Annotated in this window: 95 protein-coding genes, 3 tRNA genes and 1 riboswitch (2 of these 99 running past the window's edge); of the genes, 45 read left to right on the forward strand and 53 right to left on the reverse strand. The window is 68.3% G+C overall.

Annotated elements, in window-relative coordinates; genetic code table 11:
* The 4 genes from AC1D0A_RS13900 to AC1D0A_RS13915 all read right to left on the reverse strand — a co-directional run.
* A protein-coding gene (locus tag AC1D0A_RS13900; RefSeq protein ID WP_243181509.1) for a tartrate dehydrogenase crosses the window boundary here: on the reverse strand, positions 1-869 show its 5' portion. It extends 211 nt beyond the left edge of the window; 869 of the gene's 1,080 nt are visible here — the first part of the coding sequence; it begins with the start codon at positions 867-869; its stop codon lies beyond the left edge, outside the window.
* Positions 870-904: 35 nt separating this feature from the next.
* Positions 905-1,852, reverse strand: a complete 948-nt coding sequence (locus tag AC1D0A_RS13905; protein WP_243181510.1) for a phosphoglycerate dehydrogenase — start codon at positions 1,850-1,852, stop codon at positions 905-907.
* 118 nt (positions 1,853-1,970) lie between these two features.
* Entirely contained in the window at positions 1,971-3,347 is a 1,377-nt protein-coding gene (locus tag AC1D0A_RS13910) for a cation:dicarboxylate symporter family transporter (RefSeq protein ID WP_476946052.1), read from the reverse strand.
* A 93-nt stretch (positions 3,348-3,440) separates the two neighbouring features.
* Complete coding sequence (locus AC1D0A_RS13915; RefSeq protein ID WP_476946053.1) at positions 3,441-4,607, reverse strand: mandelate racemase/muconate lactonizing enzyme family protein; 1,167 nt, start codon at positions 4,605-4,607, stop codon at positions 3,441-3,443.
* 237 nt (positions 4,608-4,844) lie between these two features.
* Between AC1D0A_RS13915 and AC1D0A_RS13920 the strand changes: the two genes are divergently transcribed.
* The gene (locus AC1D0A_RS13920) at positions 4,845-5,546 is read left to right on the forward strand and encodes a GntR family transcriptional regulator (protein ID WP_476946054.1); all 702 of its coding nucleotides are present in this window, start codon (positions 4,845-4,847) and stop codon (positions 5,544-5,546) included.
* Positions 5,547-5,629: 83 nt separating this feature from the next.
* On the opposite strand, the gene AC1D0A_RS13925 is transcribed toward AC1D0A_RS13920, so the two are convergent.
* The 6 genes from AC1D0A_RS13925 to AC1D0A_RS13950 all read right to left on the reverse strand — a co-directional run bounded on the left by AC1D0A_RS13925 (position 5,630) and on the right by AC1D0A_RS13950 (position 12,561).
* Positions 5,630-5,866 (reverse strand): DNA gyrase subunit A, encoded by a 237-nt coding sequence (locus AC1D0A_RS13925; RefSeq protein WP_476946055.1) that lies wholly within the window; start codon positions 5,864-5,866, stop codon positions 5,630-5,632.
* A gap of 207 nt (positions 5,867-6,073) precedes the next feature.
* Entirely contained in the window at positions 6,074-7,213 is a 1,140-nt protein-coding gene (locus AC1D0A_RS13930; RefSeq protein WP_243181515.1) for an aminopeptidase P family protein, read from the reverse strand.
* Between the two features lie 130 nt (positions 7,214-7,343).
* Entirely contained in the window at positions 7,344-8,528 is a 1,185-nt protein-coding gene (locus tag AC1D0A_RS13935) for an ABC transporter ATP-binding protein (RefSeq protein ID WP_243181516.1), read from the reverse strand.
* Positions 8,525-10,024, reverse strand: coding sequence for an ABC transporter permease (locus tag AC1D0A_RS13940; protein ID WP_043436715.1), 1,500 nt, complete (start codon positions 10,022-10,024; stop codon positions 8,525-8,527). The genes AC1D0A_RS13935 and AC1D0A_RS13940 overlap by 4 nt, the downstream gene beginning before the upstream one ends.
* Positions 10,025-10,134: 110 nt before the next feature.
* On the reverse strand, positions 10,135-11,190 hold the full coding sequence (locus tag AC1D0A_RS13945) for an iron ABC transporter substrate-binding protein (RefSeq protein ID WP_243181517.1): 1,056 nt from the start codon (positions 11,188-11,190) through the stop codon (positions 10,135-10,137).
* 153 nt (positions 11,191-11,343) lie between these two features.
* Positions 11,344-12,561, reverse strand: a complete 1,218-nt coding sequence (locus tag AC1D0A_RS13950) for a glycoside hydrolase family 76 protein (protein WP_476946056.1) — start codon at positions 12,559-12,561, stop codon at positions 11,344-11,346.
* Between the two features lie 194 nt (positions 12,562-12,755).
* On the opposite strand from AC1D0A_RS13950, the gene AC1D0A_RS13955 reads away from it, so the two are divergent.
* Together AC1D0A_RS13955 and AC1D0A_RS13960 are read left to right on the forward strand one after the other, a co-directional pair.
* Positions 12,756-13,577 carry an SDR family NAD(P)-dependent oxidoreductase gene (locus AC1D0A_RS13955; protein ID WP_476946057.1) on the forward strand — a complete coding sequence of 274 codons (822 nt, stop codon included), beginning with the start codon at positions 12,756-12,758 and terminating at the stop codon, positions 13,575-13,577.
* Positions 13,574-14,776, forward strand: a complete 1,203-nt coding sequence (locus AC1D0A_RS13960) for an acyl-CoA dehydrogenase family protein (protein WP_476946058.1) — start codon at positions 13,574-13,576, stop codon at positions 14,774-14,776. Before AC1D0A_RS13955 ends, AC1D0A_RS13960 begins: the two co-directional genes overlap by 4 nt.
* 36 nt (positions 14,777-14,812) lie before the next feature.
* On the opposite strand, the gene AC1D0A_RS13965 is transcribed toward AC1D0A_RS13960, so the two are convergent.
* The 4 genes from AC1D0A_RS13965 to AC1D0A_RS13980 form a co-directional block, all read right to left on the reverse strand.
* The gene (locus AC1D0A_RS13965) at positions 14,813-15,691 is read right to left on the reverse strand and encodes a DUF1684 domain-containing protein (RefSeq protein ID WP_476946059.1); all 879 of its coding nucleotides are present in this window, start codon (positions 15,689-15,691) and stop codon (positions 14,813-14,815) included.
* A 19-nt stretch (positions 15,692-15,710) separates the two neighbouring features.
* Entirely contained in the window at positions 15,711-16,331 is a 621-nt protein-coding gene (locus AC1D0A_RS13970) for a TetR/AcrR family transcriptional regulator (protein WP_243181522.1), read from the reverse strand.
* 100 nt (positions 16,332-16,431) lie between these two features.
* On the reverse strand, positions 16,432-17,025 hold the full coding sequence (locus tag AC1D0A_RS13975; RefSeq protein ID WP_243181523.1) for a TetR/AcrR family transcriptional regulator: 594 nt from the start codon (positions 17,023-17,025) through the stop codon (positions 16,432-16,434).
* The gene (locus AC1D0A_RS13980) at positions 17,022-18,038 is read right to left on the reverse strand and encodes an aldo/keto reductase (protein ID WP_476946060.1); all 1,017 of its coding nucleotides are present in this window, start codon (positions 18,036-18,038) and stop codon (positions 17,022-17,024) included. Before AC1D0A_RS13980 ends, AC1D0A_RS13975 begins: the two co-directional genes overlap by 4 nt.
* Positions 18,039-18,204: 166 nt before the next feature.
* Between AC1D0A_RS13980 and AC1D0A_RS13985 the strand changes: the two genes are divergently transcribed.
* From AC1D0A_RS13985 to AC1D0A_RS13995, 3 genes are all read left to right on the forward strand, one after another.
* Positions 18,205-18,885 carry an NADPH-dependent F420 reductase gene (locus tag AC1D0A_RS13985; protein WP_476946061.1) on the forward strand — a complete coding sequence of 227 codons (681 nt, stop codon included), beginning with the start codon at positions 18,205-18,207 and terminating at the stop codon, positions 18,883-18,885.
* A gap of 249 nt (positions 18,886-19,134) precedes the next feature.
* A complete protein-coding gene (gene ppc / locus AC1D0A_RS13990; protein WP_476946062.1) occupies positions 19,135-21,948 on the forward strand; it encodes a phosphoenolpyruvate carboxylase in 2,814 nt (937 codons plus the stop codon).
* 188 nt (positions 21,949-22,136) lie between these two features.
* Positions 22,137-22,442 carry a hypothetical protein gene (locus AC1D0A_RS13995; RefSeq protein ID WP_018774310.1) on the forward strand — a complete coding sequence of 102 codons (306 nt, stop codon included), beginning with the start codon at positions 22,137-22,139 and terminating at the stop codon, positions 22,440-22,442.
* Here AC1D0A_RS13995 and AC1D0A_RS14000 read toward each other — a convergent pair.
* On the reverse strand, positions 22,439-23,074 hold the full coding sequence (locus tag AC1D0A_RS14000) for a DedA family protein (protein ID WP_243181527.1): 636 nt from the start codon (positions 23,072-23,074) through the stop codon (positions 22,439-22,441). The genes AC1D0A_RS13995 and AC1D0A_RS14000 overlap by 4 nt on opposite strands.
* A 27-nt stretch (positions 23,075-23,101) precedes the next feature.
* Entirely contained in the window at positions 23,102-24,064 is a 963-nt protein-coding gene (locus AC1D0A_RS14005) for an RluA family pseudouridine synthase (protein ID WP_243181533.1), read from the reverse strand.
* A 499-nt stretch (positions 24,065-24,563) separates the two neighbouring features.
* Between AC1D0A_RS14005 and AC1D0A_RS14010 the strand changes: the two genes are divergently transcribed.
* Both AC1D0A_RS14010 and AC1D0A_RS14015 read left to right on the forward strand, forming a co-directional pair.
* Positions 24,564-25,340, forward strand: a complete 777-nt coding sequence (locus AC1D0A_RS14010; protein WP_476946063.1) for a helix-turn-helix domain-containing protein — start codon at positions 24,564-24,566, stop codon at positions 25,338-25,340.
* Positions 25,333-26,025, forward strand: coding sequence for an SRPBCC family protein (locus AC1D0A_RS14015; protein ID WP_243182148.1), 693 nt, complete (start codon positions 25,333-25,335; stop codon positions 26,023-26,025). Before AC1D0A_RS14010 ends, AC1D0A_RS14015 begins: the two co-directional genes overlap by 8 nt.
* A 161-nt stretch (positions 26,026-26,186) precedes the next feature.
* Here the strand turns inward: AC1D0A_RS14015 and yczR are convergent, their stop codons facing one another.
* Positions 26,187-27,767 (reverse strand): MocR-like transcription factor YczR, encoded by a 1,581-nt coding sequence (gene yczR, locus AC1D0A_RS14020; protein ID WP_476946064.1) that lies wholly within the window; start codon positions 27,765-27,767, stop codon positions 26,187-26,189.
* Positions 27,768-27,828: 61 nt separating this feature from the next.
* Here yczR and yczE point away from each other — a divergent pair, with 61 nt between their 5' ends.
* Entirely contained in the window at positions 27,829-28,557 is a 729-nt protein-coding gene (gene yczE, locus AC1D0A_RS14025; RefSeq protein WP_476946065.1) for a membrane protein YczE, read from the forward strand.
* 29 nt (positions 28,558-28,586) lie between these two features.
* On the opposite strand, the gene AC1D0A_RS14030 is transcribed toward yczE, so the two are convergent.
* The 7 genes from AC1D0A_RS14030 to AC1D0A_RS14060 form a co-directional block, all read right to left on the reverse strand.
* A complete protein-coding gene (locus AC1D0A_RS14030; RefSeq protein ID WP_476946066.1) occupies positions 28,587-29,453 on the reverse strand; it encodes a DNA-formamidopyrimidine glycosylase family protein in 867 nt (288 codons plus the stop codon).
* The gene (locus AC1D0A_RS14035) at positions 29,446-34,659 is read right to left on the reverse strand and encodes an Lhr family helicase (protein WP_476946067.1); all 5,214 of its coding nucleotides are present in this window, start codon (positions 34,657-34,659) and stop codon (positions 29,446-29,448) included. The genes AC1D0A_RS14030 and AC1D0A_RS14035 overlap by 8 nt, the downstream gene beginning before the upstream one ends.
* Before the next feature lie 132 nt (positions 34,660-34,791).
* On the reverse strand, positions 34,792-35,424 hold the full coding sequence (locus AC1D0A_RS14040) for a DUF4232 domain-containing protein (RefSeq protein WP_476946068.1): 633 nt from the start codon (positions 35,422-35,424) through the stop codon (positions 34,792-34,794).
* Between the two features lie 142 nt (positions 35,425-35,566).
* Positions 35,567-35,701 carry a hypothetical protein gene (locus AC1D0A_RS14045; RefSeq protein WP_275450882.1) on the reverse strand — a complete coding sequence of 45 codons (135 nt, stop codon included), beginning with the start codon at positions 35,699-35,701 and terminating at the stop codon, positions 35,567-35,569.
* Positions 35,688-35,933: a hypothetical protein gene (locus AC1D0A_RS14050; RefSeq protein ID WP_243182154.1), complete on the reverse strand. Its 246-nt coding sequence runs from the start codon at positions 35,931-35,933 to the stop codon at positions 35,688-35,690. Before AC1D0A_RS14050 ends, AC1D0A_RS14045 begins: the two co-directional genes overlap by 14 nt.
* 172 nt (positions 35,934-36,105) lie before the next feature.
* Positions 36,106-36,696 carry an SRPBCC family protein gene (locus tag AC1D0A_RS14055; RefSeq protein ID WP_243182155.1) on the reverse strand — a complete coding sequence of 197 codons (591 nt, stop codon included), beginning with the start codon at positions 36,694-36,696 and terminating at the stop codon, positions 36,106-36,108.
* Between the two features lie 12 nt (positions 36,697-36,708).
* On the reverse strand, positions 36,709-37,719 hold the full coding sequence (locus AC1D0A_RS14060) for a LacI family DNA-binding transcriptional regulator (RefSeq protein ID WP_028277166.1): 1,011 nt from the start codon (positions 37,717-37,719) through the stop codon (positions 36,709-36,711).
* Positions 37,720-37,965: 246 nt separating this feature from the next.
* On the opposite strand from AC1D0A_RS14060, the gene AC1D0A_RS14065 reads away from it, so the two are divergent.
* The 13 genes from AC1D0A_RS14065 to AC1D0A_RS14125 all read left to right on the forward strand — a co-directional run bounded on the left by AC1D0A_RS14065 (position 37,966) and on the right by AC1D0A_RS14125 (position 53,027).
* Positions 37,966-39,510, forward strand: a complete 1,545-nt coding sequence (locus AC1D0A_RS14065) for a sugar ABC transporter ATP-binding protein (protein WP_476943883.1) — start codon at positions 37,966-37,968, stop codon at positions 39,508-39,510.
* Positions 39,507-40,553, forward strand: a complete 1,047-nt coding sequence (locus AC1D0A_RS14070) for an ABC transporter permease (protein ID WP_476946069.1) — start codon at positions 39,507-39,509, stop codon at positions 40,551-40,553. The genes AC1D0A_RS14065 and AC1D0A_RS14070 overlap by 4 nt, the downstream gene beginning before the upstream one ends.
* Positions 40,546-41,628: an ABC transporter permease gene (locus AC1D0A_RS14075; protein ID WP_476946070.1), complete on the forward strand. Its 1,083-nt coding sequence runs from the start codon at positions 40,546-40,548 to the stop codon at positions 41,626-41,628. Before AC1D0A_RS14070 ends, AC1D0A_RS14075 begins: the two co-directional genes overlap by 8 nt.
* A gap of 74 nt (positions 41,629-41,702) precedes the next feature.
* The gene (gene rhaS, locus AC1D0A_RS14080) at positions 41,703-42,770 is read left to right on the forward strand and encodes a rhamnose ABC transporter substrate-binding protein (protein ID WP_084476154.1); all 1,068 of its coding nucleotides are present in this window, start codon (positions 41,703-41,705) and stop codon (positions 42,768-42,770) included.
* A gap of 185 nt (positions 42,771-42,955) precedes the next feature.
* Positions 42,956-44,404 (forward strand): L-fucose/L-arabinose isomerase family protein, encoded by a 1,449-nt coding sequence (locus tag AC1D0A_RS14085; protein ID WP_028277161.1) that lies wholly within the window; start codon positions 42,956-42,958, stop codon positions 44,402-44,404.
* Positions 44,401-44,784, forward strand: a complete 384-nt coding sequence (locus tag AC1D0A_RS14090; RefSeq protein ID WP_028277160.1) for an L-rhamnose mutarotase — start codon at positions 44,401-44,403, stop codon at positions 44,782-44,784. Before AC1D0A_RS14085 ends, AC1D0A_RS14090 begins: the two co-directional genes overlap by 4 nt.
* Positions 44,781-45,959: an L-rhamnose isomerase gene (rhaI, locus tag AC1D0A_RS14095; protein ID WP_230008181.1), complete on the forward strand. Its 1,179-nt coding sequence runs from the start codon at positions 44,781-44,783 to the stop codon at positions 45,957-45,959. Before AC1D0A_RS14090 ends, rhaI begins: the two co-directional genes overlap by 4 nt.
* Positions 45,960-45,962: 3 nt before the next feature.
* Positions 45,963-47,999: a bifunctional aldolase/short-chain dehydrogenase gene (locus AC1D0A_RS14100; RefSeq protein ID WP_476946071.1), complete on the forward strand. Its 2,037-nt coding sequence runs from the start codon at positions 45,963-45,965 to the stop codon at positions 47,997-47,999.
* A gap of 11 nt (positions 48,000-48,010) precedes the next feature.
* Positions 48,011-49,591, forward strand: a complete 1,581-nt coding sequence (locus AC1D0A_RS14105; protein ID WP_476946072.1) for a rhamnulokinase — start codon at positions 48,011-48,013, stop codon at positions 49,589-49,591.
* Complete coding sequence (locus AC1D0A_RS14110) at positions 49,588-50,391, forward strand: (Fe-S)-binding protein (RefSeq protein ID WP_476943890.1); 804 nt, start codon at positions 49,588-49,590, stop codon at positions 50,389-50,391. The genes AC1D0A_RS14105 and AC1D0A_RS14110 overlap by 4 nt, the downstream gene beginning before the upstream one ends.
* Complete coding sequence (locus AC1D0A_RS14115) at positions 50,388-51,968, forward strand: LutB/LldF family L-lactate oxidation iron-sulfur protein (protein ID WP_476946073.1); 1,581 nt, start codon at positions 50,388-50,390, stop codon at positions 51,966-51,968. The genes AC1D0A_RS14110 and AC1D0A_RS14115 overlap by 4 nt, the downstream gene beginning before the upstream one ends.
* Entirely contained in the window at positions 51,965-52,606 is a 642-nt protein-coding gene (locus AC1D0A_RS14120) for a LutC/YkgG family protein (protein WP_476946074.1), read from the forward strand. The genes AC1D0A_RS14115 and AC1D0A_RS14120 overlap by 4 nt, the downstream gene beginning before the upstream one ends.
* Before the next feature lie 181 nt (positions 52,607-52,787).
* Positions 52,788-53,027, forward strand: a complete 240-nt coding sequence (locus AC1D0A_RS14125) for a hypothetical protein (RefSeq protein WP_476946075.1) — start codon at positions 52,788-52,790, stop codon at positions 53,025-53,027.
* A 121-nt stretch (positions 53,028-53,148) separates the two neighbouring features.
* Here the strand turns inward: AC1D0A_RS14125 and AC1D0A_RS14130 are convergent, their stop codons facing one another.
* The gene (locus tag AC1D0A_RS14130) at positions 53,149-53,517 is read right to left on the reverse strand and encodes a hypothetical protein (RefSeq protein WP_476943892.1); all 369 of its coding nucleotides are present in this window, start codon (positions 53,515-53,517) and stop codon (positions 53,149-53,151) included.
* Between the two features lie 130 nt (positions 53,518-53,647).
* Between AC1D0A_RS14130 and AC1D0A_RS14135 the strand changes: the two genes are divergently transcribed.
* Positions 53,648-54,424 (forward strand): type 1 glutamine amidotransferase domain-containing protein, encoded by a 777-nt coding sequence (locus AC1D0A_RS14135; protein ID WP_476850637.1) that lies wholly within the window; start codon positions 53,648-53,650, stop codon positions 54,422-54,424.
* Between the two features lie 86 nt (positions 54,425-54,510).
* Here AC1D0A_RS14135 and AC1D0A_RS14140 read toward each other — a convergent pair whose 3' ends face one another.
* The 3 genes from AC1D0A_RS14140 to AC1D0A_RS14150 form a co-directional block, all read right to left on the reverse strand.
* On the reverse strand, positions 54,511-54,822 hold the full coding sequence (locus AC1D0A_RS14140) for a hypothetical protein (protein WP_476946076.1): 312 nt from the start codon (positions 54,820-54,822) through the stop codon (positions 54,511-54,513).
* A gap of 619 nt (positions 54,823-55,441) precedes the next feature.
* A complete protein-coding gene (locus AC1D0A_RS14145) occupies positions 55,442-55,693 on the reverse strand; it encodes a hypothetical protein (RefSeq protein WP_476944341.1) in 252 nt (83 codons plus the stop codon).
* A 1,126-nt stretch (positions 55,694-56,819) separates the two neighbouring features.
* Positions 56,820-56,909, reverse strand: a tRNA-Ser gene (locus AC1D0A_RS14150).
* Between the two features lie 139 nt (positions 56,910-57,048).
* Between AC1D0A_RS14150 and AC1D0A_RS14155 the strand changes: the two genes are divergently transcribed.
* From AC1D0A_RS14155 to AC1D0A_RS14170, 4 genes are read left to right on the forward strand one after another with little or no spacing between them, the layout of a single operon-like run.
* A complete protein-coding gene (locus tag AC1D0A_RS14155; RefSeq protein ID WP_476944340.1) occupies positions 57,049-58,110 on the forward strand; it encodes a zinc-dependent alcohol dehydrogenase in 1,062 nt (353 codons plus the stop codon).
* A 3-nt stretch (positions 58,111-58,113) separates the two neighbouring features.
* Positions 58,114-58,512 carry a 6-pyruvoyl trahydropterin synthase family protein gene (locus tag AC1D0A_RS14160; protein WP_459383830.1) on the forward strand — a complete coding sequence of 133 codons (399 nt, stop codon included), beginning with the start codon at positions 58,114-58,116 and terminating at the stop codon, positions 58,510-58,512.
* Positions 58,513-58,521: 9 nt separating this feature from the next.
* On the forward strand, positions 58,522-59,778 hold the full coding sequence (locus AC1D0A_RS14165) for a glycosyltransferase family 4 protein (RefSeq protein WP_476946077.1): 1,257 nt from the start codon (positions 58,522-58,524) through the stop codon (positions 59,776-59,778).
* A 35-nt stretch (positions 59,779-59,813) separates the two neighbouring features.
* A complete protein-coding gene (locus AC1D0A_RS14170; RefSeq protein ID WP_476944338.1) occupies positions 59,814-61,142 on the forward strand; it encodes a DNA glycosylase AlkZ-like family protein in 1,329 nt (442 codons plus the stop codon).
* Positions 61,143-61,152: 10 nt separating this feature from the next.
* On the opposite strand, the gene AC1D0A_RS14175 is transcribed toward AC1D0A_RS14170, so the two are convergent.
* The gene (locus tag AC1D0A_RS14175; RefSeq protein WP_028277768.1) at positions 61,153-61,653 is read right to left on the reverse strand and encodes a nucleoside deaminase; all 501 of its coding nucleotides are present in this window, start codon (positions 61,651-61,653) and stop codon (positions 61,153-61,155) included.
* Positions 61,654-61,743: 90 nt separating this feature from the next.
* Here AC1D0A_RS14175 and AC1D0A_RS14180 point away from each other — a divergent pair, with 90 nt between their 5' ends.
* The 4 genes from AC1D0A_RS14180 to AC1D0A_RS14195 all read left to right on the forward strand — a co-directional run bounded on the left by AC1D0A_RS14180 (position 61,744) and on the right by AC1D0A_RS14195 (position 64,407).
* A complete protein-coding gene (locus AC1D0A_RS14180) occupies positions 61,744-62,574 on the forward strand; it encodes a phosphatase PAP2 family protein (protein ID WP_243182176.1) in 831 nt (276 codons plus the stop codon).
* Positions 62,575-62,586: 12 nt separating this feature from the next.
* A complete protein-coding gene (gene upp / locus AC1D0A_RS14185; RefSeq protein WP_018774274.1) occupies positions 62,587-63,222 on the forward strand; it encodes a uracil phosphoribosyltransferase in 636 nt (211 codons plus the stop codon).
* A 71-nt stretch (positions 63,223-63,293) separates the two neighbouring features.
* Entirely contained in the window at positions 63,294-63,671 is a 378-nt protein-coding gene (locus tag AC1D0A_RS14190) for a glyoxalase superfamily protein (protein ID WP_026266579.1), read from the forward strand.
* Between the two features lie 55 nt (positions 63,672-63,726).
* Positions 63,727-64,407: an HAD-IA family hydrolase gene (locus AC1D0A_RS14195; RefSeq protein ID WP_476870975.1), complete on the forward strand. Its 681-nt coding sequence runs from the start codon at positions 63,727-63,729 to the stop codon at positions 64,405-64,407.
* 54 nt (positions 64,408-64,461) lie between these two features.
* Here the strand turns inward: AC1D0A_RS14195 and AC1D0A_RS14200 are convergent, their stop codons facing one another.
* The 6 genes from AC1D0A_RS14200 to AC1D0A_RS14225 all read right to left on the reverse strand — a co-directional run bounded on the left by AC1D0A_RS14200 (position 64,462) and on the right by AC1D0A_RS14225 (position 73,754).
* The gene (locus AC1D0A_RS14200; protein WP_476946078.1) at positions 64,462-66,528 is read right to left on the reverse strand and encodes an ArnT family glycosyltransferase; all 2,067 of its coding nucleotides are present in this window, start codon (positions 66,526-66,528) and stop codon (positions 64,462-64,464) included.
* Between the two features lie 6 nt (positions 66,529-66,534).
* Positions 66,535-68,613 (reverse strand): glycosyltransferase family 39 protein, encoded by a 2,079-nt coding sequence (locus AC1D0A_RS14205; protein ID WP_476946079.1) that lies wholly within the window; start codon positions 68,611-68,613, stop codon positions 66,535-66,537.
* On the reverse strand, positions 68,614-70,047 hold the full coding sequence (locus tag AC1D0A_RS14210) for a bifunctional glycosyltransferase family 2/GtrA family protein (RefSeq protein WP_476946080.1): 1,434 nt from the start codon (positions 70,045-70,047) through the stop codon (positions 68,614-68,616).
* Positions 70,048-70,186: 139 nt separating this feature from the next.
* Positions 70,187-71,038: an aggregation-promoting factor C-terminal-like domain-containing protein gene (locus AC1D0A_RS14215; RefSeq protein WP_476943596.1), complete on the reverse strand. Its 852-nt coding sequence runs from the start codon at positions 71,036-71,038 to the stop codon at positions 70,187-70,189.
* Positions 71,038-71,197, reverse strand: a riboswitch (cyclic di-AMP (ydaO/yuaA leader). It overlaps the preceding gene by 1 nt.
* 184 nt (positions 71,198-71,381) lie before the next feature.
* The gene (locus tag AC1D0A_RS14220; protein ID WP_476946081.1) at positions 71,382-72,992 is read right to left on the reverse strand and encodes a sensor histidine kinase; all 1,611 of its coding nucleotides are present in this window, start codon (positions 72,990-72,992) and stop codon (positions 71,382-71,384) included.
* 21 nt (positions 72,993-73,013) lie between these two features.
* Entirely contained in the window at positions 73,014-73,754 is a 741-nt protein-coding gene (locus AC1D0A_RS14225; RefSeq protein WP_079551963.1) for a response regulator transcription factor, read from the reverse strand.
* Between the two features lie 240 nt (positions 73,755-73,994).
* On the opposite strand from AC1D0A_RS14225, the gene AC1D0A_RS14230 reads away from it, so the two are divergent.
* From AC1D0A_RS14230 to AC1D0A_RS14250, 5 genes are all read left to right on the forward strand, one after another.
* A complete protein-coding gene (locus AC1D0A_RS14230; RefSeq protein ID WP_476946082.1) occupies positions 73,995-75,011 on the forward strand; it encodes a hypothetical protein in 1,017 nt (338 codons plus the stop codon).
* Between the two features lie 320 nt (positions 75,012-75,331).
* Complete coding sequence (locus tag AC1D0A_RS14235) at positions 75,332-76,195, forward strand: winged helix-turn-helix domain-containing protein (RefSeq protein WP_243181814.1); 864 nt, start codon at positions 75,332-75,334, stop codon at positions 76,193-76,195.
* Positions 76,196-76,422: 227 nt separating this feature from the next.
* Entirely contained in the window at positions 76,423-76,626 is a 204-nt protein-coding gene (locus tag AC1D0A_RS14240; RefSeq protein WP_018774263.1) for a dodecin family protein, read from the forward strand.
* A 55-nt stretch (positions 76,627-76,681) separates the two neighbouring features.
* Positions 76,682-77,209, forward strand: coding sequence for a SixA phosphatase family protein (locus AC1D0A_RS14245; protein WP_243181815.1), 528 nt, complete (start codon positions 76,682-76,684; stop codon positions 77,207-77,209).
* Positions 77,210-77,346: 137 nt separating this feature from the next.
* Positions 77,347-77,946 carry a hypothetical protein gene (locus tag AC1D0A_RS14250; RefSeq protein ID WP_476943593.1) on the forward strand — a complete coding sequence of 200 codons (600 nt, stop codon included), beginning with the start codon at positions 77,347-77,349 and terminating at the stop codon, positions 77,944-77,946.
* 71 nt (positions 77,947-78,017) lie between these two features.
* On the opposite strand, the gene AC1D0A_RS14255 is transcribed toward AC1D0A_RS14250, so the two are convergent.
* The 5 genes from AC1D0A_RS14255 to AC1D0A_RS14275 all read right to left on the reverse strand — a co-directional run bounded on the left by AC1D0A_RS14255 (position 78,018) and on the right by AC1D0A_RS14275 (position 83,736).
* A complete protein-coding gene (locus tag AC1D0A_RS14255; protein ID WP_476943592.1) occupies positions 78,018-78,674 on the reverse strand; it encodes a hypothetical protein in 657 nt (218 codons plus the stop codon).
* Between the two features lie 17 nt (positions 78,675-78,691).
* Positions 78,692-79,324, reverse strand: coding sequence for a TetR/AcrR family transcriptional regulator (locus AC1D0A_RS14260; RefSeq protein WP_243181818.1), 633 nt, complete (start codon positions 79,322-79,324; stop codon positions 78,692-78,694).
* A complete protein-coding gene (locus AC1D0A_RS14265) occupies positions 79,321-81,357 on the reverse strand; it encodes a YhgE/Pip family protein (RefSeq protein ID WP_476943591.1) in 2,037 nt (678 codons plus the stop codon). Before AC1D0A_RS14265 ends, AC1D0A_RS14260 begins: the two co-directional genes overlap by 4 nt.
* On the reverse strand, positions 81,354-82,112 hold the full coding sequence (locus tag AC1D0A_RS14270) for an ABC transporter ATP-binding protein (protein WP_476946083.1): 759 nt from the start codon (positions 82,110-82,112) through the stop codon (positions 81,354-81,356). Before AC1D0A_RS14270 ends, AC1D0A_RS14265 begins: the two co-directional genes overlap by 4 nt.
* Positions 82,113-82,200: 88 nt before the next feature.
* On the reverse strand, positions 82,201-83,736 hold the full coding sequence (locus AC1D0A_RS14275) for a dihydrolipoyl dehydrogenase family protein (RefSeq protein ID WP_476946084.1): 1,536 nt from the start codon (positions 83,734-83,736) through the stop codon (positions 82,201-82,203).
* Between the two features lie 165 nt (positions 83,737-83,901).
* Between AC1D0A_RS14275 and AC1D0A_RS14280 the strand changes: the two genes are divergently transcribed.
* Complete coding sequence (locus tag AC1D0A_RS14280) at positions 83,902-84,630, forward strand: FadR/GntR family transcriptional regulator (RefSeq protein ID WP_028275178.1); 729 nt, start codon at positions 83,902-83,904, stop codon at positions 84,628-84,630.
* A 148-nt stretch (positions 84,631-84,778) separates the two neighbouring features.
* On the opposite strand, the gene AC1D0A_RS14285 is transcribed toward AC1D0A_RS14280, so the two are convergent.
* A tRNA-Arg gene (locus tag AC1D0A_RS14285) sits at positions 84,779-84,852 on the reverse strand.
* A 277-nt stretch (positions 84,853-85,129) separates the two neighbouring features.
* On the opposite strand from AC1D0A_RS14285, the gene AC1D0A_RS14290 reads away from it, so the two are divergent.
* Both AC1D0A_RS14290 and AC1D0A_RS14295 read left to right on the forward strand, forming a co-directional pair.
* Positions 85,130-86,965 (forward strand): phosphoenolpyruvate carboxykinase (GTP), encoded by a 1,836-nt coding sequence (locus AC1D0A_RS14290; protein ID WP_028275179.1) that lies wholly within the window; start codon positions 85,130-85,132, stop codon positions 86,963-86,965.
* 175 nt (positions 86,966-87,140) lie between these two features.
* The gene (locus AC1D0A_RS14295) at positions 87,141-88,538 is read left to right on the forward strand and encodes an FAD-binding oxidoreductase (RefSeq protein WP_243181822.1); all 1,398 of its coding nucleotides are present in this window, start codon (positions 87,141-87,143) and stop codon (positions 88,536-88,538) included.
* Positions 88,539-88,688: 150 nt separating this feature from the next.
* On the opposite strand, the gene AC1D0A_RS14300 is transcribed toward AC1D0A_RS14295, so the two are convergent.
* The 5 genes from AC1D0A_RS14300 to AC1D0A_RS14320 all read right to left on the reverse strand — a co-directional run bounded on the left by AC1D0A_RS14300 (position 88,689) and on the right by AC1D0A_RS14320 (position 93,734).
* Positions 88,689-89,849, reverse strand: coding sequence for a globin domain-containing protein (locus AC1D0A_RS14300; protein WP_243181823.1), 1,161 nt, complete (start codon positions 89,847-89,849; stop codon positions 88,689-88,691).
* Between the two features lie 1,020 nt (positions 89,850-90,869).
* On the reverse strand, positions 90,870-91,151 hold the full coding sequence (locus AC1D0A_RS14305; RefSeq protein ID WP_476946108.1) for a CBM96 family carbohydrate-binding protein: 282 nt from the start codon (positions 91,149-91,151) through the stop codon (positions 90,870-90,872).
* 206 nt (positions 91,152-91,357) lie between these two features.
* The gene (locus tag AC1D0A_RS14310; protein WP_028278121.1) at positions 91,358-91,807 is read right to left on the reverse strand and encodes an RrF2 family transcriptional regulator; all 450 of its coding nucleotides are present in this window, start codon (positions 91,805-91,807) and stop codon (positions 91,358-91,360) included.
* Positions 91,808-91,827: 20 nt separating this feature from the next.
* Positions 91,828-92,313 carry a hypothetical protein gene (locus AC1D0A_RS14315; protein ID WP_243181824.1) on the reverse strand — a complete coding sequence of 162 codons (486 nt, stop codon included), beginning with the start codon at positions 92,311-92,313 and terminating at the stop codon, positions 91,828-91,830.
* Positions 92,314-92,315: 2 nt separating this feature from the next.
* The gene (locus AC1D0A_RS14320; protein ID WP_243181825.1) at positions 92,316-93,734 is read right to left on the reverse strand and encodes a phosphomannomutase/phosphoglucomutase; all 1,419 of its coding nucleotides are present in this window, start codon (positions 93,732-93,734) and stop codon (positions 92,316-92,318) included.
* A gap of 124 nt (positions 93,735-93,858) precedes the next feature.
* Here AC1D0A_RS14320 and AC1D0A_RS14325 point away from each other — a divergent pair, with 124 nt between their 5' ends.
* Positions 93,859-96,039: a RecQ family ATP-dependent DNA helicase gene (locus tag AC1D0A_RS14325; RefSeq protein WP_028278123.1), complete on the forward strand. Its 2,181-nt coding sequence runs from the start codon at positions 93,859-93,861 to the stop codon at positions 96,037-96,039.
* Here AC1D0A_RS14325 and AC1D0A_RS14330 read toward each other — a convergent pair.
* The 4 genes from AC1D0A_RS14330 to AC1D0A_RS14345 all read right to left on the reverse strand — a co-directional run bounded on the left by AC1D0A_RS14330 (position 95,984) and on the right by AC1D0A_RS14345 (position 101,882).
* Positions 95,984-97,453, reverse strand: a complete 1,470-nt coding sequence (locus tag AC1D0A_RS14330) for an MFS transporter (RefSeq protein WP_476946085.1) — start codon at positions 97,451-97,453, stop codon at positions 95,984-95,986. The two genes, AC1D0A_RS14325 and AC1D0A_RS14330, sit on opposite strands and share 56 nt — an antisense overlap.
* A 73-nt stretch (positions 97,454-97,526) precedes the next feature.
* Positions 97,527-99,179, reverse strand: a complete 1,653-nt coding sequence (locus tag AC1D0A_RS14335) for a phytoene desaturase family protein (protein WP_243181827.1) — start codon at positions 99,177-99,179, stop codon at positions 97,527-97,529.
* 172 nt (positions 99,180-99,351) lie between these two features.
* A tRNA-Ser gene (locus tag AC1D0A_RS14340) sits at positions 99,352-99,439 on the reverse strand.
* A 148-nt stretch (positions 99,440-99,587) separates the two neighbouring features.
* Positions 99,588-101,882, reverse strand: a complete 2,295-nt coding sequence (locus AC1D0A_RS14345) for a prolyl oligopeptidase family serine peptidase (RefSeq protein WP_476946086.1) — start codon at positions 101,880-101,882, stop codon at positions 99,588-99,590.
* Between the two features lie 84 nt (positions 101,883-101,966).
* Between AC1D0A_RS14345 and AC1D0A_RS14350 the strand changes: the two genes are divergently transcribed.
* Positions 101,967-104,189: an FAD/NAD(P)-binding protein gene (locus AC1D0A_RS14350; protein WP_476946087.1), complete on the forward strand. Its 2,223-nt coding sequence runs from the start codon at positions 101,967-101,969 to the stop codon at positions 104,187-104,189.
* Positions 104,190-104,361: 172 nt separating this feature from the next.
* On the opposite strand, the gene AC1D0A_RS14355 is transcribed toward AC1D0A_RS14350, so the two are convergent.
* Positions 104,362-108,915, reverse strand: coding sequence for an ExeM/NucH family extracellular endonuclease (locus AC1D0A_RS14355; protein WP_476946088.1), 4,554 nt, complete (start codon positions 108,913-108,915; stop codon positions 104,362-104,364).
* Between the two features lie 374 nt (positions 108,916-109,289).
* Positions 109,290-110,093: a VOC family protein gene (locus tag AC1D0A_RS14360; protein WP_476946089.1), complete on the reverse strand. Its 804-nt coding sequence runs from the start codon at positions 110,091-110,093 to the stop codon at positions 109,290-109,292.
* Between the two features lie 369 nt (positions 110,094-110,462).
* On the opposite strand from AC1D0A_RS14360, the gene AC1D0A_RS14365 reads away from it, so the two are divergent.
* The 4 genes from AC1D0A_RS14365 to AC1D0A_RS14380 all read left to right on the forward strand — a co-directional run bounded on the left by AC1D0A_RS14365 (position 110,463) and on the right by AC1D0A_RS14380 (position 113,883).
* Positions 110,463-111,446 carry a glycosyltransferase family protein gene (locus tag AC1D0A_RS14365; RefSeq protein ID WP_243181864.1) on the forward strand — a complete coding sequence of 328 codons (984 nt, stop codon included), beginning with the start codon at positions 110,463-110,465 and terminating at the stop codon, positions 111,444-111,446.
* Positions 111,443-112,441 carry a glycosyltransferase family 2 protein gene (locus AC1D0A_RS14370; protein WP_476946090.1) on the forward strand — a complete coding sequence of 333 codons (999 nt, stop codon included), beginning with the start codon at positions 111,443-111,445 and terminating at the stop codon, positions 112,439-112,441. Before AC1D0A_RS14365 ends, AC1D0A_RS14370 begins: the two co-directional genes overlap by 4 nt.
* Entirely contained in the window at positions 112,438-113,172 is a 735-nt protein-coding gene (locus AC1D0A_RS14375; protein ID WP_476946091.1) for a polysaccharide deacetylase family protein, read from the forward strand. Before AC1D0A_RS14370 ends, AC1D0A_RS14375 begins: the two co-directional genes overlap by 4 nt.
* 186 nt (positions 113,173-113,358) lie before the next feature.
* Positions 113,359-113,883 carry a helix-turn-helix transcriptional regulator gene (locus AC1D0A_RS14380; protein ID WP_279294426.1) on the forward strand — a complete coding sequence of 175 codons (525 nt, stop codon included), beginning with the start codon at positions 113,359-113,361 and terminating at the stop codon, positions 113,881-113,883.
* A 261-nt stretch (positions 113,884-114,144) separates the two neighbouring features.
* Here AC1D0A_RS14380 and AC1D0A_RS14385 read toward each other — a convergent pair whose 3' ends face one another.
* Positions 114,145-115,343, reverse strand: the 3' portion of a protein-coding gene (locus AC1D0A_RS14385) for an MFS transporter (protein ID WP_476946092.1). It continues 46 nt past the right edge of the window; the window shows 1,199 of its 1,245 coding nt (coding positions 47-1,245); its start codon lies off the right edge, out of view; it ends in the stop codon at positions 114,145-114,147.

Raw genomic sequence — 115,343 nt, forward strand, 5'->3', positions numbered from 1 at the left:
GCGATATCCGGGGCGGAGCCGTGGACGGGCTCGAAGAGGCTGGGGAACTTGCGTTCGGGATTGATGTTGCCGCTGGGGGCGATGCCGATGGTTCCGGTGCAGGCCGGTCCGAGGTCGGAGAGGATATCGCCGAAGAGGTTGCTGGCGACGACGACGTCGAACCAGTCAGGGTGCATGACAAAGTTAGCGGCCAGGATGTCGATGTGGTACTTGTCCACCTTGATCCCTGGGTACGCGGCGGACATGGCCTGCACCCGTTCGTCCCAGTAGGGCATGGTGATGGAGATGCCGTTGCTCTTCGTGGCGGAAGTGAGGTGCTTTTTGGGCCGGCTCTGGGACAGATCGAAGGCGTACTTCAGGATCCGGTCCACGCCGGTGCGGGTCATGACGGTTTCCTGGACCACCGTTTCGCGGTCGGTGCCTTCGAAGATCTTCCCGCCGATGCTGGAGTATTCGCCTTCGGTATTTTCGCGCACGACGTAGAAGTCGACATCGCCCGGAACCCTCCCGACCAAAGGGCTGGGCACGCCGGGCAGAAGCTTGACCGGGCGCAGGCTGACGTACTGGTCGAAGTGGCGGCGGAACTGCAGGAGGCTGCCCCACAGTGAAACGTGGTCGGGGACGACGTCAGGCCACCCGACAGCGCCGAAGAAGATGGAATCGAACTGGTTCAGTTCCTCGAACCATCCGTCGGGCAGCATTTTCCCGTGCCGGGTGTAGTAGTCAGCCGAGGCGTAGTCGAATTGTTCATAGGTGAGGTTCAGGTCGAACGCTGAGCCGGCGGCGTCCAAGACGCGCAGTCCTTCGGGCACGACTTCGGTGCCGATTCCGTCGCCTGGAATGACTGCGATGCGGTGGTGTTTCGACATCAGGATCCTTCTTTGTCGTTGTTAGGTATTCGGGGTTAGCGGTCCACCGGGTGTGCCGGTTCGCGGTTTTCGAGGACGTCAATGACGGCGTGCGCGGCTGCCAGCCCGGCCCGTGTCCGTGCCTCGATCGTTTGTCCGGCGAGGTGGGAGGTGATGAGCACGTTGTTCAGGCCCCGAAGGGGGCTGTCGCCGTTCAGGGGTTCGCTCTCGAGCACGTCCAGCGCGGCACCGGCGATGGTGCCGTCGTAAAGTGCCTTGGCCAGGGCCTCTTCATCCACGAGTGAGCCGCGGGCCGTGTTGATGAGGACGGCGGTGGGTTTCATCGCCTGCAACCGGGGCGCGTCGATGAGTTTGCCTGTGCTCTGGCCTCCGCGGGTGTGCAGGGAGAGGTAGTCGGCGTCGCGGATGACGGCGTCGAGATCGGTGAACTGGACCGCGGTGTTATCGCGGTCGGGGTGGGCGGTGCTGACCAGGACGGTCATGCCGAGGGCGACAGCAAGGTTCGCGGTCGCGCGMCCGCCGGGGCCGTAGCCGATGATGCCCAGGGTGGAACCGTGCAGTTCGTGGCCGGCTTCCCGTGGCCAGTGGCCTTGACGTACGGCGGCGGTGACCTCCACGAGGCGGCGTGCGGCCATGATGATCAGCCCGATGGTCAGTTCGGCGACCGAGTGGTGGTTTGTTCCGGGGGCGTTGCAGACCCTGATCCCTCGCGCCGCGGCGGCTTCGACGTCGATTGAGTCATACCCCACGCCGCTGCGCGCGATGACTTGCAGAGCGCCAGCGCCGGTGAGCATGTCGGCCGTGACCGTTTCGCTGGCGAGGATCGCGCCGGACATGCCATCGAACAACGAGCAGCGTTCCTCAAGGGTCCGCGGCCCCCGGGCTGGCGAGTAGACCGGTTCCAGACCGCGTTCCCGGAGGAGCTGGTCAACGGTGTCTCCGGGGTGGAGGTAGTCGGTGGTGATCAGGATGCGTGGAGCCATGGTGCCGGTGGGTCCTCTCTTTGCTCGATCGGATGCGCGGCCGTCGGTGGCGGTGGCTTCCGGTCTACGCGGGCCAGGGCCGCCGCGGCTTGTGCGGCGGCCCTGGGGATCTTTGGTGTTAGTGGACCTCGATCTTTTCTGCTTCCACTTCGGTCGGTGTGTTTGACTCGATCTCGTTCTTTTTCTGGCCTGAGGCGTGCAGGGCTTTGCGGGCTTGTTCCGGGTCGAAGTCCTTTTCCCATTTGCCGACGACCACTGCTGCCATCGCGTTGCCGAGGACGTTGATGAAGACGCGCCCTTCGTTCAGGAGCCGGTCGATGCCGACGATGAGTGCGAGGGCGGCCAGCGGGATGCCGCCCACGGAGCTCAAGGTGCTGGCCAGGACGATGAATGCGCCGCCGGCGATGCCCGCAGTGCCTTTGCTGGTGAGCATCATGACGCCGACCATGACGAGCTGCTGTTCCCAGGACAGGTCCATGCCGACAGCCTGGGCCAGGAACACGGAGGCCATGGTCAGGTAGACGGCGGATCCGTCGAGGTTGAAGGAGAACCCGGACGGGATCACGATGCCCACAGTCGACTTGCCGACGCCCATATTTTCGAGCTTCTTGATCAGCTGCGGGAGGACTGCTTCGCTGGAGCAGGTACTCAGGGCGATCAGCAGTTCGGCCTTGAGGTAGCGCATCACCGTGAAGATGTTCAGTCCGCAGGCACGGGCGATAGCGCCCAGGACCACGACGACGTACACGATGCAGGTTCCGGTGAACAGCAGGACGAGGTAGCCCAGCTGCTGGAGGCTGGCTGTGCCGTAGTTGGCCACGACGGCCGCGAGTGCGCCGAACGTGCCGATGGGGGCAAGGCGCATGACCCAGCTGACGATTTTGAAGATAACAACGGACAGGGCCTGGATGCCCTTGGTGAGGAACGCGCCGGATTCTCCGGAGACGTTCAGGGCGGCACCGAACACGATGGAGACCATCAGCGCGGCGATGATGGTGTGGCCGGTCAGGGCCCCGAACAGTGATTCCGGGATGATGTTGCTGACGAATTCGAGACCATCGAAGCCTTTGTTGGCGGCCGCCGGCACTTTGCTTGCGTCCAGTTTGGACGGATCGATGTTCATGCCCGTGCCGGGGTGGAAGACGTTGGCGACCATCAGGCCGATAAGCATCGACACTAGTGACAGGGCGATGAAGTAGCCCAGGGCCTTGACGCCGATGCGGCCGGCTTTGCGCAGGCTGTCCATCGAGGCGATGCCCAAGGACACCACGCAGAACACCACAGGTATGACGATCATCTTCACCAAGGCGATGAACCAGTCACTGAGCGGGGTGAGCTGTTTGCCGACGGACGGCAGGAGCAGGCCGACGGCGATGCCCAGGACGGCGCCCAGGACGACTTGGAACCAGAGCTCGCGCAGCAGCCGGCCGAACCGGGATCGCTGCTTGGGCGGTTGGGCTGAGTGTTGCGGGTTCTGTATGGTGTGGGACGACATCGTGGGTGCTCCTTTGCACGTCAGACTGAGAAAATTGGGGAGGTGCGGTCCCGGGCAGTGGTGCTGCCCGGGACCGGGGCACTGCCGGATGGTTTAGTTGTGCAGTGCGCTCAGGACCTTGTAGAACTCAGCCTTGCCTTCGAGCCCGATGCCCGGCAGATCGCCCGGGGCCACGCGGCTGTTGACGATGACAGCATCGTCAGTGAAGCCGCCGGTGGGCTGGAACTCGCCCGGGTAGGATTCGTTGCCGCCGAGCTTGAGGGCTGCGGCAATATGCAGGGAGAACTGGTGTCCGCCGTGAGGGATGCAGCGGCGTGAGGACCAGCCGTGCTGGGCGAGCATGTCCTGGATCCGGCGGTATTCGGTCAGGCCGTAGCTCAGGGCCGGGTCGACCTGGATGAAGTCGCGGTCCGGGCGCATGCCGCCGTAGCGGACCAGGTTCCGTGCGTCCTGGAGGGAGAACAGGTTCTCTCCGGTGGCGATCGGGTTCTTGTAGTGCTCAGAGAGGGTGGCGTTCAGGGCGTAGTCCAGCGGGTCGCCGACTTCCTCGTACCAGAACAGCCCGTACTGGTCGATGGCTTTGCCGTATTCCAGCGCGGTCTCGAGGTCGAACTTGCCGTTGACGTCCACCATGAGGCGGGAAGCGTCGCCGTCGAGGACCTCGATCACGGCTTCGATGCGGCGAAGGTCTTCGGAGAGGTCGGTGCCGCCGATCTTCATCTTGACCACGTTGTAGCCCTTGGCGAGGAAGCCGCGCATTTCGTTCTGCAGGTCCTCGAGGCTCTTGCCGGGTGCGTAGTAGCCGCCGGCTGCGTAGACGAAGACGTCCTTGTCCGGGTTTCCGTCGCCGTAGTGGTCTGAGATCCACCGGTAGAGCGGGACGCCAGCGATCTTCGCGGCGAGGTCGTGCAGGGCCATATCGGCGACGCCGACGGCGACTGAGCGTTCGCCGTGTCCGCCGGGCTTTTCGTTGGACATCATCAGGTCCCACGCCTTTTCCGGCGAGAGCTGGCCGTCCTCATCGAGAAGGTCTTCGGACGGGGCATCCATGATGCGCGGAAGAATGCGGTCTTTCAGGATGCCTGTCGCGTTGTAGCGGCCGTTGGAGTTGAAGCCATAGCCAACCAGGGGCTTGCCGTCGACGAAGACATCGGAGACGAGGGCGATGATCGTGCAGTCCATCTTGGTGAAGTCAATGAAGGCGTTCCGGATCGAGGAACTGATGGGAATGGTGCCGACGTGGGCGGAAACGATTTTCATCTTTGAATCTCTCCTGAGTGGGAATCTTATTTCTTATAAGACCTGCATCGAGACTGACCCCAAGCGATGAAGGACATCAGCCCCTCGAGCGAATATCTTATAAGACCTTGGATCAAAGGCTAGCCCAGGGGTGACGGGGGGCACAAGCCTTCCCGTGGAATTTCTTATAAGATGTTTTCAAGGAACTACACTGTGAGCAGCGGGGGCCACACCTCGGTAAGAGATTCGGAGCGGCAGATGAGCACCACGAACGTCTTTTCCAGTAAGGGCAGTCTCGCGTACAACGAACTCCGCCAGCTGATCCTCTCCGGTGGCCTTGCCCCCGGCTCGCGCATCTCCCAGTACGAGCTGGCCGACAACATGCAAATGAGCATCACCCCCCTGCGGGAAGCGATCCGCCGGCTCTCAAGTGAGGGCCTGATCATCATGGACACCCACCGGGATTCCAGGGTGGCAACCATGAGCGCCTCCGAGGCACGGGAACTCCTTGAAGTCCGTCTCTCACTCGAACCATCGGCAACAGAACTGGCAGCCTCCCGCCGGACTGACGCCGATATAGCAGCAATGCGCGCAGCCGCCGGGAAGCTCCTGCCTGTCACGCGGGTCTGGGGCGAGGAAGCGATCACAGTTCACCGGGAATTCCACCGGGCCGTCTACGCCGCCTCGCACAACGACGTCATGATCAAGCTCCTTGATGACCTGTGGGACAAATCCGACCGCTACCGCCGCGTCGGTCTCGAACTCCCCTCCGGGGATGAGCCCCGCACGATCGACCTGAACCAGCACCACCAGATCCTTGAGCTCGTCATTGCCGGGGATGGCGCCGGTGCGGCCGAACTCGCCCGCACCCACATCGCCAACAGCCTGACAGCCTCAGTAACCGGAGCCCTGGAGGAACGCGAGAACGTCCAATCGACGCCCCTGGAGAAAACCGCCTAGTATCCGCCGGCTTCCCTCCGGTCGTCAGGAGCCGTCCGCGGGCGGGTCATATGGGAATCAGAGAGCCCCTGCATAACGGCTTTCTATGGTTGCCCGCCAGACGACAGGCTCGATCTGATTTCTTCCGCGTGAGCAGCAATAATCCGGCGCCGTTCGCGAGTGAACCCTTTGACTTGCATGTCCAGGATTACCCGGCAGGACAATTCATCCAGCTCCAACAGTTCCATCAGACGACGGATCGCTTCGTCTAGGTCCTCTGAATCCTCGACCACGTGGAAGACATCCTCCCGCCGACCCATCGCCGTCACGAGGGCGTCCACGACTCTCAGAGTGTCCTCAGCACGCCTCCGCTGCTCCGCATTCATGGTGCGATTCTTCCATGCACGACTATTGCCGGAGGAGGGGACCGCCGAGGGCGGCGCCGAGCACATGATGTGCATGGGAGACGCCGTCATCTACTTCGCAATCACCGCAGGTGAAGCGATCCCGTTCCGAGGCCACGTCAGATCGTGGACCAGGTCGGCTACCTAGTGGACGATTCTCATCTCGTGCGAGGTCTGATTGAGTCGCCGTCCGCCGTCGGGAACGACCGTCACAATGTCCTCGATCCGTACGCCGAACCTGCCCGGCAGGTAGATTCCGGGTTCGATCGAGAAGCACATGCCGGGCTGGAGGATCTGGGTTTCGCCCTCCACCATGTACGGCGGCTCGTGAGTCGTCAGCCCGATTCCGTGCCCGACGCGGTGAATGAAGTAGTCGCCGTAGCCGGCTTCAGTGATCACCGCCCGGGCCACGCGATCAATTTCCTGGCACTCGACGCCTGGCCGCACGGCCTCGAACCCGGCCTGCTGCGCGAGTCTGACGACGTCGTGAACCTCGCGCTCCTCAGCGGTGGGCTCGCCGACGTGCACGGTCCGCGTCGTGTCTGATCCGTAGCCGTGTTTGAGGCCGCCGAAGTCGAGCACCACCATGTCTCCGTCCTCGATGATCCGCGGGCCGATCTCGTGGTGAGGGTTGGCTCCATTCGGACCCGAACCGACGACGGTGAAGTCCACCTGCGAATGACCGAACTGGCGAAGCAGGTCGGCGAGATCAGAACCGACGTCGGTCTCGCTGCGCCCAGCGAACCGCACGGTGACGATCTCCTCGTACGCCTGGTCTGCAGCCGCGCCGGCCGCCGCCAGCCGCTCGATCTCGTCGTCATCCTTGATCGCCCGAAGCATCGGCAGGGCGGTCGTCATCGAGACGTAGGACGACTTGGGCAGTCGATCCTGCAGGCCGAGGAGGTGCATGGCCCAGGCCGAGTCAGAGACGGCATAACGTCCGGTGCCGGCCATCAGCGTGGCAGATTCCGTGTAGGGGTCGCTCCCGTCAGTCCAGTCGGTGATCCGCAGATTCGAGGCGCCGGCGGCCGCTTCCGCGTCGGGCCTCTCGAGCCTCGGAACGATCATGGCGGGCTCCGCGTCGACGGGGATCACGAGCATGGTGATGCGTTCAGTGATGGCCACGGGTGCATACCCGGTGAGGTACAGCAGGTCCGGTCCGGGAGTGACCAGGATGCCGTCGAGCCCGGCATCCTGGGCGGCGTGGGCTGCTCGCCGCAACCGCTCGGCGAAGTCATCGGCGGTGAACGGAGCCGGCTCGGAAAGGCCGCGATGATCACTCATGGTTCGCATTCTCGTGCGCGGGGCATCACCGGTCAACCCATCGCCCGGACAGCCGCTGCAGTCACTCTGGAATCACCCGTCGCGGGTGAGCCTTCGGGGCACAGTGGCTTCAGGACGCCGAATCTCGACGTTACGGCTGCTCATCCATCGGAAAGGCGACGGCCTCGCCCACCACGCGAAGCCGCAGCTCCGTGCCGGGGCGGGCGATCGAGGCGTTCCAGTGCCGGATCGTGATGATTTCCCCGCCGCCGGGGTAGCGGTGGTCCGGGATGGCGCCGGCGGCAAGGACCGGCGGGACGGGGAGTTGGAGCCGCACTGTGGTTTCGGGGCCGAAGTAGTCCGTGTCCACCACCGTGCCGCGGATGGGGCCGTCCTCGGAAATGCGGATCTGCTCGGGCCGCAGCATCAGCTGGACCCGGCCCTGGGCCGGCGGGCGGCGCACGGGGATCCCGCCGAGCGAACACGTGGCCAGGGAGCCTTCCATCCAGGCATCCAGGATCACGGCGTCGCCCAGGAACTCGGCGGTGGCGCGGTCAGCCGGGCGCGTGTAGACGACGAACGGGTTGCCGATCTGGGCCAGCTTGCCGCCGCGCATCACGGCCACCTGGTCGGCGAAGGACAGCGCCTCGGCCTGGTCATGCGTGACGAGGATCGTGGTGACGCCGGCGTCCTTCAGGACCTGGGCCACGGCGCGGCGGGTGGCCACCCGCAGGCCGGCGTCCAGGGCGGAGAAGGGCTCGTCCAGCAGCATGAGCGCGGGCTTGCGGGCCAGCGCCCGGGCCAGGGCAACCCGCTGCTGCTGGCCGCCGGAGAGCTGGTGCGGGCGGCGCTTGGCCATGGCCGGGTCCAGGGAGACCATTTCCAGCAGCTCGCCCACCCGCGACTTGACGCCGCGGCGCCCGCCGGGCAGTTGGGTGGCGTCCAGGCCGAAGGAGATGTTCTGCCCGACCGTCAGGTGCGGGAACAGGGCGCCGTCCTGGGCGACGTAGCCGACGTGCCGCTTGTGGGCGGGGACCCAGGCGTTCTCCCCGGCCACCTTGCTCCCGTTGAGCGAGATGCTGCCGGTGTCCGGGTGCTCGAAGCCGGCAATCAGGCGAAGGAGCGTGGTCTTGCCGGAGCCGGAGGGTCCCACGATCGCCGTCGTTCCGCCCTTGGCGACGGAGAGGTTGACGCCTTTGAGGACGGCCTGGGGCCCAAAGTTCTTGGTGACCGCGTCGATTTCCAGGTGGCTGTTGGTGCTGGTGGCCACGGAAGCCGCGACCCGCGGCTCGGGGAGGCGCGAGGGGGCCTCACGCGACGGGTAAACATCGGTCACTGTCCGGCTACTTTCTTGGACTGCTGGAAGAGGAGATAGGTCATGGGCGCGGAGATCAGGATCATCAGCAGCGCATAGGGGGCGGCGCCAGCGTAGTCGATCTCGCTGCTCTTGCTCCAGAACTCGGTGGCGAGGGTGCGGGTCCCGTTGGGCGAGAGCAGGAGGGTGGCGGTGAGCTCGTTGACAATCCCCAGGAACACCAGGGCGGCGCCGCCAGCCGCGGCGGGGGCCGTGAGCCGCAGCGTCACGCGCAGGAAGGCCAGCAGCGGCGGCTTGCCGAGCACCTGGGCGGCCTCGTCGAGTTCCTTCGGTGCCTGGGACAGCCCCGAGCGGATGTTCACGAGGGCCCGGGGGAGGAACAGCAGCACGTAGGCCGCGATGAGCAGCGCTGAGGTCTGGTACATGCTGGGAACCATCCGGATGCTCACGGTCACGAAGGCCAGGCCCACCACAATCCCGGGCATGGAGCTGGTGATGTAGTTGGACAGCTCCAGGGACTTGCTGAACCAGCCGGGACGCCGCACGGCCAGGTACGCCATGGGGAACGCGACCACGGTGGTGGCGACGGCCGCCGCGAGGCCGTAGGCCAAGGTCTGCAGGAGGGCCGGCATGAATTCCTCGGCAGCCCAGATTTCCGGGCCGCCGGCGACGATCCAGCGCAGCACAAACGTCAGCGGCAGCCCGAACGCCAGCCCGGTGAGGGCGATCAGGGACAGCTGGGCGGGGAGCTGGTAGGCGTGCAGGGGCAGGCGCAAGGCGCGCGCCTGGGCTCCGGAGCCGATCCTGGCGTACCGGGCGCTGCCGCGGCTGCGGACCTCCACGAGCAGCAGGATGAGGCAGAGGAACACCAGGACGCTGGCCAGCATGTTCCCGGCGGTGCCATTGAACGTGGACTGGTACTGGACCATGATCGCGGTGGTGAAGGTGTCGAAGCGGATCATCGCGAAGGCCCCGTATTCGGCCAGCAGGTGCAGCGCGACCAGCAGCCCGCCGCCGGTCATGGCGATGCGCAGCTGCGGGAGCACCACGCGGAAGAACGCGCGCCAGGCGCCGAGGCCGAGGGAGGCGGCGGACTGTTCGATCGCCGGGTCCAGGCGGCTGAGCGTCGCGGCGGCCGGGATGTACACGAGCGGGAAATAGGACAGGGTGGCGATCAGGACCCCGGACCACAGCCCGCCAAGGGACGGCACCGCGGAAACCCACGCGTAGCTGTTGACGAAGGCGGGGATGGCCAGCGGGGCGGCGAGCAGCACGGCCCACCACTTGCGGCCCACAAGGGACGTGCGTTCGACGAGCCACGCGCCGCCGACGCCCAGGACGAGGCACAGCGGCACCGTCACCACGGTCAGCAGCACCGTGTTCAGCAGGAGTTCGCCCACGCGCGGGCGGAAGATCAGGGCCATTGCGGTGTCCCAGCCGGTGGAGGCTGTCATGAAGACCACGTAGGCCAAGGGCACCAGGGAAAACAGGGCGATGAGGACCGCGATGATGGACACGACAGAGACGCCGAAAGGCGGGCGGGGGCGTTTACCCCTGCCCGCCGTCGTCGTGTCAGTCGTCAAATCCCCAGAGGGACCGGGGACCGCCAGCTTGTTAGTCACTGCGGCTACAGCAGTCCTGCCTGGGTCATCAGCTCGGTGACCTTGGCGGAATTGAGTTTGGCGGGATCCACGGTGGGGGCCTGCAACTCCTTGAGCGGAACCAGCTTGTCGTTGGACGGGACGTCCGAGCCGACAGCGTATTCGAAGGAGGTGCCCTTCTGGAGCACTTCCTGGCCCTTCTTGCCGGTGATGAACTTCAGGAAGGACTGGGCCGCTGCGGCGTTCTTGGAAGACTTCAGCACGCCGCCGCCGGAGATGGAGACGAAGGCGCCCGGGTCCTGGTTCTTGAAGTAGAACGGCGTGACGTTGTTGGAGTTCTCGCCGGTCTTGGCCTGGTCGCCGTAGTAGTAGTAGTGGTAGATGAGGGCGGAGTCGACTTCGCCGGCGTTGACGGCCTTCATGGCCGTGCTGTTGCCCTTGTACGGCTTGGAGTTTTCCTTCATGCCCTTGAGCCAGGCCTCAGTGGCGGCTTCGCCCTTGAGTTCCAGCAGGGCCGAGACGATCGCCTGGAAGTCGGCGCCCGACGGCGAGGCAGCCCACTTGCCCTTCCACTCGGGGTTGGCCAGGTCCAGCATGGACTTGGGCAGCTTGTCGGCGCTGATCTTGTTCTTGTCGTAGACCAGGACGGTGGAGCGGGCCGCGATGCCGGTCCACTTGTTGGTGGAGGGGCGGAATTCGGCGGGGACCTGGTCCACGGTGGCCTTGTCCACATCCGCAAAGAGGCCGGCGTTTTCCACCTGGGCCATGGCGGGGGAGTTCTCGGTGAGGAAGACGTCCGCCGGTGAGGCCTGGCCTTCCTGCACGATCTGGTTGGACATCTCGGTGTCGTCGCCCTGGCGCACGGTCACCTTGATGCCGGTCTCGGCGGTGAAGGCGTCGATCCACTCTTTGGTCAGGGATTCGTGCTGGGCGTTATAGACCGTGATCTCACCGGCGGAGGAGCCGTTGGCGGCGGTGCTGCTGCCGGCCGTGGCGGAGGAACCGGAGCCGCAGGCGGCCAGGCCCAGGGCGGCAGTGGCGGCCAGGGCGATGCCCGCCAGCGCGTTGGTGCGGATCTTCATGGGGCTACTTTCTACAAGGAAGTCGTCGTAGTGCCCTGCCCCCCGTGAGCGGGGAAGTTAGGGCATGCTCACTAAGAAAGACTGTAGGTTAGCCAAACCTAAGCGACCAACCTGAGTCTGGTTTAAGTGATGAGGATCACATCAATTACGATACTATTGCGTGACGTAATTGTCGCCGGGTTGTGGGGCGGACGCCTGCGCGATCGAGGCGGCCGCCTCGAGCACCATCCAGGCCTGCAGCTGCGTGGAGAGTTCGACGGCGGCCCCTTCCGGGTAGCTGCGGCGTGCCGGCGCGTCGGTGCGGTCGGAGAAGACCAGATGGCTGCCGCGGCGCGCGAGGCGGTCGTGCGGAGGGAGGATCCGGCGGCCCTCCCAGAGGGCCTCGGCCGTATCGTTCACAAGCGCCGCCGCCGTGGCCCGGGTTTCGGCCGGGAGGCGTACGTCGACGGCGGCGAGGGCCAGGTAGCGGACGAGGATCCCCGTGAAGAGCCCGCCATCGCCCGTCCCCTCGCAGCGCAGCACCGCGGCGGTGCGGCCCAGCAGCGGGGTCGGCCGCGTGAGGTTGCCCGCCACGGCGTCCACCAATGCGGCCGCTCGCCCGAGGTTGGGCTCGCCCCCGAGTTCCAGCAGTGCGCCGAGGACGGGCCCTTGGTTGTAGGTGTAGATGGTCTCTTCCAGCACGGCTTCGCCCGTCCCGGAAATCCGGAGGCCGTCACGGTACAGGCCCTGGCCGGGCTCGTACAGCCTGGCATCCAGCCAGTCCAGCAGGGACTGCGCCTTGGTCCGGTTGCCGGTCCGCGCGTAATAGAGGGCCACCGGGGCGGTGGCGGGGGTGTTCTTGAAGTCGCGCTTCGTGCTCCAGAATGTACCGCCGCCCAGGTCGTCCGTGGAAGCGGAGTCGAACTGCAGGGTCAGGCTTTGCAGGACCTTGGCGTTGCGCTCCCGGCCGGTGTGTTTGCGGGTGTCCTCGGCGAGCTTGTCCAGCCGGAGCGTGGCAAGGGCCAGCCAGGCCATGTCGTCGTAGTAGTTGTTGACCACCGTGAGGAAATTGCGCAGCCGGATGCCCGTGACGAGCCGGGAGGCGAGCCGGCCGGCGCTGGGCCGGTTCTCGCCGTCGAACTTGGTTCCAGGATTCCGGGGGGACCCCAGTTCCCGGCGGCCGGCGTCCACGAGGCAGTCCAGGTAGTGTGCCTGCCACCAGTAGTGCCAGGGCCGGGACAGGTTCTTCAGCCGGCCCGAGGGCCGGAGGATCGCGGCGATGTGGGTCCCGGGGAGGAAGAAGAGCCGCTGCCCGAAGAGCCTGGTCACCGAGCGGGCGGCCTCGTCCGCGCGGAAGGACCAGTTGGGGGCGGAGGCGTCGGCTCGGGTCATGGCTCAAGCGTAATCGCGGGAGCCCGTCCGGACCGCGACCGTGACTGTGCCCTCGGCGTGTGCGGCCCAAAGGTGCGCATTGGCCGCATTCCAGTTAACATTCACTAACTAATGTTCCCCGCGTGCCGCCTCTGCAGGCGCCGCCCGCGTCGAGGCTTCGCAGCCGGGGTTCGGTTCCACATCAAGGAGGATGGATGGACATCAAGGGTACTGTCGCGCTGATCACGGGCGGGGCCTCCGGTCTCGGAGCGGCCACGGCCAGGCGCCTGTTCGACGCCGGCGCCTCGGTGGTCCTCGTGGACCTGCCGGGTTCCGCCGGGGACGCCTTTGCCGCCGAACTGACCGCATCCGCCGCTGCCGGCGCCGGAGAAGCTGCTGCCGGAGGCGGCCGCAGGGCCGTCTTTGTCCCGGCCGACGTCACGGACGAGGCGCAGGTGCAGGCCGCCGTCGACGCCGCCTCAGCCCTCGGCCCGCTGCGCATCGTGGTCAACTGCGCGGGGATCGCCACCCCCGGCAAGGTCCTGGGCCGCGACGGCGTCCTTCCGCTGGAGGCCTTCAACCGCGTCATCCAGGTCAACCTCGTGGGCACCTTCAACGTGATCCGCCTCGCCGCGGCCGCCATGGCAGCCACCGAGCCCGCCGCCACGGAACTCGGCGGCCCCGAACGTGGCGTCATCATCAACACCGCCTCCGTTGCCGCGTTCGACGGGCAGATCGGCCAGCCCGCCTACGCCGCCTCCAAGGGTGCCGTCGCCGCCATGACGCTGCCGATTGCCCGCGAACTCGCGCGCTCGCTGATCCGGGTGGTCACCATCGCGCCGGGCATCTTCGAGACTCCCATGATGGCCGGCCTGCCCCAGGAGGCGCAGGACTCCCTGGGCCAGCAGGTGCCGCACCCCTCGCGGCTGGGCCGGCCGGCCGAATACGCGAACCTCGCCGCGCACATTGTGGAGAACGCCATGCTCAACGGCGAGACAATCCGCCTCGACGGTGCCATCCGCATGGGCCCGAAATGACCGGGTCTGAGATGGCCGGGACTGTGCTGCCCGCGGCGGACTTCTTCGACTACGAAGCCCTGCTCAGCACGGCGGAGCGGGCCAAGCTGGCGCAGCTGCGCGAGTTCCTGGCCGCCGAGGTTGCCCCGTTCGCCACGGACTGGTGGAACAAGGCCGAATTCCCGGCCCACATCCTGCCCAAGCTGGCCGCCCTGGAGCTCAGCGCCCCGGCCCAGCGCGGCTACAGCAACCTGTTCGCCGGGATCGTCATCGCCGAGATGACCCGGGTGGACACCTCGCTCGCCACCTTCTTCCTGGTCCACCACGACCTCTTCGTGGAGTCGCTCTACGGCTTCGGCTCCGAGGAGCAGAAAGCGCGCCTGCTCGAGGACGCGGCAAGCCTGCGCATCACCGGTGCCTTTGCCCTCACCGAACCGGACCACGGCTCGGACGTTGCCGGCGGCATGGAAACCCGGGCCCGCCGGGTCCCCGGCGGCGCGGCCGGCGGCGGCGACGCCTGGGTGCTCAACGGCGCCAAGCGCTGGATCGGCAACGGGACGTTTTGCGACTACATGCTGGTCTGGGCCCGGGACGAGGCCGACGACGGCATCCGCGGCTTCATCGTCGACGCCACCTTGCCGGGCGTGATCCGGAGCCGGATCGAGAACAAGATTGCCCTGCGCACGGTGCAGAACGCGGACATCGTCTTCACCGACGTCCGGGTGGCCGAAACGGACCGCTTCGCCGGGATCAGCAGCTTCGAGGACACCAATGAGCTCCTGCGCGGTTCCCGGATCATGGTGGCCTGGCAGGGGGTGGGGCAGCAGCTCGCGGCGTTCGACGTCGCCCGGCAGTACGCCGTCGAACGCCAGCAGTTCGGCCGCCCGCTGGCGAAGTTCCAGCTGGTCCAGCAGCAGCTGGTCACCATGCTGGGCAACGCCGTGGCCAGCATGGGCATGATGGTCCGGATCGCCCAGTTGCAGGACGCCGGCGCCGGGGACATGCCGCAGGTGGCCCTCGCCAAGTCCTATGTCAGCGCCCGGATGCGCGAAACCGTCGCGATGGGCCGGTCCCTGCTGGGCGGCAACGGGATCGTCACCGACTACCGGATGGCCAAGATCTTCTCCGACGCCGAGGCGATCTACACCTACGAGGGCTCGTTCGAGATCAACACCCTGATCACGGGACGCGCCATCACCGGGGTGTCCGCGATCGTCTAGAAGACGGCTTTGACCGTTTAGACCGTTTAGACCCGTTCAGAAGAGGCCGGGTTCCTTCTCGCCGGCCTCAATCTTCACATCAAGGCTGTTGTTCCGCACCGGCATGGGGCAGGTGCCGTACGGGGTGAAGGCGCTCGGGTAGTTGATGGCCCGGTTAAAGTCCAGGACCACCGACCTATTTCCCAAGGAGTCGACGCGGGGCCTCGCGGTGGAGACCTTCCGCCACTCGTCAGTACTTTCCCCGTTGGTCTCGTCGTGGAACGTCACCGTCAGGGCGCCGAGCTTCTCCTCCTCGGCCTGCAGGTGGAACTCGTGGTCCGCGCCGGGAAGCCGGAAGACCAGCTCGCCGACCGAGCGGTGGACCCCGTCCACGAGCGGGTTGGCCGTGCCGATCGGGACATCCACAGGCTCGGGATAGGGCACGAACCTGGCCTCGATGACCAGGTCCGGGCGGAAGTCGAAGGTGGGCACGCCGTCGAACTCCGTGAACGCCGGCGACTGCGAGTCGCGCGTGCGGATGGCGTACTTGTCCGCCCGCATGGCGAGCTCCACCACCACCTGGCGGCCGTCGTCGCCGCCGTACTGGACCCACATCAGTGATTCCTCGTCGGCGAGCACGGCGCTGATGGTCCCGTCCACGGGTTCGCCGGTTTCGACGAGGGTCAGACCGTCGGACGCGGCGGCGGTGAGGAACGCCGCGGTGCCGTCTGTGGACCAGAGGCCGGGGGCGAGCTCGACGGCGGCCGGCTCGCCTTCCAGCCACTGGAAGGAGGTCAGCGTGAGCCAGCCGTGCTCGCTGGCGAGGGCCGTGTTGCGGCTGTTCCGGAAGCGTTGCCAGCGGGCCAGCTGCGGGTTCTGCACTGCATCAGGCGTGGGCTTCGAGCCAGTCCCGGTTTCAGGGTCAGGGGTGGTCATGGGCACCTCCAAGGGGGTTTCAGCTGGTGGCGGGTGGGGTTTTGAGGCTGGCCGCCACGAGTTGGGCCGCGGTGGTTCCGGCTGCGGCGGCCGCGGCCGGGTCGCCGTCGAGCACCCCGCTTGCCAGGCCGCCGTCGAGTACCAGGGTCAGGCTGCGGGCGAGCTGGTCCGGGTCCCCGGCGCCGGCGCGTGCGGCGAGGTCCCGGATCCAGGCGCGGATCTGGCGCTTGTGGGCCACGGTCCGGTCGTGGACGCGGGTGCCGGCGGCCGACTCGGCGGCCGCGTTGATGAAGGCGCAGCCGCGGTAGCCGTCGCGCCGGCAGGCGGCTGTCAGGGCATCGAACAGGCCCACGAGCTGCTCGGCCGGGTCCTCGCCGGCGGCCTCGGCGGCGGCGTGCAGCTGCCCGGTCCAGACGCCGTCCACCTTCTCCAGGTAGGCCAGCATGAGGTCGTCCTTGGCGGGAAAGTACTTATAGAAAGTGGCTTTCGCGACGCCGGACTCGGCGATGATCGTGTCGATGCCGGCGGCCCGGAAACCCTGCGCGTAGAAGAGCCGGAAGGCCGTGGCCAGGATCTTCTCCCTGGCATGCCCGGCAGGGGTGCGGGCAGCCGGGGCGGCGGTGGCTGCTGGCGAGGTCATGGCTCAATCGTACACAGACAAGTCTGTCTACGCCGCAGTGTCATTCGCCCTGTGCCTCGTCAACGACGGACCGCCGGCCCGCCTCCGCCTGATCCGGCGGCTACGGGCGGGCGGCCAGACCCCGCACGAGCAGCCGCCAGACCTCGCGCAGCTCGGCCCCGATGGCCGGGGCCGACCATTCCGAAGCGTGCAGCGGGTGGTGGAACCGCGCCGTGGCGTGCAGGACGGCACGGCCGGCCGGCACCGGATCCGGGACGGCGAATTCGCCGCTGCGGACGCCGTCGGCAATGATCTCGGTGAGCGCTGCGGCCAGGTGGTCAACGTGGGCCGCCACCACTTCCCGCGCCTCGGCGGTCAGCTGGCCGAACGTGGCAAACAGCTCCGGATCGTTCAGCGCCATGCCCTGCTTGATGGCCGCGAGGCGTTCGAGCCAGCGGAGCAGGCGTTCCGCGGCAGGGCCCTCCGTATCGCGGGCAGGATCCAGCGGCTCCGCGAGGCGGTCCAGCCAGCGCCGGGCCACCGCGTCCCGCAGCGCCACCTTTGTGGGAAAGTGCCGGTAGACGCTGCCGTGGCTGACTCCCAAGGCCTTCGCGACGTCCACCACCGTGGCCTTGGCCGGTCCGAAGCGCCGCAGCACGTCTTCGGCGGCGTCGAGGATGCGCTCCTCGGTCAGGACGGCGGCTACAGGGGTCACCGGCGTTCGCTGTCGAGCATGGCCATCTGGCCGGCGTCGTAGCGGGTGCCCGCGGCCGAGTCGGCGGGGACGGCGGCCTCGATCGCTGCCAGGTCCTCGGCGGAGAGGAGCAGATCGACCGCGCCCAGCGATTCGGAAAGCCGTTCCCGACGGCGGGCGCCAACGAGGGGGACGATGTCCTCGCCGCGGGACAGGACCCAGGCGATGGCGAGCTGGGCGACGGTCGCGCCCTTGCGGTCGGCGATTTCGCGGAGCCGTTCGACGAGCTCGAGGTTCCGCTGCAGGTTCTCGCCGGAGAACCGGGGCAGGTGGGCCCGGAAGTCGCGCCGGTTCCCGGTTCCGGCGGCCGGCCAGTGGCCGGAAACCAGGCCGCGGGACAGCACACCGTATGCCGTGATGCCGATGCCCAGTTCGCGGGCCACCGGCAGGATGTCCTGCTCGATGCCACGGGAGAGGAGGGAGTACTCGATCTGGAGGTCCGAGACCGGGTGGACGGCGTTGGCGCGGCGCAGGGTGTCGGCGCCGACCTCCGAGAGGCCGATGTGGCGGATCAGGCCCTGCTGCACGAGCTCGGCCAGTGCTCCCACGGTTTCTTCCACCGGAACGGACGGATCCAGGCGGGCCGGCCGGTAGATGTCCACGTAGTCGGTGCCGAGGCGCCGGAGGGTGTAGGCCAGGAAGTTCTTGATGGCCACCGGACGGGTGTCCACGCCGTTCCATCCGCCCCGGGCATCGCGCAGGACGCCGAACTTCACGCTGATCTGGGCGCTCTCGCGCCGTCGGCCGCGGATCGCGTCGCGCAGCAGCATTTCGTTGTGGCCCATGCCGTAGAAGTCGCCGGTGTCCAGCAGGGTCACGCCGGCGTCGAGGGCGGCCTGGATCGTGGCGACGCTCTCGGCGTCGTCGGCGGGGCCGTAAAGATCGGACATGCCCATCATGCCGAGGCCGATGGCGGCGGTGCTGGGGCCGGTGGAGCCCAGGGTGCGGGGGGTGCCGAGAGTAGAAGTTGTCATGCCATGACCATAAAACAATCAGCTGACAGATTTCAAACTTTGTCAGCTGAGATGAGGCGGGCGGGGCGTCGGGCGCGCGCTTATTGCCGTAGACAGGTCTGTCTGATAGCGTCATGCCCACACGTAGACGAACCTGTCTACTCCACGACTTCAGAATGAGGACGCCATGAAGATTGCAGTACTGGGAACCGGCATGGTGGGGCGCACGATTGCCGGCGCACTGGCAGGGCTGGGGCACGACGTCGTGATCGGCACCCGCGACCCGCAGGCGACGCTCGCCCGGACCGAACCGGACATGATGGGCACCGCGCCGTTCGCCGAGTGGCACGCCGCAAACGCCGGAGTCGACGTCGCCGCGTTTGCTGACGCGGCATCCGACGGCGAGCTGATCGTCAATGCCACCAACGGTGCCGGCTCGCTGGCCGCGCTGGCCGCAGCGGGGACCCCGAACCTGGCCGGCAAGATCATCATGGACATCGCCAACCCGCTGGACTTCTCGCAGGGCATGCCGCCGTCGCTGAACCCGGTGAACACGGACAGCCTCGGCGAAGAGATCCAGCGGTCCTTCCCGGAGGCCAAGGTGGTGAAGACGCTGAACACCATGACCGCGTCCGTGATGGTCGATCCGGCCCGGGTGGCCGGCGGTGACCACACGGTGTTCGTCTCCGGGGACGACGCCGGCGCCAAGGCGGCCGTGACGGAACTCCTCAAGGGCTTCGGCCACCGCGACGTGATCGACCTCGGCGACATCACGAGTGCCCGCGGTGCGGAAATGATCCTGCCGATCTGGCTGCGGATCTGGGGCGCGCTGGGCACCGGCGAGTTCAACTTCAAGATCGCGCGCTAACCCCTTCACCCGCCAAGCCCGCAGCAGGGGCCGTTCCGGGAGCTCGGAACGGCCCCTGCTGCGAACTGGTTGGGGTCCCGGGGGGTCCGKGGGGGAGGGCGTCGGAACGGCGAGGCGGGGCCTGACACTATCTGAGACGGAATTCCAGCAGGGAGTGCCTGCGGGTAACATCCCATGGGAAGAAGTAATCGGGCTCACAGTATCCAGCGCAGTGTACGAGCCAAGTCGAACCCTCGAAAGATAGTTTCCATGGCTGACACTGCAATGCATTCCGACACCGATCTTGCCGCCGAACTCCGGGCTGATGTCCGCCGGGTCTCCACCCTCCTCGGCGAATCCCTGGTCCGCCAGCACGGCCCCGAACTGCTGGACCTGGTGGAGCAGGTGCGCCTGCTGACCAAGGAATCCAAGGAAGCCGCCCGCGGCGGCGCTGACGCTACCGGGCCGTGGAGCTCATACGACGTCGTCGCCCAGGTCCGCGAACTGCTCGGTTCCCTGCCGCTGGAGCAGGCCACCGATCTGGTCCGCGCCTTCGCGTTCTACTTCCACCTGGCGAACGCCGCCGAGCAGGTCCACCGGGTCCGCGGGCTGCGCACCCGGCAGGAGAAGGACGGCTGGCTCGCCAAGGCCGTGGAGGAGATCGCGGACCAGGCCGGCAACTCCGTGCTGCAGGAAGTCGTCAACGAACTCGACGTCCGCCCCATCTTCACTGCACACCCCACGGAGGCCTCCCGCCGCTCCGTGCTGGACAAAATCCGCCGGCTCTCGGACATCCTGTCCGAATCCACGGCGGAGGGCACCTCCGCGCGCCGCCGCCAGGACCGCCACCTGTCCGAAGTGATCGACCAGATGTGGCAGACGGACGAGCTCCGCCAGGTCCGGCCCACCCCCGTGGACGAGGCCAGGAACGCTATCTATTACCTCACCGGCATCCTCAGCGACGCCATGCCGGAAATGCTCTCGGACCTCTCCGAGCTGCTTGCCGAGCACGGCGTCACGCTGCCGCCACAGAAGGCCCCGATCCGCTTCGGCTCCTGGATCGGCGGGGACCGCGACGGAAATCCCAACGTCACGGCCGCCGTCACCCGCGAAATCCTCCAGATCCAGAACCAGCACGCCGTGCGGATCAGCATCGGCCTGATCGACGGGCTCATCTCCATCCTGTCCAACTCGACCGCGCTGGCCGGGGCGGACCAGGAGCTCCTGGACTCGATCGACGTCGACCTGGGGAACCTGCCTGGCTTGGACCGCCGCGTGCTCGAGCTGAACGCTCAGGAGCCCTACCGGCTCAAACTCACCTGCATCAAGGCCAAGCTGATCAACACCGGCCGCCGGGTCGCGGCCGGATCCGCGCACGAGCCCGGCCGCGACTACACCGCCACCGCGGAGCTCCTCGCCGAGCTCGGCCTGCTCGAACGGTCGCTGCGGAACCACCACGCGGCCCTCGCCGCCGACGGCGCCCTGTCCCGGGTCCGCCGCGCCATCGCCTCCTTCGGCCTGCACCTGGCCACCCTCGACATCCGCGAGCACGCCGACCACCACCATGACGCCGTCGGGCAGCTCATGGACCGCCTTGGCGGGCCCGGTGTCCGGTACGCGGAACTCAGCCGCGCCGAGCGGCTCGAGGTGCTGGGCTCCGAACTTGCGTCCCGGCGCCCGCTCTCCGGCCACCCGATCAAGCTCGACGGCGTCGCCGACGGCACCTACGACGTCTTCCGGGAGATCCGCCGCGCCCTGCGCACCTACGGCCCCGACGTGATCGAGACCTACATCATCTCCATGACCCGCGGCGCGGACGACGTCCTGGCCGCGGCCGTGCTGGCCCGCGAGGCCGGCCTGGTCAGCCTGTTCGGCGAGGCGCCCTACGCCAAGATCGGCTTCGCGCCGCTGCTGGAGACCGTCGACGAACTCCGCGCCTCGGCCGAAATCGTGGACCGACTGCTCTCCGATGCCTCCTACCGCGAACTCGTCCGGCTCCGCGGAGACGTGCAGGAAATCATGCTCGGCTACTCGGACTCCAACAAGGAATCCGGCGTCATGACGAGCCAGTGGGAAATCTACAAGACCCAGCGCAAGCTCCGCGACGTGGCGGCCAAGCACGGAGTCCGCGTGCGCCTTTTCCACGGCCGCGGCGGCTCGGTGGGCCGCGGCGGCGGGCCGACCTACGATGCCATCATGGCCCAGCCCAACGGCGTGCTCGAGGGCGAGATCAAGTTCACCGAGCAGGGCGAGGTCATCTCGGACAAGTACTCCCTGCCGGAGCTGGCCCGCGAAAACCTCGAGCTCTCCCTGGCCGCGGTGCTGCAGGGCTCGGCCCTGCACCGCACCCCGCGCACCTCGGAGGACCAGCGTGTGCGCTACGGCCACGTCATGGAAACCGTCTCCGACGCCGCGTTTGCGCGCTACCGCACGCTGATTGATGACCCCGATCTGCCCGCCTACTTCATGGCCTCCACCCCGGTGGAGCAGCTGGGATCCCTCAACATCGGATCCCGTCCGTCCAAGCGCCCCGACTCCGGCGCCGGGCTGGAGGGTCTCCGCGCCATCCCGTGGGTGTTCGGCTGGACACAGTCGCGGCAGATCGTGCCGGGCTGGTTCGGTGTGGGCTCCGGCCTCAAAGCCGCCCGCGAGGCCGGTAACTCGGCCCAGCTCAAGGAGATGATCGAGGGCTGGCACTTCTTCCGCTCGGTGCTCTCCAATGTTGAGATGACCCTGGCGAAGACGGACATGGACATTGCCGGCTACTACGTCTCCACCCTGGTGCCGGCGGAACTGCACCACCTGTTCCGTGCCATCCGGGCCGAATATGATCTCACGGTCGAGGAGATCCAGAACCTTACCGGCGAGCACGTGATTCTCGATGCCCAGCCCACCCTGAAGCGCTCCCTCGAGATCCGGGACCAGTACCTCGACCCCATCAGCTACCTGCAGGTGGAACTGCTGCGCCGCGTCCGGGCCGAGGCCGCGGAGGGCATGACCGGGGCCGAGATCGACGAACGGCTCCAGCGGGCCATGCTGATCACGGTCAACGGAGTCGCCGCCGGGCTGCGCAACACCGGGTAGCCCCCTCCCGACGCTCCCTCAGGTGTGGCGGCCTTTCCCCGGACGCTCCCTCACCTTCTGCGGGGAATTTCCAAACGCTCCCTCAGGTCCTGCGGTTCTTCCCCGGACGCTCCCTCTCCCGGTGAGGGAGCGTTGGGGTTTTGGGTGCGGAAGGTGAGGGAGCGTGGCGGCGCGGCTAGGGTTGTTCCATGCCGTCGTTCCAGACCAGACTGAAGATCACCGGGCTCAAGCCTGGCACCGCTCCCGAGGCCGTCATGGCCGCGGCCATCGAGGCGCTTGGGACGCGGCACCACGTCGAATCGCACCAGCTTGAGCTCGCCGGCGGCGTCCCGCAGCTGAACCTGCGCTTCCTGGTCGATGCCACCGCCTACAGCGCCGAAAACAGCCAGGCGCTGGAGTCGGCAGCCATGATGCGCGACGCTGTCGAACGCGTTGCGCTCACCGGTGCGCTGACCGTGCTGCGCCGCAGCCGCGGCCGCTGGGCACCCGTCTAAAAGTCCAGTTCCTCGTCCGGGTCAACCACGGCGGACTCCACGGGGGAGGGGCTGCCCCGGCGCCGCGTCACGATCACGCCCACGACCGCTCCGACCAGCAGCCCGACGCCGACGCCGATCAGGGAGCTCGCCCAGAAGGGCAGCCCGGTGGCGGAGCCCATGAAATAGCCCAGCGCCACGGACCAGGCTGCCCAGAGCAGGCCGCCGAGGGCCGCGCAGAGGCTGAACCCGCGGGTGGAGACGTTGGCGATGCCCGCCGCGGCCGTCGTGGCCAGCCGCCCGCCGGGGATGAAGCGGAGGCCGATGATCGCGCCGTAGGTGGAGGACCGGCCGGCTTTCGCGATCGCCGAATGCACGGCCGCGTGGAACCGGAGACCCCATTTCCAGCGGTCGAGCACGTGGCTTAGCCGCCGTTTGAACAGCTGGAAGACAAGAAGGTCACCAAGCCATGAGGACACCGCGGCGAGGAGCACCACGAGGAACGCGTTGATGTGGCCCTCTGCGGACAGCGCGCCGCCGGTGATGACCAGCATTTCCGAGGGGACGGGCGGGAAAATCGCATCGCCGATCACGAAGGGGAAGATCCAGAAATAGATCGCGGCGCCCCAGCTGTCCGCATTTCCGAAGTCCATGGGCACAAGGTACCGCACTTCCAGCCGCTAGCGTGCCTCGCTGAGTTCCAGTCTGCTGCGGTATTCCACCGGGCTCCCGGAGATGGGGTCCACGAAGCGGATCCCGCGGGCCAGGAGTTGCAGCGGCTTGGCGTAATTGTCCGGAGCCTTGTCCAGCAGTTTCGGGTAGAACGCATCGTTGACGATGCCGAGGCCCAGTGAGGCCATGTGCACGCGGAGCTGGTGGGTCTTCCCGGAGTGCGGCTCCAGCCGGTACAGCGCGCGGCGGTGCGGGCCGCCGTCGGCGTCGGGTGCGCCGTCGGGTGCGCCGGAAGCGTCAAACGTGCGCAGCCGCTCGATCCGGGTTTCCGCATTGGGTTCGCCATCGACAACCTCGGCCAGCAGGTAGCTGCGGGACTTGGTCATCCGGTTCCGCACCACCACAGGGAAGTCCACCGCGGGATGGCCCGGTGCGGGCTCTGCGGCGGACACACACTCGTATTCCTTCTGGACCTGGCGCTTTTCGAAGAGCACCTGGTATTTGCCCCGGGTCTCGGGGTTCGTGGAGAGCAACAGGATGCCGGCGGTCATGCGGTCCAGGCGGTGCATGGGAATCAGGTCCGGGAGGCCGAGCTGGTTCCGGAGCCGGACCAGGGCCGATTCCTGGATGTACGTCCCGCCGGGGGTGGTGGGCAGGAAGTGCGGCTTGTCCACCACCAGCAGGTGATCGTCCTGGTGCAGGATGTTCAGCTCCACCGGGATCCGGGTCTCCGGCGGCAGGGTCCGGTAGTACCAGATGAACGTGTGGTCCTGCATCGGGGTGCTGCGGTCCAGGGCGATCCCCGCCTCGCCGACGATCTCGCCGGCGTCGAACCGGTCCTCGATGCCCTGCGGATCGATGTGCCCCCAGCGGTGCATCATGTAGTCCAGCGCGGTCTCCCAGGGACCCTCGTCCGGCAGGCGCAGACGGGTCGCATTGACGCCGTCGCGCACGGGAAGGGGGGATTGCATCACCCGACCATTCTACGGGCCCGGCCTCCCGCGCCCCCGCGCAGTCCCCGCGACCCTGTGCCCCCGCGCAGCCCTCGCCCCCCGCGGCCGCCGCCGCGACCCCGTCCCCCCGCGGCCGCCGCCGCGACCCCGTCCCGGCCCCAGTTCGCCCGAGCCCCGCCCCGCCGCCCCGCGTGCTCCAGTTCGCCGGACCCGTGCGAGGTCGCCGGAAAGGTCCGGCGACCGCGGACGCTTCCGGCGAACTCGCGATGCGCCGTCGCCCTGTGCCCGTCTCGCCCTGCGCGCTGCCGCGTCTATGTCCCTCGCCTCCCCGCCCGCCCGCCGTCCTCTCCCGCCGGCCGCCCTAAGCTCCAGTTCGCCGGACCCGTGCCAGGTCGCCGGAAAGGTCCGGCGACCTCGGATGCTTCCGGCGAACTCGCCATGCGCCGCTGCCCGCACGCGAGCACCGACGAGAAAAAAGTTCTTGACAAATAAAATTGTCGGCGGGCAGACTGGAAGCATGTTGGACATCGGAGTGATTGAGGATCCGGCCGCGGCGGAGGCTTCGCTGGACCCGATCCGGACGCGGATCCTGCGCGAGCTGGCCGAGCCCGGATCTGCGACGCAGCTCGCCGCGAAGGTGGGCCTGCCGCGGCAGAAGGTGAACTACCACCTCAAGGCGCTCGAGCGGCATGGGCTCGTCGAGCTCGTCGAGGAGCGGCGGCGCGGCAACGTGACCGAACGCATCCTGCGGGCGACGGCGGCGTCGTACTTGATTTCGCCGGCGGCGCTGGCCTCGGTGGCGCCGGACCCGCACCGGTTCTCGGACCGCTTTTCCGCTTTCTGGCTGCTGGCACTCGCTGCCCGCATGGTCCAGGAGATGGGGCAGCTGATCGCCGGGGCGGCCGCGGCCCGGCAGAAACTCGCCACCTTTGCCATCGACGGCGAGATTACCTTCCGTTCGGCGGCGGACCGGGCGGCCTTCGCCGAGGAGCTCGGCGTCGCCGTGACCAGGCTCGTGGACAAATACCACGACGGCGGTGACCTCCCCTCAGGTTCCCCGGCGGATCCGCAGGCAGGTTCCCAGGCAGGTCGCCGGCCGGAGGGACGCAAGCACCGGCTGGTCGTCGCGCTGCACCCGGCGCTCAAGTCGCCGCAGCCGAAGGCAGCGCACGCAGACCCACAAACGGCAACCCCACAAACAGCAACCCTACAAACAGCAACCCTACAAACAGCAACCCCACAAACAGCAACCCCACAAACAAACCCACAAGCCAAGGAGCAGGACAATGACTGACCAACGGAAATTCGAAATCGTCTACGACACCGAACTGCCCGGTACCCCTGAGCGGGTGTGGGAGGCCGTCACCAAGGACACCCCGGCATGGATGTTCCCCACAGACCAATGGCCGGCGGTCCGGACCGTGGACGAATACCCCTCCCATCTGGTGTCCCGGATGGACGGTCCGGATGGCTGGTTCAACCAGCTGGAGCACGTCCTGGAACCGCTCGACGGTGGCCAGGCCCGGCTGCACTACGTGCACAGCGGCATCTTTGCGGACAACTGGGATGAGCAGTATGACGGCGCCAGCAAGCACACGGCGTTCTATCTGCACACCCTGGGCCAGTACCTGAAGTACTTCGACGGCAAGCCCGTGGTCTTCACAGACATCCAGGCACCCGCCGCTTCGCAGACCCCGGACGGCTTCGACCGGCTCAAGCGGGCCCTCGGCGTCGACACTGCCGCTCCGGGGGAGACGGTGGAACTGGAGCTCGACGGCGTAGGGCCGCTGGCCGGCGAGATCGACTTCGCCAACGAGAACTTCCTCGGCCTGCGGACCGCGGACACGATGTACCGCTTCTTCGGGCGCAACGCGTTCGGCGCGCCGGTGGGCATGACCGTGCACGACTTCAGCGGCAGCGGGGACGCCGGGGCGACGGCCCAAGCCTGGACCGGGTTCCTGGCGAAGGTCTACGCCTGATCCCGCGACGGGCATCCTGCCTGGCGATGCCCTGAACGTTCGAGTTCGCCGGGAACGGGCCGAAGTCGCCGGAATGGTCCGGCGACTTGGGACGTTTCCGGCGACCTCGGGGCGCAGGAATGAACGGGCGTCGCAGGGCAGGCCTGCAAGCGCCCCAGAATTCAGGCGATAGCCGCGGCCGGCGGGGACGACAGGTTGCGCCGCAGCTGCGGGGAGGCCTCGAGCCGGTCCTGCGCCGAACGCAATGCCAGCACGGCCGTCTCCAGCTGCTCCGGTGGAAGCGTGAACGGCAACCGCAAGTACTGCTCAAACGCGCCGCCGACGCCGAACCGGGGTCCGGCGGCGAGCCGGATCCCGACGTCGGGGGCCAGCACCGCCAATGCCGTGCTGATCGGCGCCGGGAGTCGGCACCAGACGGACAGGCCGCCGTCGGGCCACTCGGGCTCCCAGCCCGGCAGGTGCTCCCGAATCAGTTCCACCAGTGTGTCCCGGTTCTCGCGCAGCGCGGACAGCCTGTCGGGGAGCGGCTCCGTCATGGCGTTGACCAGATGCGCCCCGGCCAGCTGCTCCACCACCGGCCCGCCCAGGTCCAGGGTGGTGCGGGCAGCGGCGAAGCGCCGGATGAGGGGCTCGCTGGCGCGGATCCAGCCGGTGCGCAGCCCAGCCCAGTGCGACTTGCTGAGGGAACCGAGGGAGACCACCGCCGGGCTGAAAGCGGCCATGGGGGTCGACGCGGCGCCGTCGAGGTTCAACTCCCGCAGCGTCTCGTCCACCACCAGCACAGTGCCCGACGCCGCGGCCGCCTTCACGAGCCGGCGCCGCTGGGAATCGGGCATCAGCCGGCCGGTGGGGTTGTGGAAGTCCGGCACCACGTACGCCATCGCGGGCCGCTGCTGGAGCAGCGCCGTTTCCATGGCCTCGAGGTCCCAGCCGCCTGCGCCGCTGTGGGCAAGGCCGTTGTGGGCGGGGCCGTTACCGCCTGCGCTGTGGCCCCGGCCGCCGGGGACTCCACCGTTATGGCCTGTGCCGCCGGGGGCCGCGGCAGGCATGGCCACCGGGACCGGTCGGCAGCCCGCAGCCTGGATCGCGTCGAGGGCGTTCGGGTAGCTCGGATGCTCCACCAGCACCTTGGTCCCGGACCGCCCGGCCAATGTGCGGAGCACAATGTTCAGCGCGTGCTGGGCGCCGGAGGTGACCAGGACCTGCGCGGCCGTTGTCGGGACCCCGGCGGCGGTGTACCGGGCCGCAATGGCTTCCCGGAGCGGGCCCACGCCCAGGGCGTCATAGCCGAAGCCCGGCAGCAGGGCCGGCAATTCGGTCAGGGCCGCGGCAAAGGCCCGGTGCACCACTTCGCCGCTGGCCGGCAGGGAGGCGTAAGCCAGGTCCAGGATCCCGTCCGGTACCGCCAGGCCGGGCGCGCCGCTCAGCCGCAGGGCTCCGTCGTGGCCGCCGGCATGCAAGGGCCCCTGGCTCGGGATGCAGCTCCGGCTCCGGCTGCCCTGGCCGCTGCTGAGGAAACCCTGCTCGCGCAGCAGGGCGTAAGCCGCGGTCACCGTGGTGCGGCTGATGCCAAGGGCCGCTGCCAGCGAGCGCTCGCTCGGCAGGGCGACGTCCAGGGCCACACGGCCGTCGAGGATGAGCAGGCGGACGACGTCGCCCAGCTCGCGGTAAGCGGGGGCGGCGCCGACGTTCCACTCGCCCAGCAGGCGGACCAGCGACCCCGGAGTCAAAGAGACGGACATAGAGCCAGTATCTCAAACTGGATATGGATTGCAAGGCCAGTTTTCGTGGAGGATGGAGACCATGTTGACCCGCAGACTCCTCCAGCTCTTCATCGGCCTCGCTCTTTACGGCATTTCCCTCGCCATGGTCATCCGCGCCAGCCTCGGCACGGCGCCGTGGGACGTGCTCCACCAGGGGCTGGCGGCCAGGACCGGGCTCAGCCTCGGCACGGTGGTGGTTGTTGTCAGCTTCCTGGTGCTGCTGCTGTGGATCCCGCTCCGGCAATGGCCCGGCGTCGGAACCCTGTGCAACGCCGTGCTGGTGGGGGTCTTCGCGGACATCGGGCTGGCCCTGATTCCACAGTTTTCGCATCTGGGCGGCCAGATCGGCCTGCTCGTCGGGGCCGTGCTGCTCAATGGCATCGCCTCCGCCTGCTACATCGGCGCCCGCCTGGGCCCGGGCGCAAGGGACGGGCTCATGACGGGCCTCGCCCGGCGGACGGGCTGGCCGGTCCGGTTGTGCCGCACGGGCATTGAAGTGGTGGTCCTTGGCGCGGGCTGGCTGCTGGGCGGCTCGGTCGGTGTGGGCACGGTGCTGTACGCGCTGGCCATTGGCCCCCTGGTGCAGTTGCTGCTGCCGCGGTTCACCGTTCCGGAAACGCATCCGGTCCCGGCGGCAGGAACTGAAGCCGCCGGAGCTGAAGCGGCCGGAATGGAAGCGGCCGGTTCTGAAACGGAAGCCGCCGTTGCCGGGACGGCTGTCCCTGTGGCGGCGGTCCCTGTGACGGCAGGCAGCGGCCCGGCCGATTGATTCCCGCGGGTTGATTTCCGCGGGCCCCGTCAGCCGGCGCCCTCTGATCCGGGGCCCGGCAGGGGCTGGCAGGTGGGGCAGTAGTAGATGTCCCGTTCCTCGGTGACAGTGCCGGCGCCGTTCTCCTTGCCCAGGACGCCGCGGCGGATCGGAGTGCCGCATTTGAGGCACGGCTGGTGCTCGCGCCGGTAGACCCAGTAGCCGGGACGCCCGGCGGTGCGGCCCACCGGCACGCCCCGGGCGTTCAGGACGGTGGTCCGCCGGCCCGGCCCGAGGTTGGCGGAGAGCAGGACCTGGGCGTCGGTGATGATGGCGGGAAGGTCCGGCACTGCCGAGACGGGCGACGCCGGATGGACGCCCGCGAGGAAGCAGGCCTCGCACCGGTAGATGTTTCCGATCCCCGCCAGCTTGCTCTGGTCCAGCAGGGCGACGCCGATCGGTACGTCCGGGGCTGCGAGCAGCCGGTGTTCGGCCTCGGCCGCGTCCCAGTCCGGGCCCAGCAGGTCCGGGCCGAGGTGCCCCACGATGGTGTCCTCCTGGTCGGTCCGGACCACCTCAAGGATGCCCAGGGAGAACCCGACGGCGTCGGCCGTGGCGGTCCGCAGCACGCAGCGGGCCGTGAAGCCGGGCTTCCGCCAGCGGCCCCCGGGCGGGTAGACCTGCCAGCTGCCCTCCATCTTCAGGTGCGAATGGATGGTGAGCCGGTCTCTGGGCGTCGGGCCCTGGACGCGCATCAGCAGGTGCTTGCCGCGGGGCACCACCTCGGCGACGGTCCAGCCGCCGAGCTTGAGGGTGGCGAAGCGCGGGACCCGGAAGTCGGAGGAGACGAGTTCCTTCCCGGCCAGGGCTGCGTGCAGCTGCGCGGCGGCGCGGAAGACCGAATCGCCCTCAGGCACGGATCCTCAGTCCCTTGGGGGTGGAATAGGCCCCGGCGTGGGCGAGGGCGGCCGCCACCGGGGTGTCCAGGATGCCGTGGCCGTTGACCTTTTCCATGATCAGCTTGTCCACCGCGCCTCGGGTCACCACACCCACCAGGGCCGTGCCGGCCGCGGCCAGGACGTCGGGGTCGTCGCTGAACGCGAGCAGGGTCTTGCCGCCGCGCTCGACGTACAGCGCCAGGGCGCCGTCGACCAGGACCACGAGGGCGCCGGCCTTCCTGCCCGGGCGGTGGCCGGTGCCGGCGTCGACGTTGAGCGCGGGCCATGGCAGCGCGGCGCCGTACGGGTTGGCAGGGTCGGTCGCGGCGAGGGCGAGGGCCACCGGTTCTGCCTTGTGCAGTTCGGCGTCCTCGACGTAGGACCGCAGCCGGTCCACCGTGGCCGGGACGGCGAACTGCGCCGCACCGAGGTGTTCGATGAAGTAGCCGCGGCGGCAGCGTCCGGCTTCCTCGAGCCGGGCCAGGACCTTGTACATGAGGCCGAAGCCGCCGAGGATGTTTTCTGCCATGACCGAGCCGCGGGTGACCACGCCGTAGCGGTCCAGCAGCAGCTCCGCGGTGGCCCGCGCATGGATGGTGGGATCGAGCTCCGGTGAGGGCAGCGCGGACCAGCGTCCTGCGGCGAGCGGGGGAGCGGGCGCGGTGCCGGTCACGGATCCGTACCGGCCGCCGGTGAGTCCCGGCGATCCGAGCAGGCCGGTGCCGTGCGCCCGTCCGAGCCGGCTGAGCCGCGGCGCGCGGGCCCGCGGGGCGCGCCCCACCTGCCGGTGCGCGGTGTGCCCGCCGGCGATCAGGGCCCTGACGGGGGCGAACGTGTCGCCGGTAATCCGGCCCGCCCAGGCGAGATCCCAGAGTGCTGCCACCACGTCCTGGTCGCTGAGCACCGAATCCATGCCGCCGGCAACCTCGGTCAGCTGCCGGAAGAAGTAGCCGCCGCCGTTGTTCTGCAGGTGCTCGAGGAGCCGTCGCTGCGCGTCGCCGGGTTCGAAGTCGATGGACGGGTTCAGCGTCAGTTCAGCCGAATCGGCGAGGTGCAGGCTCACCCAGCCGTCGTTGCCCGGCAGCGAGCCGGCACCGGACCAGAGGACCTCGCCGGCGGCCATGAGCTCGTCCAGCATGGCCGGCTGGTAGTTGGAGACGCGGCTGGCCAGGACAAGCGGCTCCCATGCCGAGGCCGGAATGGGCACGCCGGAGAGCTGGTCGATGGCCGTGATGATGCCGTCCAGGCCGCGGAGCGCCGACTGCCCGCGGCCGCCCGGGGTCCGCACGTTCTGCCAGGCGGGCAGGAACCGGCCGTAGGCGGCGGCGTCGACCGGCTCGACTTCGGCGCGGAGCGCGGCGAGGGAACGGCGGCGCAGCCTGCGGAGGACCTCGGCGTCGCACCATTCACTCACATTGGCCGGAGGCAAAAGGGGAGGCACAACAGTGGGCTGGAACGCCTCCTCGCCGGATCCATCCACGCCGGAACCCTCAACCCCGGATTCTTCACCGCCGGCTGCCGTGCTGGCCGACGTGACCGCCGGCGGCGCAGCGTGCGGGCGGAACTCTCCTTCCACCACGCGCCCGTCCGCGGCCAGCCGCTTCAGCGCCGTGCCGACGACGGCGACGCCCAGTCCCAGCCGCGCCGCGGCCTCGGCGGCGGTGAAGGGCCCGTGCGTGCGGGCGTAGCGCGAGACGAGGTCGCCGAGGGGGTCAGCGACCGGCTCGATGAAGGCCAGCGGCACACCCATGGGCAGCGGCACGCCGAGGGCATCCCGAAGCCGGGCGGCATCCTCGACCGCCGCAAAGCGCTCGACTCCGCCGATGTTGACCTTGATGGCACGGTTGGCACGCTGCAGGCCCGTGAGGTGGGCGGCGGCGTCGGCCTCCGTCGCCGGGCTTTCGGCTGGCAGCACCTCCGGGGTTTCGGCTAGCTCAGCCGGCAGGCCTTCGACAGGCTCAGCCGCCGGTGCGGTCCCGGCAGCCTCGCTTCCCTGGGCTGGGGCCGTGACCGGCTCCAGCCGGGCGGCGACCTCGTCCGGCGAGAGCGGACCGAGGAGGCGCAGGAGGTCCGCGACGCCCTCCAGCCCGCGCACCTGGCGGTCGCGGGCCAGCCGCTGCAGTTCGCGCTCGGTGGCCTCGATGACCTTCGCATCCAGCAGTTCGCGCAGCTCCACGCGGCCCATGAGCTCGTTGAGCAGGGTGGAATCGAGGGCCAGGGCGGCGGCCCGGCGCTCCGCCAGCGGGGAGTCGCCTTCGTAGAGGAACTGGGCCACGTAGCCAAAGAGCAAGGACTTCGCGAACGGGGAGGGCTGCTGGGTGGTGGTCTGGACGATCCTGAGCTCGCGGCGCTCGACCGACGCGGCGATGTCCTTCAGCGCCGGAAGGTCGTAGACATCCTGCAGGCACTCGCGGACCGTCTCGAGGACAATCGGGAACGTCGGGTACTTCCGGGCAACATCCAGCAGCTGCGCCGAACGCTGCCGCTGCTGCCACAAGGGCTGCCGCTTGCCGGGATTCTGCCGGGGCAGGAGCAACGCGCGGGCCGCGCACTCGCGGAACCGGGAGGCGAACAGGGCGCTCCCGCCGACCTCCGCCGTCACGATCTGCTCGATTTCCTCCGGGTCAAACAGGAACAACTCGGCGCCCGGCGGCTCATCCTCCATCATGGGCACGCGCAGCACGATGCCGTCGTCGGCGGCCATGGCCGAGCCGTCCATCCCGTAGCGCTGCTGCAGGCGCTGGCCCACGGCCAGGGCCCACGGTGCGTGCACGGGCATGCCGAAGGGGCTGTGCAGCACCACGCGCCAGTCGCCGAGCTCGTCGTGGAAGCGTTCGACCACTAGGGTCGTGTCGCTGGGGACCACCTCGGTGGCGAGCCGTTGTTCGGCGAGGTACTGGATCAGGTTGTTCGCGGCGTAATCGTCCAGTCCGCTGGCCTTGCACCGCTCGGTGGCCGGCCCGACGTCGGACGCCGCCAGTTCGCGCATGAATGCGCCGAGGGCGCGGCCCAGGTCCACCGGCCGGCCCAGGGAGTCGCCCTTCCAGAAGGGGAGCTTGCCGGGCTGGCCGAACGCCGGCGAGACCAGGACGCGGTCGTGCGTGATGTCCTCGATCTTCCAGCTGGTGGCGCCGAGGGCGAAGACGTCGCCAACCCGGGACTCATAGACCATTTCCTCATCGAGTTCGCCCACCCGGCGCCCGCCCTTGGCCGCGGCGGCGGCCGGGCTGGCTGCCCTGCCGTCCGCACCGGCGCCGCCGGAGGAGCCGCTACCGCCGGTGCCCTCGACTTCGGTGCCGATGATGTAGACGCCGAACAGCCCGCGGTCCGGGATGGTGCCGCCGGACGTGACGGCGAGCCGCTGCGCGCCGGGCCTGCCCTCGATGGTCCCGGCATTCCGGTCCCAGATGACCCGGGGGCGCAGTTCGGCGAACTCGTCCGAGGGGTAGCGCCCGGCCAAGAGGTCCAGGGTGGCCTCGAACGCGGAGCGGGGGAGCGAGGCGAACGGCGCCGACCGCCGGACCGTGTTGAACCAGTCCTCCACGTCGATGGCACCGAGGGCCGTGGCGGCGACCGTCTGCTGGGCCAGGATGTCCAGCGGGTTGGCCGGTACGCTCAGCCGCTCGATCTTGCCCGCGAGCATCCGCTCCACGGTGATGGCCGTGTGGACCAGGTCTGCCCGGTGCTTCGGGAACAGGACGCCCTGGGAGACTTCGCCAACCTGATGGCCGGCGCGGCCCACCCGCTGCAGACCACTGGCCACGGAGGGAGGCGACTCGACCTGCACCACCAGGTCCACTGCACCCATGTCGATGCCGAGCTCGAGTGAGGACGTGGCCACGACGCAGCGCAGCCGACCGGATTTCAGGTCATCTTCGATCAGGGCGCGCTGGTCCTTGGACACGGAGCCGTGGTGGGCGCGGGCCAGCACGGGATCGGCGCCGGCGCTGCTCCCGGCCTGGGCCATCATGTGGGCCGGTGTGGCGGTGGACGTGGGCTGCGCGGCGGCGCCGCCGGACGGCACGCCCACACCGCGGGACGGCATTGGACTCGGCACTGGACTCGGCACGCCCCGCGGCACGTCATTCGGCACGGCGTCGAAGTCCGGGGTGCTGGCGCCGAAGTCCGTCCAGCCGCCGCCGGCTGCCAGGAGCTGGCGTTCGGCGTAGATCTCGTTGAGCCGGGCGGTCAGCCGTTCGGCGAGGCGGCGGGAGTTCGCAAACACGATGGTGGACTGGTTGGCGAGCACCAGGTCCACGATCTTTTCCTCCACATGCGGCCAGATGGAGGCCTGGGGCTGCAGCCCGGAGGCCGGACCGGAGTCGAAGGCCCCGGCGGCGCCCTGGAGATCGGACATGTCCTCCACCGGGACGGAGACGGTCAGGTCCCAGTTCTTCCGTGACGGAGGGGCGACAATTTCCACCGGCGCCGAGCCGGCAAGGAACTGCGCCACCAGCTCCTTGGGTTCCACGGTGGCCGACAGCCCGATCCGCTGGGCGGGCTTGGGCAGCAGCGCGTCCAGCCGTTCCAGCGACACCGCCAGATGCGCCCCGCGCTTGGTGCCGGCGACGGCGTGGACCTCGTCGACAATGATCGTGTCCACCTCGCTGAGGGTTTCGCGGGCCTTGGACGTCAGCATCAGGAAGAGCGATTCCGGGGTGGTGATGAGGATATCGGGCGGGTGGCTGAGCAGCGAGCGGCGGTCCGACGCCGTCGTGTCCCCGGACCGGACGCCCACGGTAATGAGCGGGGCCGGCAGGTCCAGGCGTTTGGCGGTCTGCGTGATGCCGATCAGCGGCGCGCGGAGGTTGCGTTCGACGTCGACGCCGAGAGCCTTGAGCGGGGATATGTACAGCACGCGGGTCTTGCGCTGGGGCGCCTTGCCTCGAGCAGGCTTCCGGCGCCCGCCCTTGGCCGAGGGGTCCAGGCCGGGGAGGGCGTCGGGCTCTGCGGGCGCGGAGACGAGCAACCGGTCCAGCGCCCAGAGGAACGCGGCGAGCGTCTTGCCGGAGCCGGTGGGTGCGACGACGAGGGCGTGCGAACCGGAGGAGATGGCATTCCAGGCGCCGTTCTGGGCCGGTGTGGGCGCGGAAAAAGCGCCCAGGAACCAGTCCCGGGTCGGCCGGCTGAACCGGTCCATGGCGTCGGCCGCGAGTGTGCCGCCGGCGAGCTCCTGCCCCTTCATTCCTCCATCATGCCCTACCCCGCCGACACTATTGGCCGGGCCACATCATGGGGCAGCGGGTCCCGCGGCGGCCAGGTGCCCCGGGACGGGCGGAGCGCAGACGCGCTGGAGCAGAGACGCGGGGGACGGGTGTTACTTGGGCTGGAAGGCACCGATGGTCAGCAGGTTGATCTCCGTGTTGGTGCAGGCGTCCAGTTGCTGCGGAATGAACAGCGACGCGGTGTCGTTGGGCGGGTAGACCCGGAATCCTGCCGCCGGTGTCTTGGTGCAGTCCGGGTAGTTGGCGGCCTGGGTGTAGCGCAGGGTGGCTGTGCCGGCCTTGCCCGGGGCGAGCGTGACGTCGGTGACCGGGCCCGAGTCGTCGCGGGTGGCGGCGGCGCCGATCGGCTCACCGTCGGCCCCTGCTGTGAGGGAGACGCCCGCGAAGCCCTTCAGCAGGCACGGTTCGGTGCCGGAGTTGGTCAGGATCAGCTGCATGTAGATGCTGCCGGCCGCGCCGCCGCCGGTGGCATCGGTGGTGCCGGTCAGGCTTGCGGCCTTGCACAGCTGGGGGCCTGCCTTGGCGGTGGACGGTGCGGCGGCGGCAGAGGATTCCGGCGCGGCGGCGGACGTCGCCGGCGGCTGGCTGGTCTCCGTGGCAGACGGGCTGGGCGGGGACGCGGCCGACTGGGCCTGCGTCGAGCTGCCCCCGCAGCCGCTGAAGAGGAGGGCCGCCGCGGCAGCCGTTGTCACAACCAGTGCGTGCTTCATTCGCTGAGACCTCATGGCTCAACCATTATCCCCGCCGTTGCCTTAGTCAACGATGCCACTGCGACGGAGCCCGATTGATGTCCGGATTGTGATTTCCCGGCATCGGCCGAGGTCAACTGCGCCGCGTGCTGCTTCCCGGAGCCGGCGAGCAGCTGCCCTAGTCGGTCTCGGGCCCCGAGCAGTAGTGGCAGTCGTCGGGGCAGGAAGCGGCCCAGGGGTCCGTCCCGGCCGCGGACCCGGACAGGATTTCCGGCTGCCGTGCCAGCGCCGTAGGCCGGTCAGTTGCCAGCATGGCCAGCGCCTCCGGGGTCTGCCACGCTCAGTTCAAAGCCGTCGGCAACGTGGAACAGCTGCCGGTGCCCGCCGTCGGAGAGCACCCATACGACATCGCCGTCGGGCGTGCGGTTGTCGACCAGGCCCGCGTGCTCAAGGCGGCCGCCGCGGTGGAGGTGGACGGCGTCGCCGATCTCGACGTCGTCCCAATGGGCGGCGCTGCCGGAAGGCCGGTTTTTCTGCAAGGTCATGAGGAGTCCTGAACGGTCACGGGGAAACGAGGATGTGACCCAGCTAACCGTGGAATGGCCTTCCGCCTCAATGGTCAAGTGAATGAGACACTGTCTTACTGTTGTGCACAAGTCCAGGGACGGAACTCCAGGGCCGGAGCCCCCGGTAGAACTCCGGGCGCTAGGCGGCCGTCTACGTGTCCGTGCGGGCTGCGCGGCGGCGGGTCAGCCAGGCAAAGGTGGGCGGAGGGGGCGGCGGGACAGCCGCTGCCGCGGCCGCCGTGCGCCCCGAGGTGCCCCCCGCTGCCGCGCGGCGCCGGCGCAGTTCCAGGGCGAGGCTCTCCTGGCCACGGGCCATCGCCCAGCGGTGGTTGGCGGCGAAGGCCGGCTTCAGCAGCCAGCTCAGCCGCCGCAGCAGGGGCTTGGCGGCGCTGACGCGCCAGTCGTAGGTGATGACCGTTTCCGGCCCATCCTCTTCAAAGGTCCAGCGGCCGGTGCCGTTCAGATCGCCTGCCGCGGTGAGGGCGAAGCCGCGGGCCGTGACGGGCTCCGTAACCGTGAGGGTCCAGCGGAGCGTATAGGGCAGCCAGCCCTTCGTGTACAGGCGCGTGGGGCGCGGAATGCCGGGCCCGGGCTCCGGTCCGCCGGCCACGGGCTCGATGCTGAGATAGACGGAAGGCCACCACCGGGGCAGGGCCGTGGCGTCGCCCAAGACCGCCGCGACCTCCTCCGGCGTGCCCGCCACGCGCCAGACGGTCCGGAACTCATAATCTGTGCTGCCCATCGGAGCCTCCTTTCAGCCCTGCGTGGATGCCCTCACTATCAATTCGGGCGGAAAGACCACCTGGGTGGGTGCAAAGCCGTCCTCCGATGCCGCCTCCCGGAGCAACAGTTCCAGTGCGGTGGAGCCGATGAGGGCGCTGGGCTGCCGGATGGAGGACAGCGGCACGACGGCGGCGGCGGCGAACTCTATGTCGTCGTAGCCGATCAGGGCGATCTCCTGCGGCACTTTGACGCCGCCCATGAGCATCAGGCCCTGCAGGGCACCCACGGCAAGCAGGTCGTTGGCTGCAAAGATCGCATCCGGGCGTTCGGCTTCGGGCCGGGACCGGATGGACTCGCCGGCCGCCCTGCCCGAAAGCACGGTCAGAGATTCCGTGGCGATGACCTCGAGCGTTGCACCCGCCACGGCGTCGATGGCCTTCCGCGCCCCTGCCAAACGGTCCGCCACCTGCCGGATGCTTGCCGGGCCGCCGATAAACGCGATGCGCCGCCTGCCCAGCGACAACAGGTGGGCCGCAGCCATCTCCCCGCCCGCCAGGTCGTCCACGGCCACCGAGGAGAAGCTCGTGTTCTCTGTCTGCCTGTCCACGAGCACTGTCGGGATGCCCCGGCGCCGGAGCTGCTCCAACCGGGGGATCACATTTCCTACCGGGGACAGCAGCACGCCCCGCACGCGCTGCTGCTCAAAGAGGTCCAGATACGCGGATTCCCGGCCCTCGTCCTCGTTGCTGTTGCCGACGAGGACGGTGAAGTTCTCCGCGGCGGCGCGGTCCTCCGCGCCCCGGGCCAGATCCGAGAAGAAGGGGTTCGCAGCATCCAGGACCACCAGGCCGATGCTGTGGCTCATGCCCGCGCGCAACTGGCGCGCGGCGTCGTTCCGGACGAAGCCGAGCTTGTCGATGGCGGACTGGACCCTCAGGGTAACTTCCGCGGAAACCTTCTGCGGCCGGTTCAGCACATTGGAGACCGTCCCCACCGAGACGCCGGCCAGTGCCGCGACGTCCTTGACGCTCGCTGAAACCATTTCCTGTGCTCCTGAAGGTGGACGCCGCAGCCTTTGGGGCCAGGCGGCGCGTACGCAAAATAGTCACTTCAGGATACCCGCCCGGGGTCCACTTTGAACCCTTTCATTGAAACGAATCAAAAGCGACGTCTCGAATCCCTGAGGTCAGTTGACGTGTTGATTCGAAGACCTTATGATTCAAATCACAACTCGTTATGAAACGATTCATTGCAGTGTTCACTAAGCCCCAAAGGTGCGGTCAATTTTATGCAGCAGACACACAGTTCCCGGTCCGGCCCCGCTGAGGGGGAGCAGGTTCCGGTTCTCTCGCTCTCCCACGCAGCCAAGACCTTTGGCCCGGTGGTCGCCCTGGCCGACGGCACCATCCACATCGAGGCTGGCGAAATCCACGCACTCGTCGGCGAGAACGGCGCCGGCAAGTCCACGCTGGTGAAAATCCTCGCAGGCCTGCACCACCCCGATTCCGGCGACTTCCAGGTGGCAGGCCAGAGCGTCCAGTTCCGCAATGTTGCCGAGAGCAAGGACGCCGGAATCTCGGTCATCTATCAGGAACCCACGCTCTTCCCGGACCTGAGTGTCGCGGAGAACATTTTCATCGGCCGCCAGCCCAAGGGCCGCTTCGGGCTCATCAGCAAAGCGACCATGGTCAGGGAGGCGCGCAAGCTGTTCGAGCGGCTTGGCGTTCCGATCGACCCGACCCGCATCGCCGAAGGCCTGTCCATCGCGGACCAGCAAATCATTGAAATCGCCAAGGCCATTTCGCTGGACGCCAAAGTCCTGGTAATGGACGAGCCCACGGCAGCCCTCAGCGGCGTCGAGGTCGAACGGCTGTTCTCCGTGGCCCGGAGCCTCCGGGACCGCGGGACCGGCATCCTCTTCATTTCGCACCGTTTCGACGAGGTCTTTGACCTGTGCGACCGCATCACCGTGATGCGGGACGGCCGGTATATCTCCACCCACCGCACGGCCGACGTCACCGTCGAGCAGATCGTTCGCGAGATGGTGGGCCGCGACATTGGCGCCCTGTTCCCCAAGACCCCGGCCGAGATCGGCGACGTGGTCCTGAAAGTGGACGGCCTCAGCCGCGCCGGGGTGTTCCGCGATATCAGCTTCGAGGTCCGCGCCGGGGAAATTGTTGCCTTGGCCGGCCTCGTCGGCGCCGGCCGCACCGAGGTGGCCCGTGCCGTATTCGGCATCGACCCCTACGACGCCGGCGATATTACCTTCGACGGACGCAAGCTCAGGCCGCGGAATCCCCAGGTGGCCATCACCGCCGGCATGGGCTTCGTGCCGGAGGACCGCCGCAAGCAGGGCCTCGTGATGGACCTGTCCGTGGCCCGGAACGTCACGCTCACGCTGCGCAACAAGTACACGACGGCGGGCCTGATTAACGGGGGCGCCGAGCGGCGCGCGGCCCAGGAATGGAGCAAACGGCTCCAGGTCAAGACCGGCTCGCAGGAGTACGCCGTCTCCACGCTCTCCGGCGGCAACCAGCAAAAGGTGGTGCTCGCCAAGTGGCTGGCCACGGACCCGCGGCTGCTGATCATCGACGAGCCCACCCGCGGCATCGACGTCGGCACCAAGAGCGAGGTCCACCGGCTCATTTCGGACCTCGCCGGGCGCGGGATCGCGATCCTGATGATCTCCTCCGAACTGCCCGAGGTCCTCGGCATGGCGGACCGCGTCCTGGTCATGCGCGAAGGCCGGATCACCGCCGAACTCGACCGTGCCGATGCGAACCCCGAATCGGTCATGCACGCCGCCACGTCTTCCGCAGGAGGAACCCTGTGAGCTCAGCTCTGGACCACAAGAACGCAACGACGCCGGCACCCGACGCCGGCGCCCGGGGCGCCGTCGCCTCGCTGCTGCGGATGCGCGAACTCCCCGTGCTGATCGCGCTGGCACTGCTGGTACTCGTCACCTACCTGATCAACCCGCTGTTCCTCACCGCGCAGGGCGTGAAGGACCTGCTGCTCAACGCCACGATCATCATGATTCTGGCGGTGGGGCAGACCCTGCTGATCATCACCAGGAACATCGACCTTTCCGTCGGCTCCATGCTGGGGCTGGTCGCCTTCGGCACCGGCTCCCTCTTCTCGGCCATGCCCGACGTGCCGATCATCGCAGTCTTTGTGATCGGCATGGCCTTCGGGGCGCTGCTGGGCGCCGTCAACGGCGCCCTGGTCACGCTGGCCAAAGTGCCCGCCCTGGTCATCACCCTCGGGACGCTCTACGTGTACCGCGGCCTGAACAACGCCTGGGCCGGCGGCAAGCAGTACTTCGCCGGCGACCGTCCGGAGGAGTTCGGCGCCCTCTCGGTGAACACCTTTCTGGGGTTCCCCGTCATCACGCTGCTGGCCATCGTCGTCGTGATCGCCGTCGCCATCTACATGTCCGGCACCCGCCCGGGCCGTGACCTGTACGCCATCGGCTCGGACCCGGACGCGGCCACCGCGTTCGGCATCAAGGTCTCCAAGCGCGTGTTCCTCGCGTTCCTGGCCAACGGCGCGCTCGCCGGCCTGGCCGGTGTGCTTTACGCCAGCCGCTTCAACTCCGTCGGCGCCACCACCGGCACCGGGATGGAACTGACCGTGGTGGCGGCCGCCGTCGTCGGTGGTGTGGCCATCTTCGGCGGCAGCGGATCGGTGACCGGGGCCGCGCTCGGCGCCGTCCTCCTGACCACCATCACCAGCTCCCTGACCGCCCTGCGGGTGGACAAATTCTGGCAGCAGGCGATCGTCGGCGTGCTGATCCTCGCCGCCATCATCATCGACCGCGTGGCCAGCCTGCGCACAGCCAAGAAACTGCGGATTAGCGAGGCTCGCAATGTCTGAAACCACGTCCACCACCAGCACGGCGCCGGCTCCCGTGGCTGACAACACCAAGCCACTGGCCAGCGAACCGAAGGGCCGGACCGGCGCCGCGCGGATCCTGATGGGCCGTGACGCCGTCACCATCTACGCCCTGATTGCTTTCCTGATCTACGCCGCCATCGCCATCCCGCGCTTCGCCTCGCCGGTCACCACCGGCTTCCTGCTCCTGGACGTCATCCCGGTCCTGCTGATTGCCATGCCGATGACACTGATCATCATCACGGGCGAAATCGACTTGTCCGTGGCCAGCACCGCCGGCCTGACCAGCGCCCTGATGGGCGTCCTCTGGGCCGGCGGGACGGACATCTGGCTGGCCCTGGCAATCAGCCTGCTGGCAGGAATTGCCGCCGGCATGTTCAACGGCTTCCTGATCGCGGTCCTCGGACTGCCCTCCCTGGCGGTCACCATCGGCACCCTGGCGTTGTTCCGCGGCCTGGCCCTGGTCATCATCGGCGACAACGCCGTGGCCAACTTCCCCAAGGCGCTGACCGCCTTCTTCACCTCCAAAATCGGCGGCACCGGCATCCCCACGGTGATGATCGGCGTCGTCGTGGTGATGGTCTTCTTCGGCGTGCTGCTGCACTTCACACCGTTCGGACGCGGCCTCTATGCGATGGGCTACAGCAAGGAAGCCGCCAGCTTCGTCGGGATCAACGTCGCCCGCAGCAAGTTCTGGCTCTACGTCGGGTCCGGCGCCGTTTCGGCTCTCGCCGGCATCTACTGGACGCTGCGCTACACAAGCGCCCGCAGCGACAACGCCTCCGGCCTGGAACTGGCCGTCATCGCCGCCGTCCTGCTGGGCGGCGTGTCGATCTTCGGCGGCAAGGGCTCCATCCCCGGCGTCATCGCCGGCGTCCTGCTGATCGGCACGCTCAACTACGCCCTCCGCCTGGCCCGGGTGTCCGACGTCGTCCTCATCACGGTGACCGGACTGCTGCTGATCCTCTCAGTGGTGGCGCCGAGCATCGGCTCCGCCATCAGGCAATGGCGGCACGCCCGCCGCGTCCGCCGAAGTTTCACCCGCAAGACCACCTGAAATCTGCACACCACAACAAACCGCGCCCGCCTGGGACCGGCTGTACCGACCGCACGAAGGAAAAGGGAAGAACAATGATGTTGAACCGCAAGAACAAGGGCCGGACCGGCCGACTGGGAAGCATGGTGGCCATCACCGCCGTGGCCGCACTGGCGCTGACAGCCTGCAACAGCGGCTCTGCATCCTCGACCGATACCAGCAGCCCCTCGGCAGGCGGCGGGGACCAGAAGATCACCTTCATCCCCAAGCAGCTGAACAACCCGTACACGGACGTTGTTCTGGGCGGCGGCAAGAAGGGCGCCACCGAGGCAGGATTCGCTTCCTCGCAGGTCGTCGGACCGCTGGAAGCCTCCGCCTCCAGCCAGGTTTCGTTCATCAACGCCGAGACTCAGGCCGGCACGAACGTCATCGCGATTGCCGCCAATGACCCCGACGCCGTCTGCACGGCCCTCGGCGAAGCCCGTTCCGCCGGCGCCAAGATCGTCGCGTTCGACTCGGATACCAATCCCGACTGCCGCGACATCTTCATCAGCCAGGTCGTCGCCAAGGACGTTGCCTTGATCCAGACCAAGCTGATTTCCGAGCAGATCGGCGGCAGCGGCGAGATCGCCATCCTGTCCGCCACCGCCAACGCCACCAACCAGAACGAGTGGATTAAGTACATGGAGGAGGAGCTCGCCTCCAACCCCGCGTACAAGGACATCAAGCTTGTGGCCAAGGTCTACGGCGATGACAACGACACCAAGTCCTTCCAGGAAGCCCAGGGCCTCATGCAGGCCCACCCGAACCTGAAGGGCATCATCTCGCCCACCACAGTGGGCATCGCCGCTACCGCCCGGTACCTCTCAACGTCCGCCTACAAGGGCAAGGTTGCCCTCACCGGGCTCGGACTGCCGAATGAAATGCGGCCCTTCGTGAAGGACGGCACCGTCAAGGAGTTCGCCCTCTGGGATCCGGCACAGCTCGGCTACGTTGCGGCGTTCGCCGGCAAGGCCCTCAAGGACGGCAAGATCACCGGCGCCGAAGGGGATACCTTCACCGCCGGCGAACTGGGCGAACGTAAGGTCGAAAAGGGCGGCCTGGTGATCGTCGGCCCGCCGACGGTCTTCAACGCCGAGAACATCGACAAGTACAACTTCTAATCCTTACCTGACCCATCCCGAGCGGCCGGGCGGGCCGCCGACAGCCCGCCCGGCACCTCACCACTTCACTCCGTTCCGCTTCACCGGTGCCACAGCACCGGGCCCACGGCGCCTGCTCCACAGCCGTGCCCGGAAACCACGTTCCGGAGCCCCAGTTCCCCTTTTTCATGCCGGAAGGCCCCCACATGAACCAGAAACAACCGGCAGACCGGCTGCTGCAACCGCATCGGCGCCGCCCCACCCGCATCGGGCTGGTCTCCGGCGGCCTCGGCGCCTACTGGCCCCAGTTCCCGGAGCTGCTGCCGCAGCTGCGGGAGTCCGTCCGCTACGTCACCGGCCGCTTCCAGGAACTCGACGCCGACGTCATCGACACCGGCTTCATCTCCGACGCGCAGGAAGCCGCCGCGGCCGGCGAAAAACTCCGTGTCGCCGACTGCGACCTCATCGTCATCTTCCTCACCACGTACCTGACGTCCTCCATGGTCCTGCCCATCGCCCAGCGCGCGAAAACCCCCGTCCTGGTGATCGACCTGCAGCCAACCGAAGCGATGGACCACGCCAACTTTGACACCGGCAAGTGGCTGGCCTACTGCGGCCAGTGCCCGGTGCCGGAGGTCGCCAACGTCTTCCGCCGGGCCGGAATCGACTTCCGCTCAGTCTCGGGGCACCTCAAGCAGGAGTCCGCCTGGGAGCGGATCACCGCGTGGGTGCACGCCGCCGGCGTCCGCGCCCGGCTCCGCAATGCCCGGCACGGACTCATGGGCCACCTCTATCCGGGCATGCTCGATGTCGCCACCGACCTCACCACCGTGTCCACCACCTTCGGCTCCCACGTGGAGGTGCTGGAATTCGATGACCTCCGCGAACGGGTCAACGCCGTCACGGAGGCGGAGGTGACCGAACGGCTCGGGCTCGCCCGCGAACTCTTCGTTGTGGATGACTCCGTGAACGACGACGACTTCGCATGGGGCGCGAAGGTGTCCGTCGGCCTGGACCGCCTTGTGGAGGACTTTGACCTGGACTCCGTGGCCTACTATCACCGCGGACTGGCCGGCGAACAGCACGAACGGCTCGGCGCCGGGATGATTCTGGGCTCCTCCATCCTGACGGCCCGGGGCATCCCGATGGCCGGCGAGTTCGAGCTGCGGACCTCCATCGCCATGCTGGCGGCCCAGGCGATCGGCGCCGGGGGATCATTTACCGAGATCCAGGCCCTGAACTTCCTCGACAACGTGGTCGAAATGGGACACGACGGCCCGGCCCACCTGGCCGTGTCCGCCCAGGACCCGCTCCTGCGCGGACTCGGCATCTACCACGGCAAACGCGGCTGGGGCGTCTCGGTCGAATTCGACGTTCGCCGCGGCCCCGTCACCACCTTCGGCCTCGGCCAGGACCCGGACGGAAGCTACGTGTTCGTCACCTCCGAGGGCGAGGTGGTTCCCGGCCCGCTCCTGCAGATCGGCAACACGACCTCCCGGGTGGACTTCGGCGGGGACCCCGGGCTCTGGGTGGACGTCTGGAGCCAGACCGGAATCGGCCACCACTGGGCCCTGTGCGTCGGCCACCGCGCCGCCGACATCAAGGCCGCCGCATCCCTGCTGGGTATCGAACACCGCCACGTGGTGCTCTCATGAGCACGGAACGCGTCTGCTTCCAGCTTCAGGTCAAGCCCGCGCTGATCGGGGAATACACCCGCCGGCACGCGGCCGTCTGGCCGGAGATGCTCCGGGCCCTGAAGGCCTCGGGCTGGAACAACTACTCACTCTTCCTCCGGCCCGACGGGCTCCTGATCGGCTACTTCGAAACGGACAGCCTGACCGAAGCCCAGGCCCGGATGGCAGCCACTGACGTCAACGCCCACTGGCAGGCCGAGATGGCCGGCTTCTTCGACGACCTCGCCGGAGCGCCGGACCAAGGCTTCCTCCAGCTCACCGAAATCTTCAATCTCGAGGACCAGTTGTCCGCGGCCAACGCCGCCGGGGACAACCACCAACCGCAGAAGGAACAACCATGAACACCACAGAAACGGCCCTGGGCCGCCTCGGGGAACTCGCCATCGAGGTCCCGTCCTGGGCCTACGGCAACTCCGGCACCCGCTTCAAGGTGTTCGGCACGCCCGGCACCCCGCGCACGGTCCACGAGAAGCTGGCCGACGCCGCGAAGGTCCACGAACTCACCGGACTCGCGCCCACCGTGGCGCTGCACATCCCCTGGGACAAGGTGGATGATTACGCGGCCCTGAAGGAGTTCGCGGCGGAGCTCGGCGTGGGACTCGGCACCATTAACTCCAACACCTTCCAGGACGACGAGTACAAGTTTGGTTCCCTGACCTCCTCGAACCCTGCGGTCCGCCGCCGCGCGATCGACCACCACCTCGAGTGCCTGGAGATCATGAACGCCACGGGCTCGCGGGATCTGAAGATCTGGCTCGCGGACGGCACCAACTACCCGGGCCAGGACGACATGCGCGGCCGGCAGGACCGCCTGGCCGAGTCGCTGCAGGAAATCTACGCGGCCCTGGGCGACGAGCAGCGCCTGGTGCTGGAGTACAAGTTCTTCGAGCCGGCTTTCTACCACACCGACGTTCCGGACTGGGGTACCTCCTACGCCCAGACCCTGGCCCTGGGCGAGAAAGCCTTCGTCTGCCTCGACACCGGCCACCACGCCCCCGGCACCAACATCGAGTTCATCGTCATGCAGCTGCTGCGCCTGGGCAAGCTCGGCTCCTTCGACTTCAACTCCCGCTTCTACGCGGACGATGACCTGATCGTCGGTGCGGCGGATCCCTTCCAGCTCTTCCGGATCATGCACGAGGTCATCCGCGGCGGCGGGTTCGGCAAGTCCGCAGGAGAGAATTCAGCCGTCGCCCTGATGCTGGACCAGTGCCACAACCTGGAGGAAAAGATCCCGGGCCAGATCCGGTCTGTGCTCAATGTCCAGGAAATGACCGCCCGCGCCCTGCTGATCGACACCGACGCGCTGGCCGAGGCCCAGCGCAGCGGCGACGTCCTGGCCGCCAACGGCATCTTCAACGATGCCTTTTACACCGATGTCCGCCCCGCGCTGGCGCATTGGCGTGAATCCCGCGGCCTGCCCGCGGACCCGATGGCCGCCTTCAAGGCCAGCGGTTACCAGAAGAAGATCAACGAGGACCGCGTCGGCGGCCACCAGGCCGGATGGGGCGCTTAAATAATGACCAATAAGACTGTTGAAGAACTGATCTCCCGTTCCAACCGCCTCGGCGCGGACAAGCGGAACACCAACTTCGCCGGCGGCAACACCTCCGCCAAGGGCACCGAAAAGGACCCCGTGACCGGCGACGACGTCGAGCTCCTGTGGGTCAAGGGCTCCGGCGGGGATCTGGGCACGCTGAAGGCCGAGGGCCTTGCCGTGCTGCGGCTGGACCGGCTGCAGGCGCTCAGGAACGTGTACCCCGGCGTCGAGCGTGAAGACGAAATGGTCGCCGCGTTCGATTACTGCCTGCACGGTAAGGGCGGCGCCGCGCCGTCGATCGATACCGCCATGCATGGCCTGGTCGATGCCGCCCACGTGGACCACCTGCACCCGGACTCCGGGATCGCCATCGCCACGGCCGCCGACGGCGAGGCCCTGACCAAGGAGATCTTCGGCGAGAAAGTGGCCTGGGTGCCGTGGCGGCGCCCCGGCTTCCAGCTCGGCCTGGACATCGCCGCGATCAAGGACGCCAACCCGCAGGCCGTCGGCACCATCCTGGGCGGCCACGGCATCACCGCCTGGGGCGCCACCAGCGAGGAAGCCGAGGCCAACTCGCTGTGGATCATCGAACAGGCCGAGCAGTACATCAAGGACCACGGCAAGAACGAACCGTTCGGTCCCAAGCTGGCCGGCTACGCCGCCCTCCCGGAAACCGAGCGCCGCGCGAAGGCCGCCGCCCTGGCCCCCGTGATCCGCGGCCTCGCCTCCACCGACAAGCCGCAGCTGGGGCACTTCAGCGACGACCCCGCCGTCCTGGCGTTCCTGGAAAGCGCCGAACACCCGCGGCTCGGGGCCCTGGGCACGTCCTGCCCGGACCACTTCCTGCGCACCAAGGTCAAGCCGCTGGTCCTGGACCTGCCCGCCGACGCCCCGGTCCAGGACTCCGTGGCCCGGCTGAAAGAACTCCACACCGCCTACCGCGAGGACTACCAGGGGTACTACGACCGGCACGCAACCCCGGACAGCCCCGCCCTGCGCGGCGCGGACCCGGCGATCGTGCTGGTGCCCGGCGTGGGCATGTTCTCCTTCGGCGCGAACAAGCAGACCGCCCGGGTGGCGGGGGAGTTCTACCTCAACGCCATCAACGTCATGCGCGGCGCCGAAGCCGTCTCCAGCTATGCCCCGATCGAGGAAGCCGAGAAGTTCCGGATCGAATACTGGGCCCTGGAGGAGGCCAAACTGGCCCGGATGCCCAAGCCGAAATCCCATGCCGGCCGGATCGCCTTGGTGACCGGGGCGGCGTCGGGCATCGGCAAGGCGATCGCCACCCGCTTCGCCGCCGACGGCGCGTGCGTGGTCATCGCGGACCTGAACCTGGACAACGCCCGGGCCGTGGCCGCGGAACTCGGCGGCGCCGACGTCGCGATCGGGGTCCAGGCCGACGTCACCGACGAAGCCCAGATCGCCGCCGCCATCCAGGAAGCCGTCCTGGCCTTCGGCGGACTGGACCTGGTGGTCAACAACGCCGGGCTCTCCATCTCCAAGCCGCTGCTGGAAACCACAGAAAAGGACTGGGACCTCCAGCACAACGTCATGGCCAAGGGCTCGTTCCTGGTGGCCAAGGCGGCCGCACAGGTGATGATCGGCCAGGAGATGGGCGGGGACATCATCTACATCTCCTCCAAGAACTCCGTGTTCGCCGGCCCGAACAACATCGCCTACTCCGCCACCAAGGCAGACCAGGCCCACCAGGTCAGGCTCCTCGCCGCGGAACTGGGCGAGTACGGGATCCGGGTCAACGGCATCAACCCCGACGGCGTGGTCCGCGGCTCCGGGATCTTCGCCGGCGGCTGGGGCGCCAAGCGCGCCGCCGTCTACGGCGTGCAGGAAGAGGAACTGGGCAAGTACTACGCCCAGCGCACCCTGCTCAAGCGCGAAGTGCTGCCCGAAAACGTGGCCAACGCCGCCGCCGTGCTCACCGGCAGCGAGCTCTCCCACACCACGGGGCTCCACATCCCCGTGGACGCCGGCGTGGCCGCGGCCTTCCTGCGATGAGCCTTCCTGGGATGAACCTTCGTGCGCTGAACACTGCGCCACCAGCGGATACCGCGCCCGGCGGCGACCCGTTCGCTGGGAATGTCGATGCCGGCAGTGCTTTTGCCGCAATCGACATCGGCGCGTCCTCAGGCCGGGTCATCCTGGGCCGGGTCGCGGGCAGTCCCGGTGGGGCGAGGGCCGAGCTGGAGACCGTGCGCCGGTTCCCCAACGGGGTCAAGGAGCTCGACGGCGGCCTCCGCTGGGACTTCGACGCGCTGTTCGCCGAGGTCCTCGCCGGGCTCGCGGCCGCCGCCACGGCGGCAGCGGCCCGCGGCGAGAGCATCGCCAGCATCGGGATCGACACCTGGGCCGTGGACTACGGGCTGGTCAACGACGCCGGTGACCTGGTCGCGGCGCCGTTCAGCTACCGCGACGACCGGTCCCGTGCCGCCATCTCCCGGGTCCACAAAAGACTCGATCCGGCCCGGCTCTACGCCACCACCGGGCTGCAGTTCCTGCCGTTCAACACGATCTACCAGCTCGCCACGGAGCCGGCGCTGGAGGGGCTGCAGGCGCTGCTCATCCCGGACCTCATCGGGTTCCTGCTCACCGGCCAGCGCCGCACCGAGGCCACCAACGCCTCCACCACCGGGCTCTTCGACGCCGTCGCGGGGGAGTGGGCCACGGAGTTCCTCACCGCCCTGGACCTCCCCACGAACCTGTTCCCGCCGCTGATCCAGCCCGGCGAGACCGTCGGCACCCTCGCCAAGGACATCGCGGCACGCCTGGGACTTCCCGAAACCACCGCGGTGGTAGCCGTCAGCTCGCACGACACCGCCTCGGCCATCGCCGCCGTCCCGGCGGACGCCGGAGGCGCTGGCGCCGGAGCTGCTACCGGGAATTTCGCGTACGTCTCCTCCGGCACGTGGTCCCTGGTCGGCGTCGAACTGTCCCACCCGGTCCTGACCGAGGCCAGCCGGACCGCGAACTTCACCAACGAACGCGGCGTGGACGGCACCATCCGCTACCTGCGCAACGTCGGCGGCCTCTGGCTGCTCAGCGAATGCCAGCGCACCTGGGCCGCCGAAGGCTACCGGCCGGGGCTCGAGGAACTGCTCGACGCGGCCGCGACTCTTCCGCCCGGCGGCCCGGTCATCAACGCCGACGACCCCTGTTTCATCGCCCCGGACAACATGCCCGAACGGATCCGGGCCGCGGTCCGGAACACCGGCGCTGTCTTGCCGGAGCATCCCGCGCACATCGTGCGGTGCATCCTGGACAGCCTCGCCGCCGGCTACGCCCGGACCATCGCCGACGCCGAACGGCTCGCCGACGTCCAGGCCGGCGTCGTACACATTGTGGGCGGCGGATCCCAGAACCGGCTTTTGTGCCAGCTCACCGCCGACGCCACCGGCAAACGCGTGATCGCCGGACCCGTGGAAGCCACGGCCCTGGGCAACGTCCTGGTCCAGGCCCGCGCCGCAGGCGTGCTCAGCGGCGGGTTGGGGGAGTTGCGCGCGGTGGTGCGTGCCTCCCAGCACCCGGCGGAGTACGTGCCCTCAGCCCGGGCCGCACACCAGAGCGTCGTCCCCAGCGGAGGTGCCCAGTGAGGATCGCGCTTTTCGCCACATGCATCGTGGACGCCATGTACCCAGCCACGGCCCGCGCCACGGTGTCCATCCTCGAACGCCTCGGCCACGAGGTCATCTTTCCGGCCGGCCAGGCCTGCTGCGGGCAGATGCACGTCAACAGCGGCTACCTCAAGGAGGCGCTGCCCGTCGTCGCCAACCATGTGAAGGCCTTCGAAGACGATGAGTACGACGTCGCCGTCGCACCGTCCGGCTCCTGCGTCGCCTCCGTGAAGCACCAGCACCCCATGGTCGCCCGCCGCTGCGGGGACGCGGGGCTGGAAGCCCGGGCCGCCGCCGTCGGAGCCAAAACCTACGAGCTCTCCCAGCTCCTGGTGGATGTCTTGGGCGTCACCGACGCAGCGGCGCAGCTGGGCTCGTACTTCCCGCACCGGATCACCTACCACCCCAGCTGCCACGGCATGCGCCTGCTCCGGCTCGGCGACCGCCAACTGGACTTGCTGCGCTCGGTTGGCGGCATCGAACTGGCCGAACTGCCCGAGGCCGACCAGTGCTGCGGCTTCGGCGGCACCTTCTCGATGAAGAACGCGGACGTGTCCTCGGCGATGCTGGCGGACAAGACCGCCAACATCTGCGGCACGGGCGCCGACCTTTGCGCCGGCGGCGACGCGTCCTGCTTGATGCACATCGGTGGCGGACTGTCCCGGCAGGGCACCGGCGTCACCACGATGCACTTCGCCGAGATCCTGGCCAGCACCCTCGAGAATCCCGCCGCCGTCTCCGGCGACGTCCGCCTCACCACCGGAAGGACCGCACGATGAGCGGCACATTCCTGGGGATGCCGTCCCTGCCGGTCTTCGGCATCGGCAACCTGCACGAACACGAGCCCTTCCCGAAAGCCGCCCGCCGCGAGCTCGGCAACCCCCAGCTGCGGGCCAACCTCGGCCACGCCACCCGGACCATCCGGGACAAGCGGCTGGCCGTCGTGTCCGAACTCCCCGACTGGGAGGAGCTGCGCGAGGCGGGCCGGGCGATCAAGGAATCCGTCATGACCCGGCTACCGGAACTGCTCGAAGAGTTCGAGGCGAACTTCACCGCCCGTGGGGGGACCATCCACTGGGCCCGGGACGCCGGCGAAGCCAACAGCATTGTCGCCGCCCTCATCCGGGACCAGGGCGCCACCGAGGTGGTCAAGGTCAAGTCCATGGCCACGCAGGAAATCGGCCTCAACGAATACCTCGAAGAACAGGGCATCGCGGCTTACGAGACCGACCTCGCCGAGCTCATCGTCCAACTGGACCACGACAAGCCCAGCCACATCCTGGTCCCGGCCATCCACAAGAACCGCAGCCAGGTCCGGGACATCTTCCTGCGCGAAATGGAGGGGGTGGATCCGGAGCTCACCAACGAGCCGGCCCGCCTCGCCGCGGCCGCCCGGGCACACCTGCGCCGCAAGTTCCTCAGCGCCAAGGTGGCCGTGTCCGGCGCGAACTTCGCCCTCGCAGACTCCGGGACCCTCGCCGTCGTCGAATCCGAAGGCAACGGGCGCATGTGCCTGACGCTGCCGGAAACGCTCATCACCGTCATGGGCGTCGAAAAACTGCTGCCGGGCTGGGAGGACCTCGAAGTGTTCATGCAGCTGCTCCCGCGGTCATCCACCGGCGAGCGGATGAACCCCTACACCTCGCTGTGGACCGCCGTCACGCCCGACGACGGCCCGCAGAACGTCCACCTCGTCCTGCTGGACAACGGGCGCAGCGCCGCCCTGGCCGACGAGATGGGCCGCTCCGCGCTGCACTGCATCCGCTGCAGCGCCTGCATGAACGTCTGCCCCGTCTACGAACGCACCGGCGGGCACGCTTACGGATCCACCTACCCTGGACCGATCGGCGCGATCCTGTCCCCGCTGCTGACCGGGATCACGGCGGAGGAGAACAACTCGCTGCCATACGCTTCGTCCCTGTGTGGAGCCTGCTACGACGCCTGCCCGGTGAAGATCAACATCCCGGACATCCTGGTGCACCTGCGGGGCGAGGACGTGGACAGCAAACGCGGCAAGAACCGCAGGAAAAGGGCGATGCCGAGCCAGATGGACGTCGGCATGAAGGCGGCCTCCTGGGCGCTGTCCTCCGGAAAGAACCTGGGCCTCGTGGAGAAGGCGTTGCCCCTGGGCCGGCTTGCCGCTGGGCCGGACCGGAAGATCACCAAACTGCCCGGCATCGCCGCCGGCTGGACCCAGAGCCGGGACATCCCCGCACCGCCGGGGCAGTCTTTCCGTCAATGGTGGAACAAGGAACACCGGGCCGCCGGACCCGATGCAGCCCCGGCTGCCGGCACCGACGCTGCCGGCACCGACGCCCCCGGCCCAGGATCAGCCGGAACAGAGGAGAACCCGTGAACGCGCGCGCAGACATACTCGACCGGATCCGCTCCGCCCTCCGGGACGCCCCGGCGGTACCGGAGGTGCCCCGCGACTACCGGCGCTCCTCCGGGCTGGGCGGGGAGGAGCTCATCGAACTGCTGACGGACCGGCTCCTCGACTACAAGGCGAACGTCTTCATCGAGGAAGCCGCCGCGGTGCCGCAACGGCTCGCCGCCCTCCTCGAGGGCACCGGCCGCTACGCCGTGCCGCACGGCCTCGCGGAGTCCCTGTTTGCGGAGGCGGACGCTCACGACGGCGGCTCCGGCCGCCGCGTCACTGACGCCCCTGGGCAGCGGCTCAGCGTCGAGGAACTCGACGGGATCGACGCCGTCGTCACCGGCAGCGCCGTCGCCGTCGCCGAAACCGGCTCCATCATCCTCGACGCCGCACCGGACCAGGGGCGCCGGGTCATCAGCCTCGTCCCGGACCGGCACATCTGCATTGTCCGGGCCGGGGACATTACCGCCATCCTGCCGGAGGCCCTCCGCCGGCTCGACGGCACCCGCCCGCAGACCTGGATCAGCGGCCCCAGCGCCACCAGCGACATCGAACTCGAACGCGTCGAAGGCGTCCACGGCCCCCGGACCCTGGACGTCGTGATCGTCCGCAGGTAGGCGGGAGGCCGGAGCCCGCTTCCCTACCAGCGCGAGGGAAGCGGGCCCTCCTGGGTGGCGGCGACGGCCCCGGAAAGTCGATTGTCCCGATCACTCAGAGGAAACTCATGTTCTTCTCAGCAGGGAGATGAACCATGGAAGCATGTACCTAGTCGACCCCAGAGCCTATGCGCATCGCTTAATGCATCCGGGCGCCTGGTTCCGCGCTTCAGTCCGCCGGCACGTCCCCGCCAGGGACCACGCCCGCGACCAGCAGCCCACGCACTCCAGGTTCGACTATCTGGAGGCTGGCCTCACGGGAACACTGAGCACGGCCCATTCACGGCGCAGGGCCAAGGAACTCGAGCGGGCCTTCCGGAACGGCGACGTTTCCTACGAGGACGCGTGCCTGGAGATGGAGCACCTCGACGGGGAGCTGTGAACGGCTGGCAGCGCCCGACGGACCCTACAACCTCTACAACGTCATCTGGCGCGCTCAGAACTGGGTCCTGCAGAACTGCGACGACTAGTCCGTTTTGGCTTCGGGGGCCGGTGCCTGCGTTTTAGGAGCAGGTGGTGAGGAAACCTGTGGCGCCGGGGCGGGCATGGAAGGTCACCGTGTGGCCGGCGTCATCGCGGAAGATGGCCTTTGGGCCGGTCACTGTGATGGCGCCGGGCTGGTAGGGGTTCATCCAGCCTTCAGGCGGGTTGCCGTGGCCGTCGTCCAGCGCCTCGTCTGCGACGAAATAGGCGCCCTGCACGAGCGCTTCATGGATGCCGCTGTGTGTGTAGAGACTGTACGGCGAGCCTGAGGCGGCCATCGTTGTTGGCTTGGCCGGGGTCCCACTTGCCGGATCCCCCTGCATCGCGCACCCGCACAGCAGCGCCAACCCTGCAGCGGCTGCGAGGCCCAAGTGGTATCGAGTTCTCATGCCCCAAGGCTCTAGGGCGTTGCCTCAATGGTCAAGAGCCAGGCAGGCCTGCCGGCAGGCAAAAGACAGCGGGGAGGGAGGGCCCGAATGGGCTGGGCGTAGGGTGGATGGTGGACGAAAGGAGCACTTCATGAAGAAAATCCTCATGGTACTGACCAGCGTTTCCGAGATCGGCGATACCGGAGAGAAGACCGGCTACAACGTGGCCGAGGCTGCACATCCCTGGAAGGTCTTCAAGGATTCCGGGCATTTCGTCGACTTCGCCTCCATCCAGGGCGGCCAGCCCCCGCGCGACGAGGTGGACTCAGAAGATCCCATCCAGGTCGCCTTCACGGAGGACGAGACCACGCGCGCCGGCCTCTACAACACTGCCCGCGTCGACGTCGTTGATCCCGACCAGTACGACGCCGTCTACCTCGTGGGCGGCCACGGCACGATGTGGGACTTCCCGGACAGCGAAGGCTTGCAGAACCTGGTGGCCAGCGTCTACAACGCCGGCGGCTTGGTGGGCGCGGTCTGCCACGGACCGGCCGGCCTGCTGAACGTGGAATTGAAGAACGGGCTTCGCCTCGTCGAGGGCCGGAAGGTGGCCGCCTTCACCAACGACGAGGAGGTTGCCGCAGGGAAGGACAAGGTCATCCCGTTCTTCTTGGCCGACCGACTTGAGGAACAGGGTGCCACCCACGTCTCCGCTGACGTCTTTGAGGAGAAGGTCGTGGTTGACGACCGGCTGGTGACCGGACAGAACCCGGCCTCGGCCGCCGGCGTGGCCAAGGAGATGGAGAAGCTCTTCGCAGCGGTCATCCATCAGGAAAAAGCCGAGGAACAGCACGACGCGGAGGCTCTGCGCGCCGAGAAGGACGCCGAGAAAGACGCCAAGAAGGCTGCCGCAGAAGCGGAGCACTAACACCAAGATCGCACTGAAACTGGCGGCCACCCCGGCAACGGGGTGGCCGCCTCCGGTATGCGGCAACCGCGAACACAAAACAAGGATCAGTAGCCGTACTTGTTGACCACGACCTGCACAATGTTGGTGTCGTCGTCCCGACCGTAGTCACTGATCGTGATGCGTACGTTCCAGCCGTCAATGACTCCAACACCCCGGCAGTCCAGTCCGCCGGCATTGATCTTCTGTTCCCGTACGCATGGCTTGTACTCCTGGGGCGTCAAACCCACCTGCTGAACGTACCGCTCCAGGTCACCCTCCAGGTACTTCCGGTGAGTGTCCCAACGGTATGCGTACTGGGAGCAAGGTCCATCGAGCGGGATGCACAGCGCACTGCCCACCGGATTCTGTGTTCTCAAGGGTTCCCATCCCGGCTCTGGTTGGAGGCGGTCGGCAATCGTCTTGAGCTCAGCGACGATCTGATCGCTCTTCCACGATGACCAGAGGAAGAGTGCGGTGACAAAGGCAACCGTTACTGCCAGCACACCGAGCCATATTTTGCGGCCTCTGCTCATTCTCGTCCCGCTCCCCACGGCGTACCTCTCTGGTTGTGAGACCTGTAGTCCACCCCGCCACCGCGCTGGGCTGGTCCACCGACCGTCTCGCCTTCGCCACCTACCGCCCCGAGCCGGGTGAATGACCGTCCTGCCGAGCGGTGGCCGGCAGCGCCTACGGACCTAACTGGCGCGGCGATAGCGGATGTGCGTGGCCAGCGGTGAGTGGAGCACCTCGGCCGGTTCGCCGCACCAATATTTCCATTCATAAGGAGTTCTATGGGGTTCTAGGGAATACCCTATAACGCCATATAACTCCGTATAAGTGGGGGGTGAACCTGGTGGAACCCCTACAGCTCCGGCCAGGTGAAAATGGCAGTTTGATTCAGGACCGGTGTGACGGCTGGAATGACCGATGCCACCCCTGCGTCCGGACCAAGACCAGGGAACGCGACATTAGATCCGAAGGACACCTCCTGTCGGGCTACTGTAGATCGTCCGGGACGCCGAACCGCCTTCCAATGAGTACGCGAATGGCCGCGAGTAGAGGCTGATCTTCCAGCGCAATGCCCTCGCCCCCGTAATGCACACCCGTTTCGTCACCCACTGCTTCTATGTCAAAAAGGTTGAGGACCTCGGCCACGCGAACCTGATACTCGGTGGCGATCATTTGGCGAGACACACGAACTGGAATTGTGCTGAGTTTGCGCGCGACCTTAGCAGCGGATTCATTCATGGGCGCACTCTTGCATGGCGTTCCGCCATTGCACAAGGGGGGCGCTTCGGACCTAGTCCGGGAGTATAAGGCGACGTTAGGCTCGCGGGATCTGGGCCCATCCTCCCGCGGCACCCGCCGGCAAAACCCTGTCGGCGCAGGTTCCCATACCGGCGGATCGTCGTGCAAAGACCCGCCAGGCTGCTGGCCGCTTCTTCGCCCGAGAGTGCGCAGTCAATCCACAACATAATGACCGTTAGGTTGTGGGCGTTGATGTCGGGGCGGCCCGGCGTTGAAGCTACCGGTCGACCGGACTCAGAACACGTTCTGAGATGCTTCTCCTCTCGAGCCGGACGGAGGACTGATCTGGAAAGATCTACCAAGTTCTAGGTGGTTCTAGGAAAAACCGTAGAACCACCTAGAACTTGGTAGAACTCGGAATACCTGAAGTTGTCACCCCTAAAAACCCAGGGCTGACAATCTGGGTTCGAGCCCCATGCGCTCGCCTACAGCGGCCGTTGGCCTCCGTCAGCCCAGAATAGGTACACGGTCCGCCTCATAGCCGCGAAGCCCTTGGCTGTCGTGGACCTCTCGGAGATGATGAATGCAGCGCGCTGAGAGGGGCGAGGCAATATCTGATGTGGGTCCGGACGCCCGAGCGTCCAGGATGGAAACCATTCTGCGTATACGGAGGGGAATCCGGGCGGCCCAGCTTCGGATTACCCTGGACGACGTCCAGGGACGTCAGACGCCGGAGGCGGTAGTACGACTTGCACAGCTAAGGCCCCCAAAGCTGCCGTCCCCCTTCGGCACGTTGAGAACGCCGGACGGGAAGCTCCGGAGGGATCCGGAGGCTCGGAGAGAATTGGCTCTACATGTGCGCCGTAACATTCTGGCCGCGCAGTTGAGGGTCGCCCTGGACGCGACGCGGGGCCGGCCTACGCCCGAAGCCGTGAAGCGACTGGCGCAGATGGAGCTTCCATCTCTGAGGTGAGGGATTTTGGCGCCGCCGCCGGGGCAGTCGTCGCACCCCAAGTGCGTGCGTTGGCATCTCGTTGCGGCCACGATTCCTCGAAATTTGCACCAAAAATGCACCACGAAGGCCCCGAGAAATGTAGAAAACCCCCGGTTTCCCGGGGGTTTTCCGTGGCGGTGACGGTGGGATTTGAACCCACGTTGGCTTTTACACCAAACAACATTTCGAGTGTTGCACCTTCGGCCGCTCGGACACGTCACCAACCTGACTAGGGTACCGGAGCAAGGCGCCCATCCACAAAACGGGCTCCAACGGCACCCTCGCAACGCCCTGCCCGCCGACTCGCCGGAACCCGGAACCCTTCCCCGCGAACAGCCCGGGCACTAGATTCGTAAGCACAATGACTACTTCTGAACAGCACGCCACGGCCACCGCCTATTGGACCGTCGGCCCGGAACAAGGCGAGCTCCGCAGCGAGGACCTGCCCGCCCCCGGCCCCGGTGAGGCACTGGTCCGGACCCTGTATTCGGGCATCAGCAAGGGCACCGAGCTGGTGGTCCATCACGCCAGCGTCCCGGAGTGCGTCGCCAACGCGATGGCCGCCCCCAACCAGGAGGGGGATTTCCCCTACCCGGTGAAGTTCGGCTACCTCACCGTGGGCGTGGTCGAGGACGGACCGGAGGGCTGGACCGGTAGGACCGTCTTCTGCCTCTATCCGCACCAGGACCGCTTCATCGTCCCGGTCGAGTCCCTCACCGTGATCCCCGACGGCGTCCCGGCCCGCCGCGCGGTGCTCACCGGCACCGTGGAAACCGCGATCAACGGCCTTTGGGAGGCCGGGCCCCGCCTGGGCGACCGCGTCGCCGTGATTGGGGCCGGACTGGTCGGCGGCATGGTGGCCCGGCTCCTGGCCGGCTTTCCGCTCGCGCGGCTGCAGCTGATCGACGTCGACCCCGCCAAGCGCGCGTTCGCGGACGCCCTCGGCGTCGACTTCAGCCACCCGGATGACGCCCTCCCGGACTGCGACATCGTGATCCACTGCTCCGCGTCCCAGGAAGGCCTGCAACGAAGCCTGCAGCTGGTGGGCGACGACGGCGACATCATCGAAATGTCCTGGTACGCCGACCGGAAAATCTCCCTCCCGCTGGGGGAGGACTTCCATGCCCGCCGCCTGTCCATCCGGGCCAGCCAGGTGGGAATGGTGGCCCGCGCACGGCGGCACCGCCGCACCAACGCCGAGCGTCTCGCGCTCGCCGTGTCCCTGCTGCAGGATCCGGTCTTTGACGTCTTCCTGACCGGCTCCTCGCCGTTCGCGCAGCTCCCCGGCGTCGTCCAGCGGCTCGCCGACGGGACCCTGGACGCCCTCTGCCACGTGATTGAATACCCGCCCACCGAATTCACATCCGCCGACCAGCCCACAGAGTTCAAATCCGCCGACCAGCCCACCGAAGCCACGAGGTAGCCCGTGTTTAGTCTGACCGTCCGCCGCAACTTCATGATCGCCCACAGCCTTCCGCGCGAGGTCTTCGGCCCGGCCCAGGGCCTGCACGGGGCCACCTTCGTCACGGAGGTGACCTTCCGCCGTCGTGAGCTCAATGACGACGCGATCGTGCTGGACATCGGCGCGGCAGGGGACGCGGTGGACGAGATCCTGGACGAGCTGAACTACAAGAACCTCGACGAGCACCCGGACTTCTCCGGCAAGCTGAGCACCACCGAAGCCCTCGCCCGGTACATCGCCGACGCCGTCGCCACCCAGATCCGCGTCGGCAACGACGGGCGCGACCTCGCCGGGCTGGACGTCACCCTGCGCGAGACCCCCGACGCCTGGGCCAGCTACTCGCTGGACTTCGACGCCCGCTAGGCGCCGCAGATGCCGCCGGCCAGCCCTCGTATCCGTCTTGTGGTGCCCGGCAACGTCCGGCACAACTCCGGTGGCAACGTCTACAACGCGGCGCTCGCCCGGGAGTTGACGGCCCTCGGTGCCGCGGTGGAAACCTGCCCGCTCGACGGCGACTGGCCGGGAGGCAGCGCGGGGGACCGGCGGCGCCTGGCCACGCTGCTGCACGCGGGGCCCGACGGCGGCCACGCCTGGGGCGGCGGCCCCGCAACTGCCGGCGCCGCAACTTGGGGCACAGTGACGGTGGTCGACAGCCTCCTCGCCTGCGGTGCGCCCGAGGAGCTGGAAGGGGCCGCTGCGGCGGGGGACCGGGTCTGGATCCTGCTGCACATGCCCCTGCCGGACCACCCGGAGCGCGAACGCAGGGCCCTGCGGGCGGCTGCCGGCGTCATCTGCACAAGCGGTTCGGCCGCGGCGGGCATCCGCGCCCGCCACGGCCTCGACGGCCTCCGGGTGGCCCTGCCCGGGACCGCCCCCGCGCCGCTCGCGGCCGGCAGCCGGTCGGCCGGCGCGCCGCACCTGATCGCCGTGGCGGCCCTGCTGCCGAACAAGGACCAGTCGCTCCTGCTGGACGGGCTCGCCCGGCTCGCGGATGTGCCCTGGACGGCGTCCCTCATCGGCTCTGACACCGCCGATCCGGCCTACGCCGCGCAGCTCCGGACCTCCGTGGAGCGCCTGGGCCTGGCCGGGAGGGTCCGCATCCCGGGCGAGCTGCGGGGCCCGGCACTGGATGCTGAATGGGATGCTGCCGATCTCAGCCTGCTGATTTCCCGGGCCGAAACCTACGGCCTGGTGGTCACCGAATCCCTGGCCAGGGGGATTCCCGTGGTGGTGCGCGAGGGCACCGGAGCCGTCGAGGCGCTCGCCGCCGGCACCCTGCCCGGGCAGCCGGCGGCCTTTCTGCCGCCGGACTGTCCACCCGGCACACCGGTGCCGGGGTTGCCGGGCGCCGCCGTCGGGCTCGGAACGGACCCCGCCCCGCTGGCGGACCTGCTCCGCCGCTGGCTGGACGACCCCGGTCTCAGGGGCCGCTGGCGGGAGGCGGCAGCGGCCGCCCGGGGCCGGTTGCCCGGCTGGGACGCCACCGCCCGGACCGTTCTGGGCTTCCTGTCGACGGAACCGACGGAACCGACGGAGCCCACGGAAACCGCGGAACCCACGGAAACCGCGATAACCGGTGAAACTGGGCCGCCCAGAAACCATCCGGCGCGGGTTGATACGGCTTCTTGATACCGCTGACAGAGAAGCTGTTGGAGAATGAGCCCATGAGCACCCACCCTGTCGCCACGCAATCGCCGTCGGTAGAAAAGCCCGTCAACCTGCCGGAGCCGCAGAGCCTGACCGCGGAGCGGCTCCGGGCATGGTCCTGGCACCGGCAGGGCCTGGATGGCTCGCTGGCCGGCTGCACGGCGGAGCAGGTCCTCGCCCGGGCAGGCTGGGCCCGGTCCGTGGGCGGCGCCAACCCCTACCTCACGCTCTTCGCCCGCGCCGGCATCCGCCGCGAACAAGTGGACGCCGACGTCCTCGCCCACCGGATCCTGGAACTCCCGGTCGCCCGCGGCTGCACCTACGTCCTGGGCCGGGAAGACTTCGCCTGGGCGCTTCAGCTGGGCCGGGACGCGGCCGAGTCCGCGTTCAAGGTGGTCGGCCGGCTCGGCGTGGACCGCGGCGAAATCACGCTGCTGGAAGAGCAGGTGCTGCACACCCTCGCCGAGGCGGAGGGGCCGATGGATCCCCGGCAGCTCAAGGACGAGCTCGGCGATTCAGTGCGGAACCTGGGGGAGGAAGGCAAGAAAAAGGGCGCCACCACCACCCTGCCTACCGCCCTGGGGATCCTGCAGTCGGACGGCCGGATCCGCCGGGTCCCGGCGAACGGGCGACTGGACCAGCAGCGCTACGCCTACCAGCCCTGGGGCCTGCCGCCCAGCGATCTTGACGACGAGGATGCGCGCACCGAGCTGATCCGGCGCTACCTGGGCTGGACCGGCGGAGCCACCTTCAAACAGTCGCAATGGTTCACGGGGTTCACCGTGGCGCAAAGCAAGGCGGCGCTCGCCGCCGTCGGCGCCGTCGAGGTGCCCACCGCCCTGTCCACAGCAATGGCCGGGTCACATGTCACCGGCGGGGACCCGCTGTGGATGCTGCCCGAGGACCTCGGCGGCCTCGCCGCCTTTGAGGAGCCGGCGGGGGAACAGATCCAGCTGCTGGCTGGAACGGATTCCCTGTTCCTGCTGCGCCGCAACGCGGCGGACCTGCTGGCCGAGGAGGACCTGCACAAGCCGGCGCTGGGGTCGCTCGCGCTGCAGGCGGATCTCCCGGACCACCCGATCCTGGACCGCGGCCGGATCATCGGACTCTGGCAATACGATCCGGCCCGGGAACGGATCGTGCCCTGGCTGTTCCACGGCCCCACGCCCGCGGTGACGCAGCGGATCGCCGAGGTGGAAGCCTGGATCCGCGAGGACCTCGGTGATTTCCGGGCCTTCAGCCTGGACTCTCCGGCCTCCCGGCAGAAGCGGATCGATGGGCTCGCGGCTTCCGCTGTAGCCTCAGCGTCACCGGCCGGCGCGTCATCTGCCGGCGGCGCAGGCTAGCCGGAACGGATCAGGCGCGGTGCCCGGCGAAGAAGTCCCGCAGCAGCGCTGCGCACTCCTGCTCACGGACGCCTGCAACCACTTCCACCCAGTGGTTGAGCCGGCGCTCGCGGAGGATGTCGAACACGGAACCCGCGGCGCCGGCCTTCTCGTCCCAGGCACCGAACACCACCCGCGGAATCCTGGCGAGGACGATCGCTCCAGCGCACATCGCGCAGGGTTCCAGCGTCACCACCAGAGTGCAGTCCTCCAGCCGCCAGCCGTCGTCGCCCTTGCCTTCCAGAGCCCGGTGCGCCCGCAACCGCGCGGCGGCCTCCCGGATGGCGACCATCTCGGCGTGGGCCGTCGGGTCCCCGAGGGCCTCACGTTCGTTTCGCCCGGCGCCCAGCACGGAACCGTCCGGTCCGATCACGACGGCGCCGATCGGCACGTCCGCGGTGGCCAGGGCATTCCGGGCCTCCGCCAGGGCAAGGCTCATCCATTGGGCATGGCGGGGCTCAGGGGCAGTCATGGGTCAATGATAGTTTCGACCCTAAGCATGCTGTGCAGCTCGGCTGTGCGGCCCATGTAATTAACGTTGTCAAGTAGTCGGGAGACGGCCGTGACCACCGGAACAGAGAACTGGCTGGCGCACCGCTGGGGCAAATGGGTGGTGCCCTACGCGGCCCTGTGGATCACCATGCTGATCGGCGGCGTGGTGGTGGTGATCCTGGCCCTGGTGAGCGCAGAAGTCTACGACAACGTGGTGGACGACGCCGGCCTCGCGAACCTGGACAAACCGACGCTGGCGTTCATGGAGCAGCTGCGCAACCCCGGCCTCGACGCCTTTATCACCGGGTTCACCAACATCGGCGGCGGCATCGGGATGCCCATCCTGGCAAGCATCCTCACGGCAGTGCTCATCTACACCTCCCGGACCTGGCGGCCGCTGATCCTGATCGGCGGTGCCGCCGCCGTCTCGGTCACGGCCACGTCCCTGGGCAAGAAACTGATCGGCCGAACCCGCCCGGACCATGCCGACGCTGTGCCGCCCTACGAGAACTCGCCGTCCTTCCCGAGCGGCCACACGCTGAACACCACGGTGGTGATCGCACTCGTGGTGTACCTGGCCTGCCTGCAGATCAAGCGGACCAGCGCCAGGATCGGCCTGATCACCGCGGGTGTGGTCTTCATCGTCGCGATGGGCCTCAGCCGGGTCTACCTGGGCCATCACTGGATGACCGACGTGATCATCGGCTGGGTCATCGGGCTGGCCTGGGTGGGGATCGTGATCCTGGCCCACCGGCTCTTCCACGTGCTCCGGCACCGGGAACACGCCGGCGCCGCGCCGACCTTCGACCACCCCGCCCACCTTCATGACGGCACTACACAACCCGATACGAAGGACGCCGATACTCCGGGCACCGCGGGACGGTCCTCAGCATCCGGGTGATAGTTTTGACACATGCGCACTCTCGTTGTGGACCACCCGCTGGTCGCCCATAAGCTCACCGTTCTGCGGGACAAGAACACCCCGTCCCCGGTCTTCCGCCAGCTCACCGAGGAGCTTGTCACCCTCCTGGCGTACGAGGCCACGCGTGATGTCCGCACCGAACCGGTGACCATCGAGACGCCCGTCAGCACCACCGTCGGCACCGCCTTCACCAAGCCGACCCCGCTGGTGGTCCCGATCCTCCGGGCCGGGCTGGGCATGCTCGAGGGCATGACCAAGCTGGTCCCCACGGCCGAGGTCGGCTTCCTGGGCATGGCCCGCGACGAAGAGACCCTGGACATCATCACCTACGCCGAGCGCCTCCCCGAGGACCTCACGGACCGGCAGATCTTCGTCCTCGATCCCATGCTGGCCACCGGCGGGACCCTGCGCGAGGCCATCAAGTTCCTCTTCAAGCGCGGCGCCTCCGACGTCACCTGCATCTGCCTGCTTGCCGCCCCGGAGGGTCTGGCCAAGCTGGAGGAAGAGTTGTCAGAGGCGAACGTGACGATCGTGCTGGCCTCGATCGACGAGAAGCTCAACGAGAAGTCCTACATCGTGCCCGGCCTGGGCGACGCCGGAGACCGCCTGTACGGCATCGCCGGCTAGGAGCGGCGCCGCCGAGGCGCAACACGGAGGATCCCTTCCGCGCCGCCGCGGACCGCGCTAGCCTGTGCGGCATGGATTGGAAACTTGAACTCGTGTTTGTGCCGGTGTCCGATGTGGACCGGGCCAAGGATTTCTACGTCAACAAGGTGGGCTTCAACGCCGACTACGACGAACGGCCCATGGAGGGCCTCCGGTTCGTCCAGCTGACGCCACCGGGCTCCGGCTGCTCGATTGCGATCGGCGAGGGCCTCAACGACGCCCCGCCCGGTACCGCGCCCAGCCTGCAGCTTGTGGTCAGCGACATCCAGGCCGCGCACAAGCAACTCAAGGACAACGGCGTGGACGTCAGCGACGTCGACGTCCAGGACTGGGGGCACTTTGTCCACTTCGCCGACCCCGACGGCAACAAGTGGGCGGTGCAGTACATCCCCCACCGGCCCAACGGCTGATCCCGGTAGGCTCCGCGCGGCCGGCTGACCCGGGGTCATGCGGCAGGATGGAGGCATGAGCTCTCCATCCCGTTCCGGCACCACCACCCTGACCGCCCGCGCCGTCCTGTTCGATATGGACGGCACGCTGGTGGATTCCACCAGCATCGTGGAGCAGGTGTGGACCACGTTTGCGGCCCGCTACGGCCTGGACATCGGCGAGATCCTGCGCTCCTCCCATGGCGTCCAGGCCATGGACACCGTCCGCAGGTTTGCCCCGGCCGGCTCCGACATCCAGGCCCTCGCGGCCGAGCTCGGCCGGATGGAGCTGGCCGAGACCCGGGGCATTGTTCCGGTGCCCGGCGCGCCGGAGCTGCTGGCGAGCCTGCCGCCGGATGCCGTGGCGCTGGTGACGAGCGCGTCACGGGACCTGGCCGGGGTCCGGATGGCAGCCGCGGGGATCGGCGTCCCGGCCGTCTCGGTCACATCGGAGGACGTCATGCGGGGCAAGCCTCACCCTGAGGGATACCTCCGGGCGGCCTCCCTGCTGGGTGTCGCCCCGGCCGATGCGGTGGTGTTCGAGGACGCCCCGGCAGGCATTGCCGCGGGCATCGCCGCCGGCGTCCGGACCGTGGCCGTGGGGCCCAATGCCGGCGAACTGCCGGACGGTGTGCTGCACATTCCCGACTACTCCGGGGTGGCCGTGACCACCCACGTCACCGGCGCCGGCCTGCGCACCCTGTCCTTCACCTTCTAGCCCCCACCTTCTAGCCCCGCCGCCGCCCGGCCCGGACCCGACGGCGTCGCCCGCCTACCCGGCCAGCAGGTACACGCTGGTCCCGCCCACGGTCCGGGCGGTGAAGTTGTCCTGCACCCACGCGGCAATCTGGGCGGCATCGTTGGATCCGCTTTCGCCCTGCATCAGGCGCCCGGCGATGAAGTAGTGGATCTTGCCGTCGGCCACGTATTGCTGGAACTGCGCCAGGGTCGGTGCGGGGTCCGTGCCGTTGAACCCGCCCACGGCCATCACCGGGAGCTGCGTCGCCAGTTGGTAGCTGGCGGCGTTGTTGGATCCGACGACGGCGGCGGCCCAGGTGTAGGTCCCGGCATCTGTCTGCAGCGCGGCCACGAGCGCCGCCGACGGCGTGCTGGCCCCGAGCAGGCCGCCCATTCCGCCCGCCCCTTGTCCGCGGCCTGTCCCAGCGCCTGTGCCTGTGCCAGTGCCGTTCGCCGTCGTGGCACCGCCGAAGCCGCCTCCTGCCGCGCCGCCGAGGGCCGGCGGTATCCCGGCCCCGCCCCGTCCGGACACGGCCGGGCCTGCGCTGACAATCGAGCCGCTGTGGGCCGTGGCCTCGGTGGACAGCGAGTAGGCCAGCGGACCGGCGAGGGCCGCGGCGACGGCGAGCGCCGCCGTCGTCCGCGCCACCGTCCTGGACGCCATCATCCCCGTCCCCTTTACCCCCGGCGCCGCGGCGGCCAGGACCAGGCCGGCGGCGGCGAGCGCGCCCAGGAGCGTCACCCAGCGCAGCCACGGCATGTACGCCGCGGTGCGGACCAGCAGTTCGGCGGCCATGGCCCCGGCCGCCACGATCGCCACGGCGAGGACGGCGGCGGCCACGGGCTGGTTCCGCCGCTGCCAGAGCAGGACGCCGCCGAGCCCGGCGATCCCGGGCGCCAGCGCCACCATGTAGTACGGGTGGATGATCCCGGCCATGAAGCTGAACGTCAGCCCGGTGGCGGCAACCCAGGAACCCCAGACGATCACCGAGGCCCGTACCGGGTCGGTGCGCGGCGCGCGGCGGCCCAGCCAGAGCAGCCCCGCTCCGAGCAGCAGCACCGAGGGCAGCAGCCAGGCGATCTGGCCGCCGAACTCGGTGTTGAAGAGCCGGAACAGCCCGGGCGTGCCCCAGCCGTTGCTGCCGCCCACACTCCCGGTTTCATCCCCGTTCAGCCGGCCCAGGCCGTTGTAGCCCAGGGTCAGTTCCATGATGGAGTTGTTTTGCGAGCCGCCGATGTACGGGCGGTCCGCCGCGGGAATGAGTTCGACGGCGGCCAGCCACCAGCCGGCGGCGACGGCCATCGCCGCGCCCGCACCGAGCAGGTGAAGAATGCGCCTGCCCGCCGCTGCCGGCGCCGCGAGCAGGTAGGCCACGGCGAAGCCGGGGACAACCAGCAGGACCTGCAGCTGCTTGGTGAGGAACCCGAAGCCCAGCAGCACCCCGGCGAACAGCAGCCAGCGCACGCGCGCGTCCTGGATGGAGCGCAAGACGGCGTAGGCGGCCGCGGTCATCAATAACACCAGCAGGGCGTCGGGGTTGTTGAACCGGAACATCAGGACGGCCACCGGTGTCAGGGCCATGACCGCACCGGCGAGGAGCCCCGCGCGGTGGGCCAGGTCGGCGTCGGCCGTGGCGGGGGCCGCGGCCCGGCGGACGGCCAGATAGACCAGCCAGACCGTGCCGACCCCCATGAGCGCCTGCGGCACCAGGACGCTCCAGGAGCTCAGCCCGAAGATCCGCACCGACAGGCCCATCAACCACAGCGACGCCGGCGGCTTGTCCACGGTGATGGCGTTGGCGGCGTCGGAGGAGCCAAAGAACCAGGCCGCCCAATCCTGCGACCCGGCCTGGGCCGCCGCGGAGTAGAACGCGTTTGCCCAGCCGGAGGCGCCGAGGTTCCACAGGTACAGCACGGCCGTGGCCAGCAGCAGCCCCGCCAGTTCCAGCCGCTGCCGCAGGGCCCGGGCGCCAGAGACGGCGCGCGTGCCGCCGTCCGCCGGGGGCTCCAGGCGCCGACGGCGGTCCCGGGCTTGCGGCCGCGGCCGCCCCGGCGTGCGGGCCGGCGCCGTGTCGGGGCGGGGGCTCAGGGTGTCAGTCATGGCGGTCTACGCTCCCAGTTTGTAGATGGTGGCGTTGCCCACGGTCTGGCCCTGGTAGTTGGCCGCGACCCAGGTGGCGACCTCGGAGTTGCCTCCGCGGCCCCCGCCCATGCCGCCCATGCCGCCGGAAATGAAGTAGCCGATCTCGCCGCGGTCCACCATCGCCTGGAATTGTGCGAGCGTCGGGTAGGGGTCGCCGCCGTTCCAGCCGCCGAGCGCGATCACGCTGGTGCCGGTGGCGAGTTCCAGGCTCGCGGCCTGGGTGGCGCCGGAGACAATCGCGGACCACTTGGCGCCGGAGGACTTCAGCAGCGCGGTCAACTCCGGCGAGGACGTTTCCCCGCCGGGGCCACCGCCCATGCCGGCACTGCCCGCGCCGTCAGTGCCGGTTCCGTCACTGCCGGTCCTGCCTGCTGCCCCGAAGCCGCCGCCCATCGCGGACGCGGTGGGGCCCGACGTGGGGATCGAACCGGAATGCGGCTGGGCGACGGTCGCCAGTGTCCACGCGGTGCTTCCGAGCCCGCCGGCAAGCAGGCAGAGGATCACGACGCCGGCCGTGGCGGCCTTGCGGAACCGCGCCGGGAGAGCCGCCATGCCGTCCGCCCGCAGGAGCAGGAGCAGGGCCGCGGCGGCGAGGACGCCCAGGACCACCACGATCACCCGGAGCCCGGGAAGCCAGGACGGGTCGCGGCCCAAGAGCACGGCGGACCAGACTGAGGTGGCCAGCACCGTCACGGCCAGGACAACCCGGGCGGCCCAGTAGGTCCGGCCCCGCCACAGTTCCAGGGAACCGATGCCGGCCAGCGCCGCGATGGCGGGGGCCAGCGCCACGGCGTAGTACGGATGCACGGTGCCGCTCATGAAGCTGAAGATTCCGGCCGTGATGACCAGCCAGCCGCCCCACAGCAGGAGCGCCGCCCGGGTTTTCGAGGTCCTGGCTTCGCGCCGGGTGAACCACAGCCCGGCGGCCAGCAGGATCAGGGCCGCCGGCAGCAGCCAGGACACCTCGCCGCCGAAGCTCGTCCCGAACATCCGGGTGATCCCGGCCGCGCCGCCGAAGCCGACGTTTCCGGTGCCTCCCGGGCCGCCGGCGTTGCCTCCCAGGTTTCCTCCGGCGGGCATGCCCCCGCCTGACCCGGTGATCCGGCCCAGGCCGTTGTAGCCGAACGTGAGTTCCAGGAAGCTGTTGGTCTCCGACCCTGCCATGTACGGCCGGACCGAGGCCGGGGTCAGCTGGAACAGGACAACGTAGCTTCCGGCCACGACGGCGATCCCGGCGGCGGCGGCCAGCAGGTGCAGGAGCCGGCGGCCGAGGGTGGCGGGCGCCGCCCACAGGTAGGCCAGGGCCAGCCCGGGAACGATCAGGAAGCCCTGCAGCATCTTGCTCAGGAAGGCCAGGCCGATGACCGCGCCGGCCGCGGCGAGCCACTTCCAGCCGGCCTTCTCGATGGCGCGGGTGGTGAGGTAGGCCGCCAGTACCAGGCACAGGGTGAGCATCGCGTCCGGGTTGTTGAACCGGAACATGAGGGCGGCCACCGGGGTCAGTGCCAGGGCGCCGCCGGCGAGCAGGCCCGCGGCCGGCCCGGACACCCGCTTGATGGTCAGGTAGAGAAGCCCGACGGCGGCCACTCCCATGAGCGCCTGGGGAATGAGCATGCTCAGGGCCGAGAAACCAAAGATCCGTCCCGCGAGGGCGGGGATCCAGAGTGCGGCCGGGGGCTTGTCCACCGTGATGGCATTGCCGGCGTCGAGGGAGCCGAAGAGCAGCGCGGTCCAGTCCTTGGTCCCGGCCTGGATCGCCGCGGCATAGAACGAGTTGGCGTAGCCGGTGGCCTCCAGATTCCACAGGTACAACGCCGCGGTGACCACCAGGAGCAGCCCTGCCGAAGGCCGCACCCAGCGGGGCTGCGGTCCGAACAGCAGCCGGTCCCAGCGGCCTTGGGTGGCCGGCGCCGGGGACGCGGGCAGATGGGGGGCCGTCCCGCCGTCTCCGGGCACCGGGTGTGGCTGTTCCTCGGCGGCCGGCGGGCCGCCGGCCGGGGAACCGCCCTGGGCTCCGGCGGTGGGGCTGATGGTTGCCGTCATTTACTTGGCCTTTTCTGTGCGGGGGAGGGAAGGGTCGGGGGCGCCGGGCGCCGGAACGGCAGCGGCGGGCCTGTGGCGGAAAACCACCAGCCGGAAGAGCAGGAACTTGACGGCCGTGGCGGCCAGGTTGGCGGCGGTGACCGTGAGCAGTTCAAGCCAGCGGTCCGGTGCCGCTCCCGACGCGGCGTGAACGACGGCGAGTGCGCCCGAGGTCAGGGCCAGCCCGATGCCGAAGACCAGCAACCCCTCGAAATGGTGGCGAGCCGCCTGGCTGCTGCCCTGGATGCCGAACGTGAAGCGCCGGTTGGCCGCAGTGTTGGCCACGGCGGTGGTGAGCAACGCGAGGAAGTTTGCCAGCTGCGGGTCCATGAACCCGCGGCAGAGCAGGAAGATCGCCAGGTAGGCCAGGGTGGAGGCCACCCCGATGCTGCCGAAGCGGACGAGCTGTCCGAAGAGGCTTCCGCCGGGGCTTTGTTCCTGGGCCCGTGAGGCGGCCGGCAGCGGTCCGCGGGCGAGGGCCGCGCGCAGGTCGGGAACCGGGATCCGGCCCGAGACCAGGTCCCGACTCAACCGTGCCATGCCGCGCAAGTCCGCGAGGGCCGTCTGGACGATGTCCACGCTGGAATCCGGGTCGTCGGTCCAGTCCACTGGGACTTCGTGGACGCGCAGGCCGCACTTTTCTGCCAGGACCAGCAGCTCGGTGTCGAAGAACCAGGCGTTGTCCAGCGTGTGCGGAAGCAGTTGCCGGGCCACGTCCGCCCGGATCGCCTTGAAGCCGCACTGCGCGTCACTGAAGTGGGCGCCCATGAGGGCCTGGAGCAGGAAGTTGTAGCTGCGCGAGATGAATTCCCGTTTGGGTCCGCGGACCACGCGGGAGTTGCGGGTCAGCCGCGTCCCGATCGCCAGGTCGGAGTGCCCGGAAATGAGCGGGGCAAGGAGCGGGCCGAGGGCCGCCAGATCAGTGGAGAGATCCACATCCATGTACGCCAGGACCGGTGACGGCGAAGCCAGCCACACCTTGCGAAGCGCGTTTCCGCGGCCCTTTTCTGCCATATGGACCACCGTCACTTCGCGCAGCTCGCGGGCTACCCGTTCCGCGGCCTTGAGCGTTTCGTCGGTGCTGGCGTTGTCCGCCACGGTGATCCGGAAGGAATGCGGGAAGGCGCCGAGCAGGTACGCGTGGAGCCGGCGCAGGCAGGCCTCGAGGTCCCGTTCCTCGTTGAAGACCGGGATGGTGACGTCCAGCAGGGGCGTGCTGGCGCGCGTATCAATGGCCGTGCGCCGGCCGCCGGGGCCGGTCAGCGCCCCGGCGATCGGGCCCGGGACGGGTGCGCCGGCCAGCGCAAGCCCCGAGGGTGCCTCGGGGGCCGCCGGGCCGGCCGGCGTCGCCGTGGAGCGGGGCAGGGTTCCTGTGGCCTGGTCTGTGAATGTCATGGCTCAACTTTCCCGGCGGCCCATATGAAGGCTTTAGGGTCAAGCTGTGCGGGGGCTGTGGAAGTCTGGCCCGCCCGGGCCGGTCCCGCAGTGGAGACGCAAGGAGGCCCCGGATCCACGTGGGCTGGTTAGGGCCGGTTTAGTACCAGTTGTGTGCGTAGTGGAAGTTCAGGGCGCCGCAGGGGGAGCCGTAGCGCGACTTGACGTAGTTCAGACCCCAGTTGATCTGGGTCCGGTAGTTGGTCATGTAATCGGCGCCGGCGCTCGCCATCTTCGAGGCGGGCAGGGACTGGACCACGCCGTAGGCGCCGCTGCTGGCGTTCGTGGCGGTGGTCTTCCAGTCGGATTCCTTGGTCCACAGCTTGTGCAGGCACTGCATCTGGCCGGGTGCCCAGCCATAGCTTCCCAGCTGGGACGCGGCGTAGGCCTGCGCGCCGGCGGGGTCGTCGATTGCGACCGGTGCGGGTGCCGGTGCGGGGGCCGGAGCGGCTGCCGGTGCCGGAGCGGGAGCGGGAGCTGCCGCGGGAACCGGAGCGGGAGCGGGGGCTGCCGCGGGAACCGGAGCAGGTGCGGGGGCTGCCGCTGCTGCCGGCGCGGCAGCAGCTGGGGCAGGGATCAGCGCTTCGGCTGCCTTAACCTCCGAGATCTGGGGAGCCACGTTCTTTTCCGCTGGAGCGCCCGGCCCAGCCACCTGGACCCGCTCGAAGTTGAGCTTGGCCAGCGGGTCGGCGATCGTGGCCGCCTGGCTCGCAACATTCGCCGTGTGGGCGCCCGGCTCTGCCGCCTGGCTGGCGGCGCCGCCACCCAGCAGCAGTGCGCACGCGGCGGTGACGACGGCGGCACGGCGGCCGGTTACACCGAGCCCGGCGGCGAACCGCGACAGGGCGGATGCCTGCTTGACCGGTTCGGCGCGGTGGCGCGACTTGGCTGCGCCAACTGAGCGGGAATGCGAACCGCCGTCAGGGCGTGTTTGTACCTGGAATTCAGTCATGGTGGCCTCTCAACGCCGGCGGAGTTAGCTGTCGGGTTCGGATGAGGTCATCCGGCCGCACGGAACATCACGTGTCGGCTTCACCCCGAGGGCGCATGAAAGCAGAATGCCCGGGAACTCTGGGTCCCCCGCCTCTGCCTGGTCCAGCGGAATCCGGGAAGCGGCAGAGTTTGGCGTCCGTCCGGATATGCGGCACCGATGGCGGCGCACGCTAACGACGCTACAGGACCTGGCCGCTTAAGTCACATTTTGGTAACAGGAGTCACAGTGCCGGGGTGTCGGGTTGCGCCGGGTTCACGGGCCGGCCGGTCCGGGCCGTTTGCGCCGACGGCGGCCGTTCCGGTTAAGCCGGCGGCCGCGCGGCGGGCAGCCGCACGGCGAACTCCGTGCGGCCCGGCCGGGACGTGACCTCGACTGTTCCTCCGTGGGCCTCCACGATCGACTGGACAATGGACAGGCCCAACCCGCTGGTGCCCTCGGACGTCGGCGCGGCGGTCGCCGTGCCGTGACCTCCGCGGCTGCCGGAAACGGCGCCGGAGGACGAGCGTGCGGGAGCCCCGGACCCGACCCTCGCCGTCGCGACGGCAGAATCGGCGGGGACGGCTGCGGGGTTCGACGCCGGATTGGTGCGCGAGGCGTCGGCCCGGGCGAAACGGGCGAAGACCCGGCCGATAAATTCCGGGGCGATGCCGCTGCCGTTGTCTGTCACGGTGACCACGGCACTGCCGTCAGCCGAGCGCATAACGCCCGTGACCACCTTGGTCCCGGGTTCCGTGTGCTTGCGCGCATTGGACAGCAGGTTGGCGAGGACCTGGTGAAGCTGGGTCGCATCACCGCGCACCACCACGGGCTCGTCCGGAAGTTCCAGCTGCCAGATGCGGTCCGGGGCCATGACTTTCTCATCGCTGACCGTCTCGATGGCCAGCTGGGTGAGGTCGACGTCGGAGATTTTGAGCGGCTGCCCCTCGTCCAGGCGCGCCAGCAGCAGCAGGTCCTCCACGAGCGTGGTCATCCGCTCGGACTGGCTTTGCACACGGGCGAGGGACCTCTCGCCGTCGGGGGTGAAATGCTCGGTCATCCGCATCAGCTCCGTGTAGCCGCGGATGGCCGTCAGCGGGGTGCGGAGCTCGTGCGAGGCGTCGGCGACGAACTGCCGGACCTTCATCTCACTCTCCTGCCGCGCCTCGAGAGCGTTGGAGACGTTGTCCAGCATCTTGTTCAGCGCGTAGCCCACGCTGCCCACTTCCGTTCCGGGATGGGCAGCCGACGTCGGGACGCGGACCCCGAGCGCCACCTCGCCGGCGTCCAGCGGGAGACGGGAGACGTTGGTGGCGACCTCGGAGAGCTGTTCCAGCGGCTTCATGGTCCGCCGGATCAGGGCCGTGCCGGCGAGCCCGATCAGCACGAGCCCGCCTGCGGACACCACCACCATGGTCCAGACCAGGGAGGCCAAGGTGTTTTGTTTTTCAGCCAGCGGGAGTCCGGTCACAATCACGTCGCCGTACGGTGTACGCGCGGCCGTGAGCCGGTAGGCGCCGGCCGAAAGGCTGCGGTCCACGGACACGCCGCTCGGGGTCAGGGCCAGGAGAACCTTGTTGTCGGAGGGGGAGAGGCTCTTGACCGCGCCGTCCCCGGCCAGGAATCCGGCCCTGCTGACTTCGCCGTCGACTATCCGTGCGTTAAGCGTCCCGACGCCCTGTCCCCGGGCTTCGAGGGGGTCGGGGCGCCTGCCCGAATCGTCCGAGGAGGGCCGGCCGAACTCGCTCGAACGGTGGGAGGCCTGGTCCAGCTGGGTGTCGAGCTGCCGGGTGAGGAAGAGGTCCATGGAGGCGTAGCTGAACAAGCCCACAGCGCCGCAGATGGCCACGAGCAGCGCCATGGCGACCAGGACCAGCCGGGTGCGCAAATGCCACGTCGACGGGTTGCGCCAGTCGCGTCCGGGGACGCGGGTCATGCCGGAAAGTGAGGGCACGGATCAGTCCGCCGGTTTCAGGACGTACCCGGCTCCGCGCACCGTGTGGATCATGGGAGCGTGGTTGGCGTCGACCTTCTTGCGGAGGTAGGAAATGTACAGTTCCACGATGTTCGCCTGGCCGCCGAAGTCGTAGTCCCAGACACGGTCCAGGATCTGGGCCTTGCTGATGACCCGTTTCGGGTTTTCCATGAGGTAGCGCAGCAGCTCGAACTGCGTGGCGGTCAGGTGCATTTCCTCACCGGCCCGGGTGACTTCGCGGGTGTCGACGTTGAGCACGAGGTCTCCCACCACGAGTTCGGCGGTGTCCATCGCGGCCACTCCGGAGCGCTGGACCAGCCGGTGCAGGCGCAGCAGCACCTCTTCCATGCTGAACGGCTTGGTGACGTAGTCATCGCCGCCGGCCGCCAGTCCGGTGATGCGGTCCTGAACGGCATCCTTGGCGGTGAGGAACAGCGCCGGCACCTCAGGCGCGAACGCGCGGATCCTGTTCAGCAGTTCGACGCCGTCGAACCCGGGCAACATCACGTCCAGCACCAGCACGTCGGGGCGGAACTCCTTGGCGAGCCGGACGGCTCCGGGCCCGTCCTCGGCCACGGCCACGGACCAGCCGGCCATCCGCAGCCCCATGCTCATGAGCTCGGAGAGGCTGGGCTCGTCATCCACCACGAGGGCGCGGATGGGGGAGCCGTCCGGATGCGTGAGCTGGGGAAGGTTGTTGGTCATGGAGTGCGAAGTGGCCATGGGGACAACTCTCCGATCTGCCGGTTAGGCGGGGCTTTGGGGACCCTGTGCGGCACCTGTGAATCCCAGCCTAGCGAGCTGGATGCCGTTGCGGGATCGTACGGGCCGCAACGGCCATGTTCAATCCGCCCTTCCCGTCCGGCAACGTCACAGGCCGGGCTGTCGGCCCGCACAGCCCAAGCACAGGATCGCTCACCACGCTGGGGTGAACACCGATCCGCACCCTAAAGGAGAAATACCATGAGCGGTCAGCATCCCGGAGCCGGTTCCGGAGCAGCCCCCGAGTCAGCCCCTGTACCCGCCCCCACGCCCACCACCGGCGCGCCAGCGGCGCCCGCGCCCGTAACCACACCCCGTACTGCCTGGCAGTCCGGCGCCGGACACACCGACGGCGGAACAGTCCAAACCGGGCACGCCGATGCCGGACACGCTGACGCCGGACAGGCTGACGCCGGACGCACCGGCGGCGGGCACGCCGAGGCCGGGCGGCCGGAAGCAGGCGCTGCCGGGGGCTGGGGCGCGCTTCCGGTTTGGAAGGTTCCGGCATCGGAACCTGCCTGGGGCATGCCCCGGCAGGAACCTGTCCCCGCCGCAGCCACAGGCTGGGGCGCGCCGGGAACTTCCGCCAAGACGGCCTCGGCGGCGAAGCCCTGGACCCTCAAGCGGGGGCTCGCCGTCGCCGGCGCCGCCGCAGTCCTGGCCGTCGGCGCCGGGGCCGGCGTCTATGCCCTCACCTCAAGCGCAACGGCAGCCACCGGTGCGGCCGGCGGGGCGGCAGCCGGCGGACCCGGCGGCCAGGGTGTCGCCCCAGGCGTGCCAGGTTCAGCACAAGACGGTTCCGCGCAAGGTGGTTTCGCGGGCGGCGGCATGCCGGGGCAGGGCGGTCCCGGCCACTTCGCTGCCGGTGGCATGGGCAGCGGGCTTTCCGCGGCAGTGCACGCCGAATACGTGGTGCTGCAAGGAAGCGCATACACCACGATGGCCGAGCAGTTGGGCACAGTGAGCGAGGTCAGCTCGTCCTCCGTGACGGTCAAGAGCAGCGACGGTTTCACGCGCAGCTATGCGCTGGGCAGCGACGTGGTGGTGAGTAATCTGCAACAGCGGCGCCAGCAGGCCGGCGGCACGGGCACGCAGCTGAGCGTCGCGGACATCGTCGCGGGCGGGACGGTGCGGATCGTGGCGGCCAAGGACGGTTCCGGCTACACGGCGGCCTCCGTCATGCTGGTCGCGGCGACAGCCACCGGCCAGTCGAACTGAACCGCCGCGGCCGGCATCGCAACCGTGGCTGGCCGGCATGGAACCTGGGGTCCATTGTTACTTGCACGTTTACATTGTTACGTTGCACACTTCAATTGTGAACAAGAACTCAACAGCACCTGCAGCCGCAGCTTCCTGGATCAGCACACCCGCTGGTACCGAGATGCGCTGTTGTCGAATGCACGCCTAACTTTTACACCCCTAAAGGTTTCTAGGCATTCGCCCCCAAGCCCAGAGTCGGGCGCCCCTCCCCAATTTCATTGCGGGGAAAGAAGCATTCGAGCCGCGATGACGGCCATTCACATTGAGGTAAGCATTCCATGTCAGTTGCATCCGGATACGTCCACATCTCCGTCCGTAACGCCAGCAAGGCCGGCCAGGCCTCAGGGATCCGCCAGGGCTTTGGCGGGCGCTCCGCGTTCGCCCCCGCCGGATCCGCGGGCAGCTTCCCCGCCCCCGGATATGCAGCGCAGGGCTACAACCCTGACTCCTACGGCCAGCTCCGTGCCGTCCCCCCCGCCCCCGCCACGGCACCCACCCCGGTGATCGCCCCGGGTGCCGGCAGCCCGGTCCGTCCGGCCCCCAGCGACAACGTCGCCCGCGGCTTCGTGCTGTACATGGGCATCGACGAGGAAACCGCGGCTGCAGCCGGCACATCCATCGCCAAGCTTGCCCAGGAAATCCGGGCCTACGCACAGTCGCTCGTGGCCGGTGCCGAAAGCTATGCCGCCGTCGCCGTCGCGCCGGCCAGTGCCCCGGGTTCCGCCCTCGACGTCGTCCGCTCGACCTTCGGTGACCCCACCGCGGGGGCCCGCCAGCGCACCGAGACCGCCCGCCTGCAGCAGCCGCAGGATCCGCGGCCTTCCGGGGTGCTGATCGACCTCGCCCGCCGTGAGGTGCACCTCGACGGCGAATCCCTGAACCTCACGTTCAAGGAATTCGAACTCCTGAACTACCTCGTGGAGAACGGCACCCGCACCGTGGGCCGCGACGAGCTCCTCGAAGGCCTGTGGCGGAACGCCGAAGAGGTCCCGAACGAGCGGACCATCGACGTCCACATCCGCCGCCTGCGTTCCAAGCTCGGCCGCCTCGCCAACACCGTGCGCACCGTGCGCGGCCAGGGCTACCGGTTCTACGAGCACCCCGAGGTGGTTGTCTGGGCCGCTCCGGAATACTCGATCTAGCTTCCAGCCCACGCAAAGCGCCCGTTCCCTGCCCAGGGAGCGGGCGCTTTCGCGTTTCCGGAAGCTTCAGTGGCTTTCCGCCGGCAGCCACATTCCCCGACGGGCGCATTGGGTGGGCTGGCTGACGGGCCTCTGCCGCCGCTGCTGGTGGGTCGCGGTTAGACTCTGTTGCCTTTTGGGGGTCCGGCGTAGTCTCGGACCGTTGAGCCGACTATTGGGAGGAAGACATGTCTGTTGCACGGATTACTACCCTGAGCGCGAACTCCAAGACCTCGTTCGATGCCGCCATCAAGGAGGGCATCGACCGGGCCAATAAGACCCTTCGCAATGTCACGGGGGCATGGGTGAAGGAACAGAAGGTCGAAATCAGCGACGGTGCCGTCGTTGCCTGGCACGTCGTGCTGGAAGTGACCTTTGTCCTTGAAGACTGAACGGACGCTGGTGGGATGCGCGCCCGTGGGCCAGCCGCCGCACTAGGATTGGGGCATGAGCGCGCATCACATCAAACGGCTGGTGATCATGCGGCACGCCAAGTCCGATTGGCCCGGCGGGGTTGCCGACCACGAAAGGCCGCTCGAAGAACGCGGCCACAAGGACGCCCCAGTCGCCGGAAAGTGGCTGCTCAAGCACGGCGTGGTCCCTGATTTCATCCTCTGCTCCAGCGCTTTGCGGACCCGCCAGACCTGCACGTGGGTGTGCCACGCCCTCGGAGACAAGGCGCCGACGCCCAAGCTCGAGGATGGGCTGTACGCCGCCTCCGCCTTGCGCATGCTGGCCGTCATCAACCACGTCCCTGACACCGTCACCACCCTCATGGTGATTTCCCACATGCCCGGGGTGCAGGACCTTGCGATGCATCTGGCGTCGCGCGACTCCGACCACGATGCCTACATGGACGCCGCCACGCGCTATCCGACCAGCGGGCTGACCGTCCTGGAAACGGAAAAGTCCTGGGCCGAACTGGACGGGCAGGACGCCAAGCTGACCCACTTCAAGGTCCCCCGCGCCAAATAGCCGCAGGTCCGCCCGGCGAGGGCTGCGGAATCCATAGCAACCTGCGCCGATCTGCGGTTTACTGATGCTGTTTAGTCATGTGGTTTTTTCCAGTGGTTTTGGGGCATCTGTTGCAACCCGGAGAAAAGGTGATCAACGTGGATTCAGGGCAGCTCATAGGAATTATTGTCGGCATCGTCGTGGTGCTCGCGATCGTAGCGGTGGCGGTCATGGTCAGCCGCAAACGCAAGGTGGCGGCGGACCGGAACCGTGCGGCCGAGATGCGTGAACAGGCCAAGGCCGACGAATTCGCTGCGCGGGAACGCGACGCCAAGGCGGCCCGTGCCGAGGCCGACGCGCAGGAGGCTGACCTCGAGGCCGAGCGGTTGCGGCAGGAAGCCCGCAAGCGCCAGGAAGAGGCCGAAAGCGTCCGCTCCGGCGCGCAGGAGCAACTGCGCAAAGCCGACGAAGTGGACCCTGACGTAGTCACATCTGAACGCGGCGGCGAAAGCGGGCAGATGCCGTCCCGCGGGGATTTGCGCGCCGAGAGGGCCGCCGCCGAGCCCGCAACGGGCAGCCACGTCCCCGGCCAGCAAACGTCCGGCCAGCAAGTGTCTTCCGGCGAACAAGCGTCCGGCGAGCCAGCGTCCGGCCAGCAAGTGTCAGCCGACCAGCGCAGCGGCGAGGACGTAACCCGGACCGACACGGCCCCGGGCCCGGATGCCACCCCGCGGGAAGACAAGCCTCGAAACCTCTGAGCTGAACTCCTGAACTGGCCCAGGCGGAAAATCCTGTGCTGAACGTTTCGCCGGGTGGTGATGCGCGGGACTCAGCGGCGGGCCGAGGCCCGGGCGGGTGATTTGGGGGCAGGCGACTTGGCCGGTGTCTTCGCTGCCGGCTTGAGCGGTGTCTTCGCCGGTGACTTGGCCGCGGGCCGGGCAGTGGACCGCGGAGAAGCCGCGCGCGGAGCCGCCGGACGCGCGGCGGTTCCTCTCGGCGTCGGCCGCGGTGTGGAAGGCCTCGGATTCGCAGACCTGGCCCCCGCTCCCCGCGCGGCGGGCGACGGGCGGCGTCGCGGAGCACGGCCCGGGGAACGCCGGCCGTGGCTCCTGCCGGGCAGGACGGTGCCGGCAAACAGCAACAGTAAGGTGACGGCTCCGGCGGCCACGGCCAGATAGAAGTACAAATCCGGATGCTCAGAATCGACGCGCGTGGACAGGGCGTCGGGATCGGGGTTGAAGGCCAGCCCCCACTGACGTAGGAAAGCGACCCCGAACGCGATGAAGAGGATGCTGCCGACCCCGCTCGCGGCCAAAGTCTTGTGCCGGCGCCGGACCACCACCTCCGCCACGCAGGCCACATATGCCGTCGCGGCAGCCCCGACGAACCACACCAGCACCCACTCTTGCAGGGTGATTCCGGTCAGGACCAGAAGTGCCAGGGCAGTGAGAAACGCTCCGATGGCGACTTTCCCGTTGGTACCCATGTGACGCATGTGAACAATCATGCCTGAGCTGGCGGCTGCTTCACGACGTAGCCGCGCATGGAGGCCATGATTGCGGCCACACTCTGCTCCCTGGTGCGCTCCGGGTTGTACGTCTGGCGGTCCAGTCCGACCACGAAGCAGGCCCCAAAGATTGCCGTTTCCAGGCTGCCCCGGGAAACGGCGGAATCCACGGGGTAGACGGCGGCGACGCCGTCGATGGCAGAGCCGATCACCGCGAGCAGGCGCCCGCGGAGCTCGGCGAAGGTGTCCTGCCATTCGCTGGGGGTGCGCCAGCTCTCGCTGACCCAAAGCCGGGCGAAGGACGGGTATTCGGCCATGAAGTCCATGGCCTGGCCGATCATTTCCTCCATGGCGGCGAGGGGGTCGGCGGAGCCGTCGCGGACACTCAGCAGCCGCGCCAGCAGGATGTCCACGCCGTGGCGCAGCAGCTGGGCGATCAGGTCCGACTTGCTGCCAAAGTTGTAATACACCGTGCCTTTGGACACCCCGGCGGCCGTGGCGATCTCGTCCACCGTCACGCCCGCCGCGCCGCGCTCCCCGATCAGTTCCATGGACGCCTCGAACAGTTTCTGTTTAGTGGCGTTCGTGCGGGCCGGACGGAGCTTTTTCCCGGCGTCCACTGTGCTCATACGGCGATCTCCGGTTTTAGGGACTTCAGGGTCCAGAACTTGTGCTTGTGAACGGCCAGCGTGGAAAGCGCCGCCCCGAGCACAGTGTACCCAAGGAGGCCAACCACCGTGGGCACGATCAAGGAAAGGTCCGCGCCGTAGATCAGGTGCCGCATGCCGGCCACCACATAACCCATAGGCAGTGCCTCGTGGACAAAGTGCAGCGGCTGCGGGGTGGTTTGCCACGGGAAGGTTCCGCCGGAGGAAACCAGCTGCAGGACCAGCAGGATAAGCACCACGAATTTCCCGGGAGTTCCCAGCAGGGCCACGACGCCCTGGATGATGGCACTGAAGGCCATGGCGGCCGCCAACATGAACAACCACATCAGCACCGGGTGGGCGGGCTTGAGGCCCAGGCCCAGGTCCACCACGAGGGTGAGCAGCGTGGCCTGGATGACTGAAACGGCAAAGAACGGCAGCCAGCCGCCGACGGCGATCTTCCATGACGGGGCGTTGGACGCCAGTGCGCGTTGGGTGATGGGCCGCATGGCCTGGACCAGCATGAATACGCCAATCCACAGGGCCAGGGTTAGGAAGAATGGCGCCAGGCCGGCACCGTACGACGCTGCCTTGGCCTGAGAGACGTCGCTGACGGCGACAGGGTCCGCGATCACCTTGGACAGGCTGTTCTTCTGGGCGTCATCGGGATTGGGGATCTTCCCGGCTCCCTTGTCCAGCTCCGAGGCCAGGGTGGCGGCGCCGTCGGAGGCCGTGCGGGCGCCGTCTTCCAGCTGGGCCGCCCCGTCGTCGAGCTGCCGGGCGCCATCTGCGAGCCTGGCAGTGCCGTCAACGGCGCTCTGCTCGCCCGCGGCCAGCGCGGCCGAGCCAGCTGAGAGCTGGTTGGCGCCGGCTGAAGCCTTTGAGATGGCATCAGTCAGAGCCGGCGTTGCTCCCGCAAGTTTGGCCGCCCCGGAACTTACGGCGGCGGACCCGTCGGCAAGCTGCTGGATCTGGGCTGCATCCGTTTGGATTCTGGACTTCGCATCGGCCACTGGGCTTGAGGCTGCGGCGGTATCGAAATCGGCCAGGATTTTGCCGGCCTGGTCGGGGGTGATGATCCCGGCGGCAATCAGACGGCTGTTGGATTGGACCACACGGTCCCGGAGGCCCTTGTCAGCAGCGCTGAGTTGCCCGACGACGTCCTGGACTTTCGTGTTCAGTGCCGCGTTTCCCGCCGCGACCTGCGCGGCGCCGTCCGCAAGTTTCTGCGAGTCGGCAGGGAGTGTGGCCGTCCTGTCCTTCAGCTGCGTCAGGCCGGCGCTGAGCTGGCCGGCGCCGGAATTGAGCTGGTTGGCGCCATCGCGCAGCTTCATTTGACCGGCGGCGAGTTCGGCGACTCCGCCGTTCAGCTGGCTCGTTCCGGCATGCAAACTGACTGCCCCGTCCCGGAGCCTGGCAATGCCGTCGGAGAGTTTTCCGGCCCCATCGGCGGCCTGGACTATCTGAGTATGGATTGTGCCGAAGCCCGTCAGGAGCTGGTTCGCAGTCTCCTCGCCCACCTCCTTGGCAACCGTCGAATGCACGGCAGCGGTCAGCTTGTCCACGATGTTGCTGAGGACGTAGTTGTTGGCATCGTTGGTGGTGACATTCAGCATGGCTTGGTTCGCGGCGTCAAAGCTGCCCGGGGAGACCAGGTTGGCCGAGAAGTCCTTGGGAATTTTGAGCGCGAACGCGTACTTGCCGCTGCTTACGCCCTGGTCCGCTTCCGCGGCGGTGGTGACTTTCTGCCAGTTGAAGACGTGGCCGTCCACGAGGCTGTCGGCGACCTTTTTCCCGGCCTCGAGCCGGGTCCCGTTGCTGGCGGACGCGCCGGTGTCCTCGACTACCAAGGCGGCGTCGATCTGGTCCAGGTTCCCGTACGGATCCCAGTTGGCGTAGAGGTACACCGCGCCGTACAGCAAAGGCACCATGGTCAGCGCCAGGATGGTCAGTTTGGGCAGGAGCCCGCCAGTCATGCGCTTGAGCTCGGAGCGGGCCAGCCGCAGAACAGTCACTTTAAGGCCTCGGTTTCGAGAAGGATGGGTTCAGGGTTCCGGTGTTTCGCGGGATGGCCTTCTGTCTCCTGCGCATCAGGCTGGGCGGAGTCCGCGGATGCGTCAACGATGGAACCCGTTGCGGCGGCAGCTTTAACGGCGTTCCCGATTGCGGCGGACGGCCCGGTCCAGCCGTCCGGCAGTGCCGCGACGGTGACGACGACGGCGAGCGGCCGGCCGCCGTCGTGCGCCAGGTCTTCCAGCCTGGGAAGCCAGTCCGCGGGATCTGCGCTGTGCCTGTCCGGAGAATCGACCACCAGCAGATCTGTACTGGGGTTGGCCAGGGCAAGGGCGGTGAGCAGTTCGACGCGTCGCCGGGCCGGAATCTGTTCGGTCCAGAGGCCGGCAATGTCCTCGAAGCGGTTGACCTTGAGCCAGGGTTTGCTCAGCAGAGCACCCCGATAGCGCCGGGGGATGAGCGCGAGGTCCTCGGTGACGAGGTCGCCCACGCTGAGATGCTGTTCGGGCTCGTTGACACCGGGGGAGTCCACCAGTGCACTGGCCAACCGGAGGCGCTTAATCCTGGAATTTCCGTCCCAGCTGAGCACCCCCCCGGAGGGCTTCATCCGGCCGCTGAGTGTGAGGGCCAGGGCTGTTCGCTGGTCCTGGCCGTCGCCTTCAACCAAGAGCAGCTCCCCGGCACGTACCTCAAGGGACGTGGGTGGGAGCAGGTCATTCCGGCGCCCGTTCACACGGAGCTGTTGCACGGAGAGCATGTAAGCCTTTCGCAGGGTCTAGTCTGCTTCAAGGCTAACCGAACTGACCGGTCAGTTCAAATAGAAATAGTCGCTTGTGATCAACGGGTCACAGGCCATAGCTTTCCAGCAGGCGGAGCCAGACTTCGCTGATGGTCGGATAGGAGGGCACGGCGTGCCACAGCCGGTCCAGCGGGACTTCCCCCACCACGGCAATGGTGGCTGCGTGCAGGAGTTCAGCGACATCCGGGCCGGCGAACGTGGCGCCCAGCAGCACCTTTCGGTCCTCGTCGATGACCAGCTGCGCCCACCCTTCGTAGTGTTCGGCATGCAGGGAGGAGCCGGCCACCTGGATGGGGAGTTCCACGGCGGAGGCCCGGAAGCCGTCCTGCTCCGCCTGCGCCATGGTCCGGCCGACGTTCGCCAGTTCCGGATCGGTAAACACCACGTTCGGCACAGCGTGCTCGGAGGCCGTCTGGGCAAAGCGGCTCCACGGTGCCGGCTCGCCGCGGAGTTCGCCCTTGGCCCGGGCGGCAATGGCGTCTCCGGTGGCCCGGGCACCGTACTTGCCCTGGTGCGTCAGCATGGCCCGTCCGGCGGCGTCGCCGGCTGCGTAAAGCCAGGGGTTGCCGGACACATCGTTCTCGGTGGCGTGGTGGACTAGTCCGGTGGAATCGGTGGTGAGCCGCAGGGTCCCGCCCTCGGGTGCCGGGAGGCCGACGCTGTCCAGGCCGAGTCCCTCAAGGGCGGGGTGCCGGCCGGTGGAGACGAGCAGCTTGTCCGCCGTGATCGTGGCGCCATGGGCCGTGCCGTTAGCGGGACCGGCGCTCGGGCCGTCCGTGGGGCCGCCCGTGGGGCCGCACTTGGGGCCGCCGTCGAGCATTACGGTAAGGGAGCCGTCGTCGTTCTCATGCACGCTCCGCGTACCGGTGTGCAGGCGCAGGTCCACGCCATCGGCGCGCAGGCCGGCAGCGACCAGGTCTGCGGCCTGTTCCGGGAAAACGCCCAGGAGCCCGCCGCGGGCCACGAGCGTCACGGACGAACCAAGCCGGGCATAGGCCTGGGCGAGTTCGACGCCGGCAACGCCGCCGCCGAGGACCGCAAGCCGCGCGGGAACCGCGCGGGCTGAGGTCGCCTCCCTGGTGGTCCAGTACTCGACGTCGTGAAGCCCCTCGACCGGCGGCTGGTTCGGGGCGGAGCCCGTGGCGACCACCACGGCGTGCCGGGCCGTGAGTGCGTAGCTGTTGCCGTCCAGCCCGGCCACCTCGACGTGCCGCGGGGCGGTGATCCAGCCGTGGCCGCGGATCAGTTCGATGCCTGTCTCCTCCACCCACTTGACCTGGCTGTCGTCCTGCCAGTTCGAGGTGAAGTAATCCCGGCGCTTCAGCACGGCTGCCGGATCCAGGGTGCGGGTGACCGCTTCCTGGGCGCCGGGGACCGTCTGCGCGCCATGCAGCGCAGTGCCCGGCCGCAGGAGCGCCTTCGAAGGCATGCAGGCCCAGTACGAGCACTCGCCGCCGACCAGCTCCGCCTCGATGAGCACTGCTGTCAGGCCGCCGCGGACCACACGGTCCGCCACATTCTCGCCCACGGCCCCGGCGCCGATCACAATGACATCGAATTCCCGCTCAATCTGTGCCGTCATGGCACCAGCCTACGCCGGGGCCATGGCCGCATCCGGGGGAGCTCCGGGCGCCGGCGATGCGGGCTTCCGGCGTAATGTGCCGGGCCGAACCCTTTGCAGGACGGGGGACGGTCGATACTGTTGGGACCATACTTGGGGGAGGAGGCGGCCATGGCCGCACGCAACATGACAACAGGCCCGGCCATACCGCTGGCAAGATTCAGCGCCCAGGCCCGGCTCCGGGCGCTCCAGTCGGACATCCTGGAGCTGATCCTGGAACGCGACCTGGTTCCCGGCGACCCGCTGCCGACCGAAAACGAGCTGACGGCGGCACTTGGCGTCGGCCGCAACACCCTGCGGGAGTCCTTGAAGGCGCTCCAGGCGCTGGGCGTCATTGAGATCCGCCACGGATTCGGCATGTTCGTGGCGCCGAGCAATTTCGAGGCCCTGACCGATGGGCTCACCTTCCGCGCCCGGCTGTCGCTGCGCCATCAGGGCGAGGAAGCCCTGCAGCTCGTGGAGGTCCGGCAAGCACTCGAATCCGGCCTGGTCGGCGCCGCCATGGACCGGATCAGCGCAGAACAGCTGGCCGCCGTGGAGGAGTCCGTGAACCGCATGGAAGCGCTGGCCGACGCGGGGGAGCCCTTCATCGAGGCCGACGCGGAGTTCCACCGCAGGCTTTTCGAGCCGCTGAACAACGACCTGCTGATCAGCCTGATGGACGTTTTCTGGAAGGTCTACCGCCGGATCCACCTCGAACTCGGCGGACCGTACGCCGTCGACCTGCAGGCAACGGCCGCAGTGCACCGGGGGATCTATGAGGCGGTCGCAACGGCGGACAAGGCCCTCGCCTCCGAGCGGCTCAGCACGCATTTCGACGACATCCGCACCATCATCGTCCGGACCACGGCCTGAGCCCTGCGGCCGGGCCGCTCCGGCCCAACGGCTGCCGCCGGCGCCCAGCCCGGCGCCTAAGGCAGCCGGCCCGGCGCCCTGGCGCCTAGGGCAGTAGGCGGTTAAAGCAAAAGATCCGCCCCGGCGAACCGGGGCGGATCTTCAACTGTGCGCCCAAAGGGATTCGAACCCCTGACCTTCTGTTCCGTAGACAGACGCTCTATCCAGCTGAGCTATGGGCGCATTCTTGGCTCTTGGAGAACTTCTCTCTCCCCGAACCTCGAATTACTTTACGCGAGCCCGGGCCCAGTTACAAATCGAAACGGGTGTAATCTAGCCGACTAGACCGGTCTACGTGACCTTAGTCACAAAAAGGAGGGATGATGGCCGGCCAGTTCCTTGAATTTCCGCGGTTTTTGAATTGCTCCGCCCCGGTCATCCCACGTCCGGGCCCGAAATGGGCCCCCTGCCGAGCCCTAGCATTTAGGACACACCACTGAACCCGAGGAAGGGAACCGTAATGGGAGATCTGGCGCGACTGCCGTTGCTTGAAAAAGCACCCACCACACATGCCGGTCTACTGGCATGGGTAGAAGAGGTAGCTCAACTGACCCAGCCGGACCGGATCTACTGGGTTGACGGGTCGGAAGCGGAAAACACCCGGCTGACCGACGAGCTCGTTGCCGCCGGCACCCTGACCCGCCTCAACGAGGACCTCTTCCCCAAGTCGTTCGCGGCCTTCTCCGACCCCGCCGACGTGGCCCGGGTCGAAGAGCAGACCTTCATCTGCTCCGAGAACGAGCACGACGCAGGCTTCACCAATAACTGGATGGCCCCGGCGCAGATGAAGGAAAAGCTGCGCGGCCTGTTCGCCGGCTCCATGCGTGGCCGGACCATGTACGTGATCCCCTTCGTGATGGGCCACCTCGACGCCGAGGACCCCAAGTTCGGCGTCGAGATCACCGACAGCGCCTACGTTGTCGCCTCCATGCGGATCATGGCCACCATCGGCACCGAGGTCTTGGACAAGATCACCGCGACCAACGCGTTCTTTGTCCCCGCCCTGCACTCCCTGGGCGCCCCGCTGGCCCCCGGCCAGGCCGATGTCCCGTGGCCCTGCAACCCGGACAAGTGGATTGTCCACTTCCCGGAGGAGCGCTCCATCTGGTCCTTCGGGTCGGGCTACGGCGGCAACGCCCTGCTCGGCAAGAAGTGCTACGCCCTGCGCATCGCCTCGGTGATGGCACGGGACGAAGGCTGGCTTGCCGAGCACATGCTCATCCTCAAGCTGACCTCGCCGGAGCAGAAGAACTACTACATCTCCGCCGCCTTCCCGTCGGCCTGCGGCAAGACCAACCTCGCCCTGCTGGATCCGACCATCGAGGGCTGGAAGGTCGAAACCCTCGGGGACGACATCACCTGGATGCGGTTCGGCAAGGAAGGCGAGCTCCGCGCCGTCAACCCCGAGGCCGGCCTGTTCGGCGTGGCTCCGGGCACCGGCTGGGGCACCAACCCCAACGCGATGCGCGCCATCGCCAAGGGCCACAGCATCTTCACCAACGTCGCCCTGACGGACGACGGCGGTGTGTGGTGGGAGGGCATGACCGACGAGGTGCCCGCGCACCTGACCGACTGGCAGGGCAACTCCTGGACCCCGGATTCGGACAAGCCCGCCGCCCACCCGAACTCCCGCTTCTGCACGCCGATCGACCAGATCGACATGCTGGCCGAGGAGTACTACAACCCGAACGGCGTGGAGCTTTCCGCGATCCTGTTCGGCGGCCGCCGCAAGACCACCATCCCGCTGGTCACCGAGGCGCGCAGCTGGTCCAACGGCATCTTCATGGGCTCCACCCTGTCCTCGGAGACCACCGCCGCGGCAGCCGGTGCCGTGGGCGTTGTCCGCCGGGATCCGATGGCCATGCTGCCCTTCATCGGCTACGACGCAGGCGATTACCTGAACCACTGGGTCAACCTGTCCGCGAAAGCTAACCCGGAGCGGCTGCCCAAGATCTTCCTGGTCAACTGGTTCCGCCGCAATTCCGAGGGCGGATTCGCCTGGCCCGGATTCGGTGACAACGCCCGGGTCCTGAAGTGGGCCATCGAACGCCTCGAGGGCAAGGCCGACGCCGTGGAGACCCCCATCGGGTTCGTCCCCACCGCTGACGCGATCGACCTCAAGGGCCTGGACATGACCCCGGCCCAGGTTGAAGAGGCCGTCCGCGTCGACCCCGCGGAGTGGACCACCGAGCTGGCCTCGATCGAGGAGTGGTTCGCCAACTTCGGCAGCTCGCTGCCCGAGGCGCTGCGCGCCGAACTCGCAGGGCTGAAGGAGCGCATGGCTGCCGAGCAGTAGCAGCCGGCACAACAGCACCTATAACAGTGCAATAGCGACGGCGGCCCCGCATCTTCCCGGAAGATGCGTCCATCAGCCGGGCCGGCCGCCGATTGGAGCGTGCGCTGGGGGCATTCCGGGCGGGTGCGGCCGCGCCCCCGACCTGCTCGCGGTAAGCGAGATTCAGGAGTTCCTCATGCTTGTCAACGACGACATCGATGCTTTGTCCAGCGCTGTCAGCGGCCCGGTCGCGTTGCCGGACAGCCCCGAATTCGCGGAGGAGACGTTCGCCTTCAACGTCGCAACAGTGCACCGGCCCGACGTCGTTCTGGGGGCCGCAGATGCCCGGGACGTCGTGGCCGCGGTTAAATGGGCGGCCGAGCGCAGGCTTCCCGTGTCCGTCCAGTCCACCGGTCACGGCGCCGAATCGGCGATCGATGGCGGCCTGCTCATCAACACGCGCAGGCTGCAGGACCTGCAGATCGATCCGGATGAACGCACCGCACGCGTCGGCGCCGGGGTGAAGTGGCGCACCCTCCTGGAGGCCAGCGTGCCGCACGGGCTCGTCGGATTGCACGGTTCCAGCACCGACGTCGGCGTCGTCGGCTACACGCTCGGCGGCGGGCTGCCCGTGCTCGGCCGCGCGCACGGCTTCGCGGCGGACCATGTCCGCAGCATGGAGATTGTCACGGCCGACGGCGCGCTGCGGCGGATCGACGCCGACGCCGAGGCCGAGCTGTTTGCACTGATGCGCGGCGGCAAGGGCAACCTGGGGATCGTGACCGCCCTCGAGTTCAGTCTCTTTCCGTTCAGTGACTTCTACGGCGGCGGCATCATCTATCCCGGGGCAGATGCGGCCACCGTCCTGGCTGCCTTCCGCCACTGGCTGCCCACGCTGCCCGAAGATGCCTCACCCTCGATCTCGCTGCTGCGGCTTCCGGATATGGACTTCGTTCCCGAGCCGCTGCGGAACCAGTTCGTCGTGCACCTGCGCTTTGCCTTCCTGGGCAAGCGCGAGGCCGGCGACGCGCTGCTGGCCCCGATGCGGGCGGTCTCCACCCCGTTGATGGACACGGCCGGGCCCATGAGCTACCTCGACGTTGACCAGATCCACATGGACCCGGCGGACCCGCTGCCCTTCATGGACGGCGGCGCGCTCCTGAAGGATTTCGGCGACGATGCCGTGGCTGACCTGCTCGAGCTCACCGGGGACGGTTCGGACTGCCCGCTGCTGCTGGTGGAGGTCCGGCCGCTCGGTGGCGCGCTGGCGCGGACTGCTGCAGTGCCGGATGCGTTGCCGGACGCCGTGTCGGGGCGGGACGCGGCCTTCCTGCTGTTCCTCGTCGGGTTCAAGATACCGCCCCTTGCCGAGGCCGTATCGGCCTCCATCAGCGGGATCCTGGCCGCGATGGCTCCCCACTCCACCGGGTACACGCTGGTCAATTTCCATGGCGAGCCGGGCGACGAGGAGGACCGGGCCCGGGCGTGGTCTCCTGAGGTATATGAGCGGATGCGGTCCGCGAAGTCCACGTACGACCCCGGCAACCTCCTGCGCTTCGGCCACGCGATCACCGGGGTGCCGGCGGCGGGCTGAGCCTGGACAGGCCTGGCCAGGTTAACCACGACGGCGGCCCGGCACCTTTATTGCGAAAGATGCCGGGCCGCCGTCGAACTCTCATCGATCGCTCCGAAAACGCCCTTTTGACCCCTCAAAAGGGCCGTTGCGGAGCAGCCGATGAGTGCTTTAGCTGGCGAGCCAGATGTCCGGGCCGAAGACCTCGTAGTGGATCTTCGTGGCCGGGATGCCGGCGTTGATGGCCTCGTTGCGGATGTTCTTCATGAACGGCAGCGGGCCACACAGGTAGAGCGAGGCGTTGGCCGGGAGGTCCACCTCGCGCAGGGACATGAAGCCCGCGTTGGAACCGGCTTCGGGCTGCTCGAGCCAGAGCTGCAGGTCGGCGCCGTCCAGGCGTTCGACGTCGTCCGTCATCTGGGAGCGCAGCGCCCAGCTGTCCAGGGTGCTTTCGGCGTGCAGGACCAGGACCTGGCGGTCCGAGCCGGACTCGGCCAGGGAGCGCAGAATGGACGCCGTGGGCGTGCAGCCGATGCCGGCCGAGGCCAGGACCACGGGGCCGTCGCCCGCCGCGAGTGTGATTTCGCCGTAGGGGTTGGAGATTTCGATGACGTCGCCCACGGCCACGTTGTTGTGCAGCACGGGGGAGACCTCGCCGCCGTCGTCGAGCTTGGTGGTGAAGCTGCGGCTGGTGCCGGCGTCACCGGAGAGGGAGTACTGGCGGACCTGGCGGAGCCCGTCCGGAAGCGTGACCTTGACGCTGACGTACTGGCCCGGCAGCGCCGCGGTGATGGGGGTGTCGTCGGCCGGTTCCAGGGTGAAGGTCATGGAACCGGTGCCGGCCGGGGTCTTGGCGGCAACCTTCCAGGGGGTCCACATCTTGGCGTTGGCCTGTGCGGCGTAGAGGCCCTTCTCGAGCTTGATGAGGGCGTCCGCCATGAGCCAGTAGACCTCGGTCCAGGCTTCGGCGATTTCCGGGGTGATGACCTCGGCCAGGTCCTCGGCGATGGCGGCGAAGAGGTGCTCGTAGACCACCTGGTACTGCGGTTCGGTGATGCCGAGGGAAGCGTGGCGGTGCGCGATCCGGGACAGCACGGTCTCCGGCAGGGTGTCCGGGTTGTTCACCAGGTGGCTGGCGAAGGCGGCGATGCTTCCGGCCAGGGCCTGCTGCTGATTGCCCGAGCGCTGGTTGGAGCGGCTGAACAGGCCGTCCAGCAGTTCGGGGTGGGCGGCGAAGAGGCGGGCGTAGAACTTGGGGGTGATGGCCCCGATCCGGGAACCGACCAGCGGCAGGGTGGCCTCGATGACGGGGAAGGACTTGTCCGAGAGCATGTTGACTCCTGAGGTAGTGGCCCGGCTTCTTCCGTCGGGCCCGCGACGATACTTGCATTTCAAATACGAATATCTATGCCTCAGTTCTACACTGCGTAGAAATCTATTCCAAATCGACGGGCTTCCGGGCGTGGCGGCGGCGGGCGCAGGCGGGTGTCAGTGGCAAGTGTCGCTGCCGGACAAGGAACCGGTAGTGCCCACGTTCGTCAACGTCATGCCGGGAAGGGGGAGGAACTGCCAGGAGTAGGACGTCGCGTTCAGGGTCAATTTGAGCGGCCCGAAGGCGCTTCGGCCACGGGCCACCATTGCGGTCAGGAGGGGGGGTCGGTGTTGGCCGACAACGCCTGGAGATCCGCCCCGCCGGCGCCCGCGGTAAAGGACCGGATCCCGGTCGGGGGAGAGCGCCGCCGCCGGCCCCCATGAACTCGGCAAGGGTGGCGTTCTGGTACTGAAGGTCCCCAAGGGCGATGAACCTGTCGGGCGACTGGGCCGCGACCACCGCGGCCACGTCGCCATGGCGGCACGCCGAGGTGGTGACAACTGAGCCGGGGGCACAGGCGATGTCGCCGACAGCCAGCACGGTCGCAGTCCCGCCGGCACCGGGTTGGGTGGTGGCGGTGGCCTCGTTGGAGCCGGGGCCGGTGTTGCCGGCGGCGTCGGTGGCGGTGACGCGGTAGTACCAGGTTCCGGCGGGGCGGTTGGTGTCGGTGTAGCTGAGCCCGGTGGTGTCGGCGATTCTGCTGGTGGTGGCGGGGGTGAAGCCTGCCGCGGTGGAGCGGTGGAGCGGTGGACGGTGTAGCCAGTGGCGCCGGTGTTGTCGGTCGCCGCGGTCCAGGACAGGGCGATGGTGGTTCCGGTGGCTGTGGCGGCCAGGGTCCCGGGCGCGCCGGGTGCGGTGGTGTCGGGCGGGGTTCCGTCCGTGTAGGTGAGGGTGGAGCGCAGCGTGGCGGAGGCCTGGCGTGACCAGAACCAGGAGCTGTCGGTGCCGGTGCCGGTCAGGGCCAGGGTCCGGGACCCGGTTCAGCCGGTCATCAGGCTGGTGTCCAGGGGAATGTCGTAGGCCGTATTGGCGGCCGTGCCGCCGGGCAGGGACCCGAGGGTGGGCCCGGAAACCGCGGGGCGGTTGGCGTAGAGGGTGCCGGTCTCGGACCAGGAGTCGGCCGCTGAGCGGCCGTTGAGGGTGTTGGCGGAGCCGGCGGAGGCCAGGCTGGTGGTGCGGATGCGCAGGATCGCGCCGGTCAGTGTTTGGGGGCGGTGATGAACGTCAGTAGGAGCGCCGCGGCGCCGGCAGCGCCAAACCAGCGGATACTTTTCATCAGCGGCCTTCGACTGGCCGGAAAGACAAAAATACCGGCTTGGTGACGTTCCCTAGGGGTACTTTGTCACCCCGTGCCTGCTTGAAGTCAATGGGCAGGCCCGCCAGGAAGGGCGTTTGGACGCCAAACCAAAGGTTTTCCCCAGATTGGGCCGGATTCCCGCCGGTAAGCGGCCCGAACCTGCCGGGCCGCTTAAAGCCCCGGGCGCAGCCCGATCGCTGCAAAGACGGGCGCCATCTGCCGGGAGGTCGGCAGTGACGCGATCACGATCCCGTCGAGTTCGCCGTAGAAGGCTTCGCGGGCTCGGGCCAGCGCGGCCCGGAGCCGGCATTCGGTGATGAGCGGGCACGTCCCGCCCGTGGCGACGCAGTCGGCCGGGTCTAAACGGGTGTCGAGTTGCCGCAGCAGCTGGCCGACCGTTGCGGTCCGGCCGGCGCTGCTCAGCCGGGATCCGCCGTTGCGGCCGCGTTCGACGTCGATCAGGCCCAGTGCGCGCAGCTTCGCCATCGCCTTGCTGACGTGGTTGTACGGCGTGCCGACGGCGTCGGCGATGCTCTGGGTGGTCAGGAGCCCGCCGTCCGGAACGGCCGCGAGCACCAGCAAAGCGCGAAGGCTCACATCGGCGAACGCATTGATCTTCATATCCCCAGCCTAAGGGCGGTCTAGTCCACCCAGACGGCGGGCTCGTTGGTATCGGCGGCCAGCTGGCCGAATTCGAGTTCGTGCGTCCCGGCGTTCGCGGCGTAGGGCAGTACGGCGGCGAAGAGAGAGCCGTCCTGGTGCTCTGCCGCGACGTGGATGGCGTCCGAGTCTTCCTCGAGCAGCGTGATGTCGCAGACGACGGCGGCGGCCCGGAACTCCTCCCGGTGCTGCCGGAGCAACTCGTGGAGGTCCCGGATCATGGCGTCCGCGTCGAAGTCGGCGTCCGATCCGTCGCTCGCGTCCGCGGGTGTGACTGCCACCAGCCGGACTTCGCCGTCGTTCTGCACCACCAGGGCGAAGGGCAGGAAGCCGCCGTTGCGTTCCAGCTGCTCCTGCGCGGCACCGACGCCGGTGCCGAGCAGGTTCTCCAGGTCCGTGGCGCTGGCGTCCGGCACGGACTCGCGCCAGGATCCGGTGTTGTCGGATTCTTCCGGGTGTACTGCCACCGCTAGCCCCGGACCAGCGCCAGGACGCGGTCGCGGACGCGTTCCATGGTGGCGGCGTCCGTGGCTTCAACGTTAAGGCGCAGGAACGGTTCGGTGTTGGACGGGCGCAGGTTGAACCAGTAGCTGCCGTCGGTGGCGATGAAGGTGCTGCCGTCGAGGTAGTCGACCTCGACGTCCTCGTCGTGGAAGTCCTCGCGGACCCGCTCGACCGCGGTGGCCTTGTCCTCGATTTCCGAGTTGATCTCGCCGGATGACCGGTACGGCTCGTATTCGCGGCCGAGTTCGGAGAGCGGGCCCTCCTGTTCGCCCAGGGCGGCGAGGACGTGCATGGCGGCCAGCATGCCCGTGTCGGCATTCCAGAAGTCGCGGAAGTAGAAGTGGGCCGAGTGTTCCCCGCCGAAGATGGCCCCTTCCGCGGCCATGACGGCCTTGATGAAGGAATGCCCCACGCGCGTGCGGACGGGCCGGCCGCCGTGGCGTTCGACGAGTTCGGGAACCGCGCGGGAGGTCAGCAGGTTGTGGATGACGGTGGGCGTGTCTTCACCGAGACCCTGGGCGCGGGCGATTTCGCGGCGGGCCACCATGCCGGTAATGGCCGACGGCGAGACAGGCTCGCCCTTCTCGTCGATCACGAAGCAGCGGTCGGCGTCGCCGTCGAAGGCCAGGCCGATGTCCGCGCCGTGTTCGACGACGGCGGCCTGCAGGTCGCGCAGGTTTTCCGGCTCCAGCGGGTTGGCCGGGTGGTTCGGGAAGGATCCGTCGAGCTCGAAGTACAGCGGCACGATCTCCAGCGGAAGCTTGGGCAGCAGGGCATCGCCAAGCACGGCCGGGGTGGTGAGACCGGCCATGCCGTTGCCGGCATCGACCACAACTTTCAGCGGCCGGGAACCGCGCAGGTCCACCAGGGACCGCAGGTACTCCGCGTAGCCCTTGAGGACGTCCTGCACGCCAATCAGGCCAGTGCTGCCGGCCGCGGGGATGGCGCCGGCGTTGAGGTATTCCTCGGCGCGGGCCTGGATTTCCATGAGCCCGGTTTCGGAGGAGATCGGCACGGCGCCGGCCTTGGCCATCTTGATGCCGTTGTATTCGGCCGGGTTGTGGCTCGCGGTGAACGTGGCGCCGGCGGCGTTGAGGGCCCCGCACGCGTAGTAGAGCTCGTCGGTGGAGATCAGGTCCAGCAGCTGGACGTTGGCGCCCCGGGTGGCTGCGCCGTTCGCGAAGGCTTTGGCGAACTCGGGGGAAGAGGGGCGCATGTCCCCGCCCACCAGCACGGTCTGCCCTGTGAGTTCCAGGACGTCGACGAAGGCGGCACCGACGGCTTCGACGATCTCCGCGGTGATGGATTGCCCCACGATTCCGCGCACATCGTAGGCCTTGAACGAGGTCGAGAGGTCAAAAGTCTTTGTCTTATCCGTATTCACGCGTCTTATCTTACGTTGCGGCCCTGACGCGCCGGCCTGTCCGCACCCTTGTCAACACACCTGGATTGTGCACATAGCGGGTACCGGCTTCGTGGCTGTCGGAGGGGGCTGGGATACTGAAGCAATGGCCAGTAACCAGAACGCCCTTTCCAGCACTGCCCTAGCCGGCACCACATCCTCTACCCGGGAACAGGCCCAGAACGTACTGCGGGAGCTCGTGGGCCATCCTGAAGCCGAGTTCCATGACGGCCAGTTCGAGGCCATTGAGGCCCTGGTCGACGGCGGCAGGCGGGCCCTGGTGGTGCAGCGCACCGGCTGGGGGAAGTCGGCCGTGTACTTTGTCGCCTCCCTGCTGTTGCGCCGCCGCGGCGCCGGGCCCACCCTGATCGTGTCCCCGCTCCTGGCCCTCATGCGGGACCAGGTCGCGGCCGCGGCGCGGGCCGGCGTGCGGGCGGTGGCGATCAACTCCGCCAACCAGCTGGACTGGGACACTGTCCGCGAGCAGCTCGCCGCCGATGAAGTGGACGTCCTGCTGGTCTCGCCGGAACGACTCACCAACCCGTCCTTCCGGGAAAACCAGCTGCCCGAGCTCGTCCGCCGGACCGGGCTGCTGGTGATTGACGAGGCCCACTGCATCTCGGACTGGGGCCACGACTTCCGCCCCGACTACCGGCGCATCGCGGACCTCATCACGCAGCTCCCGGACACGGTCCCGGTGCTCGCCACCACTGCCACGGCCAACTCCCGGGTGGTGCATGACATCGAGGAACAGCTCGGCAAGGACGTGCTCACCATCCGTGGCGCCCTGGGCCGGGATTCGCTCCGGCTCGGTGTCCTGACCCTGCCCGATTCCCGCGAACGCCTCGGCTGGCTGCTGACCCACCTGCAGGATCTGCAGGGCAGCGGCATCATCTACACCCTCACCGTGTCCGCCGCCGAGGACACCGCCCGCCTCCTGGCCGAGGCGGGGCACGAGGTCCTCGCCTACACCGGCCGCACCGACCCCGCGGACCGGGAACGCGCCGAGCAGCTCCTGAAGGACAACCAGGTCAAGGCGCTCGTGGCCACCTCCGCCCTCGGCATGGGTTTCGACAAGCCGGACCTCGGCTTCGTCGTGCACCTGGGCGCGCCGTCGTCGCCGGTGGCCTACTACCAGCAGGTGGGCCGTGCCGGCCGTGGTGCGGCGAACGCCGACGTCCTGCTGCTGCCGGGATCCGAGGACCGCGACATCTGGCAGTACTTCGCCACGGCGTCCATGCCGTCCGAGGAGAAGGCTGCCGCGGTCCTGACGGCCCTCGCCGAGGCAGGCACGGCGGTGTCCACGGTGGCACTCGAGGCCCGGGTGGACCTCCGCCGCACCCCGCTGGAGCTGCTGCTGAAAGTCCTGGCCGTGGACGGCGCCGTCGAACGCGTCGGCGGCGGCTGGCGTTCCACGGGACAGCCGTGGAACTACGACGCCGAGCGGTACGGCCGGATCGCCGAGGCCCGGGTGGATGAACAGGACTCGATGGTCATCTACCAGGACACGGCCGGCTGCCGGATGGAATACATCACCTCGGTGCTGGACGATGAAACGGCCCGCGCCTGCGGCCGCTGCGACAACTGCGCGGGCCGCTGGTTCCGCGCCGACATCGCCGAGGACGCCACGGAGACCGCCGGGCAGACCCTGCGCCGGGCCGGCGTCGCCCTGGAACCGCGGCTGCAGTGGCCCAGCGGCATGGACCGCCTGGGCGTGCCGGTTAAGGGCAAGATCAAGCCGGATGAGGCCCTCGCGGACGGCCGGGTGCTGGCGCGCCTGACGGACCTTGGCTGGGGCGGGGCCCTGCGGGAGGCCTTCGCCGCCGGTGCGCCCGACCGGCCCGTGGACCCGGGCATGCTGCAGGCCTGCGTCCAGGTGCTCCGGGAGTGGGGCACCGGAGATGCCCGGACCGCTGGCTGGAGCGGGGCCGGCCGGCCTGCCGCGATCATCAGCCTGCCCTCCCGCGGGAAGCCGTTGCTGGTGGATTCCCTGGCCCGCGGGATCTCGGAGATCGGCCGCATCCCGTATCTGGGCCAGCTGCAGCTCAATCACGGCGGACCCACCGGCGGCCGCGGCGGGAACAGCGCCTACCGGCTCGCCGGCGTCTGGGACCGCCTGGTGGTGGGACCGGAGCTGGAGGAGGCCCTGGCCGGAATCCGTGGCCAGAGCGTCATGCTGGTGGACGACCTCGTGGACAGCCGCTGGACCCTGACCGTCTCCGGGCGGGCCCTCAGGCTCGCGGGCGCCGGCGCCGTTCTGCCGCTGGTGCTGGGCCAGGCCGGCTGACCTCCGCACCGGCGTGGCGGGGGAGGACCAGGCTGTCCAGGGTGCTCAGGAGCATCAGGACAGCGATGGCCAGGAACGCCGCCCGGTACGGCGCCGCCGGATCACCGGCGACCCCGGGGGATCCCGCGCGGCTGCCTGCCTCGAAGACCCGCAGCAGGAGTGCCCCGACCGCGATCCCGGCCGCGGTGGCGAGCTGCACGAGCGTCGCGGAGACGGCGTTGGCGGACGGCAGCTGGGCCGGGACGACGTCGGCGTACTGCACGGACGCGTAGGCCGAGAATCCGATCGAGCGGAACGCCCCGCTGGCCACGAGCACCGCGACAATCAGCGGTTCCGGCGTGCCGGCGTCGAGCAGCGCGCACAGCGCGAAAGTGGCTGCGGAGGCCAGAGACGCGAACACCAGTACGGGCTTGAACCCGAAACGCCGGATCAGGGGCGTCGTGGCGGGCTTGATCCCGATGTTCCCCACGAACACGGCCGACACCATCGCCCCGGCGCGCAGCGGGTCCCAGCCGAAACCGACCTGGAACATCAGCGGCAGCAGGAACGGCACCGCGCTGATGGTCAGGCGGTACACGAAGCCTCCCGTCGCCGTCGCGCGGAACGTCCGCGTGCCGAAGACGGACAGATTGAACAGCGGCGTGCTGGTCCGACGCATCCAGGCCGCGGCGGCGGCCAGGAACAGCAGGCCCGCAGCGATCGCCGCGGCCGCCAGCAGTCCGGCGTCCCGGCCGCCCATCAATTCCAGGCCGACCAGCAGGGATCCCACCCCGAGCGTGATCAGGACCAGTCCGAGCCAGTCCAGGCGCCGCGTGCTGTCGCCGCGGACTGGGGGTACCAGGCGCAGCGCGGCCAGGAAGGCCGCCAGGCCCAGGGGGAGGTTGACCAGGAAGATCCAGTGCCAGGACAGGTAGGTCGTCAGCGCTCCGCCCACCAGCGGGGCGAGGACCGGGGCCAGCAGCCCGGGCCACACGAGGAAGGCCGTCGCGCGCAGCAGATCCTTCTTCGGGGTGCCGCGGAGCACCACCAGCGTGCCCACCGGGACCATCATGGCGCCGCCGGCACCCTGCAGGACACGGCTCAGCGTGAGCATGGTCAGGTCCTGGCTGAGCGCGCAGAGCAGTGACGCGGCCGTGAAGATGGCGATGGCGAGGCAGAACACCCGGCGGGCACCGAGCCGCTCCGCGAGCCAGCCGCTGAGCGGGATGCCCATCGCCACCGTCATCAGGTAGGCGGTCATGGTGATGTTCACGTCGGCGGCAGGCACCGCGAAATCGGCGGCGATACTGGGTATGGCGGTGGTCAGGACGGTCCCGTCGAGGAATTCCATGAAGAACGTCGCGGACACCAGCAGGGCCAGCCGCGGGCTCCAGCTGCCCCCGGCCGGGTCCGCGCCGCGCGGGAAGGCGTTCATGCGCGTGTCCCCATGGTCCGGTTCACCCATAGCGCCGGCTCATCCATTGCACTGATTCACCCATTGCACTGGTTCACCCATGGCTCAGGGGTGGTTCCGATTCCAGCACGGCCATGGCGGCGTTGTGTCCGCCGATCGCACTGACGGCGCCGCCGCGGCGGGCACCGGAGCCGCAGAGCAGGATCTGCGGATCGTCCGTGGACACGCCCCAGCGGCGCGCCGGTGTGTCCAGCGGTTCGCCGTCCTCCACGAACGGCCAGTCGAGGCCGCCGTGGAAGATATTGCCGCGGGGCATCCCGACGGCGCGTTCAATGTCCAGGGTGGTCTTGGTTTCGATGCAGGGCCGCCCGTCCGGACCGGTCAGGAGCAGATCCTCGACGGGCTCGGCCAGGACGGAGTTCAGGGAGGCCAGGACGGCCGCCTGCAGTTCGGCGCGGCGGTCCTCATTGTTCTCCGCCGTGACCAGCCGGTCCGGGACGTGCAGGCCAAAGACGGTCAGCGTCTGGGCGCCGGCGGCCTGCAGTTCCGGGGACAGGATGCTGGGGTCGGTCAGCGAGTGGCAGTAGATTTCGCACGGCAGCGGCGAGGGCACGGATCCGGCCGCGGCGGTGCTGTAGGCGGCGTCAAGCTGGGACCAGGTCTCGTTGATGTGGAACGTCCCGCCGAACGCGGCCTCGGGGCTCACGGAACCGTCCAGCAGCCGGGGGAGGCGTTTGAGCAGCAGGTTGACCTTGACCTGCGCGCCCTCGCGGCGGTGGTTCGGGTTGGTGGCGGCGACCGGTGAAATGCCAAGGGCGCCGGCAGGGGCGCCGGCGGCGGCGGCAGGCAGGCCGCGCAGTCGGTCCAGGACGGCCGGCGCCACATTGGACAGCACCCACCGGGCAGTTGCCGAGTGGCCCTGCCCGCCGTGGCGGTAGTCCACGCCGCCGCCGGGCCGGACGGCGGTGACGTCCGCGGAGGTGAGGATGGTCGCGCCGGCGTCGCGCGCGGCTCGCTCCAGTTCGCCGGAGACCGCGCCCATGCCGCCGACCGGCACGTCCCAGTCCCCCGTCCCGCCGCCGATCAGGTGGTAGAGGAAGCAGATGTTTTGCTGCAGGTCCTCATCTTCAGCCCGGGCGAAGGTACCGATCAGCGCATCCGTCAGGACCACACCGCGGACCAGGTCGCTGCCCAGCTCCCGGCGGATCGCCTGCCCGATGGGATGTTCGATCATGGCCTCCCACGCCGCGTCGGCCCCGGCCCTGGCGGCGAGGGCCCGGGCGTCGGACCGCGCCAGCAGCGGCGCGGTCATTGTGGGCCAGAGCGCCTCCGTGAGCTGCCGGCACGCGGCGTAGAACGCGGTGAAGGCGCCGAACTCGCCATCGGGAGCGCCGACGGCGGCGAACGACGCGGCCGTGGCGGCCTCGTCCCCGTTGTCCACCAGCAGGGCCCGGCTGCCGTCTGCGGGGTCCGGGGTGTAGGAGGAATAGCGCCGTCGTGCCAGCGTGATGCGCAGGCCGAGGTCGTCGATGATCTGCCGGGGCAGGAGGCTGACGAGGTACGAATAGCGCGAGAGGCGGGCGTCGACGCCGTCGAACGCGTTCGCGGATACCGCAGCGCCGCCGGCGTGTTCCAGCTTTTCCAGGACCAGGACGTCCCGCCCGGCCTTGGCCAGGTACGCGGCCGCGGCCAGCCCGTTGTGTCCGCCGCCGACGATGATGGCGTCAAATTCCGTGTCGCTCGACATGGGCCTATCCTGCCATCCGGATCCGCCGCCGGGCGTGAGGCGTCCGGCCACCGGACGGGCCGGGGCGGGGGACGTGACTGCTGGGGGCAGACCAGCGCGAATGAACGACGTCGATCCGCCCTGATCTGCCCGGGAACGCAAAAGGCCCCGGTCCGAGGACCGGGGCCAAACGCGGAGACGGGGGGATTTGAACCCCCGGTGGAGTTGTGCCCCACACTTCATTAGCAGTGAAGCCCATTCGGCCGCTCTGGCACGTCTCCAATTGCTAATAACTAGCCAACCAAGGATACGCAGAAGGTGCCACGCAGTGCAAAACGGCCCGCTCCAGAGCAACGCGGGGTCAGATCCGGCCCATGCGGGGCCCTCCGGATGGGCACTAAGTGACTCCGCGTTGCTTGGGTGCGGGCCTTACGCCTCGGTGCCGGCGAGGGCCCGCCACAGGAAATGCTGGCTGCGGCTTTGCAGGGCCGCTGCCTGCCGGTTGTCCGAAGCTCCCGCGTGGCCGCCCTCGAGAGCCTCGTGGAACCAGACATTGGGGATGCCCATGGCCTGCATGCGGGCCGCCATCTTCCGGGCCTGGACCGGCCCCACCCGGTCATCCGAAGTCGCCGTCCAAATAAACGCCTCCGGGTAGTCCACGCCGTCCTTGAGCAGGTGGTACGGCGAAAACGTCTTCAGGAACTCCCACTGCTCGGGCACGTCGGGGTCGCCGTATTCGCCGATCCAGGAATAGCCCGCGGACAGTTTGGTGTACCGGCGCATGTCCAGGAGCGGGACCCCGCAGGACACGGCGCCAAAAAGCTCCGGGTACTGGGTGAGCATGTTGCCCACCAGCAGTCCGCCGTTGGAGCCGCCCACGCAGCCGAGCCGCTGACGGGACGTGACGCCGCGGGAGATCAGGTCCTTCGCGACGGCGGCGAAGTCCTCGTACGCCCGGTGGCGGTTGCCCTGCAGCGCGGCGCGGTGCCAGTCGGGCCCGTACTCGCCGCCGCCGCGGATGTTCGCCACCACGTAGACGCCGCCGCGGCGGTGTGTGCCCTCGCCCTCTACGCCGCTGGACTCCGCCGTGCGCCGCTCCAGCCACGCCCGGCCGATCGCGCCGCTGTACGCCGGCGTCCGCGAAATCTCGAAGCCGCCGTAGCCGGAAAGCTGGGTCGGGTTCTGGCCGTCCAGCACCAGGTCCTTGGCGGCCACCTGGAAGTACGGAACCTTCGTGCCGTCGCTGGAGGCCGCGAAGTGCTGCTGGACCTCGTAGCCGGCCTCGTCGAAGAACGACGGCGAGGTCCTTATCACCTCGTGCGTGCTGGTCACGCCTTCGGCAGCCCCGCAGTCACTGTCGCGGGCGAGTGTCCCGCGGGTCAGGGTGGTCGGCGTCGTGAAGCCGGTGGCCACCAGCCAGAAGTCGTTCCCTGCGCCCGGCGCCTCGCCTTCGGCGACCGAGGCGGCGCCGCCGGTACCGTCGTCGTCCGAGCCTTCGGCGTCGTCCTCGTCATCCACCGCGAAGGCATTGACGTCGTGCAGGGGCGGGCAGGCGTCCAGCACGGTGGCCGCCCAGGCGGCGTCCGTGCCGGGGCGCCGCGGATCCAGGACGTGGATCTCCGAGGACACGTCCCGGAGCAGGTTCAGCAGCAGGAAGTCCCGCGTCCAGCTCCAGGACTGCAGGGAGGTGTGCGGATCGGGCGTGAAGAGCACGGCGAGGTCCCGGGAGCCGGCGAGGAAGTCCTCGAAGCCGGCCGCGAGCAGGGAGCCCGCCGGGTGGGTGGTGCCGTTGACGGTCCAGTCACGCTGCGGGCGGAACAGCAGCCATTCACGGTGCGAGCTCAGGTTCACGTCCGCCGGCACGTCGATCTGCACCCACGCACCATCGCGCAGCACCGAGGTGTTCTTCTCGAAAAAGCTGATCCAGTCGACGGCAAACGTGCGTTCGAAGCCCGGTGTGGAGTCGTGGGCCACGATCGCCATCATGTGGTCCTCGGGAATGTCGAACAGCTGCTCGGCCTGGGCCAGGGACTCGCCGCGGCGCAGCTTAACCCCGGTGCGGGCATAGGACGAGGTGGTCCGCGGCAAATCGTTGGCGGTGGTGGCGACCAGCAGGGTGTCCCCGTCCAGCCAAGAGGCATTGCCCTTGCCGGTCGGGAGGTCGAAGCCGCCGTCGGCCGGGTCCACGAAGCCGCGGGCCTCGACGTCGAACTCCCGGTGGCGGTTGGCGTCCCCGCCGTCGGGGGAGAACGCCAGCAGGGCCCGCCGGTGGGGTTCACCCGGGGCCGGGCGGAGGAAGTTGGCGCCGTGGAAGACCCAGTCCTGGCCCTCGGCGGCGGCGAGGGCGTCGACATCCAGCAGAACATCCCACTCGGGGGTCCCGGCCCGGTAGCTGTCCCAGCTGGTGCGCCGCCACAGGCCCCGGGGGTTGTCCCGGTCCTTCCAGAAGTTGTAGTACCACTCGCCGTGCTTGCCCACCATGGGGATCCGGTCGGTGGAGTCGAGGACCTCCAGGATCCGGCCTTCCAGATCGGCGTAGTCGGCGTCCTCGAGGAGCTCCTCGGTGCGGGCGTTCTGTTCACGGACCCACGCCAGCTGCTCCTGGCCGTAGGTGTCCTCCAGCCAGATGTTCTCGTCGACGGGTTCGGGGGAAGTCCCTCCAGCCGGGAGGGCGCCGGTGGCCTCGCCGGACGCGGACGGGTGGTCAGCTTCTGTGGTGGTCATTTTCCCATCCAAGAACATCGGTGCGGCAGTGGCAAGTCACACGGAGGTCAAGCCGGCGGCCGGGTTGCCGATACGCTGGATGCCGTGGGCATATCTCGAAGCATCCGGACGGCAGTGATAGGCGCCGGTCCCCGGGGCACGAGCGTGCTGGAACGGCTCCTCGCCAACTGGGCCTCCGCCGGCTCCGCGGGCACCCTGCACATCGACGTGGTCGACCCTTACCCGGCAGGCCCGGGGCACGTCTGGCAGCCCGGACAGTCGCGGCTGTACCTGATGAACACGCAGTCCTTCTATCCCACCGTGGTCCCCGAAGACCCGGAACTCGTGCCGCCCCTGGCCGGGCGCACATTCGACCAGTGGCGCGAACTCCAGCAGGCCCGCCCGCACCCTTCGCTCACTGACGACGAACGTGCCGAGCTCTCCCGGCTCGGCGAGGCGGACTTCCCCAGCCGGGCCCTTTACGGCCGTTACCTGCGGTCCACCCTCGAGGAACTGCTCACCGTGCTGCCGGCCGGCGTCAGCGTGGACTTCCACGCGGCGGCGGCGACGTCCGTCCGCCACGCCGCCGCGGAGGCCGCTGCGGCGCCGGGCCCGGACCTGGCCGCCTCCGGGCCGGCCGGCGCGGAGGACGCTTCGGTGCGGTTCGACGTCGTGCTCGACGACGGCACCATACTTACCGTCGACTCCGTGGTGCTGGCCGTGGGCCACCTCGACGCGCGGTTGAACCCTGAACAGCGGGAGCTGCTTTCCGCGGCGGAGGAACTCGGTCTCCTGTACGTGCCGCCGGCGGCGCCCGCCGACGTCGACTGGTCCCGGGTGCCGGGAGGCAAACCTGTCCTGGTGCGCGGCATGGGCCTGAACTTCTTTGACGTGATGGGACAGCTGACGGAAGGGCGCGGCGGCCGGTTCGTTGCCGGGGAGGGCACCGCTGAACTGACGTATCTGCCGTCCGGCCGCGAACCGCTCATCATCGCCGCCTCACGCCGCGGCACCCCCTACCGGGCGAAGGCGACACTCACCGGCTACTACCCCGGAACGGTCCGGCTGCGCTACTGCACTGAGGGCGCGATCGCGAAGTTCGCCGACTCCGGAATCCGGCCCTCCTTTGACTACGACCTCTGGCCGCTCCTGCACCGGGACGCGGTCTGGGCCTACTACTCCACGCTCGCGCGCTCGCAGCCCGATGCCATCCTGACCGGCCCGGCCGAGTTCCTGCGCGCCCTGGACGAGTCTTTGCGGCCGCACGCCCACTCGACCGCCAAGTGGGAGCACACCGCGCAATCGGTGATTGCCGTCCATGTCCGGGCATCCCACCGCCTGGACCTGCTCGGCCTCGCGGCGCCCCTGGCCGGGCGCTCGTTTGACTCCAGAGCCGAGCTGGACGCCGCCGTCGTCGACTACCTGCTCGACGACGCCCGGCGCTCGGCCCTTGGCGAGGACGATCCGGTGAAGATGGCGATCGGCGCCCTGCACCACGGCCGGGCCGTGCTCAAGACCGCTGTGGCCGATAGTGGCATCACGGACGAATCCTGGGTCGCGGGCCTCCGGGGCTGGTTCGAATCATTCGTGGAAGGCCTGGCGAGCGGCCCGCCCGCGCTGCGCTCCGCGCAGCTCGCGGCACTGGCCCGGGCGGGAATCGTGCGCTTCGTGGGCCCTGACCCCAAGTTCGGCGTGGACCGGCGGGCCCGGATGTTCACCGCGACGTCACCATGGGTGGGCGGCGGAATGGATGAAAGCGCCGACGGCGGGGCGGAAGGTGCTGCGATGGAGCCTGCCGGCGTCGGTGGTGCTGCCGCGGGCGGTGCTGGGGTCCGCGGTTTTGTGGGCAGTGCCGGCGTGCTCGGTGCTGCCTCAGGGACGGCGAAGGCCGGTGCGATATGGGACCGGACGGAGAACGCTGTGTCCGGTTCAGGGGCGGGCGCCGTGTCCGGTTACGGGGCGGGCGCCGTGTCCGCGGCGGCGATGATCGAGGCGCTGGCACCGGCCAACCGGGTGGCCGTCAACTCCTCGCCCCTGCTGGAGCAGTTGCTCGCCGAGGGGCTGGTGCGGCCGCGCCTCATGATGAGCGTGGAGGGGACACCGGTGCAGACTTCGGGGCTGGACGTCGTCCCGCATCCGTACCGCCCGCTCGGTGCCAACGGGTCCGTGACGCCGGGGCTTTACGTGCTCGGGCTTCAGCTCTCCGCCACGCAATGGGGCACGGCCATCGCCGCCGAGGCCCGGCCGAAGACCGGCCCGGTCTACCGCAGCGGACAGCGCACCCTGCGCGACGCTGACGAGATCGCCCGCGACATCCTGGCCCCCTAGCCCGCCGCTCAGGAGCCGCTCAAAGTGGGCATGCCCTCCGGCTTGCCTGCCTCCAAGAATGGACATGCCCTCCCCTGGGGCCGGGCAGTGGATGCGTGGTGCTTATGTCCAGTGCTGCGGGCCAGGGGAGGGCATGTGCCGTGGTGGGGACCGGGGATCCCGGGCTAAGGCATCAGCCCTTGAGGCACTTCCGGTAGACGGCCATGGCTGTCCCGTAGTTCACCTGGCCCACGAGATCCCCGGGCCTGGTCGGCTTGACCGGCGGCGTGCACTTCGGCGGGACGGGGACGCTGGCCGCGACCTTCACCGCCGTTTTCACTACAGTGCCGGATTCGACGGCGGTAAGCACCAGGGTGCCCGCGCCGGCGGCGGCTCCGGCCGGAACCTTCACGTCCACCTGAGCGGCGCCGGCGGTCACTGGTACCGTGCCCAGGGCCGTCACCGTGCCCGCGGCGTCGGTGAACTCGGCGCGCAGCGAGGCATTCACCGGGCTGCCCAGCGAGGTGAGGTCCAGCTTTGAAACCGCCAGTGTGATGGATTCGCCGCCCTTGACCTCGGCCGCCGTCGTGTTCACGACAGCCACGGAGCGGCGGCCGAAGTCCGGCGAGACCGGGTTGTGGGTCTGCAGGTACTTGATCCAGGCATCGCGGTCCACGAGCCCGGAGTCCTTGGTGCCCGCGCCTTCCTTGAAGATGCGGAAGTTGTCGCCGCCGGTGGCCAGGAAGTTGAACGTCCCGATCCGGTAGGACTTCGCCGGGTCGATCAGTGCACCATTGACCCGGATCGAGGTGATCCGGTCACCGGCGGCGCGGGCGGCGTCGTAGGTGTAGTTCACGTTCTTGGACAGGCCCAGCTGCTGGTAGGCACGGCTGGGAACCGTGCCGTCCGGGTTGGTCTGCCACTGCTGCTCCAGCAGGGTCTTGAACTGCGCACCGGTGAGGGACGTGGTCCACAGATTGTTCACGAACGGCAGCACGGCGTTGGCCTCGGCGTACGTGATGGTGCCGTCGGGCGCGTAGTACAGCTCGTTGCGCAGGCCGCCCGGGTTGACGACGCCGATTTCGGCGGCGCCGAGGTCCGGCGCTTTCAGCGCATCGACCAGGGAGTCCGCCACCAGATTGCCGAGGGTGGACTCGCTGCTCCGGTCATCGCGCACAGCCGGGGAACCGGCGAACGCCGTCGTGATATCCGCCGTGACCTTGCCGACAGGCTGGTTGCCGACCACCGCGGCGTCGGCCAGGGCCTTGTCCACAATGGCCTTGACGGCCGCGACCCGCGGGTACTGCGCCACAAGATCCGCTGCCGGTTGCGCGGCGCTCGTGGTGCGCTGGACGTTGCCGGCCTTGTACCCGGTCACCGACATGGTCCTGGTGTCGATGGTCAGCTGGATCTGGCCGATGAACTCGCCGTAGTTTCCGGTCTGGACGATCGGGCGGGTCTTGCCGGTGGGCTGGCCGGCCGAATCCAGGACGGGTGCGTCCCAGGAGTACTGCTTGTGGGTGTGGCCGTTGAAGATCGCCGCCACATCCGGGGTGACCTTCTGGACCATCTTGGCGAAGGGGCCGCCGGCGGCGATTTCCTGCTCCAAAGTGGCCCCGTCGGGCGCGCCCGMCCCGGCGCCGTCGTGGTTCTCCACGATGATGACGTCGGCGAGCTTGTCCGCCTTGATCTTCGCCGCGACCCGGTTGATCGCGTCGACGGGGTCACCGAATTCAAGGTCCGCGATGCCTGACGGCGTGACCAGTGACGGCACCTCCTGCGTGACCGTACCGATCACGGCGACCTTCACGCCGTTCATGTCCAGGACCGTGTATTCCGGCAGGACCGGGGTGGTGGTGCCCTTGGCGTAGACGTTGGCGCCCAGGTACGGGAACTTGGCGTTGGTCCCGCCGGCGGTGACGCGGTCGCGCAGGTCAGCCCAGCCGCCGTCGAACTCGTGGTTGCCCACCGCTGAGGTGCGCAGGTCCAGGGCGTTCAGCACGTCGATGGTCGGCTGGTCCTTGGCGATGGCCGAGGCGAACAGCGAGGCGCCGATGTTGTCGCCGGCCGAGATGAACGCGGTGGCGCCCGGGGCGGCGGCGGCGCGCAGCTTCTCGATCGTCCCTGCGAAGAACACGGTGTTCGAATCGATGCGGCCGTGGAAATCGTTGATGCCCAGGAAGTTCAGCTCCACGCTGGCCGGGGTGACGGGCAAGTTCAGACCCACCACCACGGGATCGTGGTCGCTCGCCCGGAACTGGTCCGGAGCGTAGTAGTCGGTGACGTTGTTGTTGTAGCGGCTGTACTCCAGCGCCACGGATTCCACGGAGTTGATGTTCCAGATGTCCGCGCCGGTGACGGCGGCGTTGGCCGCCGGGGAGGCGAGGATGTGGTCCAGCGAGCCCACGAGGCCGCCGAACAGGTAGGAGTGCTTGGCGGAACCGTCGGCGTTCTTAGCCTTCTCATCCTGGTTGACGTACCCGGCGCCCGTGAGGACGTTGATCGGGTCCTCCTTGGCGTAGGAGTTGAAGTCGCCGATCAGGAAGACCTTGTCCGTGCCCTTGGACTTCTGCAGTTCGTCGGCGAATGCCAGCAGGGACTTGGCCTGGGCGGTGCGGGCCAGGTTCGAGGCGCCCTGGCCCTTGTCGGTGTCCTCCGGCGTCGCGGCGGAGCCCTTGGACTTGAAGTGGTTGGCGATCGCGATGAACTTCTTGTCATCGGCGGCGCCGACGGGCTTGAAGAGCTGGGCCATCGGCTTGCGGGCGCTGGCGAACGCGACCGTGTCGTTGTGGATGATGGATTCGCCGATCGGTTCGGCGGCGGCCAACTTGTAGATGAACGCGGTGCGGATCATGTCCTCGTCGGCCAGCGGGGGTGCGTTGGCCGGCGTGCGGACGTAGTCCCAGATCCCCGGGGTGGCGATGTTCAGCGCATCCACCAGCTTGGCGAGCGCGTCGTCCCGGGTCTTGCCGAACTGGGCCGAGTTCTCGACCTCCATGAGCGTGACGACGTCGGCCCCGGACTTGGAGATGGCGGCGACGATCTTGTCCTGCTGCCGCTTGAAGTTCTCCGCGTTCGCCGCGCCGCGGACGTCGCAGCCGCCCTTGACCGTGATGGGGTTGCCGTCCCGGTCCGGGTAGAACGTACAGCCGGAGATCTGGTCGCCGGTGGTGGGGAAGTAGTTCAGCACGTTGAAGGAGGCAAGCTTGAGATTGCCGCCCACGGCGGCCGGGGTCCCGGCCCGGGTGGCGCCGAAGCTGGCCGGCTGCACGGTGTCCGCGTTGGCGGCCGTCAGCTGCGTCAGGGGCTGGAACTTCCAGGCGCTGTTCGTGTAGCTGAGCACCACGTTGGTTTTGAACGTCACCGGCGCGCCGACCCGGACGGGATCGGCCGTGGTCAGGTACGGGAGAACCTGGGCCTTGGTGGCGGCGTCCTTGAGGAAGTTCGTGGTGGCGCCGTCGTCGAGCTTGATGCCGCGGGCGGCGTTCGCCGCGGCCGTGGCGGTGTACTCCGCAGAACCGAAGGACGCGACGGCGGTGGGCTGCTCCAGCGCGGTGGTGCCGCCGGCCAGGCCGATCTCGCCGTACTGGTTCAGCGAGAAGTTGTCCGCCACGGTGACGGGGCCCTGTGGGGTGAGCAGCATGCCTTCGAGGGATTCACGGAAGGCCTCGTCGGCGGGGAGCGCGAAGCCGGTGGCCTTGACCTCGGGGGCGGCCTCGGTGAGCTTCTTCAGATCGGCCGCCGCGGCGACGTTCAACTGCGTCATGCCGAAGAATTCGCTGACAGCGCCGGTGAGCTCGACGTAGTCGCCGATCCTGACGGAGTCGACCGTGGACGGGGAGTAGACGAACACCGCGTCCGACGCCGCGTGGTTGGCCGGGGTGAGATCGCCGCCCGTGCCGGGGGTCTGGACGTAGTAGCCGGCGAAGCCGCCGGTGGGGAACGTCGCAGTGACCCGGCCCCGCGTAGTGACCGAGGATCCTGCCAGCGGGCTTGCGGCGCCGGTGCCCTGGATTTCGGCAATGGTCTTGGCGGCCGGGGGAGTGCCCGGGTCCACGGGCGGATCCACGGGGCCGGCAGCGCCATTGGCCGCCGTCGGCGTGATGGCGGCGTTCAGTGCGAAGTCGGCGGCGTTGTTGTTGGTGTCGGCGCCGTTGCTGCGGTTCATGCTCTTGACGTCGGTGTTTCCCGACGGCGCCGCGGCCGCCTGGGCCTCGAAGGTGTTGGAAGTGCCGTAGCCGAGGAGGTCCGCGACGTTGGCCGGTTCGATGACCGAGCCTGTCGGCAGCGGATTGAGTGCTGCGGCCTGTTTGGCCAGCACGATCGTGCCGCCGCCACCGGCCGGGTTGAAGCCGGTAGCGGTGGCGTCGGCGGCCGGCAGGTCGGCGCCGGCCGTGCCGTTGCTGCCGCCCTTGAGCAGGTAGTAGCCCTTGGCGGGAATGCTGCCGGCCAGGACTGCCACCGAGCTCGGCGCGCCGGTGCCCGGGGCTGAGCGGTACTGGAGACTCCAGCCCTCCAGTGAGACCGGCGCGTCGGAGCCGTTGTACAGCTCGACAAACTTGTTCTTGAAGGCCGCGCCGGAGCTGCCGCCGCTGAGATAGGCCTCGTTGATGACCACCGGCGAGGTTCCGGCTGCTGCCGGCAACGGTTCGGTGGCGTTAGCCGGCACGGCCGCCGCCAGTGGGGCTGCTATCAGCGCCGCCGACAGCGCTGAGCCCAGCGCTGTTTTCCAGGGTGTTAGTTTCATCCGCTCTAACTCTCATTAGGGTGCCCCGGGTAAAGGGCAGGGTGCAGTGCGTCCGCAGGGTGCAGCGGACAGTGGCCGGCCAGAACTCCTGGTCAAGTCGTGCCGGGCCCATCCAAACAGGGGTGAATGAACAACGTATGGACTAAACGTGCATTCGGCGGGACGCCCCCCAGCGGGACGCGCCGCAGCCTTCCCGGAGCGGCTCGAAAGCCCCGGGCAATGGTGACTGGTGATGCGGGTGAGTTGTGTCCGGGTGCCTCCACCGGACGCTCCACAGCAGAATACCGGCCAGTAGCCCTCAGGGAAGGCTCTGGCCGGTATTTCCTACAACAATTTTTGTAATTAGGTGGGAAGAGCTCTGGTGTCCTGGCCGGTTAGGCGTCCGTGGCGGACTGCCCGCCCTGTCCGATGTCAGCCACGATCTTGAACAACGCGCCCGTGGGGTCGGTCAGTGTGGCGAGCCTGCCGAACGGGGTGTTGTCCGGCCCGTCGATGACTTTGGCGCCGAGGGACACTGCCGTATCGATGGAGGCGTCGGCGTCTTCCACGGCGAAGTAAACCTGCCAGTTGGACGGGACCTCGGCGGGAAGGTAGGCAGACGCGTCCATGATCCCGGCCTTGGCCGCCGGGCCCGCGCCCAGGGTGGTGTAGCGGAACTCCGGGGTGTCGCTCATGACGTCGGTGTCCCAGCCAAACACGTCCTGGTAGAACTTGACGGCGGCGGCGTAGTCCTTGGCGTGGAGCTCGTGCCACGCCGGAGCACCGGGCTCGGCCGCCAGTTCATAGCCCTTCATCTCAGCCGGCTGCCATACGCCGACCGATGCGCCCGTGGCGTCGGCGATCATCGCCATGCTGCCCTGTTCGGGGACGTTCATGGGCGGCATGTAGACCTGGCCGCCGTGTTCCGTTGCAGCCTCGACGGTGGCGGCGGCGTCCTCCGAGCGCAGGTACGTGGACCACATGTCCGGCCACGCGGCCTGATCCTCCTGCTTCTGCATCAGGCCGGCGACGGACTTGCCGTCCTTCCAGGCGGTGATGTAGCCGCCGTATTTTGCTTCGTCGCCGGTCTGGTACGTCCAACCGAACAGCGCACCGTAGAACGCCTTGGCCTTCTCGGCATCGGATGTCATGAGGTCGATCCAACATGGTGCGCCGTTGGAGTGCTCGGGTGTGGGCATGGAAGCTCCTGCTCTCTGTGGCGGCCGTTGACGTGCCCCCGCCGGACTCTGGTTTGTGTGGAGATGGGGTGGAGACACAGAGAGACTATGACGGTGCACGGATAGTTTCAACAGGTGGGTCGAGCGAGGGGTTGGGGCATCGGCCAACGCCGGCGTGTCGTTGACGCTGTACCCAACCATGGCCACCTTGATGCCCGACGCTGCAGTGTCTAGCAATTTGGCCAGATTGTGAGAGGATACGACCACGCCGCATGCCAATGGCGGGGTGTCGCATTAATGTTGCTCGAATGCGAGAGGTGACCATTGAACACTTCGCTAACAGTCCTGCAGTCTTTCCCAGCGCCGCGATCCACGACCAATCCCTATTTGGTGCAACTGGCCGGCGGCCTGCAAGAACTGCCCGATATCAGCGTCATTAACTTCAGCTGGCGCGCTGCTCTCTTTGCCAAGTACGACGTCTTCCACATCCACTGGCCTGAAATCTTGGTCAGCGGTCATAGTCCGCTGAAGAAACTCGGGCGACAGGTGCTCACGCTGGCTCTCCTCGGGAGGCTCGCACTGGCTAGGACGCCCATAGTGCGAACTGTCCACAACGTAGAGCTGCCCGAGGGCATCTCCGTCCGGGAGGTGTTTCTCCTCCGCCTTATTGACCGCAAAACCACGTTTTACGTTCGGCTGAACTCGAGGACGCAGCTGCCGACGGAGCGGCCCAGCGCCACGATTCCACATGGCCACTATCGTGAATGGTTCGCCGACTTTCCGAAGGCGCAGCAGATACCGGGTCGCATAAGCTACGTCGGCCTGATCCGGCGCTATAAGGGCGTTGAGGACCTGATCACGTCGTTTAGGGCAACGGCGGACACCCACCCCGAGCTATCACTTCGGGTGGGGGGTAAACCCTCCACCGGGGAGCTGGGGCAAGCCATGACGGCCTTGTCGCAAGACGACCCAAGGATAAGCCTCAATTTGCAGTATGTCTCCGACGCGGAGCTCGTTGACATCATCTCGAGTTCGGAACTCGTGGTCCTCCCGTACCGATTTATGCACAATTCCGGCGGAACCCTGGCCGCCCTGTCTTTGAATCGACCTGTGCTGGTTCCGGCCAATGACGTCAACCAAGCGTTGGCCGTCGAAGTCGGGCCGGGATGGGTGTTTCAGTACACCGGGGCGCTAACGCCCGAAATAATCCTTCAAACGTTGTCGTCAATTACAGCGGAGGGTCACCGGAGGCGCCCGGACCTCTCTTCGCGGGACTGGGAAGCGGGCTCGGTGGCCCACAGGGAGGCCTATGAACGGGCGCTTGCCAATGGTGTTGCCCGCTCACCGCAGCCGCAGAATGCGGGCCACCCGTGAAACAACAGACGCTGCTCGTCGCAGTGCTGACGTATCGACGCCCCGCAACACTTGAACGGGGGCTCGCAACCATGCTCCGGCATGTTGAGAAACTCGCTCGGGACACGGACCGGGCGATTTCGCCCAGTATCGTCGTCGTCGACAACGATCCGGCTGAAAGCGCGAGAAGCACAGTCATCGGCTTTCATTCCGACCTGATCCGGTACGTTCCCGAGCCGGTACCCGGGATATCGGCTGGTCGAAATCGAGCATTGGACGAAGCCGCCAACCACGATTTGCTCGTCTTCATCGACGACGACGAGGAGCCGCAGGAACTCTGGCTGGAGCCGCTGCTGGACACGTGGCGGCAGACCCGTCCAGCCGCAGTCATGGGAAGAGTGGTTTCGCAGTTTGATGCTGAACTTGATCCCTGGATTGCCGCTGGTTCTTTCTTCCGCCGCCGGAGGCTGCCGACCGGGACGGTGGTGCCGGTGGCGGCGGCGGGCAATCTCTTGCTAGACATGCGCCAAGTCCGGAAAGCCGGTGTACGTTTCAACAATAATTTCGGTCTCTCAGGAGGCGAGGACACTCTTTTCAGTCGGTTGCTTGTGCGGGCGGGCGGAAAGATTCTCTGGTGCGACGAATCGGTGGCGACGGACTTCGTTCCCGCTGATCGCACGACCCGGAACTGGGTTCTCCGAAGAGCATGGAGCCACGGAAATTCGGCCGCATTGGTCGACATCCACTCGGCGGAAAGAGCCATGCAAAGGGGGGTGGCGCGCCTGATGTCGGTTTTCCGCGGCATACTGCGAATGTGCGGCGGGTCCTTGCGGTTCGGCTTCGGGACGCTCATGGCATCCCACCGCCATCAGGCGCGAGGATTGCGGACAGCCTACCGCGGTGCAGGGATGCTCGCCGGGGCGATTGGAGTCGCCTATCTTGAGTACGCGCGCGAAAGACGCTCGCAGACGTGGTTCAGGCGGCCAGCCGTCCGCCGGCCGGGAAATAGCGGATGAAGCACCTGACGCGGGTTGTAGTTCGCGCAGCCAAGCCCATCATCCGCGCACATTCAGGTTTTGTCGGCTCGGTCGTGGCCGTCGACACGGCGGTCCGGAATATTGTCCTGACCTATGACGACGGCCCAGAGCCAGGCGGGACAGACAGCATCCTGAAGGTGCTTGATGAACGGCAGTTGAGCGCCACGTTCTTCGTGCTGCTCAGCCGAGCACGCCGGCATCCGGGCTTGCTGGGCGAAGTCGCAGCTGCGGGCCATGAGATAGCCCTCCACGGACTTGACCATCGGCGGCTCACTGGCTTTTCTTTTCGTGAAGTTGCTCAAAGGACCAGGGATGGCCGCGCCGAGCTCGAAGATTTGATCGGCAGCCGGGTCGAGTGGGTCCGTCCACCATACGGCCGGCAGACATTGGCTAGTTGGCGCGCGGTCCAGTCCGCCGGGCTTATGCCCGTCATGTGGGGTGCCACGAGTTGGGATTCCAGGGAGATGCCCCAATCCGACCGTATCCGCAAGGCAATGACCGGTGCGGTCCCCGGGGCTATCCTCCTTTCGCACGACGGTCACGCTGGCCCGGCAGACGGCGTCGACGACGGACCCTCACCATCGCTGGACAGGGGAAAGCTAACCGCCGGGATCGTCGATGCGTGCGAAGATCGCGGACTGGGTGCCTGGTCGCTGCGGGATTCCCTGCAACACGGAACTCCTGTGCGCGCTGCATGGTTCAAGAAGTAATGCTGTGGCCAACATTCCGGCCAAAGATGCTGACTGAATAGACGAGTAAAGGCCGGCCCGAACGATCTTTCGATCGCCCCGGGCCGGCCCCTGAACCGCGCAAAATCTGCGCTCCCGCGGAAGGTAAGAGCTTCGAACTCTTGGTACGGGGTCACCGCACACTGGTTTTCAAGTTTTGTCAGGTCGATGTCGGTTCGGGCGAGCAAGTGCCATAGCGTCCCTGACTCCCAGATTTATCCCGAACTGCGCAAGATGGAACGTGAAGGGCTCCTTGAGGGGGAGGAGATGCCGGGCGGGCGCTCCGGAACCAAACGCCGTTACCACATCACGGCGTCAGGGAAAGAGGCCTTTGCGGCCTGGATGGACACACCCAACACCTATCAGCCTGAGCGCGACCAGGTCCGCCTGCGTGCGACTTACATGGAAACCGCGGAGCCCTCGGCAGCTCGGGCACAGCTTCGGGCGCATATAGAGCACCACAGTGACCAGATCCAAGGATGGGAGAAAATCCTTTACCAGATCGACTCCGGCGCCTCGCCCATACTTAACCGTCGGCTCGAGAAAATGGCACCGGAGGACCGAGAAGGTACCCGGGCTTTCAAACGCTATGCCTACGAGGGGCTGATTCTCGACTCTGAAGCCGAAATTTCCTGGGCGCACCGGGGATTGCGGCTGCTCGACAGGCTTTACGGAGCGGAAGCAGGCGCCTGAGGCTAGGGGCACAGCAACCACTCACCAGCTGCGGACCCGTGCCGCGCTAACCAGGGGCAACAACCTCCATCGCGGCCCGGACGCAGGACAAGAAGGATTCAGCTGGGCTGAATCCTTTTCCTTTGCCGAGGAGAAACAGGAACGGCCGGCCTACCAGCCGGCCGTTCTTGTCCCGTCACCATTGTCGCAAGGCATGGACACCGGTCTCCCCGGAACGTTCCGGGGATCATTGCCGTAGCTGTTCTTGGCACCAATAGCCAGTCAGAGCCGGCGCGGGAATGCCGAGCGGCGGCCGTACAGGGTGAGCAGCAGGGCGGTGATGCCGAGGGCGATCATGACGACCGGGAGCGCCAGCCCGTCGAATGGGGTCAGGAGGAGCGCGCCGAGAATGCCCGCGCCGAAGATAGCCAGGTTGAAGGCGACCGGGAGGAATGCATTGGCGACGTCGGCGTTGTCGCCTCCGGCGGTGGTGAGTGGTCCCTGGACTTGGGCTGATGCGCCGCCGAAGGTGAGGCCCCAGAGCGCGGCGGCGATCAGGATGGCGACTACCGATGCATGTCCGATCAGCAGAATGAGTCCGGAAGCGACGAACACGGTGACGCTGAGGTGAAGGAGGGGCCTCGGGTGGCGGTCCAGCAGCGCACCGGTGACGGCGACCCCGACGACGGACGCGATGCCGTAGACCAGCAGGACCAGGCTGGCGGAGAGGCCGGTGCCGGTGGCCCGGAGGTAGGGGGCGATGTAGGTGTAGATGGTGCTGTGGGCGAGCATCCAGGCGACGATGACGGCCAGGATGACGGCGACGCCGGGGATTTTGAACACCCGGCCCAGGGGGAGCCGTGACGCCCGCGGTTGGCCGGCGGCGTCGGGGACGCATCCGAGGATCAGCGCAGCCACGATGACCCCCAGGGCGGACAGGGCACCGAATGACCAGCGCCAATCGAAAGCTGTTCCGATCCAGGCGCCGAGTGGGGTGCCGAACGCGAATCCGAGGGGCGCCCCGGTGGACACGATGGCCAAGGACAACCCGGCGTGCCGGGGCGGGCTGATGCGGCGCCCGTAAGCGGCGAGCATTCCCCAGATGATTCCCGAGAATGCGCCCGCAAAGAATCGTGACACGAGTGACAACGTCACATCGGGGGAGACTGCGGTGACCGTGGTGGCAAGCACGAGACCGGCGATACCGCCGAGCAGGAGCGGCTTTCGTCGCATGCCACGCGTCAGCATGATCGCGGGGATGGTGACGATGACCGTTCCGAGGGCGTACGCGCTGACCAGCAGACCCACCGTACCTTCGCCGGTGTGGAGGCCGGCGGCAATGACAGGAAGCAGGCCGGCGGGCATCGTCTCGGTGGCGACGAGGATAAATCCCATGGCGGCCAGGACCACCAGTGCGGTCAGGGGCAGTCTTTGCTGTGCATTGTTTTCTTGTTCGCTGCCCTCTGGTGTGGCGTCGACCA

This window comes from Arthrobacter sp. P1_D4, assembly GCF_056406115.1.

Coding starts and splice junctions, on each gene's coding strand:
- AC1D0A_RS13910 (WP_476946052.1), bottom strand. CDS start 3,347: ATGTCGTCCCACACCATACAGAACCCGCAACACTCAGCCCAACCGCCC.
- AC1D0A_RS13915 (WP_476946053.1), bottom strand. CDS start 4,607: ATGAAAATCGTTTCCGCCCACGTCGGCACCATTCCCATCAGTTCCTCG.
- AC1D0A_RS13920 (WP_476946054.1), top strand. CDS start 4,845: ATGAGCACCACGAACGTCTTTTCCAGTAAGGGCAGTCTCGCGTACAAC.
- AC1D0A_RS13930 (WP_243181515.1), bottom strand. CDS start 7,213: ATGAGTGATCATCGCGGCCTTTCCGAGCCGGCTCCGTTCACCGCCGAT.
- AC1D0A_RS13945 (WP_243181517.1), bottom strand. CDS start 11,190: ATGAAGATCCGCACCAACGCGCTGGCGGGCATCGCCCTGGCCGCCACT.
- AC1D0A_RS13950 (WP_476946056.1), bottom strand. CDS start 12,561: ATGACCCGAGCCGACGCCTCCGCCCCCAACTGGTCCTTCCGCGCGGAC.
- AC1D0A_RS13955 (WP_476946057.1), top strand. CDS start 12,756: ATGGACATCAAGGGTACTGTCGCGCTGATCACGGGCGGGGCCTCCGGT.
- AC1D0A_RS13960 (WP_476946058.1), top strand. CDS start 13,574: ATGACCGGGTCTGAGATGGCCGGGACTGTGCTGCCCGCGGCGGACTTC.
- AC1D0A_RS13965 (WP_476946059.1), bottom strand. CDS start 15,691: ATGACCACCCCTGACCCTGAAACCGGGACTGGCTCGAAGCCCACGCCT.
- AC1D0A_RS13970 (WP_243181522.1), bottom strand. CDS start 16,331: ATGACCTCGCCAGCAGCCACCGCCGCCCCGGCTGCCCGCACCCCTGCC.
- AC1D0A_RS13980 (WP_476946060.1), bottom strand. CDS start 18,038: ATGACAACTTCTACTCTCGGCACCCCCCGCACCCTGGGCTCCACCGGC.
- AC1D0A_RS13985 (WP_476946061.1), top strand. CDS start 18,205: ATGAAGATTGCAGTACTGGGAACCGGCATGGTGGGGCGCACGATTGCC.
- ppc (WP_476946062.1), top strand. CDS start 19,135: ATGGCTGACACTGCAATGCATTCCGACACCGATCTTGCCGCCGAACTC.
- AC1D0A_RS13995 (WP_018774310.1), top strand. CDS start 22,137: ATGCCGTCGTTCCAGACCAGACTGAAGATCACCGGGCTCAAGCCTGGC.
- AC1D0A_RS14000 (WP_243181527.1), bottom strand. CDS start 23,074: ATGGACTTCGGAAATGCGGACAGCTGGGGCGCCGCGATCTATTTCTGG.
- AC1D0A_RS14005 (WP_243181533.1), bottom strand. CDS start 24,064: ATGCAATCCCCCCTTCCCGTGCGCGACGGCGTCAATGCGACCCGTCTG.
- AC1D0A_RS14010 (WP_476946063.1), top strand. CDS start 24,564: ATGTTGGACATCGGAGTGATTGAGGATCCGGCCGCGGCGGAGGCTTCG.
- AC1D0A_RS14015 (WP_243182148.1), top strand. CDS start 25,333: ATGACTGACCAACGGAAATTCGAAATCGTCTACGACACCGAACTGCCC.
- yczR (WP_476946064.1), bottom strand. CDS start 27,767: ATGTCCGTCTCTTTGACTCCGGGGTCGCTGGTCCGCCTGCTGGGCGAG.
- yczE (WP_476946065.1), top strand. CDS start 27,829: ATGTTGACCCGCAGACTCCTCCAGCTCTTCATCGGCCTCGCTCTTTAC.
- AC1D0A_RS14035 (WP_476946067.1), bottom strand. CDS start 34,659: ATGAAGGGGCAGGAGCTCGCCGGCGGCACACTCGCGGCCGACGCCATG.
- AC1D0A_RS14040 (WP_476946068.1), bottom strand. CDS start 35,424: ATGAGGTCTCAGCGAATGAAGCACGCACTGGTTGTGACAACGGCTGCC.
- AC1D0A_RS14045 (WP_275450882.1), bottom strand. CDS start 35,701: ATGCTGGCAACTGACCGGCCTACGGCGCTGGCACGGCAGCCGGAAATC.
- AC1D0A_RS14050 (WP_243182154.1), bottom strand. CDS start 35,933: ATGACCTTGCAGAAAAACCGGCCTTCCGGCAGCGCCGCCCATTGGGAC.
- AC1D0A_RS14055 (WP_243182155.1), bottom strand. CDS start 36,696: ATGGGCAGCACAGATTATGAGTTCCGGACCGTCTGGCGCGTGGCGGGC.
- AC1D0A_RS14060 (WP_028277166.1), bottom strand. CDS start 37,719: ATGGTTTCAGCGAGCGTCAAGGACGTCGCGGCACTGGCCGGCGTCTCG.
- AC1D0A_RS14065 (WP_476943883.1), top strand. CDS start 37,966: ATGCAGCAGACACACAGTTCCCGGTCCGGCCCCGCTGAGGGGGAGCAG.
- AC1D0A_RS14075 (WP_476946070.1), top strand. CDS start 40,546: ATGTCTGAAACCACGTCCACCACCAGCACGGCGCCGGCTCCCGTGGCT.
- rhaS (WP_084476154.1), top strand. CDS start 41,703: ATGATGTTGAACCGCAAGAACAAGGGCCGGACCGGCCGACTGGGAAGC.
- AC1D0A_RS14085 (WP_028277161.1), top strand. CDS start 42,956: ATGAACCAGAAACAACCGGCAGACCGGCTGCTGCAACCGCATCGGCGC.
- AC1D0A_RS14090 (WP_028277160.1), top strand. CDS start 44,401: ATGAGCACGGAACGCGTCTGCTTCCAGCTTCAGGTCAAGCCCGCGCTG.
- rhaI (WP_230008181.1), top strand. CDS start 44,781: ATGAACACCACAGAAACGGCCCTGGGCCGCCTCGGGGAACTCGCCATC.
- AC1D0A_RS14100 (WP_476946071.1), top strand. CDS start 45,963: ATGACCAATAAGACTGTTGAAGAACTGATCTCCCGTTCCAACCGCCTC.
- AC1D0A_RS14105 (WP_476946072.1), top strand. CDS start 48,011: ATGAACCTTCGTGCGCTGAACACTGCGCCACCAGCGGATACCGCGCCC.
- AC1D0A_RS14115 (WP_476946073.1), top strand. CDS start 50,388: ATGAGCGGCACATTCCTGGGGATGCCGTCCCTGCCGGTCTTCGGCATC.
- AC1D0A_RS14125 (WP_476946075.1), top strand. CDS start 52,788: ATGCATCCGGGCGCCTGGTTCCGCGCTTCAGTCCGCCGGCACGTCCCC.
- AC1D0A_RS14130 (WP_476943892.1), bottom strand. CDS start 53,517: ATGAGAACTCGATACCACTTGGGCCTCGCAGCCGCTGCAGGGTTGGCG.
- AC1D0A_RS14135 (WP_476850637.1), top strand. CDS start 53,648: ATGAAGAAAATCCTCATGGTACTGACCAGCGTTTCCGAGATCGGCGAT.
- AC1D0A_RS14145 (WP_476944341.1), bottom strand. CDS start 55,693: ATGAATGAATCCGCTGCTAAGGTCGCGCGCAAACTCAGCACAATTCCA.
- AC1D0A_RS14155 (WP_476944340.1), top strand. CDS start 57,049: ATGACTACTTCTGAACAGCACGCCACGGCCACCGCCTATTGGACCGTC.
- AC1D0A_RS14165 (WP_476946077.1), top strand. CDS start 58,522: ATGCCGCCGGCCAGCCCTCGTATCCGTCTTGTGGTGCCCGGCAACGTC.
- AC1D0A_RS14170 (WP_476944338.1), top strand. CDS start 59,814: ATGAGCACCCACCCTGTCGCCACGCAATCGCCGTCGGTAGAAAAGCCC.
- AC1D0A_RS14175 (WP_028277768.1), bottom strand. CDS start 61,653: ATGACTGCCCCTGAGCCCCGCCATGCCCAATGGATGAGCCTTGCCCTG.
- upp (WP_018774274.1), top strand. CDS start 62,587: ATGCGCACTCTCGTTGTGGACCACCCGCTGGTCGCCCATAAGCTCACC.
- AC1D0A_RS14190 (WP_026266579.1), top strand. CDS start 63,294: ATGGATTGGAAACTTGAACTCGTGTTTGTGCCGGTGTCCGATGTGGAC.
- AC1D0A_RS14195 (WP_476870975.1), top strand. CDS start 63,727: ATGAGCTCTCCATCCCGTTCCGGCACCACCACCCTGACCGCCCGCGCC.
- AC1D0A_RS14200 (WP_476946078.1), bottom strand. CDS start 66,528: ATGACTGACACCCTGAGCCCCCGCCCCGACACGGCGCCGGCCCGCACG.
- AC1D0A_RS14205 (WP_476946079.1), bottom strand. CDS start 68,613: ATGACGGCAACCATCAGCCCCACCGCCGGAGCCCAGGGCGGTTCCCCG.
- AC1D0A_RS14210 (WP_476946080.1), bottom strand. CDS start 70,047: ATGACATTCACAGACCAGGCCACAGGAACCCTGCCCCGCTCCACGGCG.
- AC1D0A_RS14215 (WP_476943596.1), bottom strand. CDS start 71,038: ATGACTGAATTCCAGGTACAAACACGCCCTGACGGCGGTTCGCATTCC.
- AC1D0A_RS14220 (WP_476946081.1), bottom strand. CDS start 72,992: ATGACCCGCGTCCCCGGACGCGACTGGCGCAACCCGTCGACGTGGCAT.
- AC1D0A_RS14225 (WP_079551963.1), bottom strand. CDS start 73,754: ATGGCCACTTCGCACTCCATGACCAACAACCTTCCCCAGCTCACGCAT.
- AC1D0A_RS14230 (WP_476946082.1), top strand. CDS start 73,995: ATGAGCGGTCAGCATCCCGGAGCCGGTTCCGGAGCAGCCCCCGAGTCA.
- AC1D0A_RS14235 (WP_243181814.1), top strand. CDS start 75,332: ATGTCAGTTGCATCCGGATACGTCCACATCTCCGTCCGTAACGCCAGC.
- AC1D0A_RS14240 (WP_018774263.1), top strand. CDS start 76,423: ATGTCTGTTGCACGGATTACTACCCTGAGCGCGAACTCCAAGACCTCG.
- AC1D0A_RS14245 (WP_243181815.1), top strand. CDS start 76,682: ATGAGCGCGCATCACATCAAACGGCTGGTGATCATGCGGCACGCCAAG.
- AC1D0A_RS14255 (WP_476943592.1), bottom strand. CDS start 78,674: ATGGGTACCAACGGGAAAGTCGCCATCGGAGCGTTTCTCACTGCCCTG.
- AC1D0A_RS14260 (WP_243181818.1), bottom strand. CDS start 79,324: ATGAGCACAGTGGACGCCGGGAAAAAGCTCCGTCCGGCCCGCACGAAC.
- AC1D0A_RS14270 (WP_476946083.1), bottom strand. CDS start 82,112: ATGCTCTCCGTGCAACAGCTCCGTGTGAACGGGCGCCGGAATGACCTG.
- AC1D0A_RS14275 (WP_476946084.1), bottom strand. CDS start 83,736: ATGACGGCACAGATTGAGCGGGAATTCGATGTCATTGTGATCGGCGCC.
- AC1D0A_RS14280 (WP_028275178.1), top strand. CDS start 83,902: ATGACAACAGGCCCGGCCATACCGCTGGCAAGATTCAGCGCCCAGGCC.
- AC1D0A_RS14290 (WP_028275179.1), top strand. CDS start 85,130: ATGGGAGATCTGGCGCGACTGCCGTTGCTTGAAAAAGCACCCACCACA.
- AC1D0A_RS14295 (WP_243181822.1), top strand. CDS start 87,141: ATGCTTGTCAACGACGACATCGATGCTTTGTCCAGCGCTGTCAGCGGC.
- AC1D0A_RS14300 (WP_243181823.1), bottom strand. CDS start 89,849: ATGCTCTCGGACAAGTCCTTCCCCGTCATCGAGGCCACCCTGCCGCTG.
- AC1D0A_RS14310 (WP_028278121.1), bottom strand. CDS start 91,807: ATGAAGATCAATGCGTTCGCCGATGTGAGCCTTCGCGCTTTGCTGGTG.
- AC1D0A_RS14325 (WP_028278123.1), top strand. CDS start 93,859: ATGGCCAGTAACCAGAACGCCCTTTCCAGCACTGCCCTAGCCGGCACC.
- AC1D0A_RS14330 (WP_476946085.1), bottom strand. CDS start 97,453: ATGAACGCCTTCCCGCGCGGCGCGGACCCGGCCGGGGGCAGCTGGAGC.
- AC1D0A_RS14335 (WP_243181827.1), bottom strand. CDS start 99,179: ATGTCGAGCGACACGGAATTTGACGCCATCATCGTCGGCGGCGGACAC.
- AC1D0A_RS14345 (WP_476946086.1), bottom strand. CDS start 101,882: ATGACCACCACAGAAGCTGACCACCCGTCCGCGTCCGGCGAGGCCACC.
- AC1D0A_RS14360 (WP_476946089.1), bottom strand. CDS start 110,093: ATGCCCACACCCGAGCACTCCAACGGCGCACCATGTTGGATCGACCTC.
- AC1D0A_RS14375 (WP_476946091.1), top strand. CDS start 112,438: ATGAAGCACCTGACGCGGGTTGTAGTTCGCGCAGCCAAGCCCATCATC.
- AC1D0A_RS14380 (WP_279294426.1), top strand. CDS start 113,359: ATGTCGGTTCGGGCGAGCAAGTGCCATAGCGTCCCTGACTCCCAGATT.